Source organism: Streptococcus sp. 596553, assembly GCF_900411395.1.
Lineage (GTDB): Bacteria > Bacillota > Bacilli > Lactobacillales > Streptococcaceae > Streptococcus > Streptococcus mitis_BA.
Genome location: NZ_OXCQ01000008.1, coordinates 1 through 94016 on the forward strand (window position 1 = coordinate 1; position 94016 = coordinate 94016).

Below are 94016 nucleotides of genomic sequence, written 5' to 3' on the forward strand. Positions count from 1 at the left end.
AGTTGTAGAAAGTCAATGGTTTTGATAAATTTTTTTCAAAAAAATAGACCTTGTCCAGAGGTCGGGGAGTTGGAGGGGACACCCTCCAAGAGTGTTGATTTAATAAGATTTTATTTTACCTTTTTCAAAAGTTTTCTTATTGTTTTTGTTGTTGGTATGTTTGTTTCTTTTATTACTTCTTTAATTAGGGAAAAATTTTTAAAATCTCCAAAGAAGAATAAAGATAGATCTAATTAGATAAAGAGATTTTTTATCGCTAGTTTAATCTACAGGGGAGTTTCTTTAATATTGTTTCGCCTGTTAAAATGATATGTGATAGCAGGATAAAAAATCTACAAATTAAGTTGGTATCAATATGGTGTAAATGGCAAGTATGTTTTCCATGCTTGCTTTTTTAATTTTTTACAATTCAAGATGTTTTGATGACCATTTATGATGTGAGTGTTCCAAGGATAAAATGAGTGCTATACTAGCAGTGTAAAGGTTGTAGCTAAACTAAGATAAAGCATACATTTAGGAGGAAATTTTATGAAGAAAAAAATACTGATTATTTTCGTTCTATATCTGATCATGTCTACCCTTCTTTATCCGCTTAGGGAGAGTATTTGGTATCATCTATTTTATACCATAGCCTATATGATTGCGGTTGTGATCTATTTTGCTTTAACTAAAAAGAAAGGAGCAAAGAAATGAAAGCTTTTCTTGCTAAAAAACGGAACATCTTCCTTACGAGATTGTTCCTAGGTCAGTTGCCCTTGCTTGTCTCTACTTATCTATTTCTATCTCGTCAGTTTTTAAATTTTTCATTGGTTTTCCAATTTCTTTTAGTGGTTATTAACTTGGCCTCTATTTTGGTTACTGTTTACCTCACTAGGGAGATGAGGATAAGAGAGTTTGAAGATGATGATTTGGTTAGTCCTAGAACCAATCAACTTATGTATATCGGTTTGACAGGTTTTATGTCTATCATTTGTTTGTATAGAGGTATCACAGCAGGAGAATCTTACCAACAACTAATTGCCTATATTGGCGCTATTCTCTGCTTGCTTATCATGCTTTTGCTCATTTGGGGCTTGAAGTATTATAAAAAGTAGCTTGCCTTCTTCTTCTGACAGAATCTTTGATTAGAAGGCTCTATTAAACTGTCCGTGAAATAAGTGAATGGAGGTATTTAAAATGAAATATAGATTATTTCTTGTTATTTTCTTGAGTAGTGTGTTGAATATTCTTTTAGGGACATTTTTACAAATCTCTAATGTATCGATTGGGTGGCTTGTTCTCTACAGTGGATTATTTGAAGCAGGTATTTTCCTTCTTGCTAATAAAGGGGTGGCGGTAAAAATCAAGGAAGTAGACATTCGAAACCGCTTTAAATTTATTTTTGGAAAAACCTTATGGTTTCAAATTCTTTTGCTCATCTTTTTGATGGTCAAACTTTATCTTGGTTTGGATGCGAGGTTGATTTTATTCTATGGACATATTTTCATTGTCTTTAATGCCTTAATGTATCTATTATCTAGTAGTCAGGTTAGCCTTAAAAAGAACAAGCTGTCTTCTTAATCTTGCAGTAATAGAGCCTGACAAGGCGAGCCATCCTGTCTTGTAGATAGTAGGAGGAATTCTATGAAAAAACACCCTATTCTTTTCAAAACGAGTGCAATTCTTTCTTATTTGTTTCTGTTTTTCGGACTGTCTTGGACGACCCAATTTTGGAGCAATTATTGGGAGTTCTCGTCTTGGGTAGGAAATCTTATCTGGATTCGAAACATCATCAGCCTTCTCTTTATCTGCTTGATGATTTGGATTTTGGTTAGGTCGGGCCATGCTTATCTCTTTCGTATCCCTAGAAAAAAGTGGTTGAGCTATTCCGTCCTGACGGTGTTAGCAGCTGTTGTGCTTATCTGTTTTAACTATCTGACAGCTAAACACGTTCAGGGGACGAACGAAGGTTGGAATTTGTTTATTGCCTATAGTGAGACCAATTTTGCGGAGTTTGGTGTTTACCTAACCTTAATCGTACTAGGACCTCTGATGGAAGAATTGGTATATAGGGGCCTGCTTCAACATGCCTTCTTTAAGGATTCGAGATGGGGGCTGGATCTTCTCTTTCCGTCATTCTTATTTGCCTTGCCCCACTTCTCTAGCTTGCCAAGTCTCGCAGATATTTTTGTCTATACGGCAGTGGGCTGTCTATTTGCCTGTCTAACACGTTATACGAAGAGTATCTATCCTTCTTATTCGATTCATATTATTAATAATATCATTGCAAACTTACCATTTTTGCTCACTTTTCTACATAGGGTCTTAGGGTAAAAAAACCAAAGGCTTGCTTTTCAGCCATAGAGGAGGTCATCATGTATAAACACTTATTTTTCCTAGATTCCAAAACCTTAGACTGGTTGACGCCTTATATTCTGGTCTTGGCTTCTGACACCATTGCATTTAATGTTTTTGTGCTAACCTTTGTATCTGTTGTGATGTTTTATTTTCTGAATCCCATGCTATCTTTAATGGCTATATTCTTAGGAGCTGGCTATGTGGTCGGTTTTTGGTTGTTAAAATGGTTTGTTTTGGAAAGGTTAGAGCTCAAGGATGACGCGTAGGAAGTCTGTTTGGTGAGGAGGATAATTTGATGGAGTTTTTTGACAAATTTCATGCCTTTTGTTTTGGATTTTTAGTACTAATAATCGTCATTACAGTTCCTTATACGATTAACCACGGGGATTTTTTTCAAAATGAGCCTGCACTGATTATTGTAAGTCTTCTTGTAACCTCGATGAGTGTTGCTTATGCTAGAAAATTTGAAATGATTTCTTTTGGGATGTTAAGCAAGAAAGACATTTTGCTTTTCATTACAATCTTTCTTCTAAGTCTGCTTGAGACGCTGGTTTATATTCATTTCTTCGCTATTTCTTCTGGCGCGGGAGTTCAACACTTGGCGGAAGTCCGCAGAGGAATTTCCCTGTCTTTGGTTTTGACTTCCTCAGTTTTTGGCCCCATCCAGGAGGAACTCATTTTCAGAGGACTTCTTCAAGGTGCGGTTTTTGACAATTCTTGGTTAGGGCTTGTGCTAACTTCCTCTCTCTTTTCGTTCATGCATGGTCCTTCTAATGTCCCTTCGTTTATTTTTTATCTACTTGGGGGCTTGTTGCTGGGCTTTGCTTATAAAAAGAGCCAAAACTTATGGGTTTCTACTCTAGTTCACATGTTTTACAATGCTTGGCCACTCTTATATTATTTATAAAAATCATGAAAGGGAAGCAGAAGAAAGAGCTTGCCTTTTCTTTCTACAATGATACCCAAGTCAATCCAGAGGCTTTTCTTTGAGAATCGGGTGTGGAGCGGTTGACGAATAGGCCAAAAACTAGTAGAATAGTAAGGAAACTTTATACGGAGGAAAGAAATGGATTTGGGTGATAATGAGCTAACACTGACTCCCATACCTGGGAAAAGTGGCAAAGCTTATATGGGTAGCTATCCTGATGGGAAGCGTATCTTTGTAAAAATGAACACCTCTCCAATCCTACCTGGTCTAGCTAGAGAACAAATTGCTCCACAATTATTATGGAGTCGCCGTTTGGCAGATGGGCGTGATATGTGTGCTCAAGAATGGTTGACAGGCAAGATATTGACCCCCTATGATATGAATCGTAAGCAAATCGTCAATATTTTAATCCGTCTGCATCGCTCACGTCCGTTGATGACACAGTTGAGTCGTTTGGGCTATGCCATGGAAACACCTGTAGATTTACTACAGTCTTGGCAGGAAACGGCTCCAGATGCTTTGCGTAAAAATCATTTTATCAGTGAAGTGATGGCTGATTTACGTCAGACTATTCCAGGATTTAGAGAGGACTATGCGACCATTGTCCATGGAGATGTACGACATAGTAATTGGATTGAGACAGATAGTGGCTTGATTTATTTGGTAGATTGGGATTCGGTTCGCTTGACCGACCGCATGTTTGATGTGGCCCATATGCTCTGCCATTATATTCCAGAACATCAGTGGAAGGAGTGGTTAACCTACTACGGTTACAAGTACAATCAAACGGTATTAAATAAATTGTATTGGTACGGTCAATTATCTTACTTGAGCCAGATTTCCAAGTATTATATGAACCAAGATTTAGAAAATGTTAATCGGGAGATTCATGGCTTGCGTCACTTCCGAGACAAGTATGGAAAGAGAAGATGAGAGTTAGAAATCGTAAAGGGGCGACAGAATTACTAGAGGCAAATCCCCAGTATGTGGTTCTCAATCCCTTGGAATCCAAGGGAAAATGGCGGGACCTGTTTGGCAATGACAATCCCATTCATGTGGAAGTTGGAAGTGGAAAGGGTGCCTTTGTTTCAGGAATGGCCAAGCAGAACCCTGACATCAACTATATCGGGATTGATATTCAAAAGTCTGTTTTGAGCTACGCTTTGGACAAGGTGCTTGAAGTTGGAGTGCCTAACATCAAGCTCTTGTGGGTAGATGGTTCTGACTTGACTGACTACTTTGAAGACGGTGAGATTGATCGTTTGTATCTGAACTTTTCAGATCCTTGGCCGAAAAAACGCCATGAAAAGCGTCGTTTGACCTATAAGACCTTCTTGGATACCTTCAAGCGTATCTTACCTGAAAATGGTGAAATTCATTTCAAGACGGATAACCGTGGCTTGTTTGAGTACAGCCTAGTGAGCTTTTCTCAGTATGGCATGAAGCTCAATGGTGTTTGGCTTGATTTACATGCCAGTGATTTTGAAGGCAATGTCATGACAGAATACGAGCAAAAATTCTCCAACAAGGGGCAAGTTATCTACCGAGTTGAGGCAGAATTTTAAGAAATAGCCTGAAATCAGGCTGTATAAGTGCTTTTGCTTTACATAAGTTAGCAAATGTGATATACTAAGGGTAAGAATATGAGAAAGTGAGGCGGGGAAATATCTTCGCCTCTTGCTTATGAGGAGGTGGACGCAATCGCAACAATCGTAGAATTAGTCAGAGAAGTTGTAGAACCTGTCATAGAAGCGCCTTTCGAACTCGTGGATATCGAGTATGGAAAGATTGGCAGTGACATGATTCTCAGTATTTTTGTAGATAAACCTGAAGGAATTACCTTGAACGACACAGCAGACTTGACAGAAATTATCAGTCCTGTCCTAGACACCATCAAGCCAGATCCCTTCCCAGAACAATATTTCCTAGAAATCACCAGTCCAGGCTTGGAACGTCCTTTAAAAACCAAGGATGCCGTTGCTGGAGCGGTTGGGAAATACATCCATGTCGGGCTCTACCAAGCCATCGATAAGCAAAAGATCTTTGAAGGAACCTTGTTGACCTTTGAAGAGGACGAGTTGACTATGGAATATATGGACAAGACGCGTAAGAAAACCGTCCAAATTCCATACAGTTTAGTATCAAAAGCACGTTTAGCAGTTAAATTATAGAAAAAGAAAGGATAGCTTTTGAGGATTCAAAAGTGAAGAAAACATGAGTAAAGAAATGCTAGAGGCCTTCCGCATTTTGGAAGAAGACAAGGGAATCAAAAAAGAAGATATCATCGACGCAGTAGTAGAGTCGCTTCGTTCCGCTTATCGCAGACGCTATGGTCAATCAGACAGCGTAGCTATTGACTTTAACGAAAAAACAGGTGACTTTACAGTCTATACTGTCCGTGAAGTGGTTGATGAAGTATTTGATAGCCGTTTGGAAATCAGTTTGAAAGATGCTCTTTCCATTAATTCAGCCTATGAACTTGGTGATAAAATCAAGTTTGAAGAAGCACCTGCTGAGTTTGGTCGTGTAGCAGCCCAATCTGCCAAACAAACCATTATGGAAAAAATGCGCAAGCAAACACGTGCTATCACTTACAATACTTACAAAGAACATGAGCAAGAAATCATGTCTGGTACAGTAGAACGCTTTGACAACCGCTTTATCTATGTCAACCTCGGTAGCATCGAAGCCCAATTGTCAAAACAAGACAAAATTCCTGGAGAAGTTTTTGCTTCTCATGATCGTATTGAAGTTTATGTCTACAAGGTTGAAGACAACCCTCGCGGTGTCAACGTCTTTGTTAGCCGTAGCCATCCAGAAATGATCAAACGCTTGATGGAGCAAGAAATTCCAGAAGTTTATGACGGAACGGTTGAAATCATGAGCGTAGCTCGTGAAGCTGGTGATCGTACGAAGGTTGCAGTTCGTAGCCATAATCCAAACGTGGATGCTATCGGTACAATCGTTGGACGTGGTGGAGCTAATATTAAGAAGATTACTAGCAAATTCCACCCAGCTCGTTACGATGCCAAGAGCGACCGTATGGTGCCAATCGAAGAAAACATCGACGTTATCGAGTGGGTAGCAGATCCAGCTGAATTTATCTACAATGCCATCGCTCCTGCTGAGGTTGACCAAGTTATCTTTGATGAAAACGACAGCAAACGTGCCTTGGTGGTTGTTCCAGATAACAAGCTTTCTCTTGCTATCGGTCGTCGTGGACAAAATGTTCGCTTGGCGGCTCACTTGACTGGTTACCGTATCGATATTAAGTCTGCTAGCGAATTTGAAGCCATGGAAGACGCTGGTTCGGTAGATTTGGAAGCAGAAAACGATACTGTAGAAGAATAAAAGCTGCTAGAGGAGGGGAAGATGAAAACGAGAAAAATCCCTTTGCGCAAGTCTGTTGTGTCTAATGAAGTGATTGATAAGCGTGATTTGCTCCGCATTGTCAAGAACAAGGAAGGACAAGTCTTTATTGATCCGACAGGGAAGGCCAACGGCCGTGGCGCTTATATCAAGCTAGACAATGCAGAAGCCCTAGAGGCGAAAAAGAAGAAGGTCTTTAACCGTAGCTTTAGCATGGAAGTGGATGAAAGCTTTTATGACGAGTTGATCGCTTATGTGGATCACAAAGTGAAAAGAAGAGAGTTAGGACTTGAATAAGCAAAAGATAAGCAATCTCTTGGGACTTGCTCAGCGAGCAGGGCGGATTATATCGGGTGAGGAATTGGTGGTTAAGGCCATTCAAGACGGCAAGGCCAAGTTGGTCTTTCTAGCTCATGATGCTGGACCCAATCTGACCAAGAAGATTCAAGATAAAAGTCATTATTATCAAGTAGAAATTGTAACCGTGTTTTCAACACTGGAATTAAGCATAGCAGTCGGGAAATCGAGAAAGGTTTTGGCTGTGACAGATGCTGGATTTACAAAGAAAATGAGGTCTCTTATGGAATAGAAGAGGAGGACATGATTTGTCTAAGAAAAGATTGTACGAAATCGCAAAAGAACTTGGAAAAGAAAGTAAAGAAGTTGTAGCGCGTGCAAAAGAGTTGGGCTTGGATGTGAAAAGCCACTCATCAAGTGTGGAAGAAGCTGTCGCTGCAAAAATCGCTGCCAGCTTTAAGCCTGCAGCTGCTCCGAAATCAGAAGCAAAACCTGTAGCACCAAAAGCAAGTGCAGAAAAGAAAGCCGAGAAATCTGAGCCAGCTAAACCAGCTGTAGCTAAGGAAGAGGCAAAACAAGCTGAGCCAGTTGCTCCGAAGGCAGAAAAAGTAGCAGCTAAACCGCAAAGCCGTAATTTCAAGGCTGAGCGTGAAGCCCGTGCTAAAGAGCAGGCAGAGCGACGCAAGCAAAATAAAGGCAATAACCGTGACCAACAACAAAACGGAAACCGTCAGAAAAACGACGGTCGCAATGGTGGAAAACAAGGTCAAGGCAACCGCGATAATCGTCGCATTAATGACCAAGCTAAGAAACAGCAAGGTCAGCAAAATCGTGGTAATGAGCGCCGTCAACAAGAGGACAAACGTCCAAATCAAGCGGCTCCACGTATTGACTTTAAAGCCCGTGCAGCAGCCCTAAAAGCAGAGCAAAATGCAGAATATGCCCGTTCAAGTGAGGAACGTTTCAAGCAGACTCAGGCTGCCAAAGAAGCCTTGGCCCAAGCAAACAAACGCAAGGAGCCAGAGGAAATCTTTGAAGAAGTGGCTAAGTTAGCTGAACAAGCGCAACAAGAACAGCAAGTTCAAGCAGTGGTTGAAGTCGTCCCTGAGAAAACAGAACCTGCAGTGGATACACGTCGTAAAAAACAAGCTCGACCAGACAAAAATCGTGACGATTATGATCACGAAGAAGATGGTCCTAGAAAACAACAAAAGAATCGAAGTAGTCAAAATCAAGTGAGAAATCAAAAGAATAGTAACTGGAATAACAACAAAAAGAACAAAAAAGGCAATAACAAGAACAACCGTAATCAGACTCCAAAACCTGTTACAGAGCGTAAATTCCATGAATTGCCAACAGAATTTGAGTATACAGATGGTATGACCGTTGCGGAAATCGCAAAACGTATCAAACGTGAACCAGCTGAAATCGTTAAGAAACTTTTCATGATGGGTGTCATGGCCACACAGAACCAATCCTTGGATGGGGAAACAATTGAACTCCTCATGGTGGATTACGGTATCGAAGCCAAACAAAAGGTTGAAGTGGATAATGCCGATATCGAACGTTTCTTTGTCGAGGATGGTTATCTCAATGAAGATGAATTGGTTGAGCGTCCACCAGTTGTAACTATCATGGGACACGTTGACCACGGTAAAACAACTCTCCTAGATACCCTTCGTAACTCTCGTGTTGCGACAGGTGAAGCAGGTGGTATCACTCAACATATCGGTGCCTACCAAATTGTTGAAAATGGCAAGAAGATTACCTTCCTTGATACACCGGGACACGCGGCCTTTACATCTATGCGTGCGCGTGGTGCATCTGTTACCGATATTACTATTTTGGTCGTAGCGGCAGACGATGGGGTTATGCCTCAGACTATCGAAGCCATCAACCACTCAAAAGCGGCCAACGTTCCAATCATCGTAGCCATTAACAAGATTGATAAACCAGGTGCCAACCCAGAACGTGTTATCGGTGAATTGGCAGAGCATGGTGTCATGTCAACCGCTTGGGGTGGAGATTCTGAATTTGTTGAAATCTCAGCTAAATTCAACCAAAACATCGAAGAATTGTTGGAAACAGTCCTTCTTGTGGCTGAAATCCAAGAACTCAAGGCAGACCCAACAGTGCGTGCGATCGGTACAGTTATCGAAGCTCGCTTGGATAAAGGAAAAGGTGCGGTCGCAACCCTTCTTGTTCAACAAGGTACCTTGAATGTCCAAGACCCAATCGTTGTCGGAAATACCTTCGGTCGTGTCCGTGCTATGACCAATGACCTTGGTCGTCGTGTTAAAGTTGCTGGACCATCAACACCAGTTTCAATCACAGGTTTGAACGAAGCGCCAATGGCAGGTGACCACTTTGCCGTTTACGAAGATGAAAAATCTGCGCGTGCGGCTGGTGAAGAACGTGCCAAACGTGCCCTCATGAAACAACGTCAAGCTACCCAACGTGTTAGCCTTGAAAACCTCTTTGATACCCTTAAAGCTGGTGAACTCAAATCAGTTAACGTTATTATCAAGGCCGATGTACAAGGTTCAGTTGAAGCCCTTTCTGCATCACTTCAGAAAATCGATGTGGAAGGTGTTAAAGTTACCATCGTTCACTCAGCGGTTGGTGCCATCAATGAATCTGACGTAACACTTGCGGAAGCTTCAAATGCCTTTATCGTTGGTTTCAATGTACGCCCTACACCACAAGCTCGTCAACAAGCAGAAGCTGACGATGTGGAAATCCGTCTCCACAGCATTATCTACAAGGTTATCGAAGAGATGGAAGAAGCCATGAAGGGGATGCTTGATCCAGAATTTGAAGAAAAAGTTATCGGTGAAGCAGTTATTCGTGAAACCTTCAAGGTATCTAAAGTGGGAACCATCGGTGGATTCATGGTTATCAACGGTAAGGTTACTCGTGACTCTAAAGTCCGTGTTATCCGTGATGGTGTCGTTATCTATGACGGCGAACTCGCAAGCTTGAAACACTACAAAGACGACGTGAAAGAAGTTCCAAACGGTCGTGAAGGTGGATTGATGATCGATGGCTACAATGATATCAAGACTGATGATGTGATTGAGGCGTATGTCATGGAAGAAATTAAAAGATAAGATTTTTGCTCCTTTTTTAGGTGGTGAGGGACGCAAGCAAACCGATGGTTTCATTGCTTATTTTTGAGCCTAGGGTCTCAAAAATCCCCTGTGATGGGACTGATAAATCAGTTCCATCACTTTCACCACGGCGAAAGAAGCAGATGATTTCAAATTGAACTTCGTTTCAATTTGAAATGAAAATCAAGAAGTTTAAAAATAGCTAGGTCTGCTGGCCTAGCTTTTGGTTCAAAGTAGAGAAAGGAATATCATGGCAAATCATTTCCGTACGGATCGTGTGGGCATGGAAATCAAGCGTGAAGTCAATGAGATTTTGCAAAAGAAAGTCCGTGATCCGCGTGTCCAAGGCGTGACCATCACAGATGTTCAGATGCTAGGTGACTTGTCTGTTGCCAAGGTTTACTACACCATTTTGAGTAACCTTGCTTCGGATAATCAAAAAGCCCAAGTTGGACTTGAAAAAGCAACTGGTACCATCAAACGTGAACTTGGTCGCAATTTGAAATTGTACAAAATCCCAGATTTGACCTTCGTCAAAGACGAATCCATCGAATATGGAAACAAGATTGACGAGATGCTACGCAATCTGGATAAGAACTAAAGAAGAGGGGCAACCCTCTTTTTTGGTTGAGAAAGTAGGTGGAATTTGAAATGGAAAAATATTCTTTTAAAAAGGGGGTCTGTATTTTTAAATGTTAGCTAATCAGAAAATGCTTTTTTTTTTTAGGAAATATGATATGATAAAGTGTAAAAAAGAAATAAGGAGTTTGTATATGGCTGAACAAGAGTTGGCTATGCAAGTATTGCAACAAGTGGTGAAACTACCTGTTGTTAAGGTTGATCGTTCGAAATTTTTAGTGGATAAGTTTTCCAAAGAATTGGATCCACAGGACATTCCTACCTTATTAGAACAAGGTCCAACGTCTCTCTTATCTCAAGAAACCTTAGATAGAGTGGCTAATGTCTGCATTAGGGATAATGTTTTATTGGCGAGTGGAACCTCTGTTTTGGCAGGATTACCAGGTGGACTTGCCATGGCAATCACTATACCAGCGGATGTAGCTCAATTTTATGCTTTTTCTTTAAAATTAGCTCAAGAACTAGGTTATATTTATGGATATGAGGATCTTTGGGCTTCACGCGAGGAGTTGAGTGAAGATGCTCAAAATACCCTCTTGCTTTATCTAGGCGTCATGTTGGGGGTAAATGGAACCGCTGCCTTGCTACGTGCTGGTGGTATAACAATTGCCAAACAGGTAATGAAAACAGTGCCTAATAAAGCCTTAACAAAGACGCTTTGGTACCCTATTTTGAAAAAAGTCTTAAAAATATTTGGTGTGAATCTGACCAAGGGAGGGCTGGCCAAAGGAATGGGGAAATTTATTCCTATCTTGGGAGGTATCATTTCAGGTGGTTTAACCTTTGCAACTATGAAACCGATGGGTGAAAGCTTGCAGAAAGAATTATCCAAGCTAGTCAACTATAGTGAAGTTCAATATCAAGAAGATGTTGAAACAATCCGAAAAGAGGCTGAAATCATCGAAGGAGAGTAATATGGGACTCATAAAAATTCTAGCTAAAACTTATGGGAATTACTTTTTGACCGTGCAAGGTGTAAAAGTAATGAAGACGATAAAGAAAGATGACCACGCCGTTGTCGGTCTAGGGAAACTTTTTATTGCAGACAAGTTAATGGATACGGCTCGGTGGCTCATCAAGCCAGAGGAGAGAGAATGAAATTTTTCTGGGGACTTCTTGCCATTCTTTTTATTAAACCGATTATTGGAATTGTGAAATTCTTTTGGATGATCATCTCTTTTGCAGTCCAATTGCTGTTTTACAAGCTATTATTTAAACTATTGGATTGGCTCTTTAAACTTATTTAGTCCGTAATTCAAGTCGCAGAGAACTAGCAGGAACTCCACTGCTAGTTTTTTAATCTCTTTCCTTGTGGTATAATAAAAGCAGTAAAATCATTTTAGAACATTCAGTGGAGGTCGTCATGGACAATATCATCGATGTGTCAATTCCCGTTGCAGAAGTGGTGGATAAGCATCCAGAAGTCTTGGAAATCCTAGTAGAGCTGGGTTTCAAACCTCTTGCTAATCCCTTGATGCGTAATACTATCGGTCGTAAAGTATCACTCAAACAGGGTTCTAAGCTTGAAGGAACTCCTATGGACAAGATTGTCCGTACGCTGGAAGCAAACGGCTACGAAGTGATTGGGTTAGACTAATGGCAGATGAACGGATTCATGTCCTACGGGATATTTTGTTAGAATTGCACAATGGTGCCTCTCCTGAGTCGGTTCAGGAGCGTTTTGATGCGACCTTTACAGGTGTTTCAGCCATTGAGATTTCCCTCATGGAGCACGAACTGATGAACTCAGACTCAGGTGTCACATTTGAAGATGTCATGGAACTCTGTGATGTCCATGCCAATCTTTTTAAAAATGCTGTTAAGGGTGTCGAAGTAGAGGATACCGAGCATCCTGGCCACCCAGTTCGGATCTTTAAGGAAGAAAATCTGGCCCTCCGTGCTGCCTTGATTCGCATTCGGAGACTGTTAGATACCTATGAGTCTATGGAAGATGAAGAAATGCTTGCGGAGATGCGTAAGGGTTTGGTGCGTCAGATGGGACTTGTGGGGCAATTTGACATCCATTACCAACGTAAAGAAGAACTCTTCTTTCCTATCATGGAGCGCTATGGACACGATTCACCTCCTAAGGTCATGTGGGGAGTGGATGACCAGATTAGGGAACTCTTTCAAACAGCTCTAACGACAGCCAAGTCACTACCAGAAGTGTCGATTTCTACTGTAAAAGAAGATTTTGAAGCCTTTGCGACAGAGTTTGAAAGTATGATTTTCAAGGAAGAGTCTATCCTTCTCATGATTCTCCTTGAGTCCTTTACTCAGGATGACTGGCTTCAGATTGCGGAAGAGAGCGATGCCTATGGTTATGCTATCATCCGTCCGTCTGAGAAATGGGTGCCAGAAAGACAGAGTTTTGTTGAGGAAAAGAGTGAAGAGGAGCCTGTACAGCTAGATACGGCAGAGGGTCAAGTTCAGCAAGTTATCGATACGCCAGAAGGTCAGTTTACCATTACCTTTACCCCTAAGGAAAAGGAAGCAGTGCTGGACCGCCATAGTCAACAGGCTTTTGGGAATGGCTATCTCTCAGTCGAGCAGGCCAATCTGATCCTCAATCACCTCCCCATGGAGATTACCTTTGTAAATAAAGAGGATATTTTCCAGTATTACAATGACAATACGCCAGCTGATGAGATGATTTTCAAACGAACACCGTCCCAAGTTGGGCGCAATGTTGAACTCTGTCATCCGCCTAAGTATTTGGATAAGGTAAAAACCATTATGCAAGGTCTTCGTGACGGGGTCAAGGACAAATACGAGATGTGGTTTAAGTCCGAGTCGCGAGGTAAGTTTGTCCACATCACCTACGCAGCAGTGCGCGATGAAGATGGGGAATTCCAAGGTGTATTGGAGTACGTTCAGGATATTCAACCCTACCGTTAGATTGACACGGACTATTTCCGTGGACTAGAATAAGGAGAAAAAATGAGTTACGAACAAGAATTTATGAAGGAATTTGAAGCTTGGGTCAATACCCAGATCATGATTAACGACATGGCGCACAAGGAAAGCCAAAAAGTCTACGAAGAAGACCAAGACGAACGTGCCAAAGATGCCATGATTCGCTATGAGAGTCGCTTGGATGCTTATCAGTTCTTGCTTGGTAAGTTTGAAAACTTCAAAGCAGGCAAGGGATTCCATGATTTGCCAGAGGGATTGTTTGGTGAGCGGAATTATTAAATGAGATAGATTCTTGATTTTTTACTAAAATCTTGATAGAATATTTATATTAAATCCTTGTCAGAGCAGGGGTTTTTTATTGAAAGGATTTTATCATGTCAAAGAAACTCAATCGTAAAAAACAATTACGAAATAGCCTCCGTCGTGCAGGTGCCTTTTCAAGTACTGTGACTAAGGTTGTAGAAGAGACAAAAAAAGTCGTGAAACGTGCAGAGCAGTCAGCAAGCCAAGCTGGTAAGGCTGTTTCTAAAAAGGTTGAACAAGCAGTAGAAGCTACCAAAGAGCAAGCTCAAAAAGTAGCCAATTCTGTAGAAGATTTTGCAGCAAACTTGGGTGGACTTCCACTTGACCGTGCCAAAACTTTCTATGATGAAGGAATCAAGTCTGCTTCAGATTTCAAAAACTGGACTGAAAAAGAACTCCTTGCCTTGAAAGGAATCGGCCCAGCTACCATTAAGAAATTGAAGGAAAATGGCATCAAGTTCAAGTAATTTTTCTTGTGCCTTGCATTTCCGAAAAAATCTTGCTACAATAGAGCCATTAGAGGTGTTTTGAATCCCGCATTTTACAGAAAGTGGCGGAGCTGAGAAGTCCACAAATGTGTCAAAACTGGTTGCTAATGGATGAAAAATTGAAATAAAAGTGTCTTTTTGTTTTAAAGACGAGAGTTGCGGGCAACTGCCCGAAATTGGGTGGTACCGCGGATAAATACATTCGTCCCTGTCATGTAGATGGCAGGGACGATTTTTTTGTAGAAAGCGAGGAAGAAGGATGACAAGAGCTGAATTACCAGAACGCTTAGAAACCGAACGACTCGTCCTACGAGTTCGTACAGTGGCAGATGCTGAGGATATCCATACCTACGCTAGTTTGCCGGAGGTCGCTTACCCAGCGGGCTTTCCGCCCGTCAAGACCTTGGAAGATGAAATCTATTATCTGGAGCATATCCTTCCCGAGCGCAATCAAACGGAAAATCTCCCAGCTGGCTACGGAATTGTCGTCAAAGGAACCGATAAAGTCATCGGCTCTGTTGATTTCAACCATCGGCACGAAGACGATGTACTGGAGATTGGCTACACCTTGCCCCCAGACTATTGGGGACGAGGTTATGTGCCAGAAGCAGCGCGTGCCTTGATTGACATAGCTTTTAGAGAACTAGGTCTTCACAAGATTGAACTTTCTTGCTTTGGTTACAATACCCAAAGTCAACGAGTCGCAGAGAAACTTGGCTTTACTCTGGAAGCTCGCATCCGAGACCGCAAAGATGCCCAAGGCAATCGCTGTGATGATTTGAGATATGGCTTGCTGAGGAGTGAGTGGGAGGTAATTTGATGCATCTTTTCATCATTGGTGCTCCAGCCTCAGGAAAAATGACGATTGGTCAAGAACTGTCTCAACTGACGGATTCTACCCTCTTTTATAACCATCAAGCCATCGATTTTGCACTAGAAATCTATCAGGATTATACAGAGGAGATGTGGGAATTTGTTCGTGGAATTACCTTTTCTTTCCTTGGAGCAAGTGCAAGAAATCAGCGATCAGTAATTTTAACAGACGTAATTGATTTTTCAAATCAGTACCAGCTGATGTATTTGAAGCAAATTCAGGATTTGTTGGATGACTATCATCAAGAGATTCTTTTTGTGGAGTTGGAAACAAGTCTTGAGGAGCGCTTACATCGAAATCGAACGGAGAACCGGTTGAAGCACAAACCCTTAAAACGACATATTGAGGTATCTGAAAGAGAAATTTTAGAGACTGCTGAAACACTTCAATTAAATTCCCAACATCAACCGAATGAGTTGCATCACTACCTTAAAATAAATAATACGAATTTGCCTGCAGAAGAAGTTGCTAAGCAAATTCAAAATAAAATGAACAAAATAGAGAAAGGACAAACACATGTCTAAAGAACTTCATGAAGACGTTCTCAAGACTCAAGAAGTTCAAAAGTCTCAATCTTTTTCGTTCGTGATTCCTACCACCAAATGTAACTTGAAAACTCTACCTTAATCGCGCTTGGAGTACACCCTTCAAAGTAAACGAATCACAAAGAAACTGGGATTTCCCATTTAAGCCTGTATCCGAGGTCGTAAGAATATCCAATACAGCAGAGGTAGAGTTTGATTTATTGAAGAATGAGTTAGAGGAGAAAATAGATGGCTAAAAAGAAAAATAGAAAAAAGAATTAAATCGCCAGCAAAAGTTGGATATCAAAGTCGTTTCTGAAGAAGAGGTTGTCTGGACAGAACTACTGGCTAAAAAACCAACTTTTGTAGAACGTCGGACCATTCAAAATTTCGATGAACTACATACAACAGTGATGCAATATGCTGATGAACATGGAGAGTATCCAGATGTTCAGCTAATCAATTACCAACTGAAAAATAGGATTTTTGATTAGAATCAGGACCATGCTTTATTTAGAGAAGCTATGCATACTCCAAATACACAGAAGCGAAATGAACTGTTAAAACAAGTTTTAAAGATCAATCCAGATTATTTTGCTGCTGATTTTCACCCATTCTTATCAGAGGTTGAAGATTTTGATTTACCAACCTTTAGATTAGATTTAGGAGGCAAAGATTGAAATTAATGTATTATTTTAATACTGACAATAGATTGAAGAATCTTTTTGCTCAAACTTGGAAAATACTTATGTATGCGCTAACGTATTTTCCAATAATATCTCTAATTATATTCTGTCTTACCGATTTTAAATTAGTTATAATTTTACAATTTGCCTTGATACTAATATATGTGTTTAACTATAAAAATCGATTTAATAAGTTTAGAGTTTTTCTTACTAAAAGTACTAAATCTTTAGCTTTTATGAACGCATGGGATGGAATATTTTGCGGAATCTTGACTTACATTCTTTATAACCTAAATCTAGTTGAATCAACTTTAATCAACTTATCTCAATATTTTTTTATTAATTATGGCATAAGTAAAAATCACATAAATAACTGGATTATCATTGTAATACTTTTAATATTACCATTTGTATTATCTGTTATAAAAACTGTAGGATCAATCAAGATATTTCAAAAAGTTAATAAAATAGATATCGTAAAGGGAAAGACACTGTGGAATGTATATGCCACGATGCTTATTATTTCGTTTTTATGGTATTATATCTATATTTATTACTTTATTTCTAATGTTATTGATTTTCATTCTGATTTAATAACTGACATTCTTATGTTCAGTTCACTTATTGCACTTTATTTAATATGCTGGTGGATGATTTATAATCTAATTAGACATGGTGCAAAAGATACCAAAGAAGTAATAGCATCATGGTTAATTGGTTCAATCTGTATATTACTGTTAGCAGTATTTAATCAAGTTGAAAATGAATTAATAAATGCTTTAACATGGTTTTTGCCAATTTTAATTCCTAGTCTAATTGGAGAAATAAATTCTCAATTCGATACAAAAAAACATAAGAAAAAACCAATAAGAACTGAGAAAATGGATAGACACCTCTATCGAACTCAACTATATGGTTTTCTTACTCTATTAATGTTGAGTATTATTCCAAAGTTAACCGAAATTATTTGGGGTTTAAAGATTAAGAAGAAATTGGTCGAATTTATAACTCCCGAAGCTGATTGGATGTCTGAATTATTTGCCTCAACTATAATTATTTTCGTTTGTTTCATATTATCATTAGTTATTGGGAAGATTATAATTTGGTTATTACAATATTTCTATTTAAACACCTATAATGGATATTACGTGTATCGTGACAATATGCATAGTATATTAATAAATCGTAGATATAAAAGAAATATTCATAAAAGGAGAAAAAATAATGTCTAAATAACTTTCACCTAAATACACTCCATCCTATGTTTAGGTTGGTCGTTAACAAAACAACTTCATGAAGATGTTCTCAAGACTCAAGAAGTTCAAAAGTCTCAACCTTTTTCATTCGTGATTCCGACCACCAAATGTAACTGGAAAAATTCTACCTTGGTCAGGCTTGGGGTACAACCTTCAAAGCAAATGAATCACAAAGAAGCTTAGATTCCCGTTCAAGCCTGTATCCGAGGTCGTAAGAATATCCAATACAGCAGAGGTAGAGTTTGATATATTGAAGAATGAGTTAGAGGAGAAAATAGATGGCTAAAAAGAAAAATAGAAAAAAAGAATTAAAACGCCAGCAAAAGTTGGATATCAAAGTTATTTCTGAAGAAGAGGCTGCTTGGACAGAAATCATGGCCAAAAATCCAACTTTTGTAGAACGTCGGACTATTCAAAATTTCGATGAACTGCATACAGCAGTGATGCAATATGCTGATGAACACGGAGAGTATCCAGATGTTCAGCTAATCAATTACCAACTGAAAAATAGGACTTTTGATTGGAAACAGGATCATGCCATATTTAGAGAAGCTATGCATACTCCAAATACACAGAAGCGAAATAAACTGTTAAAACAAGTTTTAAAAATCAATCCAGATTATTTTGCTGCTGCTTTTCATTTATTCTTATCAGAAGTTGAAGATTTTGATTTGTCAACTTTTAAAAAAGTATTGGATTTTGAAATTCTAGTTTTAGAAAAATGGAAAATGAATGGATACAATAGTTGGAATTATTTTGAAGCACGCCCTATCCTGTCTGCTCTGATGTTTCTGATTGAGTATTATATGATGGAGAACTTCAATTCTAAGGCTATAGAATTGATTGACCTGTATTTGAGTAAGCGACCAGACCGTTTTCCTCCTAATTTTGTCTTCTGTATGCTTTCCTTGTATCATATTACTGGTCAGGAACTAAAGGTTGAACGTTTCTATCGTGAAGAATTAAATAAAGGGAAACGGGATGATACCATTCTTATTCATGCCATCATCTCTGCTTTTTCTCAAGGAAAAATTGAAGAAGCAAGTCAGCTATTTGCAAAATTAGTGGAAATCAATGATGAAGCTGTTGAATTCTTTATAGAGGAAGATTGGCAATTCAAAGTTATAGATATAGAAGATCAAGAATGCTATTGTCCAAATTCAGTTGAATCGCTACAAGCTAGTTTGTATCCTCTGCTTGACTATTTACAAGAAAATATTATTTTAACAGAATTTTTAACAAAAGAAGCCAAAAAATTCCGTCGTAAACCAGTATTTTCGAATCATTCCAGTGTGTTAAGAAATCTACCCCAGGTTACAGACTGGTACTCCTTTATGAGCGAGGAAAAAATGAAGGGAATCCGGATGGATCTTGTTCACATCTTTGTTGAAAATGGGATTCGTAAATCTTCAGATTTCAAAAAATGGACTGAAAAAAAAGTTCTCGCTTTGAGGGGAATTGGTCCCGTAACCGTTAAAAAGCTGAAGGAAAACGGCATAAAGTTTAAGAAAGAGAAGTAATTGTTTATGGAAGGGAGGAGGTGAAATTGTCTTGAATGAAATTTCTAATTTCATCCTGTATACTACACCAAATGGCGACGTTCAGCTAGATATCCTTTTACAAGATGAAAATCTTTGGTTGACTCAAAAAGGCCTTGCAGAGCTCTTTGGAGTTGAACGAAGTGTCATTACAAAGCACTTAAAAAACATTTATGACAGTGGTGAGTTGGATAAGGTGTTAACTTGTGCAAAATTTGCACAGGTTCAACAAGAGGGAAATAGAACTGTTCGGCGTGAACTTGAATATTACAATCTGGATGCGATTATTTCAGTTGGCTATCGAGTAAATTCCGGCAAGGCTACTCAATTTAGAATCTGGGCAACCAAGACCTTGAAAGAATTTATCATCAAAGGTTTTGTTTTGAATGATGAACGCTTGAAACAAGGACAGGCAGTTTTCGGACAAGATTATTTCCGTGAACTTTTAGAACGAATTCGCTCTATTCGTTCTAGCGAGCGCCGAATCTATCAACAAATTACGGATATCTTTGCCGAATGTGCCATAGATTATGATCGAAACTCAGATATTACTAAAAATTTCTATGCTATGGTGCAAAATAAATTTCATTATGCAATTACTGGAAGTACTGCTGCAGAAATTATCTATCAACAAGCCGATGCTAGTAAAGAAAAAATGGGATTAACGTCTTGGAAGAATGCACCTGATGGACGAGTGCTCAAATCAGATGTAACGGTGGCTAAAAACTATTTGCAAGAAAAAGAAATTCGACAACTAGAGCGAACTGTTACAGCCTATTTTGATTATATTGAGGGTTTGGTTGAACGCCGTAATACTTTTACAATGCGAGGATTGGCAGATAGTATTGATCGTTTTCTATCTTTTAATGAGTACGAAATTTTAGAAGGAAAAGGAAGTATTTCCAAGAAACAAGCAGATTCAAAAGCCATCCAGGAGTATGAAAAATTTAACCGAACTCAAAAAATTCTATCGGACTTTGATAAACATATTCTGAAGATAATGAGAGAAAGTTAATGTAAAATTTTCACCATTTCTTTGCTTATAGAAGATACTGAAAAAATCAGATGTGCTGAATCAAGGCCTATCTTCTACATACTAATTTTATTTAAAGATATTAACTAGAAAGGACAAACACATGTCTAAAGAACTTTCACCTAAATACAATCCAGCCGAGGTTGAGGCTGGTCGTTACCAAAAATGGCTTGATGCGGATGTTTTCAAGCCTTCAGGCGATCAAAAGGCTAAGCCTTATTCAATCGTGATTCCACCACCAAACGTAACTGGTAAACTTCACCTTGGTCACGCTTGGGATACGACTTTGCAGGATATTATCATCCGTCAAAAACGCATGCAAGGTTTTGATACGCTTTGGCTTCCTGGTATGGACCACGCTGGTATTGCAACTCAAGCTAAGGTTGAGGAGCGCTTGCGTGGTGAGGGCATTAGCCGTTATGACCTGGGTCGTGAGTCTTTCTTGACGAAAGTCTGGGAATGGAAAGACGAGTATGCCACTACCATCAAGGAACAATGGGGCAAGATGGGGCTCTCTGTAGACTACTCTCGTGAGCGTTTCACTCTTGACGAAGGTTTGTCAAAAGCGGTTCGCAAGGTCTTTGTGGACCTTCACAAGAAAGGCTGGATCTACCGTGGTGAGTTTATCATCAACTGGGACCCAGCTGCACGCACAGCCCTTTCTGATATTGAAGTTATCCACAAGGATGTCGAAGGTGCATTCTACCACATGAACTACATGCTGGAAGACGGTTCACGCGCCCTTGAAGTTGCGACCACTCGTCCTGAGACCATGTTTGGGGACGTTGCCGTTGCAGTCAATCCAGAAGACCCACGCTACAAGGACTTGATTGGTAAAAACGTCATCCTTCCAATCGCTAATAAATTGATTCCAATCGTTGGGGATGAGCATGCTGATCCTGAGTTTGGTACAGGTGTCGTGAAAATCACGCCTGCCCACGATCCAAACGACTTCTTGGTTGGTCAACGTCACAACTTGCCACAAGTCAACGTCATGAACGACGACGGAACTATGAATGACTTGGCCTTCGAATTTGCAGGCATGGACCGTTTTGAAGCTCGTAAGGCAGTCGTTGCCAAGTTGGAAGAAATCGGTGCCCTTGTTAAAATCGAAAAACGTGTCCACAGTGTTGGTCACTCAGAACGTACCGGTGTTGTAGTTGAACCACGCTTGTCTACACAATGGTTCGTTAAGATGGACCAATTGGCTAAAAATGCTATTGCCAACCAAGACACAGACGATAAGGTAGAATTTTACCCACCTCGTTTCAACGATACCTTCCTCCAATGGATGGAAAATGTCCACGACTGGGTAATCTCTCGTCAGCTCTGGTGGGGTCACCAAATCCCTGCTTGGTACAATGCTGAGGGTGAAATGTACGTCGGTGAAGAAGCTCCAGAAGGTGACGGTTGGACTCAGGACGAAGACGTCTTGGATACGTGGTTCAGTTCGGCTCTTTGGCCATTCTCAACTATGGGCTGGCCTGATGTCGACTCAGAAGACTTCAAACGTTACTTCCCAACTTCAACCTTGGTTACTGGTTACGACATCATCTTCTTCTGGGTATCTCGTATGATCTTCCAATCTTTGGAATTCACAGGTCGTCAGCCATTCCAAAACGTCCTTATCCACGGTCTCATTCGTGACGAGCAAGGACGCAAGATGTCTAAATCACTCGGAAACGGGATTGACCCAATGGATGTGATCGAGAAATACGGTGCTGATGCCCTTCGTTGGTTCCTTTCAAACGGTTCTGCACCAGGCCAAGACGTGCGCTTCTCTTACGAGAAAATGGATGCTTCTTGGAACTTCATTAACAAGATCTGGAACATCTCTCGCTACATCCTCATGAACAATGAAGGCTTGACTCTTGAGCAAGCAACTGCTAATGTGGAAAAAGTTGTTAACAAAGAAGCCGGAAACGTTACAGACCGCTGGATTCTCCACAACCTCAATGAAACCATCGGAAAAGCTACTGCCAACTTTGATAAGTTTGAATTTGGTGTGGCTGGTCACATCCTCTACAACTTCATCTGGGATGAGTTTGCGGACTGGTACGTTGAGTTGACTAAGGAAGTTCTTTATAGTGACAACGAAGAAGAGAAAGTCATCACACGTTCTGTTCTCCTTTACACCTTGGACAAGATCCTTCGTCTCCTTCACCCAATCATGCCATTCGTGACAGAGGAAATCTTTGGACAAATCTCAGAAGGTTCTATCGTTACAGCAGAATACCCAACTGTCAACCCAGCCTTTGAAGATCTTGCTGCCCACACTGGCGTTGAAAGCCTCAAAGACTTGATCCGTGCCGTTCGTAATGCGCGTGCGGAAGTGAACGTAGCACCAAGCAAGCCTATCACCATCCTTGTTAAGACAAGCGATAGCGACTTAGAAGCCTTCTTTAACAGCAATGTCAACTACATCAAACGCTTCACAAATCCAGAACACTTGGAGATCGCGTCAAATATTCCTGCACCTGAACTCGCAATGTCAAGCGTCATCACTGGAGCAGAAATCTACCTGCCACTGGTAGACCTCCTTAATGTCGAAGAAGAATTGGCTCGTCTCGACAAGGAACTGGCTAAATGGCAAAAAGAACTGGATATGGTTGGTAAGAAACTCTCTAACGAACGCTTCGTAGCCAACGCAAAACCAGAAGTCGTCCAAAAAGAACGCGACAAACAAGCCGACTACCAAGCGAAATACGACGCGACCGTAGCACGTATTGATGAGATGAAGAAACTCGTTAAATAAACACAGAAACACGGTGGTAAACCGTGTTTTTTGGTATAATGAAATCAATATCTATTGATGGAGAAAGTGATGTCTAAGCACCCGCATTATGAATTGTTAAATTTAATTGGCTACGGTCTTGCCAAGTTTGACAAGCTTTTTATAAAAGAATTTCAATGTTCTAGCAAGTCGGAGTTTTATCGCTATGTAGTTTCTCTGGAAATTGCTGAAACAACTGGAGTTGTAAAAAATAGAATGGATTTATTTGATCCTTATTTTGACAATAATCGAAAAGGTTGGTGGCAGAAAGCTGAAGTTTACCGTTTTCGTAAAGATTTAATTGATATGATGTTTGGAAATGAAGATGTTCATAGTTATGCTGAAATCGTTAAAATGTTACTTGCTAGTGAAGGAAAGCGAACAGGCATTACTACCCTTGAAAAACCAATTATTCGAACTAAATTCAAACGTCTACAGGAAACGGGAATGGAGGCTGAGAATTATTTTATCCTTCATTTTGATAAAGAAGAAAAATTCCAAGGTGGACTATTGACCGATGCCCGTCTTTATGGTGATGGATATGACTTTCAGGTAGATGTCCAAGAGCATTCTTACCTTGCCGAAGTAAAAGGTATCCGAAAGTCTAAGGGTCGCATTCGATTGACTGCCAGAGAATATGAAAAAGCCAAAGAGTTTAAATCAGATTTTATTTTATCTCTAGTTACTAACTTAGATGATATTCCAAAGTTAGTATTAGTTAATAATCCTTTAAAATATTTTGAGTTTAAAAAGAATATTATCAAAAATGAAATTATTGAATACAGAAGCTTAGAAGATTTGTATTAGTTTCCCCTTAATTTTACTAGTTGAAGAAGATAGAAACCTTAACAAGTCAACGGCTCAATGAACTGGAAATCAACGGTATTCGTTTGACTAAGTTTAAAAATGGGGAAATCGGTATTGAATTTATCTGGATTGATACCGAAAATCCCCCAAGCGATGCCATCGGCTGGGTAGCAAAGAAATAAAAGTTTTCAAAGCTATTGTAACAAATAAGGGATTTTATTTTCGTGTACAATTTCAGCTATTCTTGTTATAATCAGCCTATAGGAATCAAGGAGGTGACTCTTATGGCTGTTTTTGTGTCTTTGGATGGAATTGTGGTAGAAGTACTTGATGTCTTTTCTTCTTTTAATGGGGATAGTGAGTTTTTCTTGTGTAAACGTCTTAAAGACAAGAGTCAGTTTGTGATGGAACGCTCTCAGTTCGAGGAGATGTTCCAACTTCAAAGTAGTCACTTGACGACGCAAGAAAAATTACAATTGTTTACCTCTGTGTTTGCTGGCCGTTATGATGTTTATGCTAAGAGTTTTATCAATGATCAAGGGAAAATTCAGTATTTTCCATCCTATGATTATGGTTGGAAGCAGTTGCCGCCTGAAAAACGGAGTTTCCAGACATTAACGGATTCCGTTTTGAAATCTCATTTTCGTGGGGAGACAGCTATCGGTATCTTTCCTATGCACTTAGATGATAGCTGTTATTTTTTGGTACTGGATTTGGATGAAAGAGATTGGAAAGAAGCTGGTTTAACCATTCGAAGAATAGCCAGGAAACGCCAGATGGAAGCCCATTTAGAGATTTCTCGTTCGGGTTACGGACTCCATATTTGGTTCTTCTTTGAGGAAGCGATTCCGAGTTGAGAGGCTCGCTTATTTGGAAAGAAACTATTAGAATTGGCTATGCAGGAAAGTATACAACTGTCCTTTGATTCTTTTGATCGCATGTTTCCAAATCAGGATGTCCTTCCTAAGGGGGGATTTGGAAATTTGATTGCCTTGCCTTTTCAAGGAGAAGCTTACCATCAAGGGCGAACGGTCTTTGTGGATGAACAGTTTCAGCCTTATGAAGACCAATGGAGGTATCTACAAGAGATTCAGAGGGTTTCAACTGCTAAAGTGGCACTGTTAATCCAAGAGGAGTTAGGTAAGCAAGAATTGGATAAGGAGTTGAAGGTCATCTTATCCAATATGATCCAACTTGAAAAATCGTCTGTGACACCCAAGACACTGTTTTTCTTGAAAAATATGGCTTCATTTTCTAATCCCGAATTTTATTTAAAGCAGGCTATGCGATAGCCAACCTATCAAATTCCTGAGCGAATGTATTTATTTGGAGAATCCGATCATTATTTATGGCTGCCAAGAGGTTCACTATATCCATTGTAAGATAAATTTAATACTCTTCGAAAATCTCTTCAAACCACGTCAGCTTCGCCTTGCCGTAGATATATGTAACTGACTTCGTCAGTCTTATCTACAACCTCAAAGCAGTGCTTTGAGCAACCTACGGCTAGCTTCCTAGTTTGCTCTTTGATTTTCATTTAGTATGAGCAGGGATCTGTGAAAGATAGGAGAAAGGTACAAAGGTCTATTAGAGTGGAATTTAAGGGAGAACTCACTTTTGAGCAAGAGTTAGCCCTGTCAGATATGATTTCCAAAGAAAATGGTTTACTCCATGCGGAGACTGGTTTTGGGAAGAACGTTTTAGGTGCTGCTCTCATCTCTGAACGGAAGACAAAAACAATTATCCTAGTTCATAATAGGCAACTCTTAGACCAATGGCTAGATCGCTTAAACTGCTTTTTGACTTTCGAAGAGGAGGAGGCTGTCCGTTATACGGCATCAGGTCGTGAAAAGGTAATAGGCTATGTAGGGCAGTACGGTGGGACTAAGAAATGGCTGAGTAAACTGGTTGATGTTGTTATGATTCAATCTCTATTTAAGTTGGAAAATAGTCAAAGTCTTTTGGATGAGTATGAGATGATGATTGTGGATGAGTGTCATCATGTCTCTGCCTTGATGTTTGAAAAAGTTGTTGCTCAGTTTAGAGGGAAGTATCTTTACGGTTTGACGGCTACGCCTGAGCGTAAGAATGGTCATGAGCCTATCGTTTTTCAGAGAATTGGTGGGATACTCCATACTGCTGATAAGAGGGAGACATCTTTTAAACGGCAATTGCAATTAAGATTCACTTCTTTTGGTCATCTGGAAATTGAAAAGACTAAAGCAAGTAATTTTATACAGCTTAGTGATTGGATTGCTACTGACTCAGTGAGGAATCAGATGATTCTCAAGGATATTCTAGACCAAGTGGCAGAAGGGCGGAATATCTTGGTTCTAGTTAATCGAATTCAACAGATAGATGTCTTTGAAAAGTTGTTGAAAGAGAAAGAGGTTGATGACTGTTACATTATTAGCGGAAAAACCAAAGTCCGAGAGAGAACAAGTTTACTGGAGACGTTAGAACAGTTAGATAAAGGGTTTGTTTTATTGTCTACTGGAAAATACATTGGCGAAGGTTTTGACTTACCTCAGTTGGACACGCTTATCTTGGCAGCACCCTTTTCTTGGAAAAATAATTTGATTCAGTACGCAGGTCGGATTCATCGAAACTACAAGAATAAGTCCTTGGTACGGATTTTCGATTATGTGGATATTCATGTTCCTTATTTAGAAAAGATGTTTCAGAAACGACAAGTAGCTTATCGAAAGATGGATTATCGTGCCATTGAGGGTGAGGAGAAACCATTCGTTTATGTTGATAGTAGATATGAGAATGTGCTGAGAGAGGACTTATACTCTTCGAAAATCAAATTCAAACCACGTCAGCGTCGCCTTACCGTACTCAAGTACAGCTTGCGGCTAGCTTCCTAGTTTGCTCTTTGATTTTCATTGAGTATTAGCAGGGGAAAGACAGGAGTGTATGCTTATTTTACCTTATGTGAACCAGACAAAACTGATGAATTTTCTAAAAGAATTTAGGAATAGTCAAATTGAGATATGTATACCAGAGACGGTTGCAAATAAAGCATGGCTAGACCAGTTGAAGAGCCAGAAAATTAAAGTATCTTTTACTCAATCAAAAATAGTCACGCCTATTCTTTTGGTAAACAAGACCATTGTTTGGTATGGTGCAATGCCATTATTAGGGAAGGTAGATGAAATGACCATACTACGTTTGGAATCAGCTAGTATAGCTTCTGAACTAGTGGAAGGTTTACGATAGAGAAAACTTTTAAAAATTTCTATGTATGATTTTCATTTTTTAGTGAGAGTGATGACATTTTCACATTCGAAGCACAGCTAACAAGCAGAAGTGAGATAGGTCTTGCAAGAATGCTAAAAATCTGATAAACTATGTAGTAATTGAATAGGAATCCGCAAGACTAGTAGCCTAATGGAAGTATATCAGGGAGGAGAGCCGTGACTGCAAGCTCTCTATATGAAAGCTGGGTGAATTCACTTGCGCATGGATTTAGAAATGAAGGTCTGACTTGTCAGATGAAAACGGATGGTACCGCGTGTCAACGCTCCGAGTGGAGTTTTTGGCATGTGGTTTTCTTTTTATCTACGAGCGACTGATGGAGGAATTATGTCAACTATTGAAGAACAATTAAAAGCGCTTCGTGAAGAAACGCTGGCTAGCTTGAAGCAGATTACTGCTGAAAATGAAAAAGAGATGCAAGATTTGCGTGTCTCTGTCCTTGGTAAAAAGGGTTCGCTCACTGAAATCCTCAAAGGGATGAAAGATGTCTCTGCTGAGATGCGTCCGATTATCGGGAAACACGTCAATGAAGCGCGTGATGTCTTGACAGCAGCCTTTGAAGAAACAGCTAAGCTCTTGGAAGAAAAGAAAGTCGCGGCTCAACTGGCTAGCGAGAGTATCGATGTGACGCTTCCAGGTCGTCCAGTTGCTACTGGTCACCGTCATGTTTTGACACAAACTAGTGAAGAAATCGAAGATATTTTCATTGGGATGGGTTACCAAGTCGTGGATGGTTTTGAAGTAGAGCAAGACTACTATAACTTTGAACGTATGAACCTTCCCAAAGACCACCCAGCTCGCGATATGCAGGACACTTTCTATATCACAGAAGAGATCTTACTCCGTACCCATACGTCTCCTGTTCAGGCGCGTGCCATGGATGGCCATGATTTCTCTAAAGGTCCTTTGAAAATGATCTCACCAGGGCGTGTGTTCCGTCGTGATACGGACGATGCGACCCACAGTCACCAATTCCACCAAATTGAAGGCTTGGTTGTTGGGAAGAACATTTCTATGGCAGACCTTCAAGGAACCCTTCAATTGATTGTGCAAAAAATGTTCGGTGAAGAGCGTCAAATTCGTTTGCGTCCATCTTATTTCCCATTCACAGAGCCATCTGTTGAGGTGGATGTTTCTTGCTTCAAGTGTGGTGGAGAAGGCTGTAACGTATGTAAGAAAACTGGTTGGATCGAAATTATGGGAGCTGGTATGGTTCACCCACGTGTCCTTGAAATGAGTGGTATCGATGCGACTGTTTACTCTGGATTTGCCTTTGGTCTTGGTCAAGAACGTGTAGCTATGCTCCGTTACGGAATCAATGATATCCGTGGATTCTACCAAGGAGATGTCCGCTTCTCAGAGCAGTTTAAATAATGATTAGAAAAGTAGAAATGGCAGATGTTGAGGTGTTGGCTAAAATTGCTAAACAAACCTTTCGTGAAACATTTGCTCATGATAATACGGAAGAGCAGTTACAGGAATACTTTGAAGAGGCTTATAGTCTGAGAGTTTTGTCAATTGAGTTGGAAAATCCAGAATCCGAAACCTATTTCATTATGCATGAAGAGGAGATAGCTGGTTTTCTTAAAGTCAACTGGGGAAGTGCTCAAACTGAGAGAGAATTAGAGGACGCTTTTGAAATTCAACGTCTCTATGTGCTACAAAAATTCCAAGGATTTGGATTCGGTAAGCAACTGTTTGAATTCGCTCTGGAACTTGCTACAAAAAATGGTTTTTCCTGGGCTTGGTTAGGTGTTTGGGAGCATAATACAAAAGCTCAAGCCTTTTATAACCGATATGGTTTTGAAAAATTTAGCCAACATCATTTTATGGTTGGTCAAAAAGTAGATACGGATTGGTTACTGAGAAAGAAATTAAGGTAAGAAGATGATTCTTCTATTGAAATGATAGGAAAGGAAAAGAACCAGAGTGGCAACTGTCATTCTGGAGAACTAAATTATGCTTGTATCTTATAAATGGTTAAAAGAATTGGTGGACATTGATGTTCCATCACAAGAGTTGGCTGAAAAAATGTCAACTACAGGGATCGAGGTAGAAGGTGTCGAATCACCTGCTGCTGGTCTCTCAAAAATTGTCGTCGGTGAGGTCTTGTCTTGCGAAGATGTGCCAGAAACTCACCTCCATGTTTGTCAGGTTAACGTTGGCGAAGAAGAAGCCCGTCAAATCGTCTGTGGTGCCCCGAATGTGCGTGCAGGTATCAAGGTTATGGTGGCACTTCCGGGAGCTCGTATCGCTGACAATTACAAAATCAAAAAAGGAAAAATCCGCGGTCTTGAGTCACTTGGGATGATCTGTTCACTTGGTGAATTGGGAATTTCTGACTCAGTTGTACCTAAGGAATTCGCAGATGGCATCCAAATCTTGCCAGAAAATGCCGTTCCAGGTGAGGAAGTCTTCTCATATCTAGACTTGGATGATGAAATCATCGAACTTTCTATCACACCAAACCGTGCAGATGCCCTTTCTATGCGTGGGGTGGCTCACGAAGTGGCAGCCATCTATGACAAGGCAGTCAACTTTAAAGAATTTACAACTGACCAAGCTGCAGCAGATGCTCTTTCTGTGGGCATTGAGACAGACAAGGCGCTTTACTATGCAGCTCGTATCTTGGACAATGTGACTATCGCACCAAGTCCACAATGGTTGCAAAATATCCTCATGAACGAAGGTATCCGTCCCATCAATAACGTAGTGGACGTGACCAACTACATCCTTCTCTACTTTGGTCAACCTATGCATGCCTTTGACTTGGATACCTTTGAAGGGACTGACATCCGTGTGCGTGAAGCGCGTGCTGGTGAAAAATTGGTGACTTTAGATGGTGAAGAACGTGACTTGGAAACAAATGACTTAGTTATCACTGTCGCAGACAAGCCAGTAGCTCTTGCAGGTGTCATGGGTGGTCAAGCAACAGAAATCTCTGAAAAATCTAGTCGTGTTGTCCTTGAAGCTGCTGTTTTCAATGGAAAATCTATCCGCAAGACTAGCGGTCGCCTCAACCTTCGTTCTGAGTCCTCTTCTCGCTTTGAAAAAGGCATCAATGTGGCAACAGTTAATGAAGCCCTTGATGCGGCAGCGAGCATGATTGCAGAACTTGCTGGTGCGACGGTTCGTAAGGGAATCGTTTCAGCAGGTGAGCTTGATACCTCTGATGTGGAAGTTTCTTCTACCCTTGCAGACGTCAACCGTGTCCTTGGTACAGAACTTTCTTACGCGGATGTAGAAGATGTCTTCCGTCGTCTTGGATTTGGCCTTTCTGGAAATGCAGATAGCTTTACAGTCAGAGTCCCACGTCGTCGTTGGGATATCACTATCGAGGCAGACCTCTTTGAAGAAATCGCTCGTATCTATGGTTATGACCGCTTGCCAACCAGTCTTCCAAAAGACGATGGGACAGCTGGTGAATTGACAGCGACACAAAAACTTCGACGTCAAGTTCGTACCATTGCTGAAGGGGCAGGTTTGACAGAAATTATCACCTATGCTCTAACAACTCCTGAAAAAGCAGTTGAGTTTACGGCTCAACCAAGTAACCTTACAGAACTTATGTGGCCAATGACAGTGGACCGTTCTGTCCTCCGTCAAAATATGATTTCTGGTATCCTTGATACGGTGGCTTATAACGTAGCTCGTAAGAACAAAAACTTGGCCCTTTACGAGATTGGAAAAGTCTTTGAACAAACAGGTAATCCAAAAAAAGAACTTCCAAATGAAATCAACAGCTTTGCCTTTGCCTTGACAGGCTTGGTTGCTGAAAAAGATTTCCAAACAGCAGCAGTTCCAGTTGATTTCTTCTATGCTAAGGGAATCCTAGAAGCGCTATTTGCTCGTTTGGGACTAGAAGTGACCTATACAGCAACATCTGAAATCGCTAGCCTTCATCCAGGTCGTACAGCAGTCATTTCACTCGGTGACCAAGTTCTTGGTTTCCTTGGCCAAGTGCATCCAGTCACCGCTAAGGCTTACGATATTCCAGAAACGTATGTAGCTGAGCTCAACCTTTCAGCCATCGAAGCTGCCCTTCAACCTGCTGCTCCATTTGTAGAAATCACGAAATTCCCAGCAGTCAGCCGTGACGTTGCCCTTCTCCTCAAGGCAGAAGTGACTCACCAAGAAGTTGTGGATGCAATCCAAGCTGCCGGCGTAAAACGTTTGACAGATATCAAACTCTTTGACGTCTTCTCAGGCGAAAAATTGGGACTTGGTATGAAGTCAATGGCCTATAGCTTGACCTTCCAAAATCCAGAAGATAGCTTAACAGACGAAGAAGTAGCACGCTACATGGAAAAAATCCAAGCATCACTTGAAGAAAAAGTCAATGCAGAAGTGCGTTAAACGATAGTATGATACAAATTCCCCCTCTAGTTTATGAACACTAGAGGGGTGATTTTATATAATCCTCAATGAAAATCAAAAAGCAAACTAGGAAGCTAGCCGTAGGTTGCTCAAAACACTGTTTTGAGGTTGTAGATAAGACTGACGAAGTCAGTAACCATATGTCTAAGGCAAGACGACGCTGACGTGGTTTGAAGAGATTGTCGAAGAGTATAAAATAATTAAAATGTGATTTCTGTAAAAATACATCTATGATCAGAGTTTTGAAAACTTACAATGTCTAAATCTTTAACATAGTAGTGGTTTTTAGGCAATAAAATATGATCTATTGTTGCATTAAAAAGTTTTGGACTTTGGCTATTCCAAGTTCCTCTTTCAAAAGGTGGAAGTGCATTTAATGCGTCCCTATGAGAGCTTATTTTTGCAAGTGCTCCATGACGCATAGTTGCATTAAAATCACCTGCAATAATAGCCTTTGGATATTTTGAAGCCAGTTGATTATGAATGATATTTAAGTCTTGCTTCCAGACTTCCATTAAACCTGGCAGAGGAGGAGCAGTATGCAAAGCAATGATATCTGGTATATTTTGTTTTCTCGAATGTAATACAATTGTCCCGAACCGTGTTGTATGGAAAGTTTTAGCTTCTGTATAGAAACCATAACTTTTCTTGACAATCACAGTCACAGGAGCTATTCCACTGTCAGTAGGTGGAGAAGTAAAAATATCATAGTTGGCTATAGAAAGTCCAACTTGATGAAACAATAGTTTGATTCTATGGTTTTCTTGCTCACCTCTGATATTGGTAGCTAGTTCAGGGAATATAGCCATATCGGCATCAAAATGGCTAAAAATTCGCTCAATATGTTGTGCGTCTATTTGATTAGCGACGTTCCAAGTTACTAATTTTAAGGTTTTAGTCTTATTTGATGTGGAAGAAAGGGTTTTATCTGTTCCGAATAATAGTAATATGAGCGATAATAAGAGCAAAATGCCAGAGTAAAACCGTATTTGTTTATTTTTCTTGTAAAAAGATAGGGAAAAAAATACGAAACTTAAAATAGGAAGCCATAGTTGCAGTAGCTAAGGGGAAGGCATAAATCTGTGCCAAGATAGGTCTGGTAGATAGCCAAATATTAAGATTAGAAGATGGGAAAAAAGAATAAGCTATGATAGGGATAGCGAAGAGAATGACAGAAAGGGCAGAAAGAAATGTTTTAATCATTGTATGAGTACCTCAATTTGCAATGGTTGCTCGGAGCTAATGTGACTTTGTGACTTTACTTGATTGATATTCTTTTTCTTGTCTTCCTCATAGATTAAGTACAACCCAAGTAAAAAAGTCCAATTTAAGATTGAAATGATTAAAAGGCACAGAAATGCAAGACAATTATACTACAAAAGGCAAACATTTGACAATCGATAGTCGTTGCTTAATCGAACGATGGAAAAAAGAAGGAAAATCAAATAGAGAAATTGCCTCTCTATTTGGAAAAGCTCCTCAAACATCCATACTGAAATCAAGCGTGGGACAGTCCGAAAATGTCTTGGGAAAGGGGGGTAAAGAGCTTTACTCTGCCGACTACGCTCAACAATTTTATGAAAATAATCGCAAGCGCTCGGTCAAGAAATCAAGCTTGACCAAGGAACTAAAGGAAAAGATTCTCCACTATCATAACCAAAAATTTTCGCCTGAAATGATGGTGATGGCTAAGGGCGTTAACGTGGGAATTTCAACCATTTACTATTGGATTCATCATGGAAAATTAGGATTATCAAAACAGGATCTGCTCTATCCTAGAAAAGGAAAAGCGCTTAAGAAACAAGCTAGTTCCAACTTTAAACCCGCTGGTCAATCTATCGAATCATAATTCGCTCATTATACATAGACGTAAAAGAAAGAGGGCTAAGTGATGGAGAATAGTGCTATTGGGAGTAACTGGAAGGATGTCCGATCTCAACTCTTTACAAAGGAGGAAATTCTTGAAAGTGATATGCGAGTGGCTATCATGAGTGAGCTGATTGAGGCTAGGCATGACCAAGGAATCAGCCAGAAAAAGCTGGAAGAATTCAGTGGAGTAAGCCAGCCTGTCATAGCTAGGATGGAAACAGGCAAGACAAGTCCTCAGTTGGATACAGTCTTGAAAGTTTTAGCCAGTTTAGGAAAGACACTAGCAGTCGTCCCCCTCGAACAGGAAAAGAGTTGATTAGAGTAGACTCATACTCAATGAAAATCAAAGAGCAAACTAGGAAACTAGCCGCAGGCTGTACTTGAGTACGGCAAGGCGACGTTGACGCGGTTTGAATTTGATTTTCGAAGAGTATTATAGTCTTTTCTAATAACAAGTCATAGTCACTTATAAGAATTACTAATAACGCGTTTGGCCAGTCTAACGGAAATATAGTTAAAAAACAAGCTACACAAAGGATTTGAGGCATTTGTTTCAAGTCTTTTTCTTTTGTTTAAAACAGAGATATAGTTTCAAACTATATCAAAGCCTAATTTTTTACAATTATACAGATGATTTCTTTTCTGTTAAGATAGTTTCAACAACAAATTTTGGAGGACACATCATGTCAACTACAATCATCGGTTTCCCTCGTTTGGGCGAATTCCGCGAATTAAAATTTACAACTGAAAAATACTTTAGAAAAGAAATCTCAGAAGAAGAACTCTTGGCAGCAGCAAAAGAATTGCGTGCTAAACACTGGAACATCGTCAAAGAAAAAGGAATCACTGAAATTCCATCAAATGACTTTTCTCACTATGACAACTTCCTAGATGCAGCTTTCCTTTTCAACGTGGTACCTGCTTCAGTTCAAAACTTGGACTTGTCTGACCTTGAGCGCTACTTCGCTTTGGGTCGTGGTTACCAAGGAGAAAAAGGGGACGTTCGCGCCCTTCCAATGAAGAAATGGTTCAACACTAACTACCACTACATCGTTCCTAAATTTGAAAAAGATACTCAAGTTAAACTTGCAGGTCACAAGATTTTTGATGAGTTCCAAGAAGCCAAAGAACTTGGATTGAACACTCGTCCTGTCCTTGTAGGTCCATTCACTTTCCTTCAATTGTCAGACTTTGAAGAAGGTGTGAAAGCAGAAGACTTCGTAGATAGCTTAGTGGCTGCTTACCAAGAAGTTTTTGCTAAATTGGCAGAACTTGGTGCGACTCGTATCCAATTGGATGAAGCTGCTCTTGTCAAAGATTTGACAGCTGAAGAAAAAGCTCTCTTCTTGAACCTCTACAACAAACTCTTGGCTGACAAAAAAGGTCTTGAAGTCTTGCTTCAAACTTACTTCGGTGACGTTCGTGACGTTTACGCTGACCTTGTAAACTTGCCAGTAGATGCTATCGGTTTGGACTTCGTTGAAGGTAAGAAAACTCTTGAACTCGTTAAAGGTGGCTTCCCAGCTGACAAGACTCTCTATGCAGGTATTGTCAATGGTAAAAATATCTGGCGTAACAACTACGAAAAGAGCTTGGCTGTTCTTGAGCAAATCCCAGCTGAAAACATCGTATTGACAAGCTCATGCTCACTTCTTCATGTACCATTTACAACTGCTAATGAAGAATTTGAGCCAGCAATCTTGAACCACTTTGCCTTTGCAGTTGAAAAATTGGATGAGATTCGTGATTTGGATGCTATCCGCAATGGTCAAGGTGAAGAAGCACTTGCAGCTAACAAAGAACTCTTTGCGACTGAGCGTGTTGGTGAAAATGCGGAGCTTCGTGCGCGTATCGCTGGCTTGACAGATGCAGACTACACTCGTTTGCCAGCCTTTGCAGAACGTGAAGCTATCCAAGAAGAAGCTTTCAAACTTCCAGCTCTTCCAACAACAACTATCGGTTCATTCCCTCAAACTAAAGAAGTTCGTGCCAAACGTTTGGCTTACCGTAAACGTGAATTGTCTCAAGAAGAGTACGATGCTTTCCTTGCTGAAACGATCGACGAATGGATCAAATGGCAAGAAGATATCGACTTTGATGTCCTTGTTCACGGTGAATTTGAGCGTAATGACATGGTTGAGTACTTCGGTCAAAACTTGTCAGGTTACCTCTTCTCTAAAAATGGTTGGGTACAATCATACGGTATGCGTGGAGTTAAACCACCAATCATCTGGGGTGATGTCACTCGTCTTAACCCTATTACTGTTAAATGGTCTAGCTATGCACAAAGCCGTACAAACAAACCTGTTAAAGGTATGTTGACTGGACCTGTTACCATCCTCAACTGGTCATTCCCACGTGAAGACATCTCTATCAAGGATTCTACTCTTCAAATCGCCCTTGCTATCAAGGATGAAGTGCTTGACCTTGAAGCTGCTGGTGTGAAAATCATCCAAATCGACGAGGCTGCTCTTCGTGAAAAATTGCCACTTCGTCGTAGCGACTGGTACGAAGACTACCTTGACTGGGCAATTCCTGCCTTCCGCTTGGTACACTCAACAGTAGCGCCAGACACACAAATCCACACTCACATGTGTTACTCAGAATTTACAGATATCATCCCAGCTATCGACAACATGGATGCAGATGTTATTTCCTTTGAAGCTAGCCGTTCAAACCTTGAAATCTTGGACGAACTCAAAGCGAAAAACTTCCAAACAGAAGTGGGACCTGGGGTTTACGATATCCACTCACCTCGTGTGCCAAATGAAGGCGAAATCGACCACACAATCGAAGCTATCCTTGCTAAAGTACCAAGCAAGAAAGTTTGGATCAACCCAGACTGTGGTTTGAAAACACGTGGTATTCCAGAAACAAAAGAAAGCTTGATCCGCCTTGTTGAAGCAGCTAAAGCTGCGCGTGAGAAATTGTAAGACAAGATTTCTCTAGAAGCACTGTTTGGTCAATCTGCCTGTTTCACTCGGATTCTAAGAGTCCAGCTAACGAAAAAATCAACTAGAAAAGGATAAGACTATGTCACGCCAAACACCGTCACTCTCATTTGAAGTGTTCCCTCCAAACCCAGCAGTGGGTAATGATAACATTATTTCTGCTCTTCAAGATATGCAGGAGTTGGCTCCCCACTTTATCAGTGTGACTGCCAGCAATAATAAATTTAATATCAAGGAAACGACGGTCCGTTTGGCTGACTTTATCCAAAATGACTTGGCGATTCCGACTATTGCTCACTTGCCAGCCATCTATTTGACTAAGGACAAGGTTGCTGAAACTATTGCAGACTTGGACAAGGTTGGGGTGCAGAAAATCTTGGCTCTTCGTGGGGATGTTATTCCTGATGTGGAACCACAAAAGGATTTCCGCTACGCAACTGACTTGATCGAGTTCATCAAGGAACAAGCCCCTCACTTTGATATTGTCGGTGCTTGTTATCCAGAAGGTCATCCAGATTCACCAAATCAGATTTCAGATATTCAAAATCTTAAGAAGAAAGTGGATGCAGGCTGTTCGAGCCTTGTAACTCAGCTTTTCTTTGACAATGAGCGCTTCTATGATTTCCAAGACAAGTGCATCTTGGCTGGGATTGATGTTCCTATTCATGCAGGGATTATGCCAATTCTGAATCGAAATCAGGCTCTCCGCCTCTTGAAGACTTGTGAGAATATCCACCTTCCACGTAAATTCAAAGCCATTTTAGACAAGTATGAGCATGACCCTGAGTCGCTCAGAGCAGCAGGACTTGCCTATGCAGTGGACCAAATCGTGGACTTGGTAACTCAGGATGTGGCCGGAGTGCATCTCTACACTATGAACAATGCAGAAACAGCAAAATATATCCACCAAGCAACACATGCCTTGTTTAATCACCAGTCTCTAGGATAATAAAAAGCAAACCATTCTTCTCAGGTGAGGGGAATGGTTCCTTTTTAATGGTAAAGACCGCACTTTTTAAGAAAAATATGATAAAATAGACTCTGTACGTACTTGATACAAAGATGAGGGTATTTAGGTTGTAGAAGTTTGTTTAAAGTTGATTATTTTTTAAACAAAATCTAATAATGTGTGTCTCAAAAAACACGAACAGAGTGAGTATTTAAAAGATATTTCACGCTATCGTGGTATCTTAGATGATAACAATATTATTATCTAAGACGGGATTTTTGAGAGTAAAATAGTTCGGGAAACTATTTTAGCCTGAGCATAGAAATGAGAAGGCGAAGTAATTAAAAATTACCATTGAAATTCCATTGGATTTCTAAAATCATCCACTGGATAATTTTACCTCCCGTCCGCACTATTTCAGGGAAATATCAAAAAGATACTTAATTGAATTTTGGCCTCATTTCTTAGGAAAAAAGATAAGCTTACTAGCACTCATCGAGTGCGGCGTCACCTTCCTATTTTTCTACAGAAATATTCGGCAAGCCGAACCGTCCAAAATATATTGAGTAACTGAACACGCCTACAACTCTGTGGAAAAAGATAAATCTACCTAGGAGCATTCGCTCCGTCGTTCGATTTCCTATTTTCCTTTGAGTTGCTTAACGGCTTAGTATCTTGAGTAATTGAACCCGGCCGAAAAGCTGTGTAAAAAAGATAAACTGTCTTGTCTTCATCGAAGACTTCGTTAGTTTCCTATTTTTACTTTGCTTTTGACGTCCTTGGTATCTTGATCTTTGTAGGCAAGGCGTATAATTTCATCAATTCAAAGGGGATTAAAATGACAAAACAAGTGTTTCAAACGACTTTTGCGGGTCGTGAGTTAATTGTAGAGACTGGTCAGGTTGCTAAGCAGGCAAATGGCGCAGTTGTCGTGCGTTACGGTGAGTCAACTGTCTTGACTGCGGCCGTTATGTCTAAGAAGATGGCAACTGGGGATTTTTTCCCTCTTCAAGTCAACTACGAAGAAAAAATGTATGCAGCTGGGAAGTTTCCTGGTGGCTTTATGAAACGTGAAGGACGTCCTTCAACGGATGCGACCTTGACAGCGCGTTTGATTGACCGTCCAATCCGTCCTATGTTTGCGGAAGGTTTCCGTAATGAAATCCAAGTCATCAACACTGTGCTTTCTTATGATGAAAATGCTTCTGCACCAATGGCTGCTATGTTTGGTTCATCCTTGGCACTTTCCATTTCAGATATTCCATTTGACGGTCCAATCGCTGGGGTACAGGTTGGCTATGTGGATGGTCAAATCATCATCAACCCTACGCAAGAACAAGCAGAGCAATCTCTCCTTGAATTGACAGTAGCTGGTACCAAACACGCCATCAACATGGTAGAATCTGGTGCTAAAGAATTGTCAGAAGAAATCATGTTAGAAGCTCTCCTTAAAGGGCACGAAGCAGTCAAAGAATTGATTGCCTTCCAAGAAGAAATCGTTGCTGCTGTCGGTAAGGAAAAAGCAGAAGTGGAATTGCTTCATGTAGATGCTGAATTGCAGGCTGAAATCATCGCAGCCTACAACAGTGACCTCCAAAAAGCTGTCCAAGTAGAAGAAAAATTGGCTCGTGAAGCTGCAACTCAAGCAGTCAAAGATCAAGTAACTGCTGTTTACGAAGAAAAATATGCAGACCATGAAGAATTTGACCGTATCATGCGTGATGTGACTGAAATCTTGGAACAAATGGAACACGCTGAAGTGCGCCGTTTGATCACAGAAGATAAGGTACGTCCTGATGGTCGTAAGGTTGATGAAATCCGTCCTTTGGATGCGGTTGTTGACTTCCTTCCTCGTGTACACGGTTCTGGTCTCTTCACTCGTGGACAAACTCAGGCTCTTTCAGTTTTGACCTTGGCCCCAATGGGTGAAACTCAAATCATTGATGGTTTGGATCCAGAGTACAAGAAACGCTTTATGCACCACTATAACTTCCCACAATACTCTGTAGGGGAAACAGGTCGTTACGGTGCGCCAGGTCGTCGTGAAATCGGTCACGGGGCTCTTGGTGAGCGTGCTCTTGCTCAAGTTTTGCCAAGCTTGGAAGAATTCCCATACGCTATCCGTCTAGTAGCAGAAGTCTTGGAATCAAATGGTTCTTCTTCTCAAGCTTCTATCTGTGCGGGAACGCTTGCCCTTATGGCTGGTGGTGTGCCAATCAAGGCACCAGTAGCAGGGATTGCTATGGGTCTCATCTCAGATGGAAATAACTACACAGTCTTGACAGATATCCAAGGTTTGGAAGATCACTTTGGAGACATGGACTTTAAGGTTGCAGGTACTCGTGATGGGATTACAGCCCTTCAAATGGATATCAAGATTCAAGGGATTACTGCAGAAATCTTGACTGAGGCCCTTGCTCAAGCCAAGAAAGCGCGTTTTGAAATCCTTGATGTGATTGAAGCAACCATTCCAGAAGTTCGTCCAGAATTGGCTCCAACTGCTCCAAAAATTGATACCATCAAGATTGATGTGGACAAGATTAAGATTGTCATCGGTAAGGGTGGAGAAACCATCGACAAGATTATCGCTGAAACAGGCGTTAAGATTGATATCGACGAAGAAGGAAATGTGTCTATCTACTCTAGCGACCAAGATGCTATTAACCGTGCTAAAGAAATTATTGCTGGTTTGGTCCGTGAAGCCAAAGTGGATGAAGTTTACCGTGCTAAAGTTGTTCGTATCGAGAAATTTGGTGCCTTTGTTAACCTCTTTGATAAGACAGATGCCCTTGTTCATATCTCTGAGATGGCATGGACGCGTACCAATAATGTCGAAGACTTGGTAGCAATCGGGGATGAAGTTGATGTTAAGGTTATCAAGATTGATGAAAAAGGACGTGTGGATGCTTCTATGAAGGCTCTTCTTCCTCGTCCTCCAAAACCTGAACGTGATGAAAAAGGTGAAAAATCAGAGCGTCCTCACCGCCCACGTCATCACAAGGACCACAGACCTAAGAAAGAATTTACAGAAACACCAAAAGATTCAGAATAAGAAAAGGAGAAATGTATGGGATGGTGGCGCGAAACCATTGATATCGTAAAAGAAAATGATCCAGCGGCCCGCACCACTTTGGAGGTTTTGCTGACTTATCCAGGTGTCAAGGCCTTGGCGGCCCACCGTCTTTCGCATTTTCTCTGGAAGCATGGCTTCAAACTCTTGGCTCGTATGCACAGTCAGTTTTGGCGCTTTTGGACTCAAATTGAGATTCATCCAGGTGCTCAAATCGACTCTGGAGTCTTTATTGACCACGGTTCTGGCTTGGTGATTGGAGAGACGGCTATCGTTGAGACGGGAGTTCTCCTCTATCATGGGGTGACTCTTGGGGGAACAGGGAAAGACTGTGGCAAACGCCATCCAACCGTTCGTCAGGGTGCCCTTATATCAGCGCATGCCCAAGTTATTGGTCCTGTAGAAATTGGTGCAAATGCCAAGGTCGGTGCTGCAGCAGTTGTCGTAGCAGATGTACCTAGTGATGTGACGGTTGTCGGTATTCCGGCCAAGATTGTCCGAGTTCATGGACAGAAGGATGAACCGACGATCCACGAAGTTGAAGAAAAACGAGAGTACTACGTCAATAAACTCGAGCAGGCTAAAGATGCCAGTCACAGATCGTCTGGATTATAATTTATGATGATTCTTTTATCTATTAACATTTTTTAAAAGACGATATTCGACTGAGTAGGTCGTAAAGCAAAAGGGCGACTGTCAGCCCTTTTCTTGCATTTATTTGATTCTTCTTTTACTTTTTAGAAAGGAGCAAGGGATTCCGAAGTGTAGAGACATTCGGACTGAAATTCAATTGAACTCTTAGTGCTGAAACTAATTGTTCTTGGATTTTGGATTTCCTGACTATGATTTATGATTAAAATCTATGACACTATGTCTCGTGATTTGCGAGAATTTGTCCCGATTGAGGACGGCAAGGTCAAGATGTATGTTTGTGGGCCAACCGTGTACAACTATATCCACGTAGGGAATGCCCGTTCAACGGTGGCTTTTGATACCATTCGTCGTTATTTTGAGTATCGTGGTTATGACGTCGCCTATATTTCCAATTTTACGGATGTGGATGATAAGATTATCAACCGTGCCAAGGAAGAAGGTATTACGCCTCAGGAGGTTGCGGACAAGTACATTGCTGCCTTTCGTGAGGATGTGACGGCCTTGGGCGTCAAACCTGCGACTCGCCATCCGCGTGTGGTGGAGTTTATGATTGACATCATCCGCTTTGTGAAAGATTTGATTGAAAAAGGTTTTGCCTATGAGAGCCAAGGGGATGTTTACTTCCGTGTGGAAAAATCCCACAACTATGCTAAATTAGCAAATAAAACCTTGGAAGATTTGGAGCTAGGTGCTTCAGGTCGAACCGATGAAGAAACGGCTCGTAAGGAAAATCCTGTAGACTTTGCCCTATGGAAAGCTGCCAAATTAGGCGAGATTTCTTGGGACAGTCCTTGGGGACCTGGTCGTCCAGGCTGGCATATTGAGTGTTCGGTCATGTCAACAGAGATTTTGGGCGATACCATTGATATCCACGGTGGTGGAGCCGACCTAGAGTTTCCACACCATACCAATGAAATTGCCCAGTCAGAAGCAAAAACAGGCAAGACCTTTGCCAACTACTGGATGCACAATGGCTTTGTCAATATCGATAATGTCAAGATGTCCAAGTCCTTGGGTAACTTTATAACTGTACATGATGCCCTTAAAACTCTTGACGGACAGGTACTTCGATTCTTCTTTGCGACTCAGCATTACCGCAAGCCAATCAACTTTACAGAAAAGGCAGTGCGGGATGCAGAGACTAATCTCAAGTATCTGAAAAACACCTATGAGCAACCATTTACTGGAACTGTAGATGCTCAAGAGTTGCAGGCTTTTAAAGATAAGTTTGTGGCTGCAATGGATGAAGATTTTAACGCTGCTAACGGAATCACAGTAGTCTTTGAAATGGCCAAATGGATCAATTCCGGCAACTATGATGCAAGTGTTAAGGAAGCTCTGGCGGATATGTTAGAAGTCTTTGGAATTGTCTTTATTGAGGAAGTTTTGGATGCAGAGATAGAATCCTTGATTCAAAAACGCCAAGAAGCGCGTGCCAATCGTGACTTTGCGACAGCGGACCAGATCCGTGACCAATTGGCTACTCAAGGGATTAAGCTCCTTGACACCAAAGATGGAGTGAGGTGGACTCGTGATTGATGTCAATCTCATTAACGGGATTGCGCTGGCCTTTGAAGGAGATGCGGTGTATTCTATGTATATTCGCCGTCACCTCATCCTCAAAGGTATGACCAAACCCAATAAACTCCACCAAGAAGCGACCAAGTATGTCTCAGCCAAAGCTCAGGCTCGCCTGATTTCTCTTATGTTAGAGGAGCAGGTCCTAACGGAAAAAGAAGAAGAAATCTACAAACGTGGTCGCAATACCAATAGTCACACAAAGGCTAAAAATGCTGATGTAGTGACTTACCGTATGTCCACAGGTTTTGAAGCCGTGATAGGCTATCTCCATATGACTGAAAATCTAGAACGTCTTGAGAGCTTGATTTCGTGGTGCATCCAAAAAGTGGAGGGCTAGGACATGATGGCAAAAGAACTACAAGACTGGTTTCCTGAGGCTCAGATTTCAGACCAACCAGTAGAGAAAGAGGGTTATCTCACTCTTCCTTTAGCTTCTCAACAGTGGATTTTGCTGGAGGAAGCTGGGCTCAGTGAGCGTGAAAAGCAGTTGGTTGCTCTTTTGACCCAGCAGGAGCAGGCTCGTTCGCTCAATCCTTGGTATTCTTATCTGATTGAGGGGAAGGGACAGGCACCACAAACTTTTAAAAAGATTCAGTTGGTTTATTGCCATCTTTCCTATTTTCAACAGGAAAATCTAGCTTCTTGGCTGGATATGATGCGGACCCTTTTTCCTAACTGTCAGACGGTGATTCAGGTTGGAGCTCAGGATTATGTTTTCGTGCTTCAACAAGACAAATACACCTCTGTACGAGCTATTTTAAGTGATACGATTGAAGCGGTTGAGTATGACTTTGGACTGCGTCTATCTATCATGTTAGGACAGGTTTGGTCTCAGACGGGGCATCAAGCCCTATCAGACTTGATTAAAGCGGAGCGGGATTTATTTAAGACTTGGTGGCGTCAGGGTCATCAAGGTGTTCATACTTTTTCTCAGCTCTATCTTTGGAGTATGGGAGAAAGACTCGTGGACTTGAGAGTAATCAAGGAATGTCTACACCAGATGATTTTGGATCAAGATCAGATTCAGGAAATCATCCTCTCTCTTTGGGAAAATAGTGCTGTTCTCACTAAAACAGCCCAGAAACTCTATCTGCACCGCAATTCTCTCCAATACAAGATTGATAAATGGGAAGAGTTGACAGGGCTTCAGTTGAAAGAGTTGACCGACCTGACCTTGTGTTATCAATTGATTTTAGGTTCTTTGTCAACTATAGTTGGTTTGTAAAGAAGTTAATATTTGGAGAAGAGGATTGCCATCTTCTCCATTTTTATGTGCAGAGTTATAGTGGATTGATGCTGGGAAAGTACACTGTGACTGCTAAAACATTCCTAGAACTTGCTTTGATTTTCCTAATCTATTCATGTAAAATTTATGTTATTTCACTATAGTTGTTTGATTTTTGTTTAGTATTAGAAGATTGAAAATCAATGAATAAATCTACCAGCAGATGACTCAAAACGTCCTTTTGAAGCTCTAGGTAAGGCAAAGTTGACGTAGTTTGAAGAGGTTTTCGCATAGTAGGAACATCCAATTTTGGTGTGTTTACTTATGGAGTTTTTCCTAGTGATACTTATATTTAGACACAAAACTATAGCTTGAGAGCTAGTCATTTTCAGATAAGATTTAACTCTTCCTAATACTGGGTTTTGTTTGCTTTTCAGAGTCCTTTTCTACTAGAAACTGGGATGTATCCTATTTATAGGAGTAATCGCTAGAAATATGGTAGAATCAAAAAAAGAATCAGCTGCTTTTTTATGTAAATTTCAACCTGTGAAGTCTAAAAATTTTTAACTTTCTCCTTTCTTTTCCGAATAAATAGATAGTAGCAGTGAATCTAGCAAACCTAGATTAAAAAATGTGCTATAATAGAAGGAGGAAAAGGATGATTCTAAGACATCCGGGCATCAGCCCAACCAACGATTTGGTTGCTAAGAAAATCTTTAGTAATCCAGAAATCACTTGTCAATTTATTCGCGATATGCTGGACTTACCAGCTAAAAATGTGACGATTTTAGAGGGAAGCAATATTCACGTCTTGCCTTCCCTGCCTTACTCAGCGCAGGATTTTTATACCAGTATAGATGTTTTAGCTGAACTAGATAATGGGACCCAAGTAATCATTGAAATTCAAGTTCATCATCAGAATTTTTTTATCAATCGCCTGTGGGCTTACCTGTGTAGTCAGGTCAATCAAAACCTAGAAAAAATTCGTCAGCGAGAAGGAAATACTCACCAGAGTTATAAACACATTGCACCAGTTTATGCTATCGCAATTGTGGACAGCAATTATTTCTCAGATGATTTGGCTTTCCACAGTTTCAGTATGCGAGAGGACACGACAGGTGAGGTCTTAACCATCACCAATAATGGACAAGAAAACCATCTGGTTAAGATGGCATTCTTGGAATTAAAAAAATACAGAGAAACCAGCAAAGATAGCATTCGCAAACCGTGGTTGGAGTTTTTCGGTAACAAACCCTTTACCCAGCACCCCGAGCGAGCCATCAGCCAAGCAGATCAACTGCTGGACTACAAAAGCTGGTCCGAGGAGGACAGGAAAATGTTTAGCCAACTACGTATGCGTGAAGAACAAGCCTTGTTAGCGCAGGACTATGCCTTGGAACAAGCGGAGGAAAAGGGCTTAGAACGTGGTCTTGAACGTGGTCGGGCAGAGGGTTTAGAGCGTGGTCGAGCTGAGGGGATTGAACAAGGTATCGAAAAAGGTTTAGAACAAGGACTTGAACGTGGGAAAGTTGAAGGAAGTTTGTCTATGCTACTAAATCTGGTTCGTCAAGGTCTTCTGACACCTGAGGTTGCCAGCCAGCAGTTGGGAATGACTGTCTCTGAGTTTGAAGAATTATTAAAAGACCATCATAAATAAGAACTAAAAAAATACAGAGAAACCAGCAAAGATAGCATTCGCAAGCCGTGGTTGGAGTTTTTCGGGAATAAACCCTTTACCCAGCACCCCGAGCGAGCCATCAGCCAGGCAGACCAACTGCTGGACTACAAGAGCTGGTCCGAGGAGGACAGGAGAATGTTTAGTGAACAACGCAGACGCGAAGAACAAGCCTTGTTAGCGCATGACTATGCCTTGGAACAAGCTGAGGAAAAAGGGTTGGAACGTGGTCGTGCAGAGGGTTTAGAACGTGGACGAGCTGAGGGAGTTGAACAGGGATTGGAGCGCGGGAAAGTTGAAGGAAGGGAAGAAGGAAAACTTTTTGCCTTTCTGGATATGGTTCGTCAAGGTCTTCTAACACCTGAGGTTGCGAGTGAGCAATCAGGCATGACCGTGGCTGAGTTTGAAGAACTATTGAAAGAGCATCATAAATAAGATCTAACAAATACAGAGAAACCAGCAAAGATAGCATTCGCAAACCATGGTTGGAGTTTTTCGGTAACAAACCTTTTACCCAACAACCTGAGCGAGCCATCAGCCAAGCAGACCAACTGCTGGACTACAAGAGCTGGTCCGAGGAGGACAGGAAGATGTTTAGTCAACTACGTATGCGAGAAGAACAAGCCTTGTTGGCACAGGACTATGCCTTGGAAACAGCTAGGGCGGAAGGTATCGAACAAGGACTTGAACGCGGGAAAGCTGAAGGAAGTTTGTCTATGCTACTAAATCTCGTTCGTCAAGGTCTTCTAACATCTGAAGTTGCCAGTAAGCAGTTGGGGATGACCGTCGCTGAGTTTGAGGCGCTTTTGTAAGTTAGGGGATGTATCTAGCTTTTCTCTTAAAATCTTATCAGAGTGCTAGGAAACTTACATCATATTTCACGATTTTCAGCAGAATGCTTCTGCTGATTTTATATAGAAAAAATGGCAGATTTTATCTTTCTATAGATAAGGTCTGTTTTTTATTTATATTAAATTTAAAATATTATCCATAATAAGGTTGATAGATAAGGGTGTGCATATATATAATAGCAAGAAAATACTGTTATATCGGCTTTTTTGTTACTTTTTTAACGTCTCCACGAGACTGCTAAAAACTTCGCGTTTTGCTGTTCAAATTTGCGAAAATAGGATATAATAATAATATCTCGGAATTTGTCTTTTGACAAGTGTGGGAATAAAAAAAAACATATCCTTTCTTTAAATACCTAAAATATTTAAGGGGGGGGGGGTATTTTTTGCTACCTCCAGAAAGGGAAAACGAGAGGTAAGATAATGAGAAAATCATATCGTGATGATAATGGTGAAAAAATTTACCGTTACTCAATAAGGAAATATCATTTTGGGGCTGCTAGTGTTGCAGTGGCGGCTCTGATGTTCTTTGCGAATGGGGTGCAAGCGCAGGCCCCTGCAGTGTCTCCAGTAACAGCTAGTGATGTAGTTGCTGGACCTTCTGGAAATTCAGATGGGGATCCACAGGACTCAGATGAGGAGAGTCCTGAGAAAATGGCAGTAGTTGAACAGCCAGTTGAGCTCAAATCAGCAGGAGAATCTAGCGCTCCAGAAGCTAAAACTGAAGAAGGAAGTCAAGAAGAATCAGAAGCTGAAGTTAAAAGTCTTCAGCCCGAGATTAAGATAGATGAGAACGCAGAAGCTCCTCAAGTGACGAAGGAAAAGGATCAGGAAGGATCAGCGCCAGTAGCTGACACAAGTGCAGCCAAATCGACACAAAGCACCCTAGAAGCTTTGTTGGCAAATCTGACCCTAGACTCCATGAAGGCTCTCCACACTGAAGTGGAAGAAGGTCTCGCAAAGGCTAAGGCGGTCTTAGAGAATCCAAAATCGACACAAGCACAGGTTGATGAGCAAGTCAAACTCATGGAAGACCTGACTCGTCGGGTCAAGGAAGCTTTGTCACCTCAAGTTTCCACTCCTCCAGTCTTAGAAAAAGCAGGTCTGACAAACACTACGCTGGCTGCTCCAGAGGGGACTGTACTAACTCCAAAGGAAGCTGTTACAAAAGTCCTAGAGAAGAATCCTGTAGCATCAACTAATGGAGAAGTTAGGACTCCATCAACTAAACTTTCAAAGTCAGAAGTTAGTGATAATCAGAATAAAGAAAAATTGAAAGCGATTTCGAAAGATTTGTCTGCCTATTTGATACAGGCAAATGAAATCACACGTCCTGAGACTAAGAAACTTTTAGAAGGAGTAGAAGAAATTGTTAAATCAATTGAAGCTAGTGTATTACAACCTCAGTTAACACCAGCTGAAATTGAAGAACTCCTCAAAAAAGGAAAGCAAGCTGAGAAGAAACTTGCCTTAGCACTTACTCGTGAAAAATCAGGAAAACGTGATTTGCGAAATAGCAAACCCATGAAATCAGGGTCAGACTTTAGAGCTAATCCGACTGGTCTTAATACAAAAAGGGCGTATATTGTTCAAAATGGTGATGGTTCAGACTTGCCTGCTGAGACTTATTTGTATGCGATGAGAAGAGGCACTCAAGATAAATTATATTCACATGATGATGAAAAACCTGTAGAAGAAGCTTTGAAAGAGGCTAAGATAACAGTAAAAAAAGACCCTAAAGTTGATGGCGATTATATTTGGACTGTTACTTTCAATACTCATAATCACAATCACCAACATGCTCTATATTGGTTTACATTGCCTAAAGGACACACTATGGGTGAAACTCTTGGTGTTACAAGACAAAAGACAGGCAGTAGGACACTTGGCGGTTTCAATTTAGATACAGGATGGCGGAACAAAATAAAGGAGCATTTAGAAGCTACGGAAGCGGATTATGGAGATGCTACCAAACACCATTTTACTGACGCTTTTAATAGTGTGACAGATGTAACGGATAGCAATTTTATTATCGGATCTACTGATAGAGTTCAAACAACACCAGACGACTCTAGATCTTCGAATGCTTATTACTATTTAGGGCCTGCTTTTCACAAAGGTAGACGTACTGCTGATTGGAGTACAGCAATTTCTGATGGTGTAAAAGATAAAGCGAAAAGAAATTTAGACGGATTAAAAGAAAATACTGACCAATTATATTATTTAAAACATGATGGATCGGGTATTGTAACAATTTCTTATAAAACTCACACAGATAACAAATATGCACCACTTTATTATGCTGCAGGAATGAGGTCATATGAATATTCTTCTGGATTGCAATACTTCATGGCGAGAGGTTTACAAGAAAAGCCGAATGCTCCGACAGTTACACCTAATAGTGAGGGAGCAGTAACCGTAACTCCTTATGCTGATTCTGCTCAAAATAAAAACGTGGATAAGGTAGAACTTTTTTATACGAATAATGGTGCAAAGAAAACGGTAACCCTAATACGTAACCCTCAAGACGGAACATGGAGTAGTAGTGGGGATGGTGCGGATGGAATTCAAATCAATGGAAATTCATTTTCATTAAAAGCAGGAACTGCTAGTGTTGGAACAGATGTTATAGCGAAATCTTACTTTGGAAATAGTGATGCTAGTAACGAAAGTAGACAAACAATTCGTCAGCGTACTGCAACGCCAACAGTTACTGCCAATAAAGATGGTTCTGTGACAGTAACTCCTAACGGAAATGCTAACTCTTTGACTGTTAAATATATCGAAGAATCTAATAGTCAAAAAACAGAAATTACTGCTAATAAGCAAGGTTCTAGATGGACAGTGACGGGTGGTACCAATGTTACAATAAATCAAAGTAGCGGGACAATAACAATTCCAGCAAACAGTGTTGAAGACGGTAGTACAGTAGAAGCTCAAGCAAAAGCTGCAAATGAGTTCATGAGTGAAAAGGTTACTGTCAAAGCAAAAGCTCAAGACAGAACTCCACCAACGATTCGAGTTCGTAAAAATGGAACAAACACATGGTTGACGCCGGATAGCACAGGTAAAGTAGTAGTTGTTGCTACTCCTGAACGTAATAATGTAGAACTTGATGTAGATATTAAAGATGAAGCTAATGGTAGTGGATATGAATTTTCATCTAATGGTACTAATCCAACAGCAACACGAACGGTAGAAAATAGTGCAGATTATAATGAAAATTCTACAACGTATTCAGTTTATGGAAAAGCTACAGACGCAACCGCTAAATTGACAGTAGGATTGAAATCTGGAAAAACAACGACAGATTTTTCTGGCATTACGATGAAATTAAATGCTAAAGATAAAGCTGGTAATGCTACGAATGCTACGAATAAGAAAGAAGTAACAGTAAAAATCGTTTCTGCTAAACCGACATATCCACCACGTGTAAAAGTTTTAAATCCAACAAATATAAAGGATAAAGAGAAGGATACGATTTTAACTGCTATTAAAGAAGCGAATAAAACGAATGAAGCGAACCCAACCTTTACAAAAGGGACTGATGGAATCACGGCGACTTATACAGATGGAACGACGTATAAAGTACCTTATAGTGAAATCGTAACATATAATTATAGGGCAACGAAAAAAACAATAAATGTAGGTGAAAATCCAAATTGGGGAAGTCCTAAACAGTACTTTACTTATGAAGATGGAGGTGCTATTGGGGATGATAAGACATTCTTGTGGAAGGATTCTAGCACTCCGATGACTGCACCTAATACCCCTGATTTAACAGTAGGTACTAATAAGAGAGTAGAAGTGTTAGCTCCTAATCCAGAAGGGGAGACTCCTAAGACACTTACTTTAACTTACGATGTAGTGGACACAAAACCTCCTAAAGTTAAGATTAATGGCACAGAATTAGGAGAGAATGTTGATCAAAATCCTAGATTTGTTATTTATCGTGGAGCGGAATTTAATCCAACATTTGAAGTAGAAGATAACTCTGGTAAAACAACATATCTTAAAGCGTCAGGAATTCCAAGTGGGGTTTGGTTTAACAAACAAGGTGGAAGTGATGTTGAAAAAACTGATCTGACAAATAATAATAATCAGTACACTTTAACATCCAATAATATAGTGGATAATAACAATACACTTGGGGAACATACAGCTAGTGTTACTGTGAAAGACGCTTCTAGAAATACAAAAACGTACCAGTTTAAGTATATCATTGTTGATATTGAAGCTAAAAATACTCCAGATACAGTTCCTTTAAATACAAAACTAGTAGACCCAACAGATACAGGGCATGCTAAAGATTCACATCATTATGTTAAAGTATCAGACGGTAATGCACAAAAACCTGATGGTGATGATAACTACTACACAAGTGGTATGACATTTACATGGAGTAAAGACAATGCTGCTGTTACAAATAAAACTTTATTAAGTACACCAGGTGTAGTTGAATATACAGCAGTAGTTACATTCCCTAATAATGGTGCAAAATATTCGAAAACTGTTGATGGAAAAAATGTAACTGTTTATCCTCCTAAAAAAGATACTGTATCAGTAACATTCAGGGTTAAGCCGACAGCTCCAACGGTAAATCCAGACAATAACGGTGATGTAAGAGTTGGTCATACAAATGAAACAAATGTTAGTCGTATGGAAGTGACGTATACTCCAGCGGATAAGAATCGATTAGAAGATAATGGTAATGTGACGAAAACTGCTCAAGATAGAACAACGGTTATCGCTACTAAGGGATCTAATAATCAATGGAGTATCACGAGTGGTGCGAAAGAAGGAATTAGTGTTAATGCAACTACTGGGGAAATTACTTTAAAAGATCAAGTTGTTAAAGATAAAACAAAAATTCAAGCGAAAGTAGTTGCCCAAGAAGTTCCAAGTGATGAAAATGGAAATTCTGATTCTAAAGATGGCGATCGTACAAACCCAACAATTGGGTTGGGTAATACGCTTGTAGGTGTTAGAAAAGAGTTCAATCTTTCTCTTGATTTATCAGACAAAGGTGTAGGGATAGATGATTCAAATATCAAGGCTACTTTACCAGCAGGAGCAAGTGGTCTACGCTATGATGCAACAACAAAATCAATCACAGGAACACTAAGTTCAGCCGCTAAACATGAAGTTAAAGTAACAGTTTTAGATAAGAATGGGAATAAAGCTGAGAAAACAATCTCTATAGCTGCAGTGAAGCCTAAAGCTATTTATGCGATTAAAGATGGAACAATCGCTAATGTAGACACTCCAAGTCACTTTGTGGAAGTACCTGCAGGGGTAACAAATCCAAGCGTTGCTTGGAAAAATGGCAAACCTACAACAACTGCAGCAGGAACTACGAATAAAGCTGTAACGGTCAGTGCGACTGGTTATACTTCGACAGAAGTCGATGTTCCAGTAAAAGTTTACGACAGAGTGACGCTTAAGAAAGCAATGCATGTAAATGCATTGGGAACATTAGCAAACGGAAAGAATGCAATAGATTATGTAAATGGCGTTGGTCAGGGAGTAACCGTTAAATGGAAAGATGATCAAGTTCCAGATGTAAGTAAAGCCAATTCGAATCTAAAAGGATATATTGAAGTTTCTTATGCTACTGATGATCCAACTCAGCCTATTAAAGATACCTTAGAAGTAAAACTACCTACTTATAGTGCAACGTTGACACATCCTAGTTATGAGACGACGGTAGGAACACCATTTGGGAATTTTGATGCTAGAAGAGGAGGGTACTATACTGACGATTACCCTATTCAAGGAGAAAACTCTCCAGTTAAAGCTTTTTGGAGTTCAAAAAACTACTATGAAGCAGGTAGAGACAAGGCGGCTACTACTATAGGAAGAGTAGAAGATACGATTGGTGTATTTTTCCCTAATGAAGCTGGTAAGCCAGACTATGAAGACAAACGAAGACAATTATTGCCTATTATCTTTGATGTCAAACCAAAAGCACCGACGTTAACTGCAAATCAATTCCAAGGGAAAGCAGGAACTAAACCTGAGATTACAGTGAGCAATCTTCCAACAGATGATCAGTTGACGACAGGAGCAACTGTAAAAGTACAATTGAAAGATTCTAATGGCAATGTAGTTGCAGAAAAAACTGTAACAGAAAGAACAGGAAGTACAACGTTTGCTGAAGCTGACTACAAACAACCTGTGACATTGGGGCAACAATTGACAGCTAATGTAGTAGTTTCTGGAATGTATAAAAAAACAGTGAAAACTGATAGCGGTACTGAAAAAGTAGATACTAAGTATGACCTAGTCTCTAATAATAGTAATGGGGAACAAGTTACTCCTCAAAAACCAACCTTCGATACAGCAACAGTGACTTCAACTAGTCGTACGCTAAGCGGTACATTAGGTGGATTTAACGCTCCTAATAAAGTAGTCAAAGTTCATTTGAACGATGAAAAGAATACTGTTCTATCTAGTGAAAATAATGGTGGAGTAATCATCAACAACGATGGAACTTGGACAGCTACACTTCCTACTACTGTAAAACTTCGTCAATCAGTTGCTAAGAATGGAGAAACTACAACACCTCCAGCGATTACAGTGGAGAATACAGTCACAGGTGGAACAGTTTCAACTACAAGTGATGAAAAAGAAGTCACAATGGGTGCTTACTCTGTATCACCTACCATTGCTGGTAGCAAACATATTGATATTACAGTGCCACATGATGCCAAACGAGTTGAATTACGATTCCATAATAGCCAAGAAACAGGAGATAAACCAAATAGTATCACTCTTGTACGTGGCGCAGATGGAACTTGGCACACAGATGCAACTCGTGCTGATAATACAACGGTGACAGATGCTTCTGGATATGTCGGAAGAATTAGTTCTAGCGCAAGCAAGACTAATCCAGCAGAAAGTATTATTACTATTCCTCTTAATGAAGAAAGTAACGGTAAGAAACTTCACATTAGAGAAGAAGCTGCTAACGGAGATAATACAGCAACTTACGGCAAAGGACTAGGTTTACGTGTAGAATATCAACCAGAAGCAGGACAAGACCCAACGGCTACTGGAAACTGGAAAGTCGCTAGTGTTACGAATACAGCACCTACTATCAAAGTAAAAGGTGACACAGGAAAGGATGCAACTCATAGAAAAGTCTATGTTTCTGGAACAAGGTTGACAGCCGACTTGTTAAAAGATTTAGTGACAGTAACAGATGCAGAAGATGGACGTGCTACTGAAAGTGAAAAACCATACGGAACAGGAAATGTTAAGGTTGTATCTGAATTACCTACAGCAACAGGCGCAACTCCAGCTGGATTATACGAAGTTACTTTAGCGGCAGTAGATAGTCAAGGTAAAGAAGGAAGTCAAGTTAAAGTATATGTAGCTGTTAAAGAAGCAAGTCCAAGCGCCCCGGCAGTAGGACAATGGCAAAATGGAAATGTAAAAGTAACACCAAATTCTACAAATTCAGGGGATAAAATTACAATTCCTCTAAAATCAGGAAGTGTTGTAGTAACAAAAGATGCTCAAAATGGATGGCAAGTAACAGGACAACCTAATGGAGTAAGCGTTCATGATGGAAGTATCGAAATTCCACGTAACTTGGTAAATACTACAATAACAGTAACTGCAAGCAAAGGCGAAGGTGATGTTGAAGCAGTATCTGATGAAGGAGCACATACTTTAACAGCACATGAAGTTACAAAAGCAGACATTATTAAGAAACCAACGGATCACCTTACTGGAACAGATTTATATTCAGCAACAGGAGTCACAGGAGTTATTGAAAACGGCGTAACAAAAACATATCAAAAAGCAGGTATAAAATCTGTTACATTTGATGGACAATTACCAGAACTAGAAGCTGATAAGGAAAAACAAGTACCAGTAGTAATTACCTATAACGATGGTTCTAAAGAAAAGACTACTGTTACATTAAAAGTTGCACCAGCAGCACCTAACGTGACGGTCAACAAGCAAGATGGCACAACAGGAGATGTGACACTAACAATTAAACGACATGACGATACTAAGTACTCAGATGGTTCTGTAGTGACTGTCCCAGGAATAAACGAAACATTCAAAGTCAAAGATGGTACAATCACAATTAAGAACGACCAACTGAAAGATACAGTACAAACAGGTAAAGTTACTGTAACAGAAGACACGAAACTTCCAGCAGAAACTGATGGGGATAAGGTGATCCCAGCGAAGTTGAAAGACGCCACAACAGCAGTCGTCACTGGAACACAAGATCCAGCAACAGGAAATGTGACATACCACATTAATAAAGAAGGTAATACACCATATGCGAATGGCACGAAAGTAACCATTGCAGGAGTTCCTGGAGACTATACCGTAACGGATGGCACAATAACTGTAGATAACAGCAAGCTACCAACAGATAAGGACGATGCTGCAACAGTAACAGTGACAGAAGACGGACACAAACCAGCGACAACAACAACAAAAGTACCAGCGAAGTTGAAAGACGCCACAACAGCAGTCGTCACTGGAACACAAGATCCAGCAACAGGAAATGTGACATACCACATTAATAAAGAAGGTAATACACCATATGCGAATGGCACGAAAGTAACCATTGCAGGAGTTCCTGGAGACTATACCGTAACGGATGGCACAATAACTGTAGATAACAGCAAGCTACCAACAGATAAGGACGATGCTGCAACAGTAACAGTGACAGAAGACGGACACAAACCAGCGACAACAACAACAAAAGTACCAGCGAAGTTGGTACCAAGTGCCACTCCAACATTTACAGTAGGAACTCAAGATAAACTTGACGGACATGTGGATGTCACAGTTACAGGTGTTTCTGACGGTGCAAAAGTGAAATTACCAGGTGTTAATGGAGAAAAAGAGGTAAAAGATGGTAAAGTAACATTAACAAACGATGACTTACCAGAAAAATCAACCAAAGGAAAAGGAAGTGCTCAAGAAGACGGTAAACTTCCGACAGAAGGTACAAGCGAAATTACAATTCCTGGTAAACTAACTAGTGCTAAAGGTGCTCCAGCAATTGAGTTTAGAGTTAAACTTCCGTTACCACTTGTAGTTCCAGACCCTGAACATTTAACACCGACAGAAATAACGGAATTAGTGAAGAGGGTTAAAGAAGCTAACCCAGATAAGGAAGTTAAAGTTGATGATATGGGTAATGTTACTGTAACGGATAAGAATACTGGAGAATCTGCATTACTACCTGTAGAAGATTTAACCGTTAAAGACTTCACCCCAGTGAAACCAACCGACAAAGTTCCAGTCAAAGACAAATCCCACTTAACTCCAGAAGAGAAGAAACAAGTGGCAGATAAAGTCAAAGACAAGAACCCAGGTAAGGATGTAACGGTAGGAGACGATGGCACAGCAACAGTGACAGATCCAACAACAGGCATCAGTCATACAATTCCAGGAACAGACTTAGTGAACCAAGACTTCACCCCAGTGAAACCAACTGAAAAAGTTCCAGTGAAAGACAAATCCCACTTAACTCAAGAAGAGAAAAAACAAGTGGCAGATAAAGTCAAAGCTAAGAACCCAGGTAAAGAAGTAACGGTAGGAGATGACGGCACCGCGACAGTGACAGATCCAACAACAGGCATCAGTCACACAATTCCAGGAACAGACCTAGTGAACCAAGACTTCACCCCAGTGAAACCAACCGAAAAAGTTCCAGTGAAAGACAAATCCCACTTAACTCCAGAAGAGAAAAAACAAGTGGCAGACAAAGTCAAAGCGAAGAACCCAGGTAAGGAAGTAACGGTAGGAGCCGACGGAACAGCGACGGTGACAGATCCGACAACAGGAATTAGTCATACAATTCCAGGAACAGAGCTAGTGAACCAAGATTTTGCACCAGTGAAGCCAACCGAAAAAGTTCCAGTTAAAGATCCAAGTAACTTAACAAAAGAAGAACAAGATAAAGTTAAGAAAGCGGTAGAAAAAGCAAATCCAGGAAAAGATGTAACAGTCGATTCTAAAGGGAATGCAACCGTTAAGGATCCACGGACGAAAATTTCTCATGAAATACCAAATAAAGATTTGGTCATGGTTACTGGAAAAGGAGATTCAACAAAACTAGACCTTCCATCACTTATCATCACTAAATGGACTGATGAAGACGGAAATGATTTGAAACCTGCGGATGCTAAGGCTCCAACGGTATTAGGTGAAGCGAATGAAGCATTTGAACATGGTGAAATTGAAGGTTATGTATTTGTAAGAACAGAAACTGAAGGTGATGTTGTAACTCACATCTTCAGAAAAGTGAGTCCAGTTAGACCAACAGGTGACGGTCAACAAAGACCAGCTACGCCATCTGCCGATACAAATCGTAGACCAGATACTGCTACCCCTGATGAGGTGCCAGCTGCTCAACCGGCTGAACAACCAAGTCAAACAGTTGAAGTACCTGCTCAATTGCCGAATGAAGTGTCAGAAACGAATCCATCAGTTTCTCAACCGCAAGCAGTATTGCCAAATACTGGTACACAAGAAAACCGTGCTAACGGTGCATTAGGACTTCTCTCTCTTCTTGGTGCATTTGGTTTGCTATTTGCCAAAAAGAAAAAAGACGATGAAGAGGAAGCTTAAATAGAGGATCTCATCTGATCCTTAGTAGCTTTCCCTGCATAAAGTCTTTGTAAATCAAAAAGAACTAGAAAAATCACTCATTTGTGAAAATTCTAGTTCTTTTTTCGTATTTCATAAACATTTCATATTTGGGTTTTATAATAGTCTTACAAATATGGAGGTGACAAATGAATCCAATCCAAAGAACTTGGGCTTATGTCAGTAGAAAACGACTGAGAAGTTTTATTTTATTTCTGATTTTATTGGTCCTATTGGCCGGAATTTCAGCCTGTTTGACTCTGATGAAGTCCAACAAAACAGTGGAAACCAATCTTTACAAATCACTCAATACCTCTTTTTCTATTAAGAAGATAGAAAACGGACAGACCTTTAAGTTGTCGGACTTATCATCCGTGAGCCAGATTAAGGGACTGGAAAATGTCTCTCCTGAACTCGAAACGATTGCAAAACTAAAAGACAAGGAAGCAGTGAGTGGTGAGCAGAGCGTAGAGCGTGATGATTTGTCAGCTGCGGACAAGAACTTGGTTAGTTTAACGGCTCTTGAGGATTCATCCAAAGATGTCACCTTTACCAGCTCGGCTTTCAATCTAAAAGAAGGGCGACACCTTCAAAAAGGGGATTCCAAGAAAATCCTGATCCACGAAGAGTTGGCTAAGAAGAACGGTCTTTCCCTTCATGACAAGATTAGCTTGGATGCTGGTCAGTCCGAATCTGGCAAAGGGCAAACAGCAGAGTTTGAGATTGTCGGCATCTTTTCTGGTAAGAAACAGGAGAAATTCACAGGCTTGTCTTCTGACTTCAGTGAAAATCAAGTCTTTACAGACTATGAAAGTAGCAAAACCCTTTTGGGCAATGGTGAACCGCAAGTTAGTGCAGCACGCTTCTATGTAGAAAATCCTAAGGAGATGGACGGACTCATGAAGCAGGTGGAAAACTTGTCCTTGGAAAATCAAGGCTATCAAGTCGAAAAGGAAAACAAGGCCTTTGAACAAATCAAAGACTCAGTTGCAACCTTCCAAACCTTTCTGACCATCTTCCTTTATGGGATGTTGATAGCTGGAGCAGGGGCCTTAATTCTTGTTTTGTCTCTCTGGTTGAGAGAAAGGGTCTACGAAGTGGGAATTTTACTGGCACTTGGAAAGGGCAAGAGCTCGATCTTCCTACAGTTCTGTTTAGAGGTAGTTTTGGTATCTCTCGGTGCTTTGCTTCCAGCATTTGTTGCAGGAAACGCAATCACAACTTACCTACTGCAAACACTACTAGCCAGTGGAGACCAGGCAGCCCTACAAGACACGCTAGCTAAAGCAAGCAGTTTATCAACCAGCATCTTATCTTTTGCAGAATCCTATGTTTTTCTAGTTCTGCTTAGTTGCTTGTCTGTAGCTCTTTGTTTCCTATTCTTATTTAGAAAATCGCCTAAGAAAATTTTATCATCTATTAGTTAATACTCTTCGAAAATCAAATTTAAACCGTGTCAGCTTCGCCTTGCCGTACTCAAGTACAGCCTGCGGCTAGCTTCCTAGTTTAATCTTTGATTTTCATTGAGTATAAGAAGGAGAAATCATGACTTTATTACAATTACAAGATCTTACCTACCGTTATAAGAATACTGCCGAGGCAGTTTTATATCAGATCAATTATCATTTTGAACCCGGGAAATTTTACAGTATTATTGGGGAATCAGGAGCAGGGAAATCCACTCTCTTGTCCCTCCTTGCCGGTCTTGACAGTCCTGTTGAAGGTTCGATTCTTTTTCAGGGAGAGGATATTCGTAAGAAGGGCTATTCTTACCATCGCATGCACCATATTTCCTTGGTTTTTCAAAATTATAACTTGATAGATTATCTTTCTCCACTGGAAAATATCCGCTTGGTTAACAAAAAGGCAAGCAAGGATACACTGCTTGAGCTTGGTTTGGATGAAAGTCAGATCAAGCGGAATGTTCTCCAGTTATCAGGTGGTCAACAGCAACGTGTTGCCATTGCTCGTAGTTTGGTCTCAGAAGCTCCAGTCATTCTTGCTGATGAACCAACGGGAAATCTGGACCCTAAAACTGCTGGAGATATTGTTGAACTGCTCAAATCACTTGCCCAGAAAACAGGTAAATGTGTCATCGTCGTCACCCACAGCAAAGAAGTGGCACAAGCGTCAGATATTACACTTGAGTTGAAAGATAAGAAACTGACTGAAACTCGCAATACTAGTAAATAATTTGAGCTTATTTTGATAGAATGATTAAATCAAATCTAGAAAGGGAACCTATGTTACACAACGCATTTGCCTATGTCACAAGGAAGTTTTTCAAATCGATTGTCATCTTCCTGATTATTCTCCTCATGGCGAGCTTGAGTTTGGTCGGCTTGTCGATCAAGGGAGCTACTGCCAAGGCTTCTCAGGAGACCTTTAAAAATATCACCAATAGCTTCTCCATGCAAATCAATCGTCGCGTCAATCAAGGAACGCCACGTGGTGCTGGGAATATCAAGGGTGAAGACATCAAAAAAATCACCGAAAATAAGGCTATTGAGTCTTATGTGAAACGCATCAACGCTATCGGAGATTTGACTGGCTATGAACTCATCGAAACGCCAGAAACCAAGAAAAATCTGACACCTGACCGTGCCAAACATTTTGGAAGTAGCTTGATGATCACTGGTGTCAATGACTCTTCTAAAGAAGATAAGTTTGTCTCTGGTTCTTATAAGTTGGTCGAAGGTGAGCATCTAAAAAACGACGACAAGGACAAGATTCTTCTGCACAAGGACTTGGCAGCCAAACACGGCTGGAAAGTAGGGGATAAGGTCAAGTTGGACTCTAATGTCTATGATGCTGACAATGAAAAAGGTGCCAAGGAAACAGTCGAAGTGACAATCAAGGGACTCTTTGATGGTTATAATAAGTCAGCAGTAACTTACTCACAAGAGCTTTACGAAAATACAGCTATCACAGACATTCACACTGCTGCAAAACTTTATGGATACACAGAAGACACAGCTATTTATGGGGACGCAACCTTCTTTGTAACAGCGGACAAGAACTTGGATGATGTTATGAAAGAGTTGAATGGCATAAGTGGTATCAACTGGAAGAGCTATACACTGGTGAAGAGCTCGTCTAACTATCCAGCCCTTGAGCAATCTATCTCTGGTATGTACAAGATGGCCAACCTCCTCTTCTGGGGTAGCTTGAGTTTCTCAGTTCTTCTCCTTGCCCTCTTGCTCAGCCTTTGGATCAATGCCCGTCGCAAGGAAGTGGGAATTCTCCTCTCTATCGGTCTCAAGCAGGCAAGTATCTTGGGGCAATTCATCACTGAATCCATCTTGATTGCTATTCCTGCTCTTGTTTCTGCTTACTTCTTAGCTAATTACACTGCCCGTGCAATTGGAAACACTGTCCTTGCCAACGTGACTTCAGGTGTTGCCAAACAGGCTAGCAAGGCGGCTCAAGCCTCTAATCTTGGTGGTGGTGCAGAAGTAGATGGCTTTAACAAGACCTTGTCAAGCCTAGATATTTCCATTCAGACATCAGACTTTATCATCGTCTTTGTCCTTGCTTTAGTTCTAGTGGTTCTCGTTATGGCGCTTGCTTCAAGCAATCTCCTTAGAAAACAACCAAAAGAGCTCTTGCTGGATGGTGAATAATACTGATGCTAGACTGAAAAATGAGGCTAGCAACTGAAAGTTTTAAAATGATAAATAAATCCGAAAGCAGTGGTGAAAATCATTGCTTTCAGTTGCTTTCTTTGTACTTTAGTACTTAAATATGATATACTAAGGTTATGGAATTTATTAGAAAGGAGTTTCGCAACTTATATATGGAATTGTGCATAAAAATCTATAGAAATCTTATCTTGAAAATAGATAGATAAATCTGTAGAAGCCTATCCATATCGCAAACATAGGCTAGTAGACCTAGGCAGGGTCTACCTTGGAAAATATAGAATAGTGAGGAAAAATAAACATTATGAGACAAACAAATGTTAGAGGAAGCTTGTCCCTCCGTGGCTTTAGAAAATTGAGAACTGGTGCAATTGTTGCGACAGGTGTCATTTTGCTAGGTCTGGGCTTTTTAGCTCCAACTGTGTCAGCAAGTGAACAAGATGGTGTCTGGGTAGCCAGAACAGTTGAGGAAGTGAAAGCTGATCTTCAAAAAGAAGGTGATTTATTTAAGTATGTCATTAAGTGGGGAGATACATTAAGTGTTATCAGCGAAGCAAGTAATATCCCTGTAGATGTACTCCAAGAAATGAATCAAGCTTCAGGCAAGAATTTATTCTTACCACACAATGAATTGTACTTTACTGAAGCTGAAACGGTTTCAGATACAGTCACAAAACACAAGATTGTCATCAAAGAAAGTGGTGCCAGTGGCGAAGTTCGCACTTACGAAGTCTTGCTCAAGAAAGATCAGGAAACAAAAGCTGTTACCTTTGAATTAACAGATGTCACTGAGAAAGTTGAAAAAATGACTGTGAACTATAGCCCAGTCTATCAGCCTGTATCAGCACCAGTAGTGGAAAGAGCGGAAGAATCGGGTGAAAAGCCTGCCTCAGAAGCACCAGCAGAGACAAGCCCAGAAGTTAAAGAAGAAACAGAAGCTCCAGCAGAATCAACTGAAGCAAAAGCAACAGAACCAGAGGTGGTAACACCAGCGCCGAAAGAAGAGAAGCCAGCGACTCCAGCGACAAAAGTGGAAGAGCCAACAGAATCATCTGAACCAAAAGGAACAGAAGCAGAGCCAGAGGTAGCTAAACCAGCTGAACCAAATGCAGAAACTCCAACGCCGAAAGTAGAAGAGCCAACTACTCCAACACCTAAAGAAGATGCAACTGAAGGAAAAATAGAAGCACCGAAAGTTGAACAACCAGAGGCGTCAGCTGAACCAACAGAACCAGCGCCAGTGGTAGAGGAAGGCACTTCAGGAGAACAAGATCAACCAGCAGAAGAAACCCCAGCACCATCAAAACCAGAAACACCATCTTCAACAGAAGAAGTAGCAAAGGAAGCTGAAGGAACAGAGCCAGAGGCAGCGAAACCAACTGAATCAAAAGCAACCGAGCCAGAGGTAGCGAAACCAGCTGAATCAAACGCAGAAGCTGCAACAGAATCAACAGAAGCTTCAGAAACTTCAGCAGAAACAACACCTAAAGAAAATGAAACAGAAGGAACTACACCAGGTGCAACAGCAGAAGCAGGGGAAACAACAGGAGAAGAAGGAAAAGAACCTGAGAAAACGTCAGAAACGGCAAATACTCCATCAACAGGTGTTACAGCTAGTGCTAATTCAGATGAATCAGGAAATACAACTGAAGAAAAAGCAGAAATGCCGAAAGTTGAAGAGCCAGCGCCAGCGGTAGAGGGTACAACTGCAGGAGAACAAGGTCAACCAGTAGAAGAAAACCCAGCACCAAAAGAATCAGGAGAAGAAGGTAAAGCGGAGGATTCAGTTTCTTCAACTGAATCTTCATCAACTGCCTCTGAAGGTGAGTCAACAGTTACACAACCATCTGTAGAATCAGGAACAGATTCTACATCGGAAGCTGAAGGAAAAACATCTGAGGAAGCAGGAACACAAGCTCCAGCAGAATCAGCTACAGCACCAAAAGAAACAGATTCAACTTCAGAAAAAGAAGTTGAAGAATCAGGAGTAACAGGAAAAGAAGCGAAAGAAACTGAAGAAAAACCAGCTCCAAAAGAAGATTCAACATCAGTAGATGAAAGTAACGCCGAAACATCAAATAATCCAACAACAGGCGCTACAACTAGTGCTGATTCAGGTGAATCAACTCCTTCAACATTGACCTCTGATAAAACAAAACCAGAAGAGGTAGCAAATGAATCTGAAGGAAAAGAGTCGGCAGAATCAGGAACATCTGCAACTACGGAAACAGCAACACCAGCGCCAGCAGCAGACTCTACAAATGAGGTGACTAATGAAGGTGAATCAGAAAATCCCGTAGCAGAAGAAACACCAGTTACAGAAGAACAACCGTCTACAGACAATACGGCTTCATCAAGTGCAACAAGTAATTCAGCTGACTCAAGTTCATCAACTGAATCAACAGCTCCAGAATCAACGACTGCTACAACGGGAAATACTTCAAATTCATCAACAGACGTTACAACTGATGGCAACTCAAACGATTCAACTTCTAATGAAGAAAAACCTCAAGGCGATGAACCAGCTGTGGAACATCAGGGTTCAGAGAAGTCTTTAGAAGAAGATACCAAAGATAGTAATAAAGCTGCGATTGATGACGATAGGAAAACAAAAGACGCAGAGATCAATAAGAGTACTTTAAATGAGGATAAGAAAAAAGAAGCACTTGAAAAAGTGAAGCAACTCACTGAAGAGTACCATAATAAACTCAAAAGCGAGCAAGATACAGATAAACAAGCTGATCTGATAGATGAATATCGAGATAAACTACGTGAAATTGAGACTCCAGGTGTAGAACATGATGGACCTGATTTCAAGAAACCAATCGAAAGTCATGCTGGTGGAACAACTATAGATGAAAATAGTACAGTAGCAAACAGCGCACTAACTTCTAGCAATCCATCTTCTCAGCCGTCCTCATCTGAAGACTCACCACAAGCAAAACCTGCGGCAACGTCGGACAGTTCTACAACTGGTGACTCAGGCTTCCGAAGTGCAGGAACTTACCAACCTCGAGTAACTCGTCGTCGTAGAAGTATTGAGGAACCTCAAAACACAGTCTCTATTTATTATAATTTTGATGGTATGAAAGATATTCCAGGCTTCTTTGGTGATCCTGGTGAAAAAAATACCGTTACGATTCCTGCTGGAACGAGTGAAGCACAGGCAAAAGAATTAGTAAAAGAAAAAATTCAAGCTAAAGTTCAAGAATTAAATAAACGTGGATATACAGTAAAAGAAGAAATAGTATTTGAGCAAGATACTGATGTGAAAAACTTTAATTACGTAGTCACTTTCACTAAGCAAGCTACAGGAACTACAGGTTTTAGAATTGCACCAAAAGTTCAAGTGAGAGCTAAAAAAGTTGCAAAAAGAGATTTATCTAATAAAACTAAACAAATAAATATCTACTATAATTTAACATCTCTTAAAGATATAGCTGGAGCATTAGGAGAATTAGGTGGCGAAAATGTGCTTACTTTCTCTGGAGAGACATCTAAAGAGGAATTAAAACGAGCTGTTGAAGAAAAAACAAAAGCCCAAATCGAGAAACTTAAAAAACAAGGCTTTACAGTTACGTCAAAAACAGACTTAGATCAAATCATTGAAGGTGGAGATAGCTATGACTATGTTGTAGAATTCACAAAAGAATCCAAAACACAGCCAGTAGGAACTACAGGCTTTAGAAAAGCTCCACTAGTTCAAAGAAGGGCTAAAAGATCAACAGAAGTAAAAGAAACTGTGAATGTTAACATTTACTTCAACCTAAAAACTCTACCAGGTATAGCTGGTGCATTGGATGTAGATGGAGAGACTACTATCAAACTTCCAAAAAATGCTAGTGAAAAAGAAGTCAAAGAAGCAATCAAAGCTAAAATTGCTAAGGTGGAAAATCGTGGATATAAAGTAAATGATTTCTACTTTGGGGCGAAAACAGAAAAAGGCTATGATTATGTTGTAGAGTTTACAAAATAAGCTAAGACACAACCAGTAAGGACTACAGCCTTTAAAAAAAGTCCCACTAGTTCAAAAACCAAATAACCTTCCTTCCACAGAGAGTGAAATGCAAGCAGAGAGAGCGATAGGCTCTCTTTGTTTTATCTAGTGGTCAGTTGATTACAGACAAAAGGCCAGTAAGAGGCTATAATAGAAAATAGAGTAGGTATTTATTCTAATACTCTTCGAAAATCTCTTCAAACCACGTCAGCGTCGCCTTACCGTATATATGTTACTGATTTTGTCAGTTCTATCTACAACCTCAAAGCAGTGCTTTGAGCAACCTGCGGCCAGCTTCCTAGTTTGTTCTTTGATTTTCATTGAGTATAAGAAAAATAAAAAATAGAGAGCAGTTAAAGTATGAAAATTTTAATTGTAGAAGATGAAGAGATGATCCGTGAGGGGATCAGTGACTATTTGACAGATTGTGGTTATGAAACCATTGAGGCTGCAGATGGGCAAGAAGCCTTAGAAAAATTTTCCAGCTATGAAGTAGCCTTGGTTTTACTGGATATTCAGATGCCCAAGCTCAATGGTCTGGAAGTACTAGCTGAGATTCGTAAAACCAGTCAGGTTCCTGTTTTGATGTTGACTGCCTTTCAGGATGAAGAATACAAGATGAGTGCCTTTGCTTCGCTAGCAGATGGCTATCTGGAAAAGCCCTTCTCCCTCTCCCTCTTAAAAGTGAGGGTGGATGCGATTTTCAAGCGCTATTATGATACGGGAAGAATCTTTTCTTACAAGGATGCCAAGGTGGACTTTGAAAGCTACAGTGCAAGCCTCGCAGGTGAGGAAGTAGCTATCAATGCCAAAGAGTTAGAAATTCTTGATTATTTGGTGAAAAATGAAGGAAGGGCCTTGACCCGTTCTCAGATTATCGATGCCGTATGGAAAGCGACAGATGAGGTTCCATTTGACCGCGTCATTGATGTTTATATCAAGGAATTGCGGAAAAAACTAGACCTGGACTGCATCCTCACTGTGCGCAATGTTGGTTATAAATTGGAGCGAAAATGAGACGAACAGGTTTATTTACAAAGATATTCATCTATACCTTCTCGATATTTAGTGTTCTGGTTATCTGCCTTCATTTAGCCATTTATTTTCTCTTTCCTTCGACTTATCTGAGTCATCGTCAGGAAACCATTGGCCAGAAAGCGACAGCTATTGCCCGGTCACTAGAAGGAAAGGATAGACAGAGTATCGAGCAAGTCTTAGACTTGTATTCCCAGACTAGTGAGATTAAGGGGGCGGTCAAGGGTGAGATGACCGAGGACAAGTTAGAAGTCAAGGACAATCTTCCTCTGGATACGGACCGTCAGACTACCTCTCTCTTTATTGAGGAGCGGGAGGTGAAAACGCAAGACGGTGGCACCATGACTCTCCAGTTTTTAGCGTCCATGGATTTGCAAAAGGAAGCAGAGCAAATCAGTCTCCAATTTCTTCCCTACACCTTGCTGGCATCCTTTCTGATTTCCCTATTGGTGGCCTACATCTATGCTCGGACCATTGTTGCCCCGATTTTGGAAATCAAGCGGGTGACCCGTCGGATGATGGATCTGGATGCTCAAGTACGTTTGCGCGTGGATTCCAAGGATGAGATTGGTGATCTCAAGGAACAAATCAATAGCCTCTACCAGCATCTTTTGACTGTCATTGCGGACTTGCATGACAAGAATGAAGCCATTCTCCAGCTGGAAAAGATGAAGGTCGAATTCCTACGAGGGGCTTCTCATGAATTGAAAACACCGCTGGCTAGTTTGAAAATCCTGATCGAAAACATGAAAGAAAATGTCGGTCGTTATAAGGATAGAGACCACTATCTGGGAGTTGCCTTGGGGATTGTGGATGAGCTCAATCACCATGTTCTCCAGATACTTTCTCTCTCTTCTGTACAGGAATTACGAGATGATAGGGAACAAATTGACTTACACCAGATGACCCAAAGTCTGGTTAAGGATTATGCCTTGCTAGCCAAGGAAAGAGAGCTCCAGATTGATAATAGCTTGTCCCATCAGCAGGCCTATCTAAATCCATCAGTCATGAAGTTGATCCTGTCTAATCTCATCAGCAATGCCATCAAGCACTCGACTCCAGGTGGCTTGGTTCGAATTGGCGAAATAGAAGGGGAATTCTTTATAGAAAATAGCTGTAGTCCAGAAGAACAAGAAAAACTGGTCCAATCTTTTTCTGATAATGCTAGTCGCAAGGCCAAAGGGTCTGGGATGGGGCTCTTTGTGGTCAAAAGTCTATTGGAACATGAAAAATTACCTTATCGTTTTGAGATGAAGGAGAATCGTTTGACCTTCTTCATAGCTTTTCCAAAAGTTGTCCAAGACTAGGGAGAGAAAGGGTTTACATAGATGAAGCTAGAAGAAATTCAATCGAAACTACGGGAAAAACTAGATTTTTTTGTCAAAAAGTGATAAAATGAACAATGTAAATGGGATGACCCATAAAAATATACAGGAGGCCTGATAAAATGGCAATCGTTTCAGCAGAAAAATTTGTCCAAGCAGCTCGTGACAACGGTTATGCAGTTGGTGGATTTAACACAAACAACCTTGAGTGGACTCAAGCTATCTTGCGCGCAGCAGAAGCTAAAAAAGCTCCAGTTTTGATCCAAACTTCAATGGGTGCTGCTAAATACATGGGTGGTTACAAAGTTGCTCGCAACTTGATCGCTAACCTTGTTGAATCAATGGGTATCACTGTACCAGTAGCTATCCACCTTGACCACGGTCACTACGAAGATGCACTTGAGTGTATCCGAGTTGGTTATACTTCAGTTATGTTTGATGGTTCACACCTTCCAGTTGAAGAAAACCTTGAAAAAGCTCGTAAAGTTGTAGAATTTGCTCATGCAAATGGTGTATCAGTGGAAGCTGAAGTTGGTACTATCGGTGGTGAAGAAGACGGAATCATCGGTGATGGTGAATTGGCTCCAATCGAAGACGCTAAAGCAATGGTTGAAACTGGTATCGACTTCTTGGCAGCTGGTATCGGTAACATCCACGGTCCTTACCCAGAAAACTGGAAAGGTCTTCACCTTGATCACTTGCAAAAATTGACTGAAGCTGTTCCAGGATTCCCAATCGTATTGCACGGTGGATCAGGTATTCCTGATGAGCAAATCCAAGCAGCTATCAAACTGGGTGTTGCGAAAGTTAACGTTAACACTGAATGCCAAATCGCATTCGCTAACGCAACTCGTAAATTTGCTCGTGACTACGAAGCAAACGAAGCAGAATACGACAAGAAAAAACTCTTCGACCCACGTAAATTCTTGGCTGACGGTGTAAAAGCTATCCAAGCATCAGTTGAAGAACGTATCGACGTATTCGGTTCAGAAGGTAAAGCTTAATCTAGCTGAATAATACAGAGAAGACCTGCCCATTGGGTGGGTTTTTTGATTTCAAGCTACTCGTTTTAGTATAGTAAACTGGATCTAGACTAGCACAATGCTGCTTCTATAGCGTTTTGAAACTGGAATAGGACGCCATGACTGCTAAAAGATTTCTATAAATTCATTTGATTTTCCTAATCAATTTGTTCGTATCTTATTTCATTCCACTATAAAACATTCTTATCAATTGATTTGAATGCCAAAATTCCATCGCTCCGGTCTTGTTTCATTTGGCTATAAAAAACTCTCCTAGAATTCTCAGGAGAGTATGAGTGGTTATTTAAACTTGAATCCTTCGTAAATAAGCTCTGCTTTTGGATTTTGTTTCTTAATCTGTTTGGAGAGTGACTTCATCATAGAAAGAGGACCACACATATAGACGGTTGCCTGTTCGGGTACTTCTTCTTGATCAAAATTAAGATAGCCGTCTTTCCTACTGTCTACTAGATGGAGTTCAAAATTAGGATTTTTCTGAGCATAGTCACGGAGCAAATCCAGATAGACTGCATTTTCCTCTCCACGGAAACTATAGTAGAAGTGAACCTGTTTATCTAAAATAGGATGTTCACGGATGTAAGAGATGAAGGGGGTAATCCCAATACCTCCAGCAATCCAAACCTGATTTTCTCGTCCTTCTTCTATGATCATGTGTCCGTATGCTCTGTCTACGCTTACTTTGCTGCCGACTTGAAGATTGTTATAGATATTCTTGGTATGGTCGCCTGAATTTTTAACAGTGAAGTAAAGAGTTTGGCCGTGACCTCCTGAGATAGAAAAGGGATGTGGAGCACTTTCAAAACCTTCTTGGAAAATCTTTAGGAAGGCAAATTGTCCTGATTGATAGTTGAAAGGTCTGCTAAGATGGATTTGAATTTCTCTAGTATCGTGATTTAAGCGTTTGAGATTGGTAATTTCCCCTAGATAGGGGAAGCCGATCTTTTGATATAGAAAAATGATATAAAAACCAGCCAGTAATCCTAAAAGGGCATAGCTACCAACAAGAAAACTTAGAAGATTAAATGTAAGGAGGCGATTGCCCATCATCATATAGACATGAAAGAGTCCGAAAATATAAGCTAGATAAACCAGACGGTGAATCCATCGCCAGGCTTCGTATTGGATGTATTTGCCTAAATAGGCGACAAGGATGATGCTGACAAAGATATAGATGGAAAGGTTTCCAAACTGAGCAGCTAAACGAGAGCCCCACAAACCGCCCATACTAAAGTTATGAAAGATTAGTAGGATGATGGAGAGAAAGGCTGTGAATTTGTGGATGGTGTAGACCTTCTCCAAACCGTGAAACCAGCTTTCTAGTAGTGGGAGACGAGTGGCTAGGATAAAAGTCAGAGATAGGCTTGTTAAAGCTAGTCCTGGAATCATGAATTGGGGAGAAGTGTTCATCCAAGTCAAAATAGTCAAGATAAAACTAGCTGTGATAAAGAGTAGTCCTTTGATTGATTTCATAGAAAATTCCATTTCATTAAGATTTTGATTTGTTGTAAATAAATTTGTTACATTTTATCATAGAAAAAGTATGGTGTCAAATTGATGTCTATAAATATCTGCTATCATTAAAAAACTCTCCAATTGAACTGGAGAGTGGCTGTTTATACTCAATGAAAATCAAAGAGCAAACTAGGAAGCTAGCCGCAGGCTGCTCAAAACACTGTTTTGAGGTTGTGGATAGAACTGACGAAGTCAGTAACATATATACGGCAAGGTGAAGCTGACGTGGTTTGAAGAGATTTTCGAAGAGTATTATTCTGCAGCTTGTTGCCAACGTTTGGCTAGCATATGAGACAGGCTAGAAATTGCTAGGTTAAAGCTGAAGTAGATGAGGGCAATCAGGATATAAAGACTAAACACTTGCTCTGGTTCAAAATAACGGCCCATGAGAATTTGGCTAGCTCCAAAGAGCTCTTGTAGGGCGATAACAGAGTAGAGAAGACTGGTATCCTTAATCACGGTAACAAACTGAGAAATGATGGCTGGCAACATTTTGCGAATGGCTTGTGGGAGAATGATGTGGTAGAGGATTTGGGTTGATGTAAATCCTTGCGACATTCCTGCTTCGTACTGTCCCTTGTCCACGGCATTGAGACCGCCTCGGATAATCTCAGCTAGGACCGCTGATGTAAAGAGGGTAAAGGCTGTAATACCTGCTGGAGTGGACTTCATCTTAAAAACTAAAAAGATAGTGAAAATCCAGAGGAGGTTAGGAACGTTACGCACAAACTCGATATAAATGCTGGAGATAATGCGTAAGACAGGATTTTTCCCATTTCTCATGACGGCTAGCACCGTTCCAATAAGGGTAGAGAGGATGATGGCAATCAGAGAAATGTAGAGGGTCAAGCCAAATCCTTTAAAGATAAAGACTAGGTTATCTGGGGTCAAAACTTCTAAAATGGATTCCATAGTAACCTCCTAAAGTGAATAGGCTTTTTTGTTGGCTTGCTCCATCTTGCGACCAAACTGGGCAACAGGGAAGCAAAGAGAAAAGTAGAGAAGGGCAGCACCTAGAAAGGCTGGGATATAGTTTCCGTTAAGAGCCGACCAAGACTTGGTCACAAACATCAAGTCCACTCCAGAAATGATAGCGACTGTCGAGGTATTCTTAATGAGATTAACGATTTGGTTAGTCAAAGGTGGGAGAATGATACGGAAAGCCTGAGGCAAGATAATCAAACGCATAGCACTGATATAGGTAAAACCTTGCGACAAGGCGGCCTCCATCTGACCGCTAGGAATAGACTGAATCCCTGAGCGAATAACCTCAGCGATATAGGCACCGTGATAGAGACCCACGCAGAGAACAGCTGTCCAATAAATCGGAATCATGATGATATGGTCACTGATAAGAGGTAGGCCATAAAAAACGATAACAAACTGTACCAAGAGGGGAGTGTTTTGGTAAAATTCCACGAAGATGCGAGCTAAAATACGCAAAATAGGACGTTTGCTGGTTGACATGGCTCCAAAGAAGATGCCTAAGACCATGGCGAGGATAAAGGATCCAATCGCTAGGGCAAGGGTGAAGAGGAAACCATTGAAAAATTGTCCAAAATCCTGAAAATAGGCTGTCCAAGATGATAAATCTGTCATAGGGTGTCCTCCTTAATCTGCGGTATGGCTAGATGGTTTGAGCTTGTAACGGTCATAAAGTTTCTGCAAACTACCATCCTTGCTCCATTTAGTAACCAAGTTATCAAGATAATTGTTGAGCTCTGTATTTGATTTCTTGGTGACGATACCGTAGTCAGATGGCTTAAAACTATCATTTAGCAGTTCTGTCCGTTTACTGATATAGCCAGATAGAATAGAGCGGTCAACGGAAAAGGCATCAATACGGTGAGCATGTAGGGAAGTAATCAATTCTGGGTAGGAACCAAGTTCGACGAATTTAAAGGTCAAGCCTTTCTTTTTACCCAGTTCAGTAATCAGGCGTTGGGTGATGGAACCTTGGGCGACTCCGATGGTTTTTCCGTTTAGGTCCTCAAGGCTTTTGATTTTGGCAGACTTATTGACCAAAAAGCCAGAAGCATCCGTGTAGTAGGGGCTGGTGAAGTTGTAGAGTTTTTTGCGTTCGTCTGTGATGGTAAAGGTCGCGATATCCATATCGACCTGTTCATTGTCTAGAAGGGGTCCACGAGTTTGCGCTGTAACAGGTACATAGCGAACCTTGACCTTGAGCTCATCAGCGACCATCTTGGCCAGGTCAGTTTCGATACCAGAATAGGTCCCTGTCTTGGGATCTTTGTAGCCAAAATTGGGAACATCTTGTTTGACACCGACAACCAGTTCGCCTCTTTTTTGAATATCTGCGACGCTGGTATCAGCCTGGACTGGTTTTGCAGCAGCAAGGCCGAAAAGGCTAATCAATAATGCGGATAAAAAGAATTTCTTTTTCATAGACGCCTCCTTATTTGACTTTGTCACTTTCGTGGTTGATGATTTTGCTGAGGAATTGTTGGGCACGAGGTTCGCTTGGATTGTCGAAAAAGTCATCAACATCTGTCGTATCCACCAAAACTTCTCCATCAGCCATAAAGATAATGCGATCCGCAACTTCACGGGCAAAGCCCATTTCATGGGTAACGACAATCATATTCATACCATCGTGGGCCAATTTTTGCATAACTGCCAGAACATCGCCGATGGTTTCAGGGTCTAGGGCAGATGTTGGTTCATCAAAGAGAAGGAGTTCCGGATGCATAGCGAGTCCACGTGCAATGGCAATCCGTTGCTTTTGTCCACCAGACAGCATAGCTGGATATGAATCTTTCTTGTCCCACATATTTACAAATTCCAGATATTTTTGGGCTGTTTTTTCAGCTTCTTTTTTATCAATTCCTAGAACTTTTATAGGTGCAAGTGTTACGTTTTCTAACACTGTTTTGTGCGGATAGAGGTTAAAATGTTGGAAAACCATGCCGACTTCCTTACGAAGAGGCACCAAATCTTTCTGGCTGGCACCAGCAACTTGGTGACCATTTACTAGAAGACTTCCCTTGTCGACAGCCTCTAAACCATTGATGGTGCGGATAAGAGTGGACTTACCAGAACCAGAAGGGCCTAGGAGTACAACAACTTGCCCTTTTTCAAAACGGAGATTGATGTTACGGAGTGCATGGTAATCTCCGTAATATTTTTCAACGTGTTCAAATTCTACTAAAGCCATAAGGAATCTCCTTTGTGTTAGATTTTATAACACGATTCTACACCAAAAGAATTGCCTTGTCAAATCATATCTGAAAAATTCACTAAAATTTTATAAAAAAGCAATCTGGATAGAGAAAAAGCCTAAATCATGTTATAATGAAGCAATAGAATTCTTAGAAAGAGTGGATGTCTTTTTGATAACACCTACTTATGAATGGCAGTTTGCCCCGCAGGTAGAAGATGCGGATTTTACAAAGATAGCCAAGAAGGCTGGACTGGGTCCTGAGGTGGCTCGGCTATTATTTGAAAGAGGGATTCAGGACCAAGAAAGTCTGAAGAAGTTTTTAGAACCTTCCTTGGAGGACTTGCATGACCCTTATCTGCTCCATGATATGGACAAGGCAGTGGAACGGATTCGTCAGGCCATTGAAGAAGGGGAAAATATCCTCATTTATGGAGATTACGATGCGGATGGAATGACTTCGGCCTCTATTGTTAAGGAAAGTTTGGAACAGCTTGGCGCCGAGTGCCGTGTTTATCTACCCAATCGTTTTACTGATGGCTATGGACCTAATACAAGTGTCTATAAATACTTTATCGAGCAAGAAGGAATTTCCTTGATTGTGACGGTGGACAATGGGGTTGCTGGTCACGAGGCTATTGAATTGGCCCAGTCTATGGGAGTGGATGTCATTGTGACTGACCACCATTCTATGCCTGAAACCCTGCCTGATGCCTATGCCATTGTCCATCCTGAACACCCTGATGCGAACTATCCTTTCAAATATTTGGCTGGTTGTGGAGTGGCTTTCAAGCTGGCGTGTGCCCTTTTAGAAGAAGTACAAGTGGAATTGCTTGATTTGGTCGCTATTGGTACCGTTGCAGATATGGTTAGTTTGACAGATGAGAACCGTATCTTGGTTCAATACGGTCTGGAAATGTTGGGACATACTCAGCGTATTGGTCTACAAGAAATGCTGGACATGGCTGGGATTGCTGCCAACGAAGTGACAGAAGAAACGGTTGGTTTCCAGATTGCCCCTCGTTTGAATGCCTTGGGTCGTTTGGATGATCCTAATCCAGCCATTGATTTGCTGACTGGATTTGACGACGAGGAAGCTCACGAGATTGCCCTCATGATTCATCAGAAAAACGAAGAGCGCAAGGAAATCGTCCAGTCTATCTATGAAGAAGCTAAGACCATGGTGAACCCTGAGAAGAAGGTCCAAGTCTTGGCCAAGGAAGGTTGGAATCCTGGAGTTCTAGGGATCGTGGCTGGTCGTTTGTTGGAAGAACTAGGGCAGACAGTCATCGTTCTCAATATAGAGGATGGTCGTGCCAAGGGCAGTGCTCGTAGTGTGGAAGCGGTCGACATTTTTGAAGCTCTGGATCCTCATCGAGACCTCTTTATCGCCTTTGGTGGCCATGCTGGTGCGGCGGGTATGACGCTGGAAGTTGAGCAACTCTCAGATTTATCTCAGATTTTGGAAGATTATGTTCGTGAAAAAGGTGCAGATGCTGGTGGCAAGAATAAGTTAAACCTAGATGAAGAGTTGGATTTGGAGGCACTTAGCTTGGAAACGGTCAAAAGTTTTGAACGTTTAGCTCCTTTTGGAATGGACAATCAGAAACCTGTCTTTTATATAAAGGATTTTCAGGTCGAAAGTGCCCGTACTATGGGGGCAGGCAATGCTCATCTCAAGTTGAAAATTTCCAAAGGTGAGGCGAGTTTTGAAGTGGTGGCCTTCGGACAAGGCAGGTGGGCAACAGAATTTGCTCAAACCAAGAATTTAGAGTTGGCAGTCAAATTGTCTGTCAACCAATGGAATGGCCAAACTGCCCTCCAATTGATGATGGTGGATGCGCGTGTAGAGGGTGTTCAACTTTTTAACATCCGTGGGAAGAATGCAGTCTTGCCAGAAGGAGTTCCAGTCTTGGATTTTGCTGGAGAATTACCGAGTCTAGTAAATAGTGAAGCTGTTGTCGTAAAAACCGTTCCTGAGGATATTACTCAGCTGAAGACCATTTTTCAGAAACAGAATTTTTCCGCTGTCTATTTCAAAAATGATATTGACAAGGCCTACTATCTGACAGGCTATGGGACTAGAGAGCAGTTTGCCAAATTGTACAAGACTATCTACCAGTTTCCAGAGTTTGATATTCGCTACAAGCTCAAGGATTTGGCTGCTTATCTCAATATCCAACAAATCTTGCTGGTTAAGATGATTCAAGTCTTTAAAGAACTAGGCTTTGTGACCATCAAAGATGGGGTTATGACAGTCAATAAAGAAGCGCCAAAGAGAGAAATCGGAGAAAGTCAGATTTACCAAAATCTCAAACAAACCGTCAAAGACCAAGAAATGATGGCGCTGGGTACCGTGCAAGAAATTTATGACTTTTTAATGGAAAAAGAGTAGATCATAGGAAAGAGTTGGGAAACCAGCTCTTTTTTGAAAACAAATCTTCATTTTGAAAATCATCAAAAAAATGGTATAATGGTAGGAAAAGATTCGGCTAACAGTAATAGTGCTTTTAGAATAAGAGGGTAAGCAACCCTATAATCAAGATAAACTAAGATTTTGGAGGAAAAATGAGTAATATTAGTTTAACAACACTTGGTGGTGTACGTGAAAATGGGAAAAATATGTACATTGCTGAAATTGGAGAGTCCATTTTTGTTTTGAATGCAGGGTTAAAATATCCCGAAAATGAACAATTAGGGGTCGATGTGGTGATTCCAAAGATGGACTACCTTTTTGAAAATAAAGATCGAATTGCTGGGGTATTTTTAACTCACGGCCATGCAGATGCTATTGGTGCTCTGCCTTATCTCTTGGCTGAAGCCAAGGTACCTGTATTTGGCTCTGAGTTGACCATTGAGTTGGCAAAACTCTTTGTCAAAGGAAATGACGCAGTCAAGAAATTTAATGATTTTCATGTTATTGATGAAGATACGGAGATTGATTTTGGTGGGACAGTGGTTTCCTTCTTCCCTACGACTTACTCCGTTCCAGAGAGCCTGGGAATTGTCTTGAAGACAGCTGAAGGGAGCATCGTTTATACAGGTGACTTCAAATTTGACCAGACAGCTAGTGAATCCTATGCGACAGACTTCGCTCGTTTGGCAGAAATCGGTCGTGACGGCGTCCTGGCTCTCCTCAGTGATTCGGCCAATGCGGACAGCAATATTCAGGTGGCTAGTGAAAGTGAAGTTAGAGATGAAATTACCCAAACCATTGCTGACTGGGAAGGTCGTATCATTGTTGCAGCTGTTTCCAGTAACCTTTCTCGTATCCAGCAGATTTTTGACGCTGCGGATAAAACAGGTCGACGTATCGTCTTGACAGGATTTGATATTGAAAATATCGTCCGCACAGCGATTCGTCTCAAGAAGTTGTCTTTAGCCAACGAAATTCTCTTGATTAAGCCGAAAGATATGTCTCGCTTTGAAGACCATGAGTTGATTATTCTTGAGACAGGTCGTATGGGTGAACCTATCAATGGACTTCGTAAGATGTCGATTGGTCGCCATCGTTATGTAGAAATCAAGGATGGGGACCTGGTCTATATTGCTACGGCTCCGTCTATTGCTAAAGAAGCCTTCGTTGCGCGTGTGGAAAATATGATTTATCAGGCAGGAGGGGTTGTCAAATTGATTACCCAAAGTTTACATGTATCAGGGCACGGAAATGCGCGTGATTTGCAGTTGATGATCAATCTCTTGCAACCTAAGTATCTCTTCCCAATTCAAGGGGAATACCGTGAGTTGGATGCCCATGCTAAGGCTGCTATGGCGGTCGGGATGTTGCCAGAACGCATTTTTATCCCTAAAAAGGGAACCAGTATGGCTTATGAGAATGGGGACTTTGTCCCAGCTGGCGCGGTTTCGGCAGGCGATGTCTTGATTGACGGAAATGCTATAGGTGATGTTGGTAATGTAGTCCTTCGTGACCGTAAGGTCTTGTCAGAGGATGGTATTTTCATCGTAGCAATCACAGTTAACCGTCGTGAGAAGAAAATTGTGGCCAAGGCTCGTGTGCACACGCGTGGATTTGTTTATCTCAAGAAGAGTCGTGATATTCTCCGTGAAAGTTCAGAATTGATTAACCAAACGGTAGAAGAGTATCTTCAAGGAGATGACTTTGACTGGGCAGATCTCAAAGGGAAGGTTCGTGATAATTTAACTAAGTATCTCTTTGACCAGACTAAGCGTCGTCCAGCTATTTTACCAGTAGTCATGGAAGCAAAATAATCGTTGAAATAAACAGGGAGAAAGTCGAATTTCGGCTTTTTCTTATAGAAAAATAGAGGAAAAAATTATGGCAGTAATGAAAATCGAGTATTACTCACAAGTTTTGGATATGGAGTGGGGAGTGAATGTCCTCTACCCTGATGCCAATCGAGTGGAAGAACCAGAGTGTAAAGATATCCCTGTCTTGTACCTCTTGCACGGGATGTCTGGCAATCATAATAGTTGGCTCAAGCGGACCAATGTAGAACGCTTGCTTCGGGGGACTAATCTCATCGTCGTCATGCCCAATACCAGCAACGGTTGGTACACTGATACCCAGTATGGTTTTGACTATTACACAGCTCTAGCAGAGGAATTGCCACAGGTTCTGAAACGCTTCTTCCCTAATATGACAAGTAAGCGTGAAAAGACCTTTATCGCCGGTCTCTCTATGGGAGGCTACGGCTGCTTTAAACTGGCTCTTGCAACAAATCGTTTTTCTCATGCAGCTAGCTTTTCAGGCGCCCTTAGTTTTCAAGAGTTTTCTCCTGAAAGTCAAGATTTGGGAACACCAGCATACTGGAGAGGTGTTTTTGGAGAGATTCAAGATTGGACAACTAGTCCCTATTCGCTTGAAAGTCTGGCTAAAAAATCGGATAAAAAGACCAAGCTGTGGGCTTGGTGTGGCGAACAGGATTTCTTGTACGAATCCAATAATCTCGCAGTGAAAAATCTCAAAAAGCTGGGCTTTGATGTGACCTATAGCCATAGCGCTGGAACTCACGAGTGGTATTATTGGGAAAAACAATTGGAACGGTTCTTAGCAACCCTACCAATTGATTTCAAATTAGAAGAGAGACTGACTTAGTTTGAACTTTAGTGTAGGGAGTAGAACTAAAATAAAATATGTTTTCACTAGACTTTTCAAACGAAAGTAGTAGAATAGTAATAAGATACTGGAGGAAAGAGAGTAGGAAATGTACCGTTATCAAATTGGCATTCCCGCATTAGAATATGATCAGTTTGTCAAAGACCATGAATTAGCCAATGTATTACAAAGTAGTGCTTGGGAAGAAGTGAAGTCTGATTGGCAACATGAGAAGTTTGGTGTCTACAGGGAAGAAAAATTACTGGCGACAGCTAGTATTTTGATTAGAACTCTTCCGCTAGGCTATAAAATGTTTTACATCCCAAGAGGGCCTATATTGGATTATGGGGATACAGAACTCTTGAATTTTGTCATTCAGTCTATTAAGTCTTATGCTCGTAGCAAGAGAGCTATTTTTGTGACTTTTGACCCAAGTATTTGCCTGTCTCAAAGTTTAATTAATCAGGAAAAAACAGAATTTCCTGAAAATCTGGCTATTATTGATAGTTTGCAACAAATGGGAGTAAGGTGGTCAGGAAAAACAGAGGAAATGGGAGACACCATTCAACCTCGTATTCAGGCGAAAATATACAAGGAAAATTTTGAAGAAGATAAACTTTCCAAGTCAACAAAACAGGCTATTCGAACAGCACGGAATAAGGGTGTAGAGATTCAATTTGGTGGGACTGAATTATTGGAGTCCTTTTCCTTTTTGATGAAAAAAACCGAGAAGCGGAAAGAGATTCATTTGAGGAATGAAACCTATTATAAAAAGTTGTTAGATAATTTTAAGGACAAGGCCTATATCACCTTGGCCACCTTGGATGTCTCTAAACGTTCGCAAGAATTAGACGAACAGTTGGCGAAAAACAGAGCCTTGGAAGAGACCTTTACTGAGTCAACTCGAACTTCAAAAGTAGAAGCGCAGAAGAAGGAAAAAGAACGTTTGTTAGAGGAATTGACTTTCCTGCAGGAATATATGGATGCAGGTCAAGCAAGAGTTCCTTTAGCGGCTACCTTGACTTTAGAATTCGGACAAACGTCTGTCAATCTATATGCTGGTATGGATGATGATTTTAAACGTTACAATGCACCAATTTTAACTTGGTATGAAACAGCTCGCTATGCCTTTGAGCGAGGTATGGTCTGGCAAAATTTAGGTGGTGTTGAAAACTCTCTCAATGGTGGACTTTATCATTTTAAGGAAAAATTTAATCCAACGATTGAAGAATACTTGGGTGAATTTACAATACCTACCCATCCTCTCTATCCTCTGTTAAGACTTGCTCTTGATTTCCGTAAAACATTAAGAAAAAAACATAGAAAGTAAGTATATGGCACTAATTACACTCACGAAAGAAGAGTTTCAGGCTTATTCTGATCAGGTTTCTTCTCGTTCCTTTATGCAATCGGTTCAGATGGGGGATTTGCTAGAAAAAAGAGGGGCTCGAATTGTTTATCTTGCTTTGAAACAAGAAGGAGAGATTCAAGTTGCAGCTCTGGTTTATAGCTTGCCCATGCTGGGTGGTCTGCATATGGAGATCAATTCGGGGCCGATTTATACCCAACAAGATGCACTTCCAGTTTTTTATGCGGAGTTAAAAGAATATGCCAAGCAAAATGGTGTATTAGAGTTGCTTGTAAAACCTTATGAAACTTATCAAACTTTTGATAGCCAAGGTAATCCAATAGATGCTGAGAAAAAAAATATCATTCATGGTTTAACTGATTTAGGTTATCAATTTGATGGCTTGACGACAGGTTATCCAGGTGGAGAGCCGGATTGGTTATACTATAAAGATTTGACTGAATTAACTGAAAAGAATTTGCTTAAAAGTTTTAGCAAAAAGGGTAAACCCTTGGTGAAAAAGGCTGAAACGTTTGGCATTCGGTTGAAAAAGTTACAACGTGAAGAACTATCGATTTTTAAGAATATAACAAAAGAAACCTCTGAACGTAGAGAATACAGTGATAAAAGTTTAGAATATTATGAGCACTTTTATGATTCATTTGGAGAACAAGCTGAGTTTCTCATAGCAACCTTGAATTTTTCGGAATATATGAACAAATTACAAGGTGAGCAAAGTAAACTAGAAGAAATCCTGGACAAGTTGCGACTTGATTTGAGTAAAAATCCTCATTCTGAGAAAAAACAAAATCAACTGAGAGAATATTCTAGTCAATTTGAAACGTTTGAAGTTCGAAAAGCAGAAGCGCGAGACTTGATTGAAAAATATGGAGAAGAAGATATTGTTTTAGCCGGGAGTTTATTTGTTTATATGCCTCAGGAAACGACTTATCTCTTTAGTGGTTCTTACACTGAGTTTAATAAGTTCTATGCCCCTGCACTGCTTCAAAAATATGTTATGTTGGAAAGCATAAAACGTGGAATACCTAAATACAACTTCCTAGGCATTCAAGGGATTTTTGATGGTAGTGATGGTGTTTTGCGTTTTAAACAGAATTTTAATGGCTATATTGTACGTAAATCAGGAACTTTCCGTTATCATCCATCATCTTTAAAATACAAAGCTATTCAGTTATTCAAAAAAATATTAGGACGTTAAGATGAAAAAGTCAGTATTTAGTTTTCTTTCAGCTTGTTTTAGTAAAATAGACTTTATTTGCTAGAAAGGTGGAGAGACATGCGCTGGCTTTTTCGTTTGATAGGGGCTTTCTTTTATTTTATTTGGCGTTTGTTTTGGCGTCTGGTTTGGATTGTTTTGCTTTTATGTACTCTTGCTTTTGGATTTCTCTGGTATCTGAACGGGGATTTTCAAGGGGCGCTGAAGCAAGCAGAACGGTCAGTAAAAATTGGTCAACAAAGTATCGACCAATGGGAAAGAACAGGGCAACTGCCTAAGTTGAACCAGACAGATAGCCACCAGCATTCTGAAGGAAGATGGCCACAGGCTTCTGCTCGTATTTACCTGGATCCGCAGATGGATTCACGCTTTCAAGAGGCATATTTAGAAGCAATTCAGAACTGGAATCAAACTGGTGCCTTTCATTTTGAACTTGTGACTGAGTCCAGCAAGGCAGATATCTTGGCTACGGAGATGAATGACGGAGGTACTCCTGTGGCAGGAGAGGCGGAAAGTCAGACCAATCTCTTGACGGGGCAATTCTTGTCTGTAACGGTGCGGTTGAATCATTATTATTTGTCCAATCCTAACTATGGCTATTCCTTTGAGCGTATCGTCCATACGGCAGAACATGAGTTGGGGCATGCAATTGGCTTGGACCATACAGATGAGAAGTCTGTGATGCAACCTGCAGGTTCCTTTTATGGTATCCAGGAAGAGGATGTTGAAAGACTTCGAAAATTATATGAGACCAATGAGTAGGGGACTATCTTTCCCTACTTTTTTGTTATAATGGAATTATGAACAACTTGATTAAATCAAAACTAGAGCTCTTGCCTACCAGCCCTGGTTGCTACATTCACAAGGATAAAAACGGCACCATTATCTATGTAGGAAAGGCTAAAAATCTGCGTAACCGCGTGAGGTCTTATTTCCATGGAAGTCATGATACTAAGACAGAGGCTCTGGTGTCTGAAATTGTGGATTTTGAATTTATCGTTACTGAGTCTAATATTGAGGCACTTCTCCTAGAAATTAATCTGATCAAGGAAAATAAGCCTAAATACAATATCATGCTTAAGGATGATAAGTCTTATCCTTTCATCAAAATCACCAATGAGCGCTATCCTCGTTTAATTATCACCCGTCAGGTCAAGAAGGACGGCGGTCTCTACTTTGGACCTTACCCAGATGTGGGGGCAGCCAATGAAATCAAGCGGCTGCTGGATCGAATTTTCCCTTTTAGAAAGTGTACGAATCCACCGTCTAAGGTTTGTTTTTACTACCATATCGGTCAATGTATGGCCCACACTATCTGTAAGAAGGATGAGGCCTACTTCAAGTCTATAGCTCAGGAGGTTTCTGACTTCTTAAAAGGACAGGATGACAAAATCATCGATGACCTCAAGGGCAAGATGGCATCCGCAGCACAAAGTATGGAGTTTGAACGTGCAGCAGAATACCGTGACCTGATTCAGGCCATTGGAACGCTTCGAACCAAGCAACGGGTCATGGCTAAGGATCTCCAAAATCGGGATGTCTTTGGCTACTATGTGGACAAGGGATGGATGTGTGTTCAGGTTTTCTTTGTTCGTCAGGGCAAGCTTATTGAGCGCGATGTCAATCTTTTTCCCTACTACAACGATCCGGATGAGGACTTTCTCACCTATGTAGGACAATTCTATCAAGAAAAATCCCACCTGGTTCCCAATGAGGTACTGATTCCGCAGGATATTGACGAAGAAGCCGTTAAAGCCTTGGTGGATTCCAAGATTCTCAAACCCCAGCGTGGAGAGAAAAAACAGCTGGTCAATTTGGCTATAAAGAATGCTCGGGTCAGTCTAGAGCAGAAATTTAATCTGCTAGAGAAATCTGTCGAAAAGACCCAAGGGGCTATTGAAAATCTGGGACGTTTGCTCCAAATCCCGACACCGGTTCTCATCGAGTCCTTCGATAACTCCAATATCATGGGAACTAGCCCTGTTTCAGCCATGGTTGTCTTTGTCAATGGTAAACCAAGTAAAAAAGATTATCGTAAGTATAAAATCAAGACTGTCGTCGGACCAGACGACTATGCCAGTATGAGAGAGGTCATTCGCAGACGCTATGGTCGAGTACAGCGTGACGGTTTGACTCCTCCAGATTTGATTGTCATTGATGGGGGACAAGGTCAAGTCAATATCGCCAAGCAAGTCATCCAAGAGGAACTGGGTTTGGATATTCCCATTGCAGGTTTGCAAAAGAATGACAAGCACCAAACCCATGAATTGCTCTTCGGTGATCCACTTGAGGTGGTAGAGTTGTCTCGCAATTCTCAGGAATTTTTCCTCCTTCAGCGCATCCAAGATGAGGTACACCGCTTTGCTATCACTTTCCATCGCCAACTGCGCTCCAAAAATTCCTTTTCATCACAACTGGATGGAATTGAAGGTCTGGGACCTAAACGCAAGCAGAATCTCATGAAGCATTTTAAGTCTTTGACCAAAATCAAGGAAGCCAGTGTGGATGAGATTGTCGAAGTTGGAGTACCTAGAGCGGTCGCAGAAGCAGTGCAGAGGAAGTTGAACCCGCAGGAAACAGAAACCTTGCCTCAAGTGGCGGAAGAAAAAGTAGATTACCAAACGGAAGAAAACCACAATGAACCATAAAATCGCAATTTTATCAGATATTCATGGCAATGCGACAGCGCTAGAAGCAGTGATTGCAGATGCTAAAAATCAAGGAGTCAGTGAATACTGGCTTCTGGGAGATATTTTTCTTCCTGGTCCAGGCGCAAATGACTTGGTCGCCCTGCTAAAGGCCCTTCCTATCACAGCTAGTGTTCGAGGCAATTGGGATGATTGTGTCCTTGAGGCTTTAGATGGGCAATATGGCTTAGAAGACCCACAGGAAGTCCAGCTCATGCGAATGACCCAGTTTTTGATGGAGCGAATGAATCCTGCAACGATTGTCTGGCTACGAAGCTTGCCTTTGCTGGAAAAGAAAGAAGTTGAAGGATTGCGCTTTTCTATCTCTCATAATTTGCCAAATAAGAACTATGGTGGTGACTTGCTAGTTGAGAATGATACAGAGAAATTTGACCAACTCCTAGATGATGAAGTTGACGTGGCAGTCTATGGTCATGTCCACAAGCAGTTGCTTCGTTATGGCAGTCAAGGGCAACAAATCATCAATCCAGGGTCGATTGGCATGCCCTATTTTAACTGGGAGGCGTTAAAAAATCACCGTGCCCAGTATGTCGTGATAGAGGTTGAAGATGGGGAATTGGTAAATATCCTATTTCGTAAAGTCGCTTATGATTACGAGGCTGAGTTAGAATTGGCCAAGTCCAAGGGCCTGCCTTTTATTGAAATGTATGAAGAGCTACGTCGTGAAGATAACTATCAGGGGCACAATCTGGAACTCTTAGCAAGCTTAATAGAAAAGCATGGATATGTAGAGGATGTGAAGGATTATTTTGATTTTTTGTAAGAGTTTCCTAAAATAACCAATGCAAACTAAAAAAGCGATTGGCTGGTCCAATCGCTTTTATATATCTTATTGTAACTGAGATTTATCTGGGAGGTAAGAGCCACCTAGATAGGTATTGCTAAGTTTTTCAAGTGTTCCGTCTTGATAGAGTTCTTTGAGCGCTTTATCAAATTTCTCTTTAAACTTCTTTTGGTCGCTTGAGAAAACGATATAGTTGCTGGGGCTATCGGCAGAAGGTAAATCAACGACTGAGAGATCTAAGCCACGGTCCTTGATAATCTTTTGAACCGATACCTTGTCAAAGACTAGGAAATCAAATTCACCGTTAGAGAGGTCTAGGATTCGTTTACCGATATCCTCACCAGAAAAATCGATAGTAGCGGGATTGTCGGTGTGTTTTTGATTCCAGTTATTGATGAATTGAGCATTTGAAGTTCCAGTATCCTCCTGCGTTGTTTTACCAGCGATTTGGTCAAGTGAAGTCAGAGGCTTTTTCTTGTTGCTGACAAGGACGAGGGGGTTGTTCGAAATTGGAAGTGAGTAAAGGTATTTTTCAGCACGCTCTTTTGTGTAACTCAAGTTATTGGCTGCAGCCTGATAGTGACCAGAATCAAGTCCTGGGAAGATACTCTCCCAAGCAGTTCTTTGGAATTGAATCTCATAGTCGCTGAGTTTTTCATCTACTGCTTTTAGAACTTCGATGTCGAAGCCTGTCAGATTTCCCTTATCTTCGTAATCAAATGGCGGCACATCGCCAGCTGTAGCAACGATGATTGTCTTTTGAGAGCTGGTCTCTTTAGGTATGGCTTGATTTCCACAGGCAACCAAAAATGGTAGGATGGCTAATAATAGGCTAAATTTTTTCATAATATCTCCATTCAAATGTAAAGTACTTGCTAGTTTATCAGAAACTTTCTTGATGAACCAATATATATTTTTTATGACTGTAATAAAAAATCTTAATCATGAAAAATCTCTGCAAGCTCTTTCAAATTATGGTAGAATGGAAGCAGTAGAATTAGAAAAGGAAATCGATTATGAAATTTCTTGAATTAAATAAAAAACGTCATGCGACTAAGCATTTCACTGATAAGCCAGTGGATCCAAAAGATGTGCGTACGGCTATCGAAATTGCAACCTTGGCACCAAGTTCCCACAACAGCCAGCCATGGAAATTTGTAGTGGTGCGTGAGAAAAATGCCGAACTAGCAAAATTGGCTTACGGTTCAAACTTTGAACAGGTATCATCAGCGCCTGTAACTATTGCCTTGTTTACAGACACAGATTTGGCTAAACGTGCTCGTAAGATTGCCCGAGTTGGTGGTGCTAATAACTTTTCTGAAGAGCAACTTCAATATTTTATGAAGAATTTGCCTGCTGAATTTGCCCGTTACAATGAACAACAAGTCAGCGACTATCTAGCCCTCAATGCAGGTTTGGTTGCTATGAACTTGGTTCTCGCTCTTACAGACCAAGGAATCGGATCAAATCTTATTCTTGGTTTTGACAAATCAAAAGTCAATGAAGTTTTGGATATCGAAGACCGCTTCCGCCCAGAACTTTTGATTACAGTGGGATACACAGACGAAAAATTGGAACCAAGTTACCGCTTGCCAGTAGATGAAATCATCGAGAAAAGACAGAAAGAAGAAAAAAATGACAGCAATTGATTTTACAGCAGAAGTAGAAAAACGCAAAGAAGACCTCTTGGCTGACTTGTTTAGCCTTTTAGAAATCAACTCAGAACGAGATGACAGCAAGGTTGATGCTGAGCATCCATTTGGACCTGGTCCAGTAAAAGCCTTGGAAAAATTCCTTGAAATCGCAGACCGTGATGGCTACCCAACTAAAAATGTTGACAACTATGCAGGACATTTTGAGTTTGGTGATGGAGAAGAAGTTCTCGGAATCTTTGCCCACATGGACGTGGTACCAGCTGGTAGCGGTTGGGACACAGACCCTTACACACCGACTATCAAAGACGGTCGCCTTTATGCGCGTGGGGCGTCGGACGACAAGGGTCCTACAACAGCTTGTTACTATGGCTTGAAAATCATCAAAGAATTGGGCCTTCCAACTTCTAAAAAAGTTCGCTTCATCGTCGGAACAGACGAAGAATCAGGCTGGGCAGATATGGACTACTACTTCGAGCACGTAGGACTTGCGAAACCAGACTTCGGTTTCTCTCCAGACGCTGAATTCCCTATCATCAATGGTGAAAAAGGAAATATCACGGAATATCTCCACTTTGCAGGTGAAAATGCAGGTGTTGCCCGTCTTCACAGCTTCACAGGTGGTTTGCGTGAAAACATGGTACCAGAATCAGCAACAGCAGTTGTTTCAGGTGACTTAGCTGACTTGCAAGCTAAACTAGATGCTTTTGTTGCAGAACACAAACTTAGAGGAGAACTCCAAGAAGAAGCTGGCCAATACAAGGTGACGATTATTGGTAAATCAGCCCACGGTGCTATGCCTGCTTCAGGTGTCAATGGTGCGACTTACCTAGCCCTCTTCCTTAGCCAGTTTGACTTTGCTGGTCCAGCTAAAGACTACCTTGACATCGCTGGTAAAATTCTCTTGAACGACCATGAGGGTGAAAGTCTCAAGATTGCCCATGTGGACGAAAAGATGGGCGCCCTTTCTATGAATGCCGGTGTCTTCCGCTTTGACGAAACAAGCGCTGACAATACCATTGCCCTCAACATCCGCTATCCAAAAGGAACAAGTCCTGAGCAAATCAAGTCAATTCTTGAAAACTTGCCAGTTGCTTCTGTTAGCCTTTCTGAACACGGTCACACGCCTCACTATGTACCAATGGAAGATCCACTTGTTCAAACCTTGTTGAATGTTTATGAAAAACAAACTGGTCTACAAGGTCATGAACAAGTTATTGGTGGTGGAACCTTTGGTCGCTTGCTTGAACGTGGGGTTGCCTACGGTGCTATGTTCCCAGACTCAATTGACACCATGCACCAAGCTAATGAATTTATCGCCTTGGACGATCTTTTCCGAGCAGCAGCAATCTATGCCGAAGCTATTTATGAATTGATCAAATAAAACGATAGAAGTCTGAGATTGTATGCTTAGACTTCTTTTTGGAGGAAAAGTAGATGTCCCAAATCGAAAGAATCAAGCAGGCTATCATGGCGGATCCGCAGAATGCCACCTATACAGAGCGTGGCATCGAGCCTCTCTTTGCAGCACCAAAGACTGCTCGCATCAATATCATCGGTCAAGCGCCTGGTCTTAAAACCCAAAAAGCAGGCCTTTACTGGAAGGACAAAAGTGGTGACCGCCTGAGAAACTGGCTAGGTGTGGATGAAGATACCTTTTACGATTCAGGATATTTTGCTGTTTTGCCTATGGATTTCTACTTTCCTGGGCATGGCAAGTCAGGTGACCTGCCACCTCGAGCTGGCTTTGCCGAAAAATGGCATCCGCAGCTCTTGCAAGAATTACCAGATATTCAATTGACCCTCTTGATTGGGCAATATGCCCAGACCTACTATTTAAAGGAGAAAATCAGTGGCAAGGTAACAGAACGGGTAAAACATTATCAGAATTACTTGCCAACCTATTTTCCTTTAGTTCATCCCTCGCCTAGAAATCAAATCTGGATGGCCAAAAATCCTTGGTTTGAGGCAGAAGTGGTGCCAGATTTGAAAAAAAGAATTAAAACTATTTTAGGAGAAAAAGAATGAAAGAAATAACCTTTGACGCATTTTGCCAGCTTTACCAAAACGACCAACTTTCTCTAGTGGACGTGAGAGAAATGGATGAGTTTGAAGCTCTTCATTTAGAAGGTGCTCAGAATTTTCCTCTCAGTCAATTAGCTGATACCTTTGATCAGTTGGACAAGGACCAGTTACATTATGTTATTTGCAAATCTGGAATGAGATCGGCGCGTGCTTGCCAATTCTTATCAGAACAAGGTTATAAGGTTATCAATGTCCAAGGTGGTATGACTGCCTTTGAAGAACTTTAAAATTTTGCATTTCTCCTACTTGGTGTGGACTGGGTAGGAGAATTTTATTTTTAGACAATTCTCATTTTTGAGAATCTTGAAAACATTCAATATTTACTTCGTGAAGCTTTTTTCATACTCCTATTCATGATATACTAGGTCAGTATTTTATAAATATGAAGGAGATTTTCATGGCTAAAAAAGGTGCCTTAACAGGTTTGCTCCTGTTTGGAATATTTTTTGGTGCGGGGAACTTGATTTTTCCGCCTTCTCTAGGTGCTCTATCTGGAGAACATTTTCTTCCTGCCATCGCAGGTTTTGTCTTTTCAGGTGTCGGTATCGCCGTCTTGACTCTGATTATTGGAACGTTAAATCCTAAAGGATATATCTACGAGATTTCAACAAAGATAGCGCCTTGGTTTGCGACTCTTTACCTCTCAGTTCTTTACTTGTCAATTGGCCCATTCTTTGCTATCCCACGTACTGCTACAACAGCTTACGAAGTAGGGATTAGCCCCCTTTTGTCGGATGCAAATAAAGGACTTGGCTTGATTGTATTTACGGTTCTGTATTTTGCGGCAGCCTATTTGATTTCGCTTAATCCATCAAAAATCTTAGACCGTATCGGCCGTATTTTAACACCAGTTTTTGCGATTTTGATTGTTATCTTGGTTGTTCTGGGAGCTTTCAAATACGGTGGAACAAGTCCTCAAGCTGCGTCAGCCGCTTATCAAGCTTCTGCCTTTGGTACAGGTTTCCTAGAAGGTTACAATACCTTGGACGCCCTTGCTTCAGTTGCCTTTAGCGTAATCGCAGTTCAAACCTTGAAACAACTTGGATTTTCAAGCAAGAAAGAATACATTTCAACTATTTGGGTTGTTGGTATCGTTGTTGCCCTTGCCTTTAGTGCTCTTTATATCGGTTTAGGTTTCCTTGGAAATCATTTCCCAGTACCAGCTGAAGCGATGAAAGGTGGAACACCTGGTGTTTACATCTTGTCACAAGCTACTCAAGAAATATTTGGCTCAACAGCTCAACTCTTCCTTGCAGCTATGGTTACTGTAACCTGCTTCACAACAACAGTTGGTCTGATTGTGTCAACAGCTGAGTTCTTTAATGAGCGTTTCCCACAAATCAGCTACAAGGTTTATGCGACAGCCTTTACCTTGATTGGATTTGCCATTGCTAATTTAGGTCTTGATGCGATTATCAAGTACTCAATTCCAGTACTGGTTATCTTGTACCCAATCACGATTGCCATCGTTATGATTGTCATTGTCAATAAATTTGTAGCTCTTTCAAAACCAGGTATGCAGTTGACAATTGCTGTGGTTACAGCTATTGCTATTGCAAGCGTACTAGGAAGCTCGTTTAAGGTTGAGTTTCTTGCAAACCTTGTCAACGCTCTTCCTTTTGCCAAGGCCTCTCTCCCATGGTTGGTGCCAGCCATTGTCGGAATCTTGCTCTCATTGGTTCTACCAAATAAGCAAGAAAGTGATGTTTTTGAAATGGAATAATCACTAATACTCTTCGAAAATCTCTTCAAACCGCGTCAACGTCGCCTTGTCGTATGTATAGGATACTGACTACGTCAGTTCCATCTACAACCTCAAAACAGTGTTTTGAGCAACCTGCGGCTAGTTTCCTAGTTTGCTCTTTGATTTTCATTGAGTATAAAATCACTTTTGTAGCCAAGTCTACAGGAGTGATTTTCTTTTTTTATCCGATGATAAATGTGTTATAATAGGTAGCAAAAGAGGTGAAGAAATGAATCAAACAGTAGAATATATCAAAGAACTAACAGCCATCGCATCGCCAACAGGCTTCACTCGGGAGATTTCGGACTATTTAGTCAAGACTCTAGAAGGTTTTGGTTACCAACCGGTTCGCACAGCCAAAGGCGGTGTCAATGTGACCATTAAAGGTCAAAATGATGAAGAGCATCGCTATGTGACTGCTCATGTAGATACGCTGGGGGCCATTGTTCGTGCTGTCAAACCAGACGGCCGTCTCAAATTGGATCGTATCGGTGGCTTTCCTTGGAACATGATTGAAGGTGAAAACTGTACCGTTCATGTGGCTAGCACAGGTCAAAAAGTATCAGGAACCATCCTCATCCACCAAACTTCTTGCCATGTCTACAAGGATGCAGGAACTGCAGAACGTACCCAGGACAATATGGAAGTGCGTTTGGACGCCAAAGTAACCAATGAAAAAGAAACTCGTGCCTTGGGGATTGAGGTCGGTGATTTTATCAGTTTTGATCCACGAACTGTCGTGACAGAGACAGGTTTTATCAAGTCTCGTCATTTGGATGACAAGGTCAGCGCAGCGATTTTGCTTAACCTGCTTCGTATTTATATGGAAGAGAAGATTGAGTTGCCAGTAACAACCCATTTTGCCTTTTCAGTCTTTGAAGAAGTGGGGCATGGTGCTAATTCTAATATTCCTGCTCAAGTAGTCGAATATCTGGCTGTGGATATGGGAGCTATGGGTGATGACCAGCAGACAGACGAATATACAGTGTCTATTTGTGTCAAGGATGCTTCAGGGCCTTATCACTATGACTTCCGTCAACACTTGGTTGCCTTGGCGAAAGAGCAAGATATTCCATTCAAGCTGGATATCTATCCATTTTATGGTTCGGACGCTTCAGCGGCTATGTCTGCAGGTGCAGAAGTTAAACACGCTCTTCTTGGTGCGGGTATCGAGTCTAGTCATTCTTATGAGCGTACTCATATTGACTCGGTGGTCGCAACAGAGCGTATGGTTGATGCTTATCTTAAGAGTGGGTTGGTAGACTAATATGTGCCTGATTTGCCAGAGAATTGACCTCATCAAGAAGGAAGAAAATCCTTACTTTGTCAAAGAGTTGGAAACAGGCTATCTTGTGATTGGAGACCACCAGTATTTTGCAGGATATAGTCTTTTTCTAGCTAAGGAACACGTTACCGAATTGCACCATTTGAAAAAGGAGACAAGACTCCGTTTTCTAGAAGAAATGAGTTTAGTCCAAGAGGCAGTTGCCAAGGCCTTTGCTGCTGAGAAAATGAATATCGAACTACTAGGAAATGGCGATGCTCATCTCCACTGGCATCTGTTTCCTAGACGGACAGGTGATATGAATGACCACGGTCTTAAAGGTCGTGGACCAGTTTGGTGGGTTCCTTTTGAAGAAATGACAGCAGAAACATACCAAGTAAAAACGGATGAGATTAAAAGATTAGTCGAATGTTTATCGTCAGAAGTAGATAACCTATTAGAAATAAAGGAGTAGAAATGAAAAAAAGATACCTTATCTTGACAGCCTTGCTAGCCTTGAGTCTAGCAGCTTGTTCACAAGAAAAAGCAAAAAATGAAGATGGAGCAGCTAAAACAGAACAAACTGCTAAAGCTGATGGAACAGTTGGAAGTAAGTCTCAAGGAGCTGCCCAGAAAAAAGCAGAAGTGGTCAATAAAGGTGATTACTACAGCATCCAAGGCAAATACGATGAAATCATCGTAGCCAATAAACACTATCCATTGTCAAAAGACTACAATCCAGGGGAAAATCCAACAGCCAAGGCTGAGTTGGTCAAGCTCATCAAAGCTATGCAAGAGGCAGGTTTCCCAATCAGCGATCATTACAGTGGCTTTAGAAGTTATGAAACTCAGACCAAACTCTATCAAGATTATGTCAATCAAGATGGAAAAGAAGCTGCCGACCGTTATTCTGCTCGACCTGGCTATAGTGAACACCAAACTGGCTTGGCCTTTGATGTGATTGGGACTGATGGTGATTTGGTGACAGAAGAAAAAGCAGCCCAATGGCTTTTGGACCATGCAGCTGACTATGGCTTTGTTGTCCGTTATCTCAAAGGTAAGGAAAAGGAAACAGGCTATATGGCTGAGGAATGGCACTTGCGTTATGTAGGAAAAGAAGCTAAAGAAATTGCTGAGAGTGGTCTTAGTTTGGAAGAATACTATGGCTTTGAAGGCGGAGATTACGTCGATTAAAAAATAAACTTTTCTCTTGCAATTCCAGATAAATAGTGTATAATAGATAGGTATGTAAAAAGCATACTTGTGGGAGGTAAAAATCTCTAATTACCGCCAAAACCACAAAGGAGGATTTAAAAATGGCTAAAAAAGTCGAAAAACTTGTAAAATTGCAAATCCCTGCTGGTAAAGCTACACCAGCTCCACCGGTTGGACCTGCTCTTGGTCAAGCTGGTATCAACATCATGGGATTCACAAAAGAGTTCAACGCTCGTACAGCTGACCAAGCTGGTATGATCATTCCAGTTGTTATCTCAGTTTACGAAGATAAATCATTTACTTTCATCACTAAAACACCACCAGCTGCTGTTCTTTTGAAAAAAGCTGCAGGTGTTGAAAAAGGATCAGGTACACCTAACAAAACTAAAGTTGCTACAGTTACTCGTGCACAAGTACAAGAAATTGCAGAAACTAAGATGCCAGATTTGAACGCAGCAAACGTAGAGTCTGCAATGCGTATGATCGAAGGTACTGCTCGTTCTATGGGATTCACTGTTGTTGACTAATCAATAACACAGTAGAAAATCTCACAGCAGTCTATTAGTTGCTTTTCATACTAGGCAAGTGACTGAAGCTTGTACTTGGGTACAGCAAGGGAGCTTAACGAAGTAGGAAAAGAAAAATAATAGACTGAAAACCCGCAAGACTTCATCATTTCGAGGAGTGACGTGGGAGATGAAAATCGATTGAACCACTTACAAGGAGAATAGAAAATGGCTAAAAAAAGCAAACAACTTCGTGCTGCTCTTGAGAAAATCGACAGCACAAAAGCATACAGCGTAGAAGAAGCTGTAGCACTTGCAAAAGAAACTAACTTTGCAAAATTTGACGCAACTGTAGAAGTTGCTTACAACTTGAACATCGACGTTAAAAAAGCTGACCAACAAATCCGTGGAGCAATGGTATTGCCAAACGGTACTGGTAAAACTTCACGCGTTCTTGTTTTTGCACGTGGTGCAAAAGCTGAAGAAGCAAAAGCTGCTGGTGCAGACTTTGTTGGTGAAGATGACCTTGTTGCTAAAATCAACGACGGTTGGTTGGACTTCGACGTAGTTATCGCTACACCTGACATGATGGCTCTTGTTGGACGTCTTGGACGTGTCCTTGGACCACGTAACTTGATGCCAAACCCTAAAACTGGTACTGTAACAATGGATATTGCTAAAGCAGTTGAAGAGTCTAAAGGTGGTAAAATCACTTACCGTGCTGACCGTGCAGGTAACGTTCAAGCAATCATCGGTAAAGTATCATTTGAAGCTGAAAAATTGGTTGAAAACTTCAAAGCTTTCAACGAAACAATCCAAAAAGCAAAACCAGCTACAGCTAAAGGAACTTACGTAACAAACTTGACTATCACAACTACTCAAGGTGTTGGTATCAAAGTTGACGTAAACTCACTTTAATCAGTAGTTAATCTAATGTAAAAAAGTTGAAGACGCTATGTCTCAACTTTTTTTGATTTCAAAATATCTTCTTGTAAGGTAATACTCAATGAAAATCAAAGAGCAAACTAGGAAGCTAGCCGCAGGCTGTACTTGAGTACGGCAAGGTGAAGCTGACGTGGTTTGAAGAGATTTTCGAAGAGTATAAATTTAAGTTACTGCTGTTATTCTTAGGGTCCCGTGTTTCAATACAATACTCTTTAAGCGTATGTAAATTGGTTTTATACTAAAGCATTGATCATCGTTAATGAAAAATAGAAAAATCTCTAATAAAATTAAAAAACACTCATTCAAACTCAATAATTACCAGTTATAATACTTGAATGCTACAAATATAAATGCTATAATGAATTTAAGTGTGTACAATTATTTAGCAATCTTTTTTAAGATATTCTCCTCTTAATATTACTAAAAAATTTAAGGGGGGGCTTTTTATTTGCCCCAATGCTTTAAATCAACACGAGTAAAATAAATCAAGGAGGTTGAATCTCATGAAGAGAGGTCAACAAGATTTTAGAACTGAAAGATACCTTCGGTATGGTATTCGTAAGTATAGTTTTGGGGCAGCATCAGTGGCAATTGCGGCTGGTTTGATGTTTCTTGGAGCTGGTGCGGTATCAGCAACAGAAGTAGAAGGAGTTAATGAACTATCTTCAACAGCTACTCCAACACCGACCATAGGCGATGAGGGGGCTAATCAAGGTTCTAACTCATCTAAACCCACTACTTATGACGCAG

The 94016-nt window shown here is 40.8% G+C and carries 78 protein-coding genes and 7 pseudogenes; 76 read left to right on the forward strand and 9 right to left on the reverse strand.

Annotation, left to right across the window (positions count from 1 at the left end):
- From DSY56_RS12740 to DSY56_RS08295, 32 genes and pseudogenes are all read left to right on the forward strand, one after another.
- Window positions 1–237: hypothetical protein (locus tag DSY56_RS12740; RefSeq protein WP_112444990.1), on the forward strand; the 237-nt coding region annotated here is incomplete at its 5' end.
- A 452-nt stretch (window positions 238–689) separates the two neighbouring features.
- Window positions 690–1094 carry a hypothetical protein gene (locus DSY56_RS08155; protein ID WP_000642960.1) on the forward strand — a complete coding sequence of 135 codons (405 nt, stop codon included), beginning with the start codon at window positions 690–692 and terminating at the stop codon, window positions 1092–1094.
- A gap of 82 nt (window positions 1095–1176) precedes the next feature.
- Entirely contained in the window at window positions 1177–1560 is a 384-nt protein-coding gene (locus DSY56_RS08160; RefSeq protein ID WP_000877393.1) for a hypothetical protein, read from the forward strand.
- 63 nt (window positions 1561–1623) lie between these two features.
- A complete protein-coding gene (locus tag DSY56_RS08165) occupies window positions 1624–2313 on the forward strand; it encodes a CPBP family intramembrane glutamic endopeptidase (protein ID WP_112444993.1) in 690 nt (229 codons plus the stop codon).
- 41 nt (window positions 2314–2354) lie between these two features.
- Window positions 2355–2603: an immunity protein BlpZ gene (gene blpZ / locus DSY56_RS08170; RefSeq protein WP_112444995.1), complete on the forward strand. Its 249-nt coding sequence runs from the start codon at window positions 2355–2357 to the stop codon at window positions 2601–2603.
- A gap of 29 nt (window positions 2604–2632) precedes the next feature.
- The gene (locus DSY56_RS08175) at window positions 2633–3244 is read left to right on the forward strand and encodes a CPBP family intramembrane glutamic endopeptidase (protein ID WP_112444996.1); all 612 of its coding nucleotides are present in this window, start codon (window positions 2633–2635) and stop codon (window positions 3242–3244) included.
- Between the two features lie 159 nt (window positions 3245–3403).
- Window positions 3404–4198 (forward strand): cell cycle regulator CcrZ, encoded by a 795-nt coding sequence (ccrZ, locus tag DSY56_RS08180; protein ID WP_112444998.1) that lies wholly within the window; start codon window positions 3404–3406, stop codon window positions 4196–4198.
- Window positions 4195–4830, forward strand: coding sequence for a tRNA (guanosine(46)-N7)-methyltransferase TrmB (trmB, locus tag DSY56_RS08185; protein ID WP_112445000.1), 636 nt, complete (start codon window positions 4195–4197; stop codon window positions 4828–4830). Before ccrZ ends, trmB begins: the two co-directional genes overlap by 4 nt.
- A gap of 126 nt (window positions 4831–4956) precedes the next feature.
- The gene (gene rimP / locus DSY56_RS08190; protein WP_112445002.1) at window positions 4957–5436 is read left to right on the forward strand and encodes a ribosome maturation factor RimP; all 480 of its coding nucleotides are present in this window, start codon (window positions 4957–4959) and stop codon (window positions 5434–5436) included.
- A 43-nt stretch (window positions 5437–5479) separates the two neighbouring features.
- Window positions 5480–6616: a transcription termination factor NusA gene (gene nusA / locus DSY56_RS08195; protein ID WP_112445004.1), complete on the forward strand. Its 1137-nt coding sequence runs from the start codon at window positions 5480–5482 to the stop codon at window positions 6614–6616.
- 21 nt (window positions 6617–6637) lie between these two features.
- Entirely contained in the window at window positions 6638–6931 is a 294-nt protein-coding gene (gene rnpM, locus DSY56_RS08200; RefSeq protein ID WP_000857561.1) for an RNase P modulator RnpM, read from the forward strand.
- Window positions 6924–7223: a YlxQ-related RNA-binding protein gene (locus DSY56_RS08205; protein ID WP_001041390.1), complete on the forward strand. Its 300-nt coding sequence runs from the start codon at window positions 6924–6926 to the stop codon at window positions 7221–7223. Before rnpM ends, DSY56_RS08205 begins: the two co-directional genes overlap by 8 nt.
- A gap of 16 nt (window positions 7224–7239) precedes the next feature.
- A complete protein-coding gene (infB, locus tag DSY56_RS08210) occupies window positions 7240–10041 on the forward strand; it encodes a translation initiation factor IF-2 (RefSeq protein WP_112445006.1) in 2802 nt (933 codons plus the stop codon).
- A gap of 250 nt (window positions 10042–10291) precedes the next feature.
- Complete coding sequence (gene rbfA, locus DSY56_RS08215; protein ID WP_001273602.1) at window positions 10292–10642, forward strand: 30S ribosome-binding factor RbfA; 351 nt, start codon at window positions 10292–10294, stop codon at window positions 10640–10642.
- A gap of 172 nt (window positions 10643–10814) precedes the next feature.
- The gene (locus DSY56_RS08220) at window positions 10815–11594 is read left to right on the forward strand and encodes a hypothetical protein (RefSeq protein ID WP_164226407.1); all 780 of its coding nucleotides are present in this window, start codon (window positions 10815–10817) and stop codon (window positions 11592–11594) included.
- Between the two features lies 1 nt (window position 11595).
- Entirely contained in the window at window positions 11596–11778 is a 183-nt protein-coding gene (locus tag DSY56_RS08225) for a hypothetical protein (RefSeq protein WP_049524272.1), read from the forward strand.
- Window positions 11775–11927, forward strand: coding sequence for a hypothetical protein (locus DSY56_RS12045; protein ID WP_173212725.1), 153 nt, complete (start codon window positions 11775–11777; stop codon window positions 11925–11927). The genes DSY56_RS08225 and DSY56_RS12045 overlap by 4 nt, the downstream gene beginning before the upstream one ends.
- Before the next feature lie 116 nt (window positions 11928–12043).
- A complete protein-coding gene (locus DSY56_RS08230) occupies window positions 12044–12277 on the forward strand; it encodes a DUF1858 domain-containing protein (protein ID WP_000368734.1) in 234 nt (77 codons plus the stop codon).
- The gene (locus tag DSY56_RS08235) at window positions 12277–13578 is read left to right on the forward strand and encodes a DUF438 domain-containing protein (protein WP_112445010.1); all 1302 of its coding nucleotides are present in this window, start codon (window positions 12277–12279) and stop codon (window positions 13576–13578) included. The genes DSY56_RS08230 and DSY56_RS08235 overlap by 1 nt, the downstream gene beginning before the upstream one ends.
- A 42-nt stretch (window positions 13579–13620) precedes the next feature.
- Window positions 13621–13875, forward strand: coding sequence for a DUF1912 family protein (locus DSY56_RS08240; RefSeq protein ID WP_000119707.1), 255 nt, complete (start codon window positions 13621–13623; stop codon window positions 13873–13875).
- 95 nt (window positions 13876–13970) lie between these two features.
- Complete coding sequence (locus tag DSY56_RS08245; RefSeq protein WP_000038635.1) at window positions 13971–14366, forward strand: helix-hairpin-helix domain-containing protein; 396 nt, start codon at window positions 13971–13973, stop codon at window positions 14364–14366.
- A gap of 280 nt (window positions 14367–14646) precedes the next feature.
- Entirely contained in the window at window positions 14647–15207 is a 561-nt protein-coding gene (locus tag DSY56_RS08250) for a GNAT family N-acetyltransferase (protein WP_112445013.1), read from the forward strand.
- The gene (locus tag DSY56_RS08255; RefSeq protein ID WP_112445015.1) at window positions 15207–15785 is read left to right on the forward strand and encodes an AAA family ATPase; all 579 of its coding nucleotides are present in this window, start codon (window positions 15207–15209) and stop codon (window positions 15783–15785) included. Before DSY56_RS08250 ends, DSY56_RS08255 begins: the two co-directional genes overlap by 1 nt.
- A 296-nt stretch (window positions 15786–16081) precedes the next feature.
- Complete coding sequence (locus DSY56_RS08260) at window positions 16082–16279, forward strand: hypothetical protein (RefSeq protein ID WP_007284866.1); 198 nt, start codon at window positions 16082–16084, stop codon at window positions 16277–16279.
- A gap of 30 nt (window positions 16280–16309) precedes the next feature.
- Window positions 16310–16465, forward strand: coding sequence for a hypothetical protein (locus DSY56_RS12050; RefSeq protein WP_004237269.1), 156 nt, complete (start codon window positions 16310–16312; stop codon window positions 16463–16465).
- A gap of 5 nt (window positions 16466–16470) precedes the next feature.
- Window positions 16471–17703 (forward strand): beta-carotene 15,15'-monooxygenase, encoded by a 1233-nt coding sequence (locus tag DSY56_RS08265; RefSeq protein WP_112445099.1) that lies wholly within the window; start codon window positions 16471–16473, stop codon window positions 17701–17703.
- A 302-nt stretch (window positions 17704–18005) separates the two neighbouring features.
- Window positions 18006–19247 carry a hypothetical protein gene (locus DSY56_RS08270; RefSeq protein ID WP_112445017.1) on the forward strand — a complete coding sequence of 414 codons (1242 nt, stop codon included), beginning with the start codon at window positions 18006–18008 and terminating at the stop codon, window positions 19245–19247.
- A gap of 31 nt (window positions 19248–19278) precedes the next feature.
- The gene (locus DSY56_RS08275; protein WP_112445019.1) at window positions 19279–20280 is read left to right on the forward strand and encodes a virulence RhuM family protein; all 1002 of its coding nucleotides are present in this window, start codon (window positions 19279–19281) and stop codon (window positions 20278–20280) included.
- 121 nt (window positions 20281–20401) lie between these two features.
- A complete protein-coding gene (locus tag DSY56_RS08280) occupies window positions 20402–23053 on the forward strand; it encodes a valine--tRNA ligase (RefSeq protein ID WP_112445021.1) in 2652 nt (883 codons plus the stop codon).
- A 69-nt stretch (window positions 23054–23122) separates the two neighbouring features.
- Window positions 23123–23878, forward strand: coding sequence for a DUF3883 domain-containing protein (locus DSY56_RS08285; protein ID WP_200832407.1), 756 nt, complete (start codon window positions 23123–23125; stop codon window positions 23876–23878).
- A 20-nt stretch (window positions 23879–23898) separates the two neighbouring features.
- Window positions 23899–24060, forward strand: a pseudogene (locus tag DSY56_RS08290) (hypothetical protein); the annotation flags it as partial.
- 102 nt (window positions 24061–24162) lie between these two features.
- Window positions 24163–25257 (forward strand): annotated as a pseudogene (locus tag DSY56_RS08295) (TOTE conflict system archaeo-eukaryotic primase domain-containing protein); the annotation flags it as partial.
- A 32-nt stretch (window positions 25258–25289) separates the two neighbouring features.
- Here the strand turns inward: DSY56_RS08295 and DSY56_RS12595 are convergent.
- Window positions 25290–25415: a hypothetical protein gene (locus tag DSY56_RS12595; RefSeq protein ID WP_268810470.1), complete on the reverse strand. Its 126-nt coding sequence runs from the start codon at window positions 25413–25415 to the stop codon at window positions 25290–25292.
- Between the two features lie 7 nt (window positions 25416–25422).
- Between DSY56_RS12595 and DSY56_RS08300 the strand changes: the two are divergent.
- The 5 genes and pseudogenes from DSY56_RS08300 to pheT form a co-directional block, all read left to right on the forward strand.
- Window positions 25423–26748: pseudogene (locus DSY56_RS08300) on the forward strand (DEAD/DEAH box helicase); the annotation flags it as partial.
- A gap of 49 nt (window positions 26749–26797) precedes the next feature.
- Window positions 26798–27100, forward strand: a complete 303-nt coding sequence (locus DSY56_RS12435) for a hypothetical protein (RefSeq protein WP_234990566.1) — start codon at window positions 26798–26800, stop codon at window positions 27098–27100.
- A 366-nt stretch (window positions 27101–27466) separates the two neighbouring features.
- A complete protein-coding gene (pheS, locus tag DSY56_RS08310) occupies window positions 27467–28513 on the forward strand; it encodes a phenylalanine--tRNA ligase subunit alpha (RefSeq protein WP_112445101.1) in 1047 nt (348 codons plus the stop codon).
- Window positions 28513–29022 (forward strand): GNAT family N-acetyltransferase, encoded by a 510-nt coding sequence (locus DSY56_RS08315; RefSeq protein WP_112445029.1) that lies wholly within the window; start codon window positions 28513–28515, stop codon window positions 29020–29022. The genes pheS and DSY56_RS08315 overlap by 1 nt, the downstream gene beginning before the upstream one ends.
- Before the next feature lie 76 nt (window positions 29023–29098).
- The gene (gene pheT / locus DSY56_RS08320; RefSeq protein WP_112445031.1) at window positions 29099–31495 is read left to right on the forward strand and encodes a phenylalanine--tRNA ligase subunit beta; all 2397 of its coding nucleotides are present in this window, start codon (window positions 29099–29101) and stop codon (window positions 31493–31495) included.
- Between the two features lie 221 nt (window positions 31496–31716).
- On the opposite strand, the pseudogene DSY56_RS08330 reads toward pheT, so the two are convergent.
- Window positions 31717–32719 (reverse strand): annotated as a pseudogene (locus tag DSY56_RS08330) (endonuclease/exonuclease/phosphatase family protein).
- Window positions 32720–32873: 154 nt separating this feature from the next.
- Between DSY56_RS08330 and DSY56_RS08340 the strand changes: the two are divergent.
- The 20 genes and pseudogenes from DSY56_RS08340 to DSY56_RS08450 all read left to right on the forward strand — a co-directional run.
- Window positions 32874–33359 (forward strand): annotated as a pseudogene (locus DSY56_RS08340) (transposase); the annotation flags it as partial.
- Between the two features lie 48 nt (window positions 33360–33407).
- Complete coding sequence (locus DSY56_RS08345) at window positions 33408–33701, forward strand: helix-turn-helix domain-containing protein (RefSeq protein WP_112445038.1); 294 nt, start codon at window positions 33408–33410, stop codon at window positions 33699–33701.
- 367 nt (window positions 33702–34068) lie between these two features.
- On the forward strand, window positions 34069–36318 hold the full coding sequence (gene metE, locus DSY56_RS08350) for a 5-methyltetrahydropteroyltriglutamate--homocysteine S-methyltransferase (protein ID WP_112445040.1): 2250 nt from the start codon (window positions 34069–34071) through the stop codon (window positions 36316–36318).
- A 100-nt stretch (window positions 36319–36418) separates the two neighbouring features.
- Window positions 36419–37285 (forward strand): methylenetetrahydrofolate reductase [NAD(P)H], encoded by an 867-nt coding sequence (gene metF / locus DSY56_RS08355; protein ID WP_112445042.1) that lies wholly within the window; start codon window positions 36419–36421, stop codon window positions 37283–37285.
- A gap of 838 nt (window positions 37286–38123) precedes the next feature.
- Window positions 38124–40337: a polyribonucleotide nucleotidyltransferase gene (pnp, locus tag DSY56_RS08365; protein ID WP_112445044.1), complete on the forward strand. Its 2214-nt coding sequence runs from the start codon at window positions 38124–38126 to the stop codon at window positions 40335–40337.
- Window positions 40338–40352: 15 nt separating this feature from the next.
- Window positions 40353–40970 carry a serine O-acetyltransferase gene (gene cysE / locus DSY56_RS08370; RefSeq protein WP_112445046.1) on the forward strand — a complete coding sequence of 206 codons (618 nt, stop codon included), beginning with the start codon at window positions 40353–40355 and terminating at the stop codon, window positions 40968–40970.
- Window positions 40971–41204: 234 nt separating this feature from the next.
- Complete coding sequence (cysS, locus tag DSY56_RS08380; RefSeq protein WP_112445049.1) at window positions 41205–42548, forward strand: cysteine--tRNA ligase; 1344 nt, start codon at window positions 41205–41207, stop codon at window positions 42546–42548.
- Window positions 42541–42927: a Mini-ribonuclease 3 gene (locus DSY56_RS08385; RefSeq protein ID WP_050111512.1), complete on the forward strand. Its 387-nt coding sequence runs from the start codon at window positions 42541–42543 to the stop codon at window positions 42925–42927. The genes cysS and DSY56_RS08385 overlap by 8 nt, the downstream gene beginning before the upstream one ends.
- A gap of 3 nt (window positions 42928–42930) precedes the next feature.
- The gene (locus DSY56_RS08390) at window positions 42931–43815 is read left to right on the forward strand and encodes a helix-turn-helix domain-containing protein (RefSeq protein ID WP_112445051.1); all 885 of its coding nucleotides are present in this window, start codon (window positions 42931–42933) and stop codon (window positions 43813–43815) included.
- Window positions 43816–44473: 658 nt separating this feature from the next.
- A complete protein-coding gene (locus DSY56_RS08395) occupies window positions 44474–45472 on the forward strand; it encodes an Rpn family recombination-promoting nuclease/putative transposase (protein ID WP_112445053.1) in 999 nt (332 codons plus the stop codon).
- Window positions 45473–45925: pseudogene (locus DSY56_RS08400) on the forward strand (Rpn family recombination-promoting nuclease/putative transposase); the annotation flags it as partial. It lies immediately after the preceding gene.
- An 8-nt stretch (window positions 45926–45933) separates the two neighbouring features.
- Window positions 45934–46302, forward strand: a pseudogene (locus DSY56_RS08405) (Rpn family recombination-promoting nuclease/putative transposase); the annotation flags it as partial.
- 462 nt (window positions 46303–46764) lie between these two features.
- Entirely contained in the window at window positions 46765–56952 is a 10188-nt protein-coding gene (locus DSY56_RS12440) for a YSIRK-type signal peptide-containing protein (protein ID WP_234990567.1), read from the forward strand.
- Window positions 56953–57119: 167 nt separating this feature from the next.
- Window positions 57120–58397 carry an ABC transporter permease gene (locus DSY56_RS08420; RefSeq protein WP_112445061.1) on the forward strand — a complete coding sequence of 426 codons (1278 nt, stop codon included), beginning with the start codon at window positions 57120–57122 and terminating at the stop codon, window positions 58395–58397.
- Window positions 58398–58515: 118 nt separating this feature from the next.
- Window positions 58516–59163, forward strand: a complete 648-nt coding sequence (gene vex2, locus DSY56_RS08425) for an ABC transporter ATP-binding subunit Vex2 (protein ID WP_112445063.1) — start codon at window positions 58516–58518, stop codon at window positions 59161–59163.
- A 50-nt stretch (window positions 59164–59213) separates the two neighbouring features.
- On the forward strand, window positions 59214–60593 hold the full coding sequence (vex3, locus tag DSY56_RS08430) for an ABC transporter permease subunit Vex3 (protein ID WP_112445065.1): 1380 nt from the start codon (window positions 59214–59216) through the stop codon (window positions 60591–60593).
- Between the two features lie 322 nt (window positions 60594–60915).
- Window positions 60916–64587, forward strand: a complete 3672-nt coding sequence (locus DSY56_RS12065) for a hypothetical protein (RefSeq protein ID WP_200832409.1) — start codon at window positions 60916–60918, stop codon at window positions 64585–64587.
- A 381-nt stretch (window positions 64588–64968) separates the two neighbouring features.
- Window positions 64969–65625: a response regulator transcription factor VncR gene (gene vncR / locus DSY56_RS08440; protein ID WP_112445067.1), complete on the forward strand. Its 657-nt coding sequence runs from the start codon at window positions 64969–64971 to the stop codon at window positions 65623–65625.
- A complete protein-coding gene (vncS, locus tag DSY56_RS08445) occupies window positions 65622–66950 on the forward strand; it encodes a sensor histidine kinase VncS (protein WP_112445068.1) in 1329 nt (442 codons plus the stop codon). The genes vncR and vncS overlap by 4 nt, the downstream gene beginning before the upstream one ends.
- A gap of 140 nt (window positions 66951–67090) precedes the next feature.
- On the forward strand, window positions 67091–67972 hold the full coding sequence (locus DSY56_RS08450; protein WP_001019006.1) for a class II fructose-bisphosphate aldolase: 882 nt from the start codon (window positions 67091–67093) through the stop codon (window positions 67970–67972).
- Between the two features lie 318 nt (window positions 67973–68290).
- Here DSY56_RS08450 and DSY56_RS08455 read toward each other — a convergent pair whose 3' ends face one another.
- From DSY56_RS08455 to DSY56_RS08480, 5 genes are all read right to left on the reverse strand, one after another.
- Window positions 68291–69481: a ferredoxin reductase family protein gene (locus DSY56_RS08455; protein ID WP_200832411.1), complete on the reverse strand. Its 1191-nt coding sequence runs from the start codon at window positions 69479–69481 to the stop codon at window positions 68291–68293.
- A gap of 294 nt (window positions 69482–69775) precedes the next feature.
- Complete coding sequence (locus DSY56_RS08465; protein ID WP_112445072.1) at window positions 69776–70435, reverse strand: amino acid ABC transporter permease; 660 nt, start codon at window positions 70433–70435, stop codon at window positions 69776–69778.
- A 9-nt stretch (window positions 70436–70444) separates the two neighbouring features.
- Window positions 70445–71122 carry an amino acid ABC transporter permease gene (locus tag DSY56_RS08470; protein WP_000131137.1) on the reverse strand — a complete coding sequence of 226 codons (678 nt, stop codon included), beginning with the start codon at window positions 71120–71122 and terminating at the stop codon, window positions 70445–70447.
- 12 nt (window positions 71123–71134) lie between these two features.
- Entirely contained in the window at window positions 71135–71929 is a 795-nt protein-coding gene (locus tag DSY56_RS08475; protein ID WP_112445074.1) for a transporter substrate-binding domain-containing protein, read from the reverse strand.
- Between the two features lie 10 nt (window positions 71930–71939).
- Window positions 71940–72698, reverse strand: coding sequence for an amino acid ABC transporter ATP-binding protein (locus DSY56_RS08480; protein ID WP_112445076.1), 759 nt, complete (start codon window positions 72696–72698; stop codon window positions 71940–71942).
- 175 nt (window positions 72699–72873) lie between these two features.
- On the opposite strand from DSY56_RS08480, the gene recJ reads away from it, so the two are divergent.
- From recJ to DSY56_RS08520, 8 genes are all read left to right on the forward strand, one after another.
- Complete coding sequence (gene recJ, locus DSY56_RS08485) at window positions 72874–75096, forward strand: single-stranded-DNA-specific exonuclease RecJ (RefSeq protein WP_200832417.1); 2223 nt, start codon at window positions 72874–72876, stop codon at window positions 75094–75096.
- Window positions 75097–75269: 173 nt separating this feature from the next.
- Window positions 75270–76931, forward strand: a complete 1662-nt coding sequence (locus DSY56_RS08490) for a ribonuclease J (protein ID WP_081571509.1) — start codon at window positions 75270–75272, stop codon at window positions 76929–76931.
- Between the two features lie 67 nt (window positions 76932–76998).
- A complete protein-coding gene (locus DSY56_RS08495; protein WP_000290034.1) occupies window positions 76999–77778 on the forward strand; it encodes an alpha/beta hydrolase in 780 nt (259 codons plus the stop codon).
- A 109-nt stretch (window positions 77779–77887) separates the two neighbouring features.
- Window positions 77888–79108 (forward strand): peptidoglycan bridge formation alanyltransferase MurM, encoded by a 1221-nt coding sequence (gene murM, locus DSY56_RS08500; RefSeq protein WP_112445078.1) that lies wholly within the window; start codon window positions 77888–77890, stop codon window positions 79106–79108.
- 4 nt (window positions 79109–79112) lie between these two features.
- A complete protein-coding gene (gene murN / locus DSY56_RS08505) occupies window positions 79113–80345 on the forward strand; it encodes a peptidoglycan bridge formation alanyltransferase MurN (protein ID WP_112445080.1) in 1233 nt (410 codons plus the stop codon).
- Window positions 80346–80423: 78 nt separating this feature from the next.
- The gene (locus DSY56_RS08510) at window positions 80424–81125 is read left to right on the forward strand and encodes a M57 family metalloprotease (protein WP_033680574.1); all 702 of its coding nucleotides are present in this window, start codon (window positions 80424–80426) and stop codon (window positions 81123–81125) included.
- 38 nt (window positions 81126–81163) lie between these two features.
- Window positions 81164–83011 (forward strand): excinuclease ABC subunit UvrC, encoded by a 1848-nt coding sequence (uvrC, locus tag DSY56_RS08515; RefSeq protein WP_112445082.1) that lies wholly within the window; start codon window positions 81164–81166, stop codon window positions 83009–83011.
- A complete protein-coding gene (locus DSY56_RS08520; RefSeq protein ID WP_112445084.1) occupies window positions 83001–83834 on the forward strand; it encodes a metallophosphoesterase family protein in 834 nt (277 codons plus the stop codon). The genes uvrC and DSY56_RS08520 overlap by 11 nt, the downstream gene beginning before the upstream one ends.
- Window positions 83835–83900: 66 nt before the next feature.
- On the opposite strand, the gene DSY56_RS08525 is transcribed toward DSY56_RS08520, so the two are convergent.
- Entirely contained in the window at window positions 83901–84701 is an 801-nt protein-coding gene (locus DSY56_RS08525; protein ID WP_112445086.1) for an amino acid ABC transporter substrate-binding protein, read from the reverse strand.
- 170 nt (window positions 84702–84871) lie between these two features.
- On the opposite strand from DSY56_RS08525, the gene DSY56_RS08535 reads away from it, so the two are divergent.
- From DSY56_RS08535 to brnQ, 5 genes are all read left to right on the forward strand, one after another.
- A complete protein-coding gene (locus DSY56_RS08535) occupies window positions 84872–85504 on the forward strand; it encodes a nitroreductase family protein (protein ID WP_112445090.1) in 633 nt (210 codons plus the stop codon).
- Entirely contained in the window at window positions 85491–86891 is a 1401-nt protein-coding gene (gene pepV / locus DSY56_RS08540; protein ID WP_000125062.1) for a dipeptidase PepV, read from the forward strand. The genes DSY56_RS08535 and pepV overlap by 14 nt, the downstream gene beginning before the upstream one ends.
- Window positions 86892–86944: 53 nt before the next feature.
- A complete protein-coding gene (locus DSY56_RS08545; RefSeq protein ID WP_000078126.1) occupies window positions 86945–87535 on the forward strand; it encodes a uracil-DNA glycosylase family protein in 591 nt (196 codons plus the stop codon).
- Window positions 87532–87819, forward strand: a complete 288-nt coding sequence (locus DSY56_RS08550; protein WP_112445092.1) for a rhodanese-like domain-containing protein — start codon at window positions 87532–87534, stop codon at window positions 87817–87819. The genes DSY56_RS08545 and DSY56_RS08550 overlap by 4 nt, the downstream gene beginning before the upstream one ends.
- A 170-nt stretch (window positions 87820–87989) precedes the next feature.
- Window positions 87990–89315: a branched-chain amino acid transport system II carrier protein gene (gene brnQ / locus DSY56_RS08555; protein WP_001074581.1), complete on the forward strand. Its 1326-nt coding sequence runs from the start codon at window positions 87990–87992 to the stop codon at window positions 89313–89315.
- A gap of 25 nt (window positions 89316–89340) precedes the next feature.
- Here the strand turns inward: brnQ and DSY56_RS12600 are convergent, their stop codons facing one another.
- The gene (locus DSY56_RS12600) at window positions 89341–89466 is read right to left on the reverse strand and encodes a hypothetical protein (protein ID WP_268810471.1); all 126 of its coding nucleotides are present in this window, start codon (window positions 89464–89466) and stop codon (window positions 89341–89343) included.
- A 99-nt stretch (window positions 89467–89565) separates the two neighbouring features.
- On the opposite strand from DSY56_RS12600, the gene DSY56_RS08560 reads away from it, so the two are divergent.
- From DSY56_RS08560 to DSY56_RS08585, 6 genes are all read left to right on the forward strand, one after another.
- Entirely contained in the window at window positions 89566–90603 is a 1038-nt protein-coding gene (locus DSY56_RS08560) for a M42 family metallopeptidase (RefSeq protein ID WP_112445094.1), read from the forward strand.
- 1 nt (window position 90604) lies between these two features.
- Entirely contained in the window at window positions 90605–91075 is a 471-nt protein-coding gene (locus tag DSY56_RS08565; RefSeq protein WP_112445095.1) for an HIT family protein, read from the forward strand.
- Between the two features lie 2 nt (window positions 91076–91077).
- Entirely contained in the window at window positions 91078–91794 is a 717-nt protein-coding gene (gene ldcB / locus DSY56_RS08570) for an LD-carboxypeptidase LdcB/DacB (protein ID WP_112445097.1), read from the forward strand.
- A gap of 122 nt (window positions 91795–91916) precedes the next feature.
- The gene (rplK, locus tag DSY56_RS08575; RefSeq protein ID WP_001085807.1) at window positions 91917–92342 is read left to right on the forward strand and encodes a 50S ribosomal protein L11; all 426 of its coding nucleotides are present in this window, start codon (window positions 91917–91919) and stop codon (window positions 92340–92342) included.
- A 207-nt stretch (window positions 92343–92549) separates the two neighbouring features.
- Window positions 92550–93239 (forward strand): 50S ribosomal protein L1, encoded by a 690-nt coding sequence (gene rplA, locus DSY56_RS08580; RefSeq protein ID WP_061842029.1) that lies wholly within the window; start codon window positions 92550–92552, stop codon window positions 93237–93239.
- 530 nt (window positions 93240–93769) lie between these two features.
- Window positions 93770–94016: YSIRK-type signal peptide-containing protein (locus tag DSY56_RS08585; RefSeq protein WP_160109921.1), on the forward strand; the 247-nt coding region annotated here is incomplete at its 3' end.

Coding starts and splice junctions, on each gene's coding strand:
- DSY56_RS08155 (WP_000642960.1), top strand. CDS start 690: ATGAAAGCTTTTCTTGCTAAAAAACGGAACATCTTCCTTACGAGATTG.
- DSY56_RS08160 (WP_000877393.1), top strand. CDS start 1,177: ATGAAATATAGATTATTTCTTGTTATTTTCTTGAGTAGTGTGTTGAAT.
- DSY56_RS08165 (WP_112444993.1), top strand. CDS start 1,624: ATGAAAAAACACCCTATTCTTTTCAAAACGAGTGCAATTCTTTCTTAT.
- blpZ (WP_112444995.1), top strand. CDS start 2,355: ATGTATAAACACTTATTTTTCCTAGATTCCAAAACCTTAGACTGGTTG.
- DSY56_RS08175 (WP_112444996.1), top strand. CDS start 2,633: ATGGAGTTTTTTGACAAATTTCATGCCTTTTGTTTTGGATTTTTAGTA.
- ccrZ (WP_112444998.1), top strand. CDS start 3,404: ATGGATTTGGGTGATAATGAGCTAACACTGACTCCCATACCTGGGAAA.
- trmB (WP_112445000.1), top strand. CDS start 4,195: ATGAGAGTTAGAAATCGTAAAGGGGCGACAGAATTACTAGAGGCAAAT.
- nusA (WP_112445004.1), top strand. CDS start 5,480: ATGAGTAAAGAAATGCTAGAGGCCTTCCGCATTTTGGAAGAAGACAAG.
- rnpM (WP_000857561.1), top strand. CDS start 6,638: ATGAAAACGAGAAAAATCCCTTTGCGCAAGTCTGTTGTGTCTAATGAA.
- rbfA (WP_001273602.1), top strand. CDS start 10,292: ATGGCAAATCATTTCCGTACGGATCGTGTGGGCATGGAAATCAAGCGT.
- DSY56_RS08220 (WP_164226407.1), top strand. CDS start 10,815: ATGGCTGAACAAGAGTTGGCTATGCAAGTATTGCAACAAGTGGTGAAA.
- DSY56_RS08225 (WP_049524272.1), top strand. CDS start 11,596: ATGGGACTCATAAAAATTCTAGCTAAAACTTATGGGAATTACTTTTTG.
- DSY56_RS12045 (WP_173212725.1), top strand. CDS start 11,775: ATGAAATTTTTCTGGGGACTTCTTGCCATTCTTTTTATTAAACCGATT.
- DSY56_RS08230 (WP_000368734.1), top strand. CDS start 12,044: ATGGACAATATCATCGATGTGTCAATTCCCGTTGCAGAAGTGGTGGAT.
- DSY56_RS08235 (WP_112445010.1), top strand. CDS start 12,277: ATGGCAGATGAACGGATTCATGTCCTACGGGATATTTTGTTAGAATTG.
- DSY56_RS08240 (WP_000119707.1), top strand. CDS start 13,621: ATGAGTTACGAACAAGAATTTATGAAGGAATTTGAAGCTTGGGTCAAT.
- DSY56_RS08245 (WP_000038635.1), top strand. CDS start 13,971: ATGTCAAAGAAACTCAATCGTAAAAAACAATTACGAAATAGCCTCCGT.
- DSY56_RS08250 (WP_112445013.1), top strand. CDS start 14,647: ATGACAAGAGCTGAATTACCAGAACGCTTAGAAACCGAACGACTCGTC.
- DSY56_RS08255 (WP_112445015.1), top strand. CDS start 15,207: ATGCATCTTTTCATCATTGGTGCTCCAGCCTCAGGAAAAATGACGATT.
- DSY56_RS12050 (WP_004237269.1), top strand. CDS start 16,310: ATGCATACTCCAAATACACAGAAGCGAAATGAACTGTTAAAACAAGTT.
- DSY56_RS08265 (WP_112445099.1), top strand. CDS start 16,471: ATGTATTATTTTAATACTGACAATAGATTGAAGAATCTTTTTGCTCAA.
- DSY56_RS08270 (WP_112445017.1), top strand. CDS start 18,006: ATGGCTAAAAAGAAAAATAGAAAAAAAGAATTAAAACGCCAGCAAAAG.
- DSY56_RS08280 (WP_112445021.1), top strand. CDS start 20,402: ATGTCTAAAGAACTTTCACCTAAATACAATCCAGCCGAGGTTGAGGCT.
- DSY56_RS08285 (WP_200832407.1), top strand. CDS start 23,123: ATGTCTAAGCACCCGCATTATGAATTGTTAAATTTAATTGGCTACGGT.
- DSY56_RS12595 (WP_268810470.1), bottom strand. CDS start 25,415: ATGAAAATCAAAGAGCAAACTAGGAAGCTAGCCGTAGGTTGCTCAAAG.
- DSY56_RS12435 (WP_234990566.1), top strand. CDS start 26,798: ATGCTTATTTTACCTTATGTGAACCAGACAAAACTGATGAATTTTCTA.
- pheS (WP_112445101.1), top strand. CDS start 27,467: ATGTCAACTATTGAAGAACAATTAAAAGCGCTTCGTGAAGAAACGCTG.
- DSY56_RS08315 (WP_112445029.1), top strand. CDS start 28,513: ATGATTAGAAAAGTAGAAATGGCAGATGTTGAGGTGTTGGCTAAAATT.
- pheT (WP_112445031.1), top strand. CDS start 29,099: ATGCTTGTATCTTATAAATGGTTAAAAGAATTGGTGGACATTGATGTT.
- DSY56_RS08345 (WP_112445038.1), top strand. CDS start 33,408: ATGGAGAATAGTGCTATTGGGAGTAACTGGAAGGATGTCCGATCTCAA.
- metE (WP_112445040.1), top strand. CDS start 34,069: ATGTCAACTACAATCATCGGTTTCCCTCGTTTGGGCGAATTCCGCGAA.
- metF (WP_112445042.1), top strand. CDS start 36,419: ATGTCACGCCAAACACCGTCACTCTCATTTGAAGTGTTCCCTCCAAAC.
- pnp (WP_112445044.1), top strand. CDS start 38,124: ATGACAAAACAAGTGTTTCAAACGACTTTTGCGGGTCGTGAGTTAATT.
- cysE (WP_112445046.1), top strand. CDS start 40,353: ATGGGATGGTGGCGCGAAACCATTGATATCGTAAAAGAAAATGATCCA.
- cysS (WP_112445049.1), top strand. CDS start 41,205: ATGATTAAAATCTATGACACTATGTCTCGTGATTTGCGAGAATTTGTC.
- DSY56_RS08390 (WP_112445051.1), top strand. CDS start 42,931: ATGATGGCAAAAGAACTACAAGACTGGTTTCCTGAGGCTCAGATTTCA.
- DSY56_RS08395 (WP_112445053.1), top strand. CDS start 44,474: ATGATTCTAAGACATCCGGGCATCAGCCCAACCAACGATTTGGTTGCT.
- DSY56_RS12440 (WP_234990567.1), top strand. CDS start 46,765: ATGAGAAAATCATATCGTGATGATAATGGTGAAAAAATTTACCGTTAC.
- DSY56_RS08420 (WP_112445061.1), top strand. CDS start 57,120: ATGAATCCAATCCAAAGAACTTGGGCTTATGTCAGTAGAAAACGACTG.
- vex2 (WP_112445063.1), top strand. CDS start 58,516: ATGACTTTATTACAATTACAAGATCTTACCTACCGTTATAAGAATACT.
- vex3 (WP_112445065.1), top strand. CDS start 59,214: ATGTTACACAACGCATTTGCCTATGTCACAAGGAAGTTTTTCAAATCG.
- DSY56_RS12065 (WP_200832409.1), top strand. CDS start 60,916: ATGAGACAAACAAATGTTAGAGGAAGCTTGTCCCTCCGTGGCTTTAGA.
- vncR (WP_112445067.1), top strand. CDS start 64,969: ATGAAAATTTTAATTGTAGAAGATGAAGAGATGATCCGTGAGGGGATC.
- vncS (WP_112445068.1), top strand. CDS start 65,622: ATGAGACGAACAGGTTTATTTACAAAGATATTCATCTATACCTTCTCG.
- DSY56_RS08450 (WP_001019006.1), top strand. CDS start 67,091: ATGGCAATCGTTTCAGCAGAAAAATTTGTCCAAGCAGCTCGTGACAAC.
- DSY56_RS08455 (WP_200832411.1), bottom strand. CDS start 69,481: ATGAAATCAATCAAAGGACTACTCTTTATCACAGCTAGTTTTATCTTG.
- DSY56_RS08465 (WP_112445072.1), bottom strand. CDS start 70,435: ATGGAATCCATTTTAGAAGTTTTGACCCCAGATAACCTAGTCTTTATC.
- DSY56_RS08470 (WP_000131137.1), bottom strand. CDS start 71,122: ATGACAGATTTATCATCTTGGACAGCCTATTTTCAGGATTTTGGACAA.
- DSY56_RS08475 (WP_112445074.1), bottom strand. CDS start 71,929: ATGAAAAAGAAATTCTTTTTATCCGCATTATTGATTAGCCTTTTCGGC.
- DSY56_RS08480 (WP_112445076.1), bottom strand. CDS start 72,698: ATGGCTTTAGTAGAATTTGAACACGTTGAAAAATATTACGGAGATTAC.
- DSY56_RS08490 (WP_081571509.1), top strand. CDS start 75,270: ATGAGTAATATTAGTTTAACAACACTTGGTGGTGTACGTGAAAATGGG.
- DSY56_RS08495 (WP_000290034.1), top strand. CDS start 76,999: ATGGCAGTAATGAAAATCGAGTATTACTCACAAGTTTTGGATATGGAG.
- murM (WP_112445078.1), top strand. CDS start 77,888: ATGTACCGTTATCAAATTGGCATTCCCGCATTAGAATATGATCAGTTT.
- murN (WP_112445080.1), top strand. CDS start 79,113: ATGGCACTAATTACACTCACGAAAGAAGAGTTTCAGGCTTATTCTGAT.
- DSY56_RS08510 (WP_033680574.1), top strand. CDS start 80,424: ATGCGCTGGCTTTTTCGTTTGATAGGGGCTTTCTTTTATTTTATTTGG.
- uvrC (WP_112445082.1), top strand. CDS start 81,164: ATGAACAACTTGATTAAATCAAAACTAGAGCTCTTGCCTACCAGCCCT.
- DSY56_RS08520 (WP_112445084.1), top strand. CDS start 83,001: ATGAACCATAAAATCGCAATTTTATCAGATATTCATGGCAATGCGACA.
- DSY56_RS08525 (WP_112445086.1), bottom strand. CDS start 84,701: ATGAAAAAATTTAGCCTATTATTAGCCATCCTACCATTTTTGGTTGCC.
- DSY56_RS08535 (WP_112445090.1), top strand. CDS start 84,872: ATGAAATTTCTTGAATTAAATAAAAAACGTCATGCGACTAAGCATTTC.
- pepV (WP_000125062.1), top strand. CDS start 85,491: ATGACAGCAATTGATTTTACAGCAGAAGTAGAAAAACGCAAAGAAGAC.
- DSY56_RS08545 (WP_000078126.1), top strand. CDS start 86,945: ATGTCCCAAATCGAAAGAATCAAGCAGGCTATCATGGCGGATCCGCAG.
- DSY56_RS08550 (WP_112445092.1), top strand. CDS start 87,532: ATGAAAGAAATAACCTTTGACGCATTTTGCCAGCTTTACCAAAACGAC.
- brnQ (WP_001074581.1), top strand. CDS start 87,990: ATGGCTAAAAAAGGTGCCTTAACAGGTTTGCTCCTGTTTGGAATATTT.
- DSY56_RS12600 (WP_268810471.1), bottom strand. CDS start 89,466: ATGAAAATCAAAGAGCAAACTAGGAAACTAGCCGCAGGTTGCTCAAAA.
- DSY56_RS08560 (WP_112445094.1), top strand. CDS start 89,566: ATGAATCAAACAGTAGAATATATCAAAGAACTAACAGCCATCGCATCG.
- DSY56_RS08565 (WP_112445095.1), top strand. CDS start 90,605: ATGTGCCTGATTTGCCAGAGAATTGACCTCATCAAGAAGGAAGAAAAT.
- ldcB (WP_112445097.1), top strand. CDS start 91,078: ATGAAAAAAAGATACCTTATCTTGACAGCCTTGCTAGCCTTGAGTCTA.
- rplK (WP_001085807.1), top strand. CDS start 91,917: ATGGCTAAAAAAGTCGAAAAACTTGTAAAATTGCAAATCCCTGCTGGT.
- rplA (WP_061842029.1), top strand. CDS start 92,550: ATGGCTAAAAAAAGCAAACAACTTCGTGCTGCTCTTGAGAAAATCGAC.